Here is a 108,623-nt window from a genome sequence, read left to right as displayed (position 1 = left end):
GGCCGAGAAGTCGGCCGGGGCGTCGGTCAGGGCCTGGATGAGCGTCGGGACCATCGCCGCGTGGGTGGCCCGGAAGTCGACCAGCTGACGGGACATGCTCGCCGGGGCCGGCTCCGCGTTCTGCACGATCGTGCCGCCCGCGGCGAGGGTGATGAGGGACCAGCCGGTGCCGGCGATGTGGTGGTACGGCGTCGGGACCAGGCTGACCGCGTGCTCGTCGACCTCGAACAGCGCGCCGAACGCGCCGACCGTCCAGGCCAGCTGCTCGTCGTCGATGAGCACGCCCTTGGGGCGGCCGGTAGTGCCGGACGAGTACATGATCATGACGGGCGCGTCGTCGAAGACCTCGCCGATGCCGGCGTCGCGGGCGATCCAGGCGGCCTCGTCGGCGGTGAGGCGGAAGTTGATCGGCACGAGGGTGGCGCCGGCCCGCAGGCAGGCGATGAAGAGCTCCCAGAAGTCCGTGCGGTTGCGGTCGCGGTAGGCGACGCGCTGGCCGGGCCGCAGCCCGGCGGCGAGCTGCCCGGATGCCTGCCACAACTGCGCGTACGTGACCGAGCGGTCGTCGCCGGTGATGGCCGTCCTGTTCGAGATGTTCCGCTCGATGAGCGACAGGACGGCACTCATGGCGTGCGTTCGATGGTGACGTCGCTGCCCCCGCGCAGGGGCTCGCGGCACTGGTCGCACGCCAGCCGCGGGGTGAAGATGCGCCGGCACTCGGTGTGCCGGTAGACCAGCGCCCGCCCCTCGGGCGCCTTGAACCAGCGGTGCCCCCAGTCCAGCGTGCACATGACGACCGGGAAGAAGGCGCGGCCCTTGGCGCTGAGGTGGTAGCTGAGCCAGTCGGCGCGCTCGGCGCCGGGCGCCGGGTCGAGCACACCGAGCTCGCAGAAGGTGCGCAGCCGGTCGGCGACCATTGTCGGCGGGGCGCCGAGGCGCTGCTCGAAGTCCTTGAACCGGTGCGCGCCGAGGAAGGCGGCCCCGAGCAGGGCCGAGGACCAGCGGTTGCCGATGAGCGCCATGGTCTGCGGGAACAGGCCGGGGCTGGCGCCCGCGCCGGCGAAGGAGCGGCGGCGGGTCGTGGCCGCGGGGACGCTGCGCTCCCAGGTGCCGCTGGGGCCGAAGCCGCCGGTGACGTCGCGGGGCTCGACCGCCTTGCCGCAGGTGGCGCACATGAGCAGCGGCTGGAACGGCTGCCCGCAGCGGCTGTGCCGCATGAGCGGCAGGTGCTCCTCGTGCTGGGGCACCCAGCGGGCCTCCCACGCCCAGATGGCCAGCAGGATCGGCCAGGTGTCGCGGCCGCGCTTGGTGAGCCGGTACTCGAACCGCGGCGGCCGGTCCTGGTAGGCGACCTTCTCCATGATCCCGACCTCGGCCAGCCGGGAGAGCCGGTTGGTCAGCACCGAGTTGGAGATCGGGAGCCGCTCCAGGTATTCGCTGTACCGCCGCACGCCCGCGGTCGCGTAGCGCAGGATGAGCAGCGTCCACTCGTCGCCGATGATCCCGAGCGCGTGCGCGACCGCGTTCTGCCCGCCCGGCTCGAGCTGGGTGGGCGCGTCCCCCGGGTGCACCACGGCCACAGAGGGGGCGTCACCGGGCGGTTCGACTGTCACGCAGGGCCCATCCGCAGCGCCGCGGCCATCGTGTCGGCGGTGCCCCAGCCGGGGATCGAGGAGCCGGCGGCCCAGGTGGCGTGCGTACCGCTGGAGACGCGCTCGGGCAGCGCGACGCGCGCGACCGGGCCGTCGGCGACCCGCTGCGCGTCGAAGACCAGGCACTCGGAGGCGTCGCGGTTCATGTCGGTGACGATCGTAATCAGGTAGCCGTCGTCCTCGGCGGCCGAGCCCACCCGGGGCGCCATCGCGGTCTCGCTGCCGAAGACCCCCTCGCCGAAGGCGTACCGCTCGTCGTGGCCGGTGAGCAGGTCGTGCTTGACGACGCCGTCGAATAGGAACCAGCCCTCGACGCCGGTGGCGGCGTACGCGTACCGGTTGGGCCGCCCCCCGTGCCGCCCGTTGATCATGCCGAACTCGGTGACGGTGTCGCGCAGCCGCTCCTCCCGCACCTGGCCGGTGACCAGGTTGAGCCGCCACCGGTGCAGGTGCGACTGCATCCGGTCGAGCGCCAGGAAGCGGAACATGCGCTGGTAGTAGGAGCCGTCGCCGCGGTCCTGGGGCTCGGGGTCGTCCTGGAAGAAGCCGTCGAGGACGATCTCGTCGCCCTCCTCGTAGGCGTTGACCCAGTGCAGGACGTAGGTCGGGTCCGCCTCGAACCAGCGGACCTGCTCCGAGGTACCGCGGCGGGGAACGACCCCGATCCGCAGGGGCATTTCGGGGTGGAAGCGGGCGGCGTGGACGCCCTGCTCCAGCAGCGCCGGCTCCCAGAACAGCGGGCAGTCGTTCAGGATCGCGTAGTGCTCGGTGTAGGCCATGTCGTGCGGCAGGCGCGGGCCCGGCAGCGGCACGTCGATGTAGTGCACCAGGTGGTTGTCCGCGTCCACCACGCCGTAGTGCAGGTACGGCGCCTGCTTGCCGTAGTTGAAGAACAGCAGCTCGCCGGTGTGCTCGTCGCTCTTCGGGTGGGCCGAGACGCCCCACTGCGACGGGAACCGCCCGCCCCACGTGGACTTGCCGAGGGTGTCGAGGGTGAGCGGGTCGAGGCGGTACAGGTCGCCGCACTGGTAGAAGCTGGACAGGGCCACCCCGGCGTGCACGACGATGTCGGTGCTGGAGGAGTCCTTGAGCCCGCCGCGGGCGCCCCAGCCGTCGCGGCGGCTGCGGTCCGGGGGCTCGGCGAGGCCGGCCCAGAGCGGCTCCTTGCTCTCCTGCTCGGCGAGGAACCCGTCGGTGCGCACGAAGCGGTTGCGGTAGAACGCCTTGCCGTCGCGGAAGCCGACCACGTGGATCATGCCGTCGCCGTCGAACGGGTGGTACCTGCCGGCGATGGCGGGGTGCACGGGGTTCTCGGTGTTGCGCAGGTACACGCCGTCGAGGTCGGCCGGGATCTCCCCGGTCACCGTGAGGTCGTCGGCGCGCCATTCGCTGGTCTGCGGCCGCCACGGCCCGGTGCGGTACGGGTGGTCGTCGTCCTCCGGGAGCGTGGCCAGGGCGTGGCCGACGAGCTCGACGTCCATAACGGTCGCTCCTACTTTCCAGAGTCGGCCGCGCCGACCACGAGACTCACCGTCGTCGTGGTGCTGCCGCCGATGTTGAGGGTGGCGAAGGTGCGCGCGCCGGGCACCTGGTAGGCCCCGGCCTGGCCGGTGACCTGCCGGTGGGCGTCCACGAGCATGCGCACGCCGGTCGCGCCGACGGGGTGGCCGCCGCCGATCAGCCCACCGCCGGGGTTCATCGGGATCCGGCCGCCGATGGCGAGCTCGCCGGACTCGACCGCCTTCCAGCTCTCGCCGGGCGCGGTGATGCCGAAGTGGTCGATCGCCGCGTACTGCGACATCGTGAAGCAGTCATGGGTCTCGATGCCGTCGAGGTCCTCGACGCCGCCGATGCCGGCCCGCCCGAACGCGTCGAGCACCGCCTTGCGCACGTGGGGCAGCGCGTACGGCTCGCCGGCGCTGCGCCGCAGCTTCTGCTCCAGCGGCAGCCCGACGGTGGCGTGGCCCCAGCCGAGGATCCGGGCGAGCGGGCGGCGGGCGAGGCCGGGGTGGGCGGCGAGGTACCGGTCCGACACGAGCACCACGCCGGCCGCGCCGTCGGTGACCTGGCTGCAGTCGTTGCGCCGCAGCCGCCCCTCGACCGGCGGGTTGGCGTCGTCGTCGGCGCTGAAGCTGGCGTCGGTGAAGGTCCAGCCGCGGGTCTGCGCGTTGGGGTTCACCCGGGCGTTGTCGAAGGCGAGCCGGCCGATCGCGCGCAGGTGGGCGTCGTCGAGGCCGTAGCGCTTGTCGTACTCGTCGGCGAGGGCGCTGAACATGTACGGCCACATGAACTTGGCCTGCTCGCCCTCGTGGCCGACCCAGGCGGCGGCGCCCAGGTTGCGGGCGGCCTGGTCGCCGGGGACGGTGCGCTCCAGCTCGGCGCCGAGCACGAGGGCGACGTCGTAGCGGCCGGACTCGAGGTCGGCCATGGCCGACAGCACGGCGATGCCACCGGAGGCGCACGCGGCCTCGTGGCGGGCCGCCGGGATGCCCCAGAGGCGCTCGTCGACGGTGGCGGGCATGCCGCCGAGCTGACCCTGGCCGGTGAAGAGCTGGCCGAAGGCGTTACCGACGTGGATCACCCCGATGTCGGCCGGGTCGACGCCGGACGCGTCGAGGGTCCCGGTCGTCACCTCCGCGAAGAGCTCGGCGAAGCCGTGCCCGGCGCGGGCCCAGTTGCGGGCGAAGTCGGTCTGGAAGCCACCTGCGACCCACGTGCTCGAAGTTCCCATGAGCCACCTCCATTCGAGCTTCCTTACTATAACAAGCAGAGTCGCTCGTCAACGTGCCGCCGCCCTGACCTAGGTCATCTCTTGCCAACGGCACCCGATGAGACTACACCTAACAGAGTGACTTCACGCGACGTGTACGTCCTCGAGTACCTGCGCACGGCGCGCGGCAAGGGCTCGGCGAAGGGCGCGCTGCACCACCTGAGCCCGACCGAGCTCGTCGTGCACCTGCAGCACGCGCTGGTCGGGCGCACCGGGCTCGACCCGGCCCGCATCGACGACATGGCCCTCGGCCTGGCCTCCCAGAGCGGCGAGCAGGGCGCCAACCTGCCCCGCACCGCGGCGCTGCTGGCCGGCTGGGGCGAGCACGTGCCCGGGGTCAGCCTGAACCGGTTCTGCGCCTCCGGGATCGACGCCGTCGCCCAGACCGCCGCCCGGGTGCGCGCCGAGGACCTCGACCTGGCCGTCGCCGGCGGGGTGGAGAGCGTCTCGCGGGTGCCGATGTTCTCCGACCAGGGCCCGCTGTGGAGCGACCCCGACACGATCCGCCGGGTCGGCTCGATCCACATGGGCATCGCCGCCGACCTCAACGCGACGCTGGACGGATGGCCGCGCGAGGAGCTGGACGCCTACGGGCTGGAGACCCAGGCCAAGGCGACCGCCGCCTGGAAGGCCGGGTTCTACGAGCGTGCGGTCGTACCCGTGGACGGCTTCGCCCACGACGAGCTGGTCCGGCCCGGCACCACCATGGAGAGCCTGGCCGCGCTGCCGCCCGCCTTCGCCGAGCTGGGCGCCTCCGGCCAGGACGCCATCGCGCTGGCCGCGCACCCCGAGGCCGGCGCGATCGAGCACCGGCACACCGTCGGCACCTCCCCCGCCATCGCCGACGCCGCCGCCCTGGTGCTGCTCGGCACCCGCGCGGCCGCCGAGGCGAACGGGCTCGCCCCGCGGGCCCGCGTGGTCGCGGCGGCCACGTGCAGTACCGACCCCGTCATCATGCTCACCGCCGGGCAGCAGGCCGTCGAGAAGGTCATCGCCAAGGCCGGCCTCACCCCGGCCGACATCGACGTGTTCGAGTTCGCCGAGGCGTTCTCGGCGCTGTGCCTGAAGTTCCGCCGCGACCTCGGCGCCGGGCCCGAGCGCATGAACCCCAACGGCGGCACGATCGCCATGGGCCACGCGTTCGGCGCGACCGGCGCCATCCTGCTCGGCCAGTGCGTGGAGGAGCTGCAGGCCCGGGGCGGGCGCTACGGCGTCGCCGCCGTCTCGGGCGCGGCCGGCCTCGGGGTCGCCGTGCTCGTCGAGCGGGTCGACGCATGAGCGCGCTCGACGGCCGCGTCGGCGTCGTCACCGGCGGCGGCAAGGGTCTGGGCCGCGCCTTCGCCCTGCACCTGGCCGGCCTCGGCGCCGCGGTCGTCGTCAACAACCGCAACCGCCAGGCCGACTCGGCCGGCGCCGTGGTCGCCGAGATCACCGCCGCGGGCGGGCGGGCCGTCGCCGACTACAGCGACGTCGCCGACCCGCACGCGGGGGACGACCTGGTGGCGCTGGCTCTGTCGGAGTACGGCCGGCTGGATTTCTGTGTCACCAGCGCCGCCGTGAGCTCCCCGGCGATGTTCCACAAGACCGGCATGGACGCCTTCGCCGCCGTGCAGGCCGTCAACGTGCTCGGCACCGCGAGCGTCGCCGCCGCGGCCGCCCGGCACCTGCGCGGCGCGGGCGGCGGGCGGATCGTCCTCGTGGCCAGCACCGCCGGGCTGCACGGCGAGCCGACCGTCTCCGCCTACGCGGCCAGCAAGGGCGCGGTCATCGCCCTGGGCCGGACCATCGCCGCCGAGGGCGCGCCGCGCGGGGTGTACACCAATGTGCTGCTGCCGTACGCGACGACGCAGATGACCGACGCGGGGATGGCCGGACGGTTCCGCGACGCGATGACGGCCGAGTCGGTGGCGCCGGTCGTCGCCGCGCTCGTCGACCCGGACGGCACCCTCAACGGCGAGGTGATCGTGGCCGCGAACGGCTCGCTGCGCGCGACGAGCGCCGTGGAGTGGGGCACCGTGCGGGTGCCGCCGTCGCTGGACGCCGCGGGGCTGGCCGGGCTCCTGGACTCGAGCCGGGCCGGGAAGCCGCACGAGTACCGCACCGCGCAGGACGCGTTCGCCGACTTCGCCGAGGAGACGCTGCCGTGAACTGGACCGCCCTGGCGCTGAACCTGTGCGCCACGATCGTCGCCGTCGCGCTCGTCATGGCGCTCACGATGGCCTACGCGCTGCGCCGCGGCGAACAGTCCATCGTGGACACCGTCTGGGGCCTCGGCTTCGTGGTCGTCGCGGCCGTGTCCTTCGCGCTCTCGGCCGGCCACGGCGACCCGTGGCAGCGCGCGGTGACCCTCGCGCTGACCGCGGTCTGGGGCCTGCGGCTCGGGGCGTACATCTACGTGCGCAACCGGGGCAAGGGCGAGGACCCGCGGTACGCGGCGCTGCTGCGGCGCAACCAGGGCCGGCTGGTGCCGTACGTGATCCGGACCATCTACTGGCCCCAGGGCGCGATCATGTGGGTCGTGTCGCTGCCGGTGCAGGCCGCGATGTACGTGTCGTCGCCGGTACCGGCGCTGCTGTGGGCCGGCGTCGCGGTGTGGGCAGTCGGCTTCGCGTTCGAGGCGGTCGGCGACGCGCAGCTGGCCCGGTTCAAGCGCGACCCCGCGAACGCCGGCCGGCTCATGGACCGCGGCCTGTGGGCGTGGACGCGCCACCCCAACTACTTCGGCGACTCCGTCGTGTGGACCGGCCTGTTCCTGCTCGCGTGCTCGCACTGGGTGGGCCTGCTGACCGTCGCCGGCCCGGCGCTCATGACCCACATGCTCGTGAACAAGAGCGGCAAGGCCCTGCTGGAGCGCCGGATGAGCCGGTCGCGGGGCCCCGAGTTCGCCGAGTACGCCGCCCGCACCTCCGGCTTCCTCCCCCGCCCGCCCCGCCGTGCATGACGTTTCCGACCTGCTGGAGGTCCTGGACCTCCGGCCGGTCGGCGACTCCGTCTTCGAGGGCCGCAACAGCGCGCTCGACCTGCCCCGGGTCTTCGGCGGCCAGCTCGCCGCGCAGGCCTTGGTGGCGGCGGCCCGGACGGTACCGTCGCGGCAGCTCCCGCAGTCGTTGCACGCCACGTTCCTGCGCCCGGGCCGCCCCGAGGCCGTCAACCGCTTCGCGGTGGAGCACGTCCGCGACGGCCGGAGCCGCACGACCCGCACGGTGACGGCCACCCAGGACGGCCGCGAGGTGCTCCGCCTGACCGCCGCCTTCGGCCCCCCGTCGACGGGCGTGGGCCACCAGACCCCGCCCCCGGAGGCGGGCAAGCCGCTGGACGCCCCGACGCTCGACGAGAGCATCGCCGACCTGGGCGGCCTCATGGGCCTGTGGACCGGCTTCGCCGCCGTCGACATCCGCGTGGCCCCCTGCCCCGGCGGCGGACCGTCGCGCGGGCTGCTGTGGATGCGCGCCACCGCCCCGCTGCCCGACGACCCAGTCACCCACGCGGCCGTCCTCTGCTACGCAACGGACCTCACCCTGCTGTCGGCGGCGCTGGTACCGCACGGGCTGCGCCTCGGCCGCGAGCGCGACCACAGCCACGCCTGGGACACCGTGTCCCTCGACCACGCCCTGTGGTTCCACCACATCCCGCGCGCCGACGAGTGGCTGCTGTTCGACCAGCACTCGCCGGTGGCCTCGCACGGACGCGCCCTGGCCACGGCCCAGGTCTACGACACCACCGGCGAGCTGGTGGCCACGGTCACGCAGGAGGGCCTGCTGATCGCCGAGCCGCTGACCTGACGTTCGCCTCATCCACGTGCAGCGGTGCGAACCGAATTCAATTCCCGACCGCGGGCTTGACCTTGCCCCTGGGGGAACGTTCCACGATCGGTGCATGGACGAGATGACGCACATTCGGGAGCGGGTCGCGCGGTTCTGTGACGAGAGCCAGGTGCCCGGCTTCCTCGCCGGGGTCTACCACGCCGGGCAGACCGAGATCTCCGCGTACGGTATCGCCAACCTCACCACCGGTGCCGCGATGCGGCCGGACACCGGGTTCCTGTTCGGGTCCGTCACCAAGATCATGACCACCATGCTCGTGCTGCGGCAGGTTGCGGCCGGCAAGCTCGACCTCGACGCCCCCGTGGTGCGGTACCTTCCCGAGTTCGCGCTCGCCGAGCCCGGCGCCGCCGAGCGGGTTCTCGTGCGGCACCTCGTCATGCACACGAGCGGCATCGACGCCGATCTGTACTTTCCGCGCGGGTGCGGGGACTCCGCGCTCGCCGGCTACATGGCCGGGCTCGCCCGGCAGTGCGGGACGCTGTTCGAGCCGGGACGGTACGTCAGCTACTCCAACGGGGGCATGATCGTGGCCGGGCGGCTGCTCGAGGTGGTCACCGGGCTGAGCTACGCCGAGCTGCTGCGCCGCGACGTCTACGAGCCGCTCGGGATGGGGACCGCGGCCACCTCGGCCGAGGAGGCGATCCTTCGCGGTACCGCCATCGGGCATTTTCCCGGCCCCGACGGCACGGCGCGGCCCACCGGGATGTTCAAGCTCCCGGACACCTGGGGGCCGGCCGGCGGCACGCCGATCGGCACCATCGACGACCTGCTCAAGCTCGGGCGGGCCCATCTGGCCGCCGACAACCCGATGGCCGTGGTGACGCACGACATGGGCGTGGCCAACGTGCCGCCGATCGGGATGGGGTGGCTGCTGGAGGACTTCGGCGGCACCACGGTGCTGTCGATGTCCGGCGCCTCGCCCGGCGGGGTGGCCGTGCTCGCCGTGGTGCCCGCGCACGATCTGGTCTTCGCCGCGTACGGCAACGACCCGCGCGCGTTCGCGCTGCACAACGAGCTCATCCCGGAGCTCGTCGGGCGGTTCGCGCCGGTGGCGTTCCCGCCGCTGGCGGTCGCGGACGAGGGGGACCTGCGGCGGTACGCCGGGACCTATCGCTCGCAGCAGCTGCGCGTCGACGTGACCGTGGCCGGCGGGGAGCTGGAGGAGCGGGTGACGTACGAGCCCGCGGACCCGGACCAGGAGGCGATCTTCACCGCCTTCGCCGGTGGGCCCGTGTCGGGGCCGCCGCAGCGGTACGTGCCGCTCGGCGACGGGCTCTTCGCGCCCGCCGGGATGCCGCTGGAGTCGCTCGGCGGCTACGGCCGGGTGTACCTGGTCTCGTACCTCGGCGATGCCGGCGGCCGCGCGACGCACCGCTGCGCCGGCGGCCGGATGACCCGCCGCACCGGGGAGTGAGTGGTCACATCATGTCGACCCGGCCCCGGGTGCGGGCCGGGCGCCCGGCCCCCGCGGCCAGGGCGGCGTCCGTGAGCACCTCGGGGCCGGGGAAGAGGTGGGTGAGCCCGGCGGGCAGGCCCGGCACCGGCTCGCCGAAGGCCCGGACGAGCTCGCCGAGGGCGTCCCGGTCGCCGCGCACGGCCCCGACCACGCGGGCCTCGAACGGGGAGAACGCGCCCGGCTCGCCGGTGTCGAGGCCGAGCAGGTCGCGGACCCGCTGGACGACGTGGATGAGGCCTTCCCAGTACGGCAGGTGCGCCCACAGCACCAGATGGTCCGGCCCGCCCGCGGCGACCTCCAGCACGCCGGCGTCCCCGTCGACGCCGATCGTGCGGCGGTACACGTCCCCGTCGACGGTCTCCACCCCCGGGATCGCGCGCTCCTGCCGCGTCTTCAGCGCCGCCGGCCAGTCGTACGGGCCCTCGAACGGCAGCCGCAGCCGCAGGCCCCCGTCGCACACGAGCCGGTCCGCGCGGCGGCGGCGGCGGCCCCGCAGCTGCCGCGGGGTCGCCCGGAACGTGTCGGCCATCGCCCGGTTGAACTGCCGGACGCTGCCGAACCCGGACGCGAACGCCACGTCGGTGACGGTCAGGTCGGTGTCGTCGAGCAGCCGGCGCGCGAAGTGCGTGCGGCGCGAGCGGGCCAGCTGGTCGGGCGTCACCCCGAGGTGCTCGGCGAACAGCCGGCGCAGGTGCCGCCCGGACAGCCCGAGACGCCGGCCCAGCTCGTCCTCGCCGCCCTCGTCGAGGACCCCGTCGATGATCATCCGGACCGCGCGGCACACCAGCTCCGGCTCGCGCCACGGCAGCGAGCCGGCCAGCCGGTACGGGCGGCAGCGCAGGCAGGCCCGGTACCCGGCCGCCTCGGCCGCCGCGGCCGAGTCGAACGTGCGCACGTTGTCGGCCCGGGGCCGCGCGCCGCAGCCGGGCCGGCAGTAGATGCCGGTCGTCACGACCGCCGAGTACACCGTCACGCCACCCACGGTAGGCAGGCCGCCCGCCGCGGACCAGCCACATCCGGACCTGTCCGGATCCGACCGGCGCGCGGTGCCGGGAGCATTTAGACGTACCGTATGCATGATTTCACCGCCGCCTGCCGCACGGCCCTCGACGAGACCTCGTGGATCGAATACGTGCCCGGCTGGCTGCCCGGCGACGCGGCCCTGCTCGCCGCGCTGCTGACCGGGGCCGGCTGGGAGCAGCGGGAGCGCTGGATGGTCAACCGGATGGTGACCGAGCCGCGGCTCACCGCCGAGTACAGCGACCTCGCCGCCGCCCCGGACGACCGGCTGCGCGCCGCGGACGCCGCGCTCTCCGCGCACTACGGCGTCCCCTACGACGGGCTGTGGATCAACTACTACCGCGACCACCGCGACAGCACCGGCTGGCACGGCGACTGGCCCACCTGCAAACGCGCCGAGTGCGTCGTGCCGGTGCTCACCTCGGCGCCACCCGACGCTTCCTCATCAAGCCCCGCGACGGCGGCCGCGGCCGCGTGCTGACCCCGGCCGGCGGCGACCTGATCGTGATGGGCGGCCGCTGCCAGCGCGACTGGCGCCACTGCGTGCCGAAGCAGACGATACCGGCGGGCCCGCGGGTGAGCGTCAACTTCTCCAGCCGATTGCAGGCCGTCCGCGGATAGCACCCCGCCGGTGGTGGCACGATTGGTCCAATGCAGATCGACTTGACCGGACGGACCGCGCTCGTCACCGGCTCCACCCGCGGGATCGGGGCGGCCATCGCCGCCGGCCTGGCGAAGGCGGGCGCCCGCGTGGGCGTCAACGGCCGCAGCCCCGAGTCCGTGACCGAGGCGCTGCGGCGCCTGGGCGACGGGGATTTCGTGGCGGTACCGGGGGACGTCGCCACCGCCGAGGGCGCGCTGAAGGTCCTGGAAACCCTCCCCGACGCCGACGTCCTCGTGAACAACCTCGGCATCTTCGGCGCCCGCGAGCCGCTCGAGATCACCGACGACGAGTGGCGGCAGTACTTCGAGACGAACGTCCTGTCCGCGGTGCGCCTCACCCGCGCCTACCTGCCGGGGATGACGGCGCGCGGGTGGGGCCGCGTGCAGTACATCGCGAGCGACTCCGCCGTCGTCATCCCGGCCGAGATGATCCACTACGGGGTGTCGAAGACGGCCCTGCTCGGCGTCGCCCGCGGGTTCGCGAAGGCCGCGGCGGGCACCGGCGTCACCGTCAACTCGGTGATCGCCGGCCCCACCCACACCGGCGGCGTCGAGGACTTCGTGTACTCCCTCGTCGGCCGCGACCTGCCCTGGGACGAGGCCCAGCGCGAGTTCATGCGCCGGCACCGCCCGCAGTCGCTGCTGCAGCGGCTGATCGAGCCCGAGGAGATCGCGAACCTGGTGGTGTACCTCAGCTCCCCGTTCGCCTCGGCCACGACGGGCGGCGCCGTCCGCGTGGACGGCGGCTACGTCGACGCGATCCTGCCGTAGCCCCGGTCAGCGGAGGGGCTCCAGCACCGGGCCCTCCGGGGTGTCGACCACGCGCCAGCCCGCCTCGGCGATCTCGTCGCGGATGCGGTCGGACTCGGGCCAGTCGCGGCGTTTGCGCGCGTCCTCGCGCTGGGCCAGCCGGTCGCGCAGCTGTTCGTCCACGGTGGACACGTCGGCCCGGCCGTCCAGGTCGGCCGGGTGGAGTTCGTCCAGGCTCAGGCCCAGCACCGTGTCCGCCGCGGCCAGCAGGGTCGCCAGGTCGGTGTCCGGCAGGTCGTCGCCGCGTGCCGCGGTGTTCAGGTCGGCCAGGGCTCTCGGGGTGTTGAGGTCGTCGGAGAGGGCCTCGTCGAGGCGGCGCAGGGCCGCCCGGCCGGCCTCGGTGGTCATGGCGGCGGCGGCCGCGGTCAGGGTCGGCACGTCGGGCAGGGGGCGCAGGGCCTGGGCCCGGCCCGCCAGGCGGCGCAGGGCGCTCGAGGCGCCGCGCACGGCCGCGTCGGTCAGTTCCAGCTGGCTGCGGTACGTGGCGGTGAGCAGGAAGTAGCGGTACGCCAGCGGGTGCAGGCCGTCGTCGACGAGGTCCTGCAGCAGCGGGGCGCCGCCCTCGGACTTGGCGACCTTGCGGTTGCGCAGCAGGACGAACTCGTTGTGCAGCCAGTGGGTCACCCAGGGGCGGTCCGACTCGAGGTACGCCTCGCTCTGGGCGATCTCGTTGACGTGGTGGATCTCGCGGTGGTCGACGCCGCCGGTGTGGATGTCGAAGTGGCGGCCCAGCAGGTCGATGCTCATGACCGAGCACTCCAGGTGCCAGCCGGGCACGCCCGGTCCCCACGGGGAGTCCCAGCGCATGACGCGGCGCTGGCCGGGGGCCTCGGTGCGCCAGACGGCGAAGTCGGCCTTGTTGCGCTTGCCGGGCACGGTCTCCAGGCGGGCGCCCTCGCGCTGGCCCTCCATCGAGATCTGGGCGAGGGTGCCGTAGCCGGGCGAGCGGGCGGTGTCGAAGTACAGGCCGCTGTCGATCCGGTACGTGTAGCCGCGCTCGTCGAGCGTGCGGGCGAAGTCGAGCATCTGCGGTACGTAGTCGGAGGCGCGGGGCAGGTCCGACGGGGTGCGCACGTTCAGGCGCGCGATGTCGTGCAGGTAGGCCGCGGTGTAGTGCGCGGTGACCTCGCGGACGGACTTGAGCTCGCGGCGGGCGGCCGCCTCGACCTTGTCCTCGCCGAGGTCGGTCTCGCCGACGGTGTGGCCGACGTCGGTGATGTTGACGACCTGGCGGACCCGCAGGCCCTTCCACTCCAGCACCCGGCGGAGGGTGTCGCTGAAGACGTACGGGCGCATGTTGCCCAGGTGCGCGTACGAGTAGACGGTGGGGCCGCAGGTGTAGACGCCGACCTCGCCGGGGACGAGCGGGCGCAGCGGCTCCGCCTGCCTGGTGAGGGAGTTGTACAGCGTGATCGGTGCACCGTCGGCCATGAGCAAAACGGTACCAATCGCCGGGTCACGCCCACAGATGGCGGCGCAGGTGGTCCGTCACCTGCGAACTGCCCGGGCTGTCCCCCACGCGAGCTACACGGCGGTGCCCACCGAGCGGTGACGTCCGGGGCCCCGCCGGCGCCATAGCGTCATCGACGTGGCGCGGCACCGGGTCGCGCACCAGCCGAAGGAGTTCACGATGACCGAGGCTCAGACCGTGCCGGCGCGGCGAATCGGACTGCGTCTGCTCGTCATGATCGTGGTGTTCGCGATCGTGCTCGTGGTGTCGGCGGCGATCAACTCGGCGGCCGCCGGCAACGCCGTGACGGCGCTCGTCTTCGGGGCGCTCACGGCGGCGGGCGGGCTGCTGCTGTACCGCTTCCTGGTCGGGCGGCTCGAACGGCGCCCGGTGGACGAGGCCGCCGCGGCCGGCCTGGCGCCGGGGCTGCTGCGCGGGGCGGGCGCCGGGGTCGTGCTGTTCGCCGTGACCATCGGGATCATCGCGGTCCTCGGCGGGTACCGAATCGCCGGTCTCGGCTCTTTGACCGCCACCATTGCCACCTTCGGGACCATGGTCGGGGCCGCGGTCGCCGAGGAGCTGCTCTTCCGCGGGGCCCTGTTCCGCCTGGTCGAGGAGTGGCTCGGCACGTGGGTCGCGCTCGCCGTCTCCGGGCTGCTGTTCGGCGCGCTGCACCTGCTCAACCCGGGCGCGACGCTGTGGGGCGCGATCGCGATCGCGGCGGAGGCGGGGGTGCTGCTCGGCGCCGTGTACACGGCGACGCGCTCGCTGTGGGTGCCGATCGGGCTGCACTTCGGCTGGAACTTCGCCGAGTCGGGTCTGTTCGGCACGGTCGTGTCGGGTACGACGAACACGCACGGGCTGGTGCGCGGGGTGGCCGCGGGGCCCGACGCGATCAGCGGCGGCGGGTTCGGGCCGGAGGGCAGCGTCGTGGCGATCGTCGTCAGCGGGGTGGCCTCGGCGCTCCTGCTGCGCCACGCCCACCGCAAGGGCCTGATCGTGCGCCGCGGCGGCGCGCCGCGGTGACGCCGGTCACGCACGGAGTGCACGCCCGCGGCGGCTACGCTGCGGGCGTGTTGCGCCTGCCCCTCGGCCGCCGCGGCGCCACGGCCCTGGCCTGGTGGCGCTCGCGCAGCGTGCTGCTGCGCGACGGCTCGCTCGGGGTGCTGCTGGCCGGGCTGGCGTTCGTGCCGGCGCTCGCCGGTGCCGGGACGCGCCTCGGCGAGCTGCCGCACCGCCCGGCCGACGCGCTCGCCGTCGTCGCCGTGCTCGCGCAGACGCTGCCGCTGGCCGGGCGGCGGCGGTGGCCGGCCGCGGGCCTGGCGATCGCGGCGGCCGGGTTCGCGGTGCAGGAGCTGCGCGGGTACGTGACGTTCGCGGGCGCCGGGCTGCTCATCGCGCTCTACAGCGCGGCCGCGCACCAGGAGCGGTTCCGGGGCTGGGTGGCCGCGGGGGCCGCCGCCGCGTACGCGGGACTGGCCGTGGCGCTGCACGCCGCCGGGTCGACCGCGCGGCTGCCGGACTTCGCCATCTTCTTCCTGCTCGTCGCGGGCGGCTGGGTGATGGGCGCGTGGGTGCGGCGGGTCCGCATCGCCGAGGCCGGGCGGCGCCGGGCCGCGGCGGCGGACGCCCGCACGGCGGAGCGGGCCCGGATCGCGCGGGAGCTGCACGACGTGATCACGCACCACGTGACGGCGATGGTGGTGCAGGCCGACGCGGCGCAGTTCCTGGCGGCGAGGCCGGAGAAGCTCGGCGAGAATCTGACCGCGATCAGCGGCACCGGGCGAAGGGCCCTGGGCGAGCTGCGGGACCTGCTGGGGGTGCTGGACCCGGACCGGGTCGCGCCGCGCGGCGACCTGCCGACCCTGGCCGGGCTCGGCGACCTGGTCGCGCGGACCCGGGCCGCGGGCCAGCCGGTGGAGCTGGTCGAGCAGGGGCGGCCGGGCGGGCTCGGCTCGGGCCGCGAGCTGGCCGCCTACCGGGTGGTGCAGGAGGCGCTGACCAACGCGCTCAAGTACGCGGCCGGGGCGCCGACCCTCGTCCGGCTCGTGCACCACCACGACGGCGTGGAGATCACGGTCACCACCGGCGCCGGGGCCGCGCCGGGCCGGCCGGTCGGCGGCTCCGGGCGCGGGCTGGCCGGGCTGCGCGACCGCGTCGAGGTCTTCGGCGGCGAGCTGACCGCCGGCCCCGTCCCCGAGGGCGGCTTCACCGTAGCCGCCCGCATCCCCGCCGGAGAGACCGCATGATTCGGGTGCTCGTCTGCGACGACCAGGCGCTGGTGCGCACCGGGTTCGTCACCATCCTCGACGCGCAGGACGACCTGGAGGTCGTCGGGGAGGCCAGCGACGGCCGCGCCGCCGTCGACCTGGCCCGGCGGCTGCGGCCCGACGTCGTGGTGATGGACATCCGGATGCCGGTGCTGGACGGGATCGAGGCCACCCGGCAGCTGGCCGGGCCGGGCGTCGCCGAGCCGGTCCGGACGCTCGTGGTGACGACGTTCAACCTCGACGAGTACGTCTTCGCCGCCCTGCGCGCCGGGGCGAGCGGCTTCCTGCTCAAGGACGCGACCCCGCAGCAGCTCATCGCCGGGGTGCGCACGGTCGCGGCGGGCGAGGCGCTGCTCGCGCCGGCGGTCACGCGGCAGCTCATCGGGCGGTTCGGCACCCGGGTGCGCCCGGCCGAGCCGCAGGTGAGCGCCGAGCGGGTGCTCGCGCCGCGGGAGCTGGAGGTGCTGCGGCTCATCGCCACCGGGCTGTCCAACGCCGAGATCGCCGCGACGCTCGTCATCAGCGGCGAGACGGTCAAGACGTACGTGTCGCGGATCCTGACGAAGCTCGACCTGCGCGACCGGGTGCAGGCGGTCGTCTACGCGTACCGCAACGGCCTCGCCGACCCCGAATAGCAACCGCGATATCAATGGGCGCCGACCCTATCGCGAACCCTTGCCCATGAATGGGTTACATGAATCGATGTTATTCGCATCCGTACATGTCTTGGGCCATTGTCGAGCGCTAAAGTCCGTGCCATCGACCCGTCGCGGTGCCGAGAGGAGGTCGACCATGAAGTCCGTGCGCACGCTCTAGACGAGCCCTCCGGCGCCGGTGGCGGGCGCAAGCGCCGCCGGCGCCCACTCGCGCTTTTCCAAGGACGTGGCATGTCACTGCAACGCACGATCACGGTGCCATTCTCGGGCGCGGGAACGGGCACCGAGGAGCTGACCTGGGCGCAATTCGCGGCGTGGCGGTCAATGGGGGTGGTCGAGGCCGTGGAATGGGCGGGCGGCACCATGGCGCTCGCGGACGGCACGACCGTGGCGGGCATCGCGACGCTGCTCGGGTTCATCATGGGCCGCCACCAGTCGCTGCGCACGCGGCTCGTGTTCGACGGCGACGGGCCGCCGCGGCAGAGCCTGGCCGCCGCGGGCGAGGTGACGCTCGAGGTGCACGCGGCGCCCGGCGATCCGGCGGACCTCGCGGCCGCGATCCGGGCCCGGTTCGAGGCCGCGCCGTGGGACCCGGTGACGGACTGGCCGGTGCGGATGGCGGTGGTCGCCGACGGCGAGCGGGCGCTGCACCTCGTGGCGCTCTACTGCCACATGGTCATCGACGGGTACGGCTTCGAGGCCCTCGTCGCCGACCTCGCCAACCTCGACCCGGCCACCGGCCGCGCGCTCGCCCCGGTCGAGGGCGTCCAGCCGCTGGAGCTGGCCCGGGCCCAGCGGGGCCGGGCGGCGCGGCGGCAGCACGAGGCGTCGCTGCGGTACTGGGAGCGGCACCTGCGCACCATCGAGCCGCGCCGCTTCCCCGAGGCCCTCGACCCGCAGCCCGAGCGCTGGCAGGAGGCGACGCTGACCAGCCCGGCCACCGCCCTGGCCCTGGGCGTCGTCGCGCACCGCACGAAGGTGCACACCGGCACCGTACTGCTGGCCGCGTACGCGCTCGTGCTCGCGCGCCTGTCGGGCCGGCCGGTCGGCGCGTTCCGGGTCGTGGTGAGCAACCGCTTCCGGCCGGGCTTCGCCGCGTCGGTGAGCAACCTGGCCCTGGCCGGCCTGGCCGTCATCGACACCGCGGACGCCGGGTTCGACGAGGTCGTGGCGCGGGCCTGGAAGGCGCAGCTCGCGGCCGGGATGCACGCGTACTACCACCCGCGCGACCTGTGGCCGCTCGTCGAGCGGGTCGGGGCCGAGCGCGGGGTGGAGCTCGACACCATGTGCTACTTCAACGACCGGCGGCGCTCGGCCGCGCAGGCCCCGTCCGCCGATCCGGCGACGCCGGAGGAGATCGAGGCGGCGCTCGGGCGCGGGGGGCTGCGGTGGGGGCCGCGCTCGAACGAGTACGACGCGACCTGCTTTCTGCACGTCGACGCCGGCCCCGGCGGCCTGGAGCTGACGTGGCGGGTCGACACCGCGGCGGTCTCCCCGGCCATGCTCGAGTCCGGCCTGCGCGGGATCGAGACGCTCATCGTCGACGCCGCGCTGGTGGCCGCGCCCGTGGCGTGACCGCCGGCCCGGTGGTGCCGCTGCTGCGCGACTGAGCGCCGGCAGCAGCGGCAGCCGGCGTCAGGCGTCGCGGTCGGACTCGAGGACGCCGCCGTTGGCCACGTCGGCCTTCTCGATCTCGTCGAAGCGGATGCGGACCGAGGCCCGCTTGGCGTTGAGGATCTGCACCGCCGCGGCCGTCACGGCCTCGGCGAAGTCGCGGCGCTGGTCCAGGGTGCGCCCGGACAGCAGTTCCACGGTGATGTTGGGCATGAAGGCTCCAGGAAGAAGGGTCAGCCCGCCTGGTCGAGGCGGGCCGGCGGGGCGCCCAGGGCCAGGGACACGGCGCGCGCGGCGCCGATCACCTCGGTCACCAGGGCCTCGCTGCTCAGGTCGAGGTCGAACGACAGGGCCGAGATCGAGATGCCCCCGAGAACGTTGGCGGTGTGGTCGAAGACCGCGGCGCCGATGCAGCCGATCTCGGCGTCGTTCTCCCCGTCGTCGATCGCGTAGCCGTTCGCGGCGGCCGCGGCCAGCTGGCGGCGCAGCACGCCGGGGTCGGTGATCGACCGCGGGGTGATCGCGGTGAGGCCGGCCCGGGCGATGATCCCGGCGGTCTCGGCGGCGGAGAGGTGCGCGAGCACGGCCTTGCCGATCGCCGTGGTGTGCAGCGGCACGGCCCGGCCGACGCGGGACTTCATCTGGTACGGCCGGCGGCCCTCGATCTTGTCGACGTAGACGACCTCGTCGCCGCTGCGGATCGCGAAGTGCACCGTCATGCCGGTGCGGTCGCGCAGGTCGCGCAGGGCCGCGCGGGCGTGCTGGGCCGGGTCGAAGCGGCTCATCACCCGGCCGGCGAGGGTCAGGATGCGCGGCCCGGGCAGGTACCCGCCGTTGCCGTCGGCGAAGGCGAAGCCCCACCCGATCAGCGACTGCAGGATCCGGTGCACGGTCGACTTCGGCAGGCCCGAGGCGGCGGCGATGTCCGTCAGCCGGCTGTGCTCGGCCAGGGCCTCCAGCACGGTCAGGGCCTTGTCGATGGACCCGCTGGGCATCCCGGTCGTCACGCGACAAGCCTATCGGTTGCCCGGCCGGGGTCACCTGGCCATCCAGCCGCCGTCGACGACCAGAACGTGCCCCGCGACGTAGTCGGCGGCCGGGGAGGCGAGGAAGACCGCCGCGCCCACGAGGTCCTCCGGGCGGCCCCACCGGCCGGCCGGGATGCGCTCGCGGATGGACCGCTCGCGTTGCTCGTCGGCGCGCAGCGGGCCGGTGTTGGCGGTCTCGATGTAGCCGGGCGCGATCGCGTTGACCTGCACACCGTGGGCGCTCCACTCGTTGGCCAGGGCGCGGGTCAGGCCGGCCACGGCGTGCTTGGAGACCGTGTACCCGGCCACGTTGAGCCCGCCCTGGAAGGACAGCAGCGACGCCACGGTGATGACCTTGCCGCGCCCGCGGGCGACCATGCCCGCGCCCACGGCCCGGGTGAGCACGAAGACGGCGTCGAGGTTTACCGCGAGGACGCCTCTCCAGGTGTCGTACGTCTGCTCCAGCGCCGGCCCCCGATGGATCACGCCGGCGTTGTTGACCAGGATGTCGACGTCGCCGAGCGCGGACGCGGACGCGGCCAGGGCCTCCGCGGGGGCGGCGAGGTCCTGCACCCAGCACGAGGCCCGGCGGCCTTCCCGGCGTACCGCCGCCGCCGCCTCGTCCAGGTCGGACTCCTTGCGGGCGTGCAGCACCAGGTCGGCCCCGGCGCGGGCGAGCCCGACCGCGACCGCCCGCCCGATGCCCTTTCCGGCCCCGGTGACCAGGGCGACCCGTCCGGCCAGGTCGAACCCGGTCACCGCAGGTCCTGGACGGCGACGACCTCGACGTCGTCGTACGCCTGGTTCTCCCCGCCCATCGCCCACACGAACGCGTAGCTGCGGGTACCGAAGCCGCAGTGCACCGACCAGGGCGGCGAGATGACCGCGTCGCCGCCGGAGAGGATGAGGTTGCGGGTGGCGTCCGGGCGGCCCATGAGGTGCACGACGCGCTGGTCGGCGGGCAGGTCGAAGTAGTAGTACACCTCGGTGCGCCGGTCGTGCACGTGGCACGGCATCGTGTTCCACATGCTGCCGGGGGCCAGCACGGTCACCCCGAGCACGAGCTGGCAGCTGCGGATGCCGTTGGCGTGGATGTACTTGTAGATCGTGCGCTCGTTGGAGCCCTCGATCGCGCCGAGGCTGACCGGCTCGGCGTCGGCGAGGCCGGCCCGGCGCGTCGGGTGCTCGGCGTGGGCCGGGGTGGACACCAGGTAGAAGCCGGCGCCGTGCCCGGCGAAGGTCACGTCGCGGGCGCCGCGCCCCACGTACAGGCACTCCTTCGGGGCCAGCTCGTAGGTCTCGCCGCCGGCGGTGACGCGCCCGGTGGCGGTGCCGACGTTCACCACGCCGAGCTCGCGGCGCTCCAGGAAGTGCTCCGAGCGCAGCGCGCCGGGGTTGGGCAGCGCGACGGTCTCCGTGCCGGGCGTGACCCCGCCGACGACCAGCCGGTCGTGGTGGCTGTACACGAGGCGGACCATCGGCCCGGCGGCGAGGTCGGGCACCAGGAAGCGCCGCCGCAGCTCCTCGGTGCCCATCCGGTCGACCTCGTTCGGCGACGTCGCGTGGCGCACTTCCATCGGTTCTCCGTTCCCTCGACCGTTCCGTGGTACAGAAGCTTGTTCCGCCTCACGGAACACAGTACAGTCCGTCAATGTCTCCGGAACACCCCTGAAACCGGAAGGACTCTCGCCATGGACAGGCGGTACTTCATCAAGATCTCGGCCGGCGCGGCCGCGGCCGTCTCCCTCGCCGGCTGCGGCGACTCCGGCCAGAGCGGCGGAGGCGGCAAGGCCGACGTCCGGCTCGGCGACACCGTCAACGACACCAACCCGGAGATCGCCGCCGAGAAGTACTTCGGCGAGCGGCTCGCGGCGCTGACGGGCAACGCCTACGAGGTCAAGGTCTTCCCCAACGGCACCCTGGGCGACCACAACCGCATGAACGAGCAGGTCCGCAACGGCGCGCTGCAGATGACCAAGACGCTGTTCGCCAACCTCACCGCGTTCGACAAGCGGCTCGGGGTGCTCTCGGTGCCGTACGCGTTCACCAAGCAGTCCGACCTCTTCGCCGCCCTCGCCGGCGACCTCGGCAAGAGCCTGGCCGGGATCCTCGACGGCTACGACCTCATGGTGCTGGGCTGGTTCGACTCCGGCGCCCGCAACGTCTACAACAAGAAGCGGCCGATCAAGACCCCGGCCGACCTCAAGGGCCTGCGCATCCGGGTGCCGCAGGACGCCGTCGCGATCGACACCTTCAACACCCTCGGCGCCCAGGCCACCCCGCTGGGCACCAACGAGATCTACTCGGCGCTGCAGCAGGGCGTCATCGACGGCGCCGAGAACAACCCGATCTTCTACGTGACGAACAAGCACGTGGAGGAGGCGAAGTTCTGGTCCTGGACCCGCCACCAGTTCGGCGTCGACGCGCTGCTGGTGAGCAAGAAGTGGTTCAACGACCGGTCCAAGGCCCACCAGGACGCGTTCGTGCAGGCCGGCAAGGAGGCCGAGCAGCGCGAGCGGGAGCTGTGGACGGACGAGACTGACAAGTACGTCAAGCAGGCCACCGACAAGGGCGCGAAGATCAACGACGACGTCGACGCCGCCGCGTTCCAGCAGGCCGTGAAGCCCGTGCTCGAGAAGAACCGGTCCACGTTCGGGGACCTGGTCAAGTTCCTCCCGGCGGCCTGAGGTGACGGCTCGTCGGGCGCTGCGCGCGCTGGCGGTGGCCGAGAACGTGCTCATGTTCGCGCTGCTCGCCGGCACCGTCGCGGTCATCCTCGCCCAGGTCTTCTTCCGCTACGCGCTGCAGCAGCCGCTGTCGTGGTCCAACGAGGTCGCCACGGACCTGCTGGTCTACGTCGCCTTCGTCGGCTTCGCGATCGGCGTGCGCGACAACGCGCACGTGGCGCTGCACCTGTTCGAGCGGCGCATCGGCGCGCGGTCGCGGCGCTGGCTGCGCGTCGGCGAGCTGCTCGTGCTCGGCGCGGTGCTGGCGTGCATCGGCCTCGGCGGCGCGATGTACCTGTGGGAGCAGCGCGACGTCGTCTCGCCGGTCGGCATCCCGCTGTGGGCGGCGTTCCTGCCGCTGCCGCTGGGCGCCGTGCTCGGCCTCGTGCACCTGGTCGTGGAGATCGTGGGCCTGCTGCGCGGCGAGGAAGTGCGCGGGATCAGCGACGAGGAAATGGTGTCGGCGTGAGCGGGGCCGCTCACCATAGGCACAGTTGGCTCGCGCCGGCGCCGGAGCTTGCGGAGGTGACGGCGTGAGCGGTCCGGAGCGAAGCGGAGGGGCCGCTCACCATAGCACCAGTTGGCTCGCGCCGGCGCCGGAGCTTGCGGAGGTGAAGGCGTGAGCGGTCCGGAGCGAAGCGGAGGGGCCGCTCACCATAGGCACAGTTGGCTCGCGCCGGCGCCGGAGCTTGCGGAGGTGAAGGCGTGAGCTTCGGGTTCGCGTTTCTCGGGATTCTCGCGCTCATCGTGGCCGGGGTGCCGATCGTGGCCGCGCTCGGCGCGGTCGGGCTCATCCAGGCCTCCGCCGACGACGTGCCGCTGTCGATCGCCTCGCAGGCGGTCTTCCACGGGCTCAACTCGTTCACCCTGCTGGCCATCCCGCTGTTCGTGCTCACCGGCGAGATCCTGCACCGCTCCGGCGCCGCCGAGCGGCTGATCCGCTTCGTCACGATGCTCGTGGGCTGGATGACCGGCGGGCTCGGGATGAGCGTCGTCGCCTCGACGATGCTGTTCTCCGGCCTGTCGGGCTCGGTCAACGCCGACGCCGCCGCGATCGGCTCGACGATGATCCCGCCGATGACCAAGGCGGGGTACCGGCGCCCGTGGTCGGCCTCGATCGTGGCGGCCGCGTCGGGGACCGGGATCCTGATCCCGCCCTCGATCACGATGATCGTCCTCGGTACCGTCGCCAACCTCTCGATCCGCGACCTGTTCCTGGCCTCGCTGGTCCCCGCGGTGGTCGTCGCGGTCGGCAAGGGCCTCGTCATCTACTTCTACGCCAAGTACCGCGAGCCGACGTCCGAGCGCGTGCGGGTCACCCCGGGCGAGCTCGGCCGGGCCGGTCTGGCCGCCCTGCCGCCACTCGTCGCCCCCGTGATCATCCTCGGCGGCATCCTGTGGGGCGTCTTCACCGCGACCGAGGCGGCCGCCGTGGCCGTCCTCTACGCCACCCTGCTCGCCATGGTGTACCGCACGGTGCCCCGCGGCGACTGGATGAGCATCTTCGTGAACGCGGGCCGCACCTCGGGCGTGGTGCTGTCGCTGGTCGGGGTCGCGCAGCTGCTGGCGTACATGCTCGCCTACGACCAGGTCGAGGTGGTCCTCGCCGACTGGGCGGGCCAGTTCACCGGCAACTACTTCGTGTTCGTCACCGTGGTGATGGTCCTGTTCTGGATCCTCGGCGCGCTGCTCGACGGCATCCCGGCGCTCGTGGTGCTCATCCCGCTGTTCATGCCGCTGGCCGTGGAGGCCGGCATGGGCGAGCTGCACTTCGCGATCTTCGCGCTGGCCGTCTTCGGCATCTCGCTGGTGACGCCGCCGCTGGGCTCGGCCTGCTTCATCGTGTGCGGCATCGCCCGCATCAGGATCGTGGAGATGCTGCGGCCCATGCTGCCGTTCATGGCGGTCATGTTCGCCACGATCATCCTGCTCGCGTACGTGCCGGCGTTCTCGGAGTGGATACCGTCGCAGTTCGCGAAGTAGGGAACCGCGCAACGGGCGGCGCCGTCTGTACCGGAGTGAGGATCGTGCTGATCGCGGCTGTAACGGCCGCCTTGCTGAGCGGGTGCACGCCCGCCGGGCCCACGCACTCGAGCTCCGGGGAGTCGGCGCCGCTGCGCGGGTTCGGGGTGGCGGTCGACGCGGCGATCGCCGGGCGGGTGCCGCTGGTACACCTGCGGGTGTGCGGGGCGTGGGGCTGCCACGAGCAGGACGTGACGATCGAGCCGTCCGGGACGATGAGCCCGATGCCGTGCCCGTCGGCCGGCGACCCGGGCGCGGCGTGCGGGGCCGTGCGGATCCCGGGGCCGGGGCCGGGCTACGGCTACGCGCCGGTGCCCGGCCTCACCATGGACCCGGTGACGGTGACCGTGACGACCCCGCCGGGCGCGCCGCTGGCCGTCGACGCCTCGGCCCCGGTGCGGCCGCGGCCGGTGTGCCCGGGCCCGGGCTCGGCGTGCGCGGACCCCACCCCGCAGGCGGAGGTCCGCATCGCCGCCGACGGCTCGCTCAGCCAGTCTCGCTAGCGCTCGGCCTTGTCCAGCAGGGCGCGGATGGTGGCGGCGACGGCCGGGGTCTCCTCGGCGTACGGGGCGCCGTAGACGGGGGTGTCGGGCTGGGCCCGCCAGCTGTCGGCCAGGGTGCCGCCGTCCACCGCGTCCCAGCCGATCGCGTCGAGGAACTCCGTCACGGTCTGCTTCGCGGCCGCGTCGTCGCCGAAGATCGGCAGCGCCGGGCGGTCCGGGCTCCCCGCCGGCCGGCCGAGCTCGCCGAGGTGCTTGAACCAGAGGTTGTTGAAGACCTTCACGACCCGGGCCAGGCTGACGTGCTCCTGCAGCAGGCCGCTCGACGTGGCCGTGCCGTTGTCCAGCTCGGCGATGTTGCCGTCGCGGGCCGGGTAGTAGTTGTTCGTGTCGATGACGACCTTGCCCGCGAGGGGCTCGGCGGGCACGTCGCGGTAGGCGCGCAGCGGCACCGTCACCACGACGATGTCACCGGCCGCCGCGGCCTCGGCCGAGCGGGCCGCACGCGCCCGCGGGCCGAGCTCGGCGACCAGGTCGGCGAGGGTCTCCGGCCCGCGGGAGTTGCTGAGCACCACGTCGTAACCGGCGGCGATCGCCAGGCGCGCCACGGTGCCGCCGATGTTGCCGCTGCCGATGAGTCCGATCGTTGTCATACCGGCGCCAACTCCCGCGGTACCGCCGCGCATTTCCGGTGTTGCGTATTTCCGCTGTGACGCACGACGCTATGCGAGGTCGGCGGCGTGGTCTTTCACCCACTCGTGGTAGGTCCGGGCCGGGACGCCGAGGACGTCCTGCACCGTCGTGGTGTGGAACGGCCCCTCCTGCCGGGCCCGCGCGCGGCCGGCCAGCACCACGTCGACGAAGGCGGCCGGCATCCAGCCCAGCATGCGCCGGCGCTCGTCCTCCACGCTGTCCTCCACCCAGCGCAGGTCGCGGCCCAGGACCTCGCCGATCACCGCGACCAGCCCGGCCGGGGTGTGGATCTCGGGCCCGGTCAGGACGTAGCGCCGGCCGTGGTGGTGCCCGGTCATCGCCTGCACCGCCACCGCGGCGATGTCGCGCTCGTGGACGACTGTCGTGGGGGCGTCGCCGTACGCGCCGTGGACCTCGTCGCCGAGCCGGAGCTGCGCGGCCCACTCCAGGGTGTTCGTCGCGAACTGGGCCGGGCGCAGGAACGTCCACTCCAGGTCGGTGGCGGTGACCAGCCCCTCGAGGCCGGCGTGCAGCTCGGCGATGGCGTCGGGCTGCGGCCCGTCGTCGCGGACCACGGCCGAGGACAGCAGCGTCAGGTGGGTCGCGGCGCCGGCGATCGCGGCCACGACCGGCTCGGCCACCGGCACGGGCCGGCCGCGCCAGACCAGGAAGACCCGGTCGACCCCGTCCAGGGCGGCGGCCAGGGCGGCCGCGTCGGTGACGTCGGCCGCGAACGGCTCGACGCCGGGCGGCACGTCGGCGGCGCGGACGCCGCGGGACAGGGCGCGCACGGGAACGCCCTGGTGGTGCAGCTGGGAGACCACGTGGCGGCCGACGTTGCCGGTGGCGCCGATCACGAGTGCCTGCTTCGTCATACCGGCCACCGTAGGCGCCCGGGCTATCTCTGGGATAGCCCATACCTCCGGGTAAGCTCAGGGCGTGACGGTAGGAGTCGAGGCCGGAGCGGGTGGCGGCCCGGACCCGGGTGACGTATTCGACAGCGCCTGCCCCGGGCGGGCCGTGTTCGACCACGTCACGAACCGCTGGGGCATGCTCATCCTGGCCACGCTGCACGGCGGCCCGCTGCGCTTCTTCGAGCTGCGCGACCGGATCGGCGGCATCACCGAGAAGATGCTGTCGCAGAACCTGCGCACCCTGGTCCGCGACGGGCTGGTCGGGCGGGAGGTGCGGGCCACGGCCCCGCCGAGCGTGACGTACCGGCTCACCCCGCTGGGGCACGGGCTCGCCGAACGGCTCCTCGCCGTCGTCGGCTGGATCCGCGGCAACGTCCCGCAGATCCTCGACGCCCAGGCCCGCCACGACACCCTCCAGCGCGGCGAAGCCGGCCGGGTCAGGCCGGGAGGAGACCCCGGTCGTCCATGAAGGCGCGCAGCGTCTCGGCCTCGGCGGCGGACATGAGGTTCTTCGGGATCACGGTGGCGGGGATCCGCCCGACGTACACGATCCAGAACTCCGGCGTCTCGGCCACCCGCGAGACGCCGTCCCACGCGATGCCACCCGACTCCGAGCCGCTCGTCATCATGATGTTGTCGTCGGTGATGTCGTAGCCGCCCTCGACCGCGTACTTGCCGGACTGGCGCTTGGCCTTGAACCGCACCCACGGCGCGTACAGCATCGAGAGCACCCCGGCGATGATCAGCGCGTAGTACAGCGACTCGAGCGGCTCGCCCCAGCCGGCCACGCGCGCGAGGGCCAGGCCGGCGACGCCGAGGCCGAGCAGCCAGGCGCCGATCACGGTGAACTTGCGCAGCCGTACCGCGCTGAGGACCGCGGCCACGCGCCCCGGGTACCCGGGATCGGCCGGCACGTCGAATCGGATCTGCACGGCAGCACGCTATCAGCGCGACCGGGGTGCCTTGTGGCACGATCGGCAACCATGCGGCTCACCGATCAGGCGCAGCGGGCCCTCACCGCGGCGGTCGGCTCGCCGGGCAAGAGCGCCCGCGACCTGCTGATCGCGCTCGCGGTGGGCGAGGGCGGGGCCCGGCACGCGCTCAAGGGGCGCGACCTGGTGCCGGGGCCGGGCGCGCCGTCACCCGGGCCCGTCGCCGCGTCACCCGGGCCCGTCGCCGCGTCACCCGGGCCCGGCGCTCCCTCACCCGGGCCCGTCGCCGCGCCACCCGGGCCCGGCGCTCCCTCACCCGGGCCCGTCGCCGCGCCACCCGGGCCCGGCGCTCCCTCGCCCGAGGCCGGCGCCGCGCCACCCGGGTCCAGCGCTCCCTCGCCCGGGCCCGGCGCTTCCTCGCCCGAGGCCGGCGCCCCGTCACCCGGGCCCGGCGCGCCCGAGCTGCGGCTCATCCTCGAGGCCGGACTGCGCCGCTCCCGGGCCGAGGGCCGCCTCAGCGTCACGACCCTCGATCTGCTCGCCGCGCTGGCCGAGGCCGGAGTCGCCGCGGCGGTACCGCTCGACGACCACGACACGTGCTGCCCCGAAACGTCCACGAGCTTCGTCCCGGCCGTGCTCGGCGAGCTCTCCGCCCGCGCGGCCGAGGTGCCGCGCCGCGGCTGGTTCGCGAACCTGGGCGGCAACCTGGCCGCCTGGGCGCTGCTCTACGCCGCCGTCCTCGTCCTCAGCCGGGACACGTCCGGCCCGGAGATCGTCCTCGCCGTCGCCGCCGGCGGCATCGTCATGGCGCTGCTCGTGGCGGCGCTCAAGGCCGGCGGGCAGCTGCGCCGGCTCACCGCCGGCACGGAGCCGGCGGTGCCGCTGCCCGGCGACGCCGGACCGCTGCTCGCGCGGCTCGGGCTGCGCCGGCTCGACGTCCACATCCATCCCGCGTTCGGCACCGACCGCTGCTACCGCCTCGGCGGACGGGCCGTCATCGTGCTCTCCGCGCACACCGAGCGCGACCCGGCCCGGGCGCGGTTCGTGCTCTGGCACGAGATCGCGCACCTCGCCCGGCGCGACAGTCGCGTGTGGACGATCGGCGGGCTGCTCGGGCTCGGCCTGCTGACCGGCTCCCTGCTGAGCTTCGACCCGCGGGCCATGGCGGTCGCCGGGATCGGCGCGCCGGTCCTGACGATCGCGAGCCGCTGGTGGGGCGAGGCCGCGTGCGACCGCCTCGCCGTGCGCCGGGCCGGCCCCGAGGCGCTGCACGCCTGGGCGAGGAACACCCGCGCGGTCGTCGCGGCCGTGCGCCGCACCGGCACCGCACGCCGCCGCGGCCGCCTGCGCGCCCGCCTCACCCACCCGCCGCTCACCCTGCGGATGGCCCTGCACCGCCCCTAGGGGCTGTGTCGAAGTGGGGGTCGGAGCGAGGCGAGGCTCAGGCGTCGGCTGGGGCCGCGCCGGGCGCGCCCCGATACCGGGGTTGTATCGGGTGTGACCGGGGTGGTTCCCGGCGGCATCTGAGTCCGCCGCAGCCCGGCCATCCACTTCGATACAGCCCCTAGGCCAGGCCCGGCGAGTACACCCACGTCGTCGCCAGCACATCCGGGCGGGTCGCCATGTACACGTCGAAGCCGGTGATGCGGTAACCGGCCCCGAGCAGCACCGGCACGGCCGGGTGCGGCCCGGGCACGCACAGCTCGGCCTCGCCGACCGCGTGCAGCGCGGCGACGAGCGCGCCGGCCGCGGCCGCGGGGTCGGGACAGGCCAGGTGGTCCAGGCGGCCGGCTCCCGCCGCGACCGGCTCCCCGCCGGCGCCGCGGACGACGAGGCCCTCGCCGGCGAGGAACTCGCGGTGCACCCCGGTCAGCCGCGCCTCGACCCGGGCGGCCTCCGCGGGCGGGCAACCGGTGACGGCGAACGCCGGGCGGGGCAGGCGATCCGGCCCGCCGTGCAGGTACAGCAGCGGCCACCACGGGGTCAGGCCCGCCCGGGCGTAGAGGGCCAGCGCCCGCGGGTCCTGCGAGGCGAACGTGAACGCCACCGGCCCCAGCTCCCGCAGCAGCGCACCCCCGGCCCCGCCCCCGTGGCCGGCCGGGTCGACGAACAGGTCGGTGAGCATCGTCGCCCCGCCGACGCGGAGGGTGGCGCCGAAGCCGGCCACGCGCCCGTCCCGCTCGGCCACGAGCAGTGTTCCGTGCCGCCGCAGATGTCGGGTGTACCGCGCGTCGGCCCCCGACCCCGCCCCCGGCTGCCCGTTGGCGCGCGCGATCGCGGCGACGGCCGGATCGTCGTCCTCGGTGGCGGGGCGGACCGTGGTCAGGGCTTGCGGGCCACGAGGCCGTAGATGCCGAGGTCGCGGCTCACGGGCCGGGGGGCCGCCGGGTCGTCGGGGCGCCAGTCGGCCACCGGCACGATCCCGGGCTCCAGGATGTCCAGGCCGCGCAGGTACCGCTCCAGCGTCGCCCGCGTCCGGGCGCGCACGTCGGTGCCGCCCGCCGCGAACATCTGCTCGTACGCCGCGATGCCCCCGGCGTCGCTGAAGTCCATCGTGCCGTGGCTGAGCACCACGTAACTGCCCGGCGCGAGCGCGTCCACGAGCGTGCGCACGATGCCCTCGACCTGCTCGTCGTCGTGGACGAAGTGCAGCAGCGCGACGAGCTGCAGCCCGACCGGCCGGTCGAGGTCGAGGGTCTCGCGCAGCTCCGGCCGCCGCAGGATCGCCTCGGGGTCGCGGACGTCGGCCTCGATGTAGTTCGTGCGCCCGCGCGGGTCGCCGACGAGCAGCGCCTGGGCGTGCATCATGACGATCGGGTCGTTGTCGACGTACACGACCCGGGACTCGGGCGCGACGGCCTGCGCGACCTCGTGCGTGTTGTCCGGGGCCGGCAGCCCCGTGCCGATGTCGAGGAACTGCCGCACCCCGGCCTCGGCGACCGTCCGCACCGCCCGGCGCAGAAACGCCCGGTTGGCCCGCGCGAGCTCGACGACCGCGGGAAACGCGGCGGCGATGGCGTCACCGGACGCCCGATCGGCGGCGAAGTGATCCTTGCCGCCGAGCCAGTAGCTGTACCGGCGCGCGGGGTGCGGCACCGACGTGTCGATCCGGGTGCTGTCCATCACCAAGCAAGGTAATGGATCAGGCCCGCGACTGGCTACACTGAGCGTGACGCCGCATATGCGGTGGTTCCGGACGAGCGGTGTCGTACCCGGCGTGACAAGACGACCCTTTGCGAAAGTACAGGTGTCGTCATGGCCTGGCTGATCCTCGCCATCTCCGGTCTGCTCGAGTCCGTGTGGGCGATCGCCCTGAGCCGCTCCGCCGGCTTCACCCGCCCCATCCCCAGCGCGGTCTTCGCCGTCGCCCTCGTGGCGAGCATGGGCGGCCTCGCCTACGCGCTGCGCTCGATCCCGGTGGGCACCGGGTACGCCGTGTGGGTCGGCGTCGGCGCGGCTGGGACCGCCCTGGCCGGCATGCTGTTCCTCGGCGAGCCGTCGACGCTGCTGCGCCTGTTGTCACTCCTGCTCGTCGTCGCCGGCGTCGTCGGCCTGAAGGTCTTCCACTAAAGCCGCCCGGCCCGCGGCGCGACCGCGGGCTTCAGCCTGTGGTTCCGGGTGACGCTGGGCCCGCGCCGCATCGACGGGCGCTGGCTGGTGACGCACGGGACGGCTCGCTGCGCGCCGCGACCGGGCCGGCCCCCACCGACGGAGCCCGGCGAGTTCGGCACGGTCCCCCGCGTCGAGCTCGTCGCACCGTCCCGCTGACCGGCGGGATGCGGCCGCACACACCCCGCCGGTCGTCCTAGGAAACTAGGTCATGGCTGGGGCTTGTAGGTGGCGGCCGAGAAGTCCGCCGGCAGGCCGCCGCCCGTCAGGTCCTGGGCCCACAGGCCGAAGAACGCGCCCGTGAAGCCCCACGCCCGGGCCGTCTCGCCGTCGAACTCCCGGGCGTACTCGTCGGAGAGGATCGACGCGTCGAACGGGCCCCACTCGGCCGGCCCGCACGAGGCCCGCAGCGCGCCCCCGTCGAGGTCGAGGCGCAACCGCACCGGCCCCGCGACCGGTACCGCCGGGCCGTGCAGCCGCAGCCGGCCGTGGTCGCTGGACAGCACGTCCACGACCGGGCCGAGGCGCTCCTCGAAGCCGACGCGCAGGAAGTACCAGTTGCGGCTGTTGTAGTACGCGGTGACGCCGGCCATGTGCTGGAAGTGCGACGGGCGGAACTCGACCGTCGCCTCGAACGCGGCGCGGGCGTGCTGCACCCGCCGGGCCACGAGGCTCTCCCCCGCCGGCGCGCCCGGCGAGCGGCCGCCGTGGATGCGCAGGTGGCCCGGGCGGGTCCGGGTGGTGGCCCAGTCGCGCGACGCCGGGCGGCGCAGGGTCGCCCAGTGCACGCCGAGGTCGGGGGCGCGGAAGTCGTCGGTCTCGGGCTCGGCCGGCCACGGATGCGCGGGCAGGCGCGGCGCGGGGACCTCGTCGTGCGGTACACCCCCGTCGATCCGGGGCCAGCCCGCCTCCGTCCACGCGACGCGCTGGATCGCCGTCTCGCGGCCGAGCACGCAGCGGCCCCGGGGGCTCAGCGGCCGGGCGGCGAGGTGGGCGAAGAACCACTCGCCGGCCGGGGTGTCCACGAGGCTGCCGTGGCCCGCCTTCTGCAGCGTCAGGTCGGGCCGGTGCACCGACGTGATGAGCGGCGGGCCCGGGTCCGTCTCGTAGGGGCCGAGGACGTCCCGCGAGCGCGCGACCGTCGCCTGGTGGAACCACTCGGTGCCGCCCTCGGCGGTGACGAGGTAGTACCAGCCGTCGCGGCGGTACAGATGGGGGCCCTCGGTCATGCCCGCCGCCGTGCCCGTGTAGACGGTGACGGGCTCGCCGGCGAGCCGGCGGGCGCCGCGGTCGTACTCCTGGGCGATGATGCCGTTCGCCCACGGGTGGCCCGGGCGCCAGTCGGTGCGGTTGGACAGCAGCCAGCTGCGCCCGTCGCCGCCCGGGCCGGTGTCGTGGAACAGCGACGGGTCGAAGCCCTGCGCGTGCAGCGGCACCGGGTCGGACCACGGGCCCTCGACGGACGGCGCGGTGACGAGGTAGTTGGGCGTGTCCCAGAAGGACCCGTACGACTTCACGTCGGTGTACACGAGGTGGAACAGACCGTCCGCGTAGGACAGACAGGGGGCCCAGATGCCGCCGGAGTCCGGGTTGCCGCCCATGTCGAGCAGGCGCAGGCTGTCCAGCGCGCCGCCGATCGGCCGCCAGTGCACCAGGTCCCGCGAGTGGTGCAGGCGCACCCCGGGGTACCACTCGAAGGTCGAGGTGGCGAGGTAGTAGTCGGCGCCGACCCGCAGGATCGACGGGTCGGGATGGAACCCCGGCAGCACCGGGTTGACGATGTTCACGTTGCTTCCCATCTACGCATGCGCCGTACGTCCTTTCGAGAAACATTTCGAAAAGAAGGTGTGGGGTGTACGGTGCCGATCACAAGGCACCCATAGGCACACCGGCAACGGTTTTCGAAACTCAGGTGATGTCATGACGGCAAACGGCCGGCCCACGATGGCGGAGATCGCCCGGGAGGCGCGGGTCGCGGTCTCCACGGTTTCGAAGGTCCTCAACGGGCACACGGATGTTTCGGCGAAGACCCGCCAGGCCGTGGAGCGGCTGCTGTCCGAGCGCGGCTACCAGCGGCCCCGCGCGGCCAAGAACGGCCGGCGCCGCCGCACCGACCTGATCGACCTGGTCATCAACGATCTCGACAGCGTCTGGGGCCTGTCGATCCTCACCGGCGTCGAGGAGGTCGTCGAGGAGGCCGGGCTGGCGCTGGTCGTCTCCGCCGTGCACAACCGGCAGTCACTGACCCGCCGCTGGGTGGAGTCGTTGCTGGCCCGCGGCTCCGAGGGCGCCATCCTCGTGCTCTCCGAGCTGGCCGAGCGCCAGCACGAGGACCTGCGCCGGCGCAACCTGCCGTTCGTGATCATCGACGCCGTGAACCAGCCGCCGCCGGGCACCCCGTCGATCGGGGCGACCAACTTCGCGGGCGGCTACGCGGCGGCCGAGCACCTCGCCGCGCTCGGGCACCGGCGCATCGCCGCGATCGGCGGGCACGAGCAGTTCCAGTGCACCCGGGCGCGCATCGCCGGGTACCGGGCGGCGCTGGAGTCCGCCGGGCTGCCGCTGGATCGGCAGCTGGTGCGGTACGGCAACTTCCACCACGACGGCGGGCTGCGCGCGGCCGAGGCCCTGCTCGCGCTCCCCGACCCGCCGACCGCCGTGTTCGCCGGCAGCGACCAGCAGGCGACCGGGGTCTACGAGGCGGTGCGCCGCGCCGGGCGCACCATCCCGGGCGACGTCAGCGTCGTCGGCTTCGACGACCTCAACTTCGCACAGTGGACCGCCCCGCCGCTGACGACCGTACGCCAGCCCCTGCACGAGATGGGCGTGGCCGCCGCGCGCACCCTGCTGCGTATCGTCAACGGCGAGCGGATCGAATCCCCCCGAATCGAACTCGCCACGGAGCTGATCGTTCGTGAAAGTACCGCCGCCGCCTAGCTCTTCAGCGTATTCTCAGGTTCCTTCTGCGACCTTGACCGACTCGACGGCCGCACGGGGGAGGGACCGGATGGCGGTGAAAGCGCGCCGCGTTGCGCTGTTGACCGGCGCGGCGGGGTTCGTGGCCTGGTCGGCGGTACAGCTGGGGGATCTCGGTGTGTCGTGGACCCAGGCGTGGCGGATGATCGCCGACCTGGGCTGGCGCTGGCCGCTGTTCCTCGGCGTCGTGTGGCTGCTTGGCCTCGTGGTGCACACCACCGTGCTGACCGCCTCGCTGCCGGGCCTGTCGCACCGCCGCGCGCTGACCCTCAACCTCTCCGGCAGCGCCGTGTCGAACGTCCTGCCGCTGGGCGGGGTGGCCGGCACCGTGCTGAACCTGGGCATGGTCCGCGGCTGGGGGCACACCGGCCTCGAGTTCGCGCGCTTCGTCGTGGTGTCCAAGGCCTGGGACCTCATCGCGAAGCTGTTCATGCCGCTGGTGGCCGTGGGTGCGCTGCTGGTCGCCACCGCGATCCCGGGCGGTCACCTGGTGCTGTGGCTGCTGTGCGCCCTCGCGTGCGCCGGCATCGGCGGCCTGGTCACCGCCGCCCTGCTGGGCCGGGCCACGCCCCTGCTGCGCCTGGTCGCCTGGGCCGAGCGGGCCTGGATCCGCATCCGCCGCGGCGGCGGCGACCCGGGCTGGAACCGGGCCGCCACCGAGCTCCTTGACGGCACCGACAGCCTCGTGCGCCGCCGCTGGGCGGAGCTCAGCTGGGGCATGGCCGGTTACTGGGGGCTGCAGGGCGCGCTGCTGTGGCTCAGTTTCGTCGCGATTCACGTGTACCTGCCGTGGCCGGTCATCCTCGCCGGCCTCGTCGCGGAGCGCCTCCTGACCCTCGCCGCCATCACCCCCGGCGGCGCGGGACTGGTCGAGGCGGGCACCATCGCCGTGCTCATCGCCCTGGGCGCCGACCCTACCGGGGCCCTGGCCGGGGTGCTGCTGTACCGCGCCTTCGTCTTCGTCGCCGAGATCCCCGTCGGCGGCATCGCCACCGCGCTGTGGCTGCTCGGCCGCCGCACCGCCTGACCTTCACGAGAGATCCCCCGCCACATGCGCATAGCCCACGTGACCGACGTGTACCTTCCCCGCCTCGGGGGCGTCGAGCTGCAGGTCCACGACCTGGCGTCGCGGCAGTCGGCCCAGGGCCACGAGCCGCTCGTGCTGACGACGACCGCCCCGTCGGTCTTCGCCGACGACCTGCCGACCCTGCGCATCACCGGTCTCGGCGCCGGCCCGTACCGCCGCTTCGGCACCGACGCCCTCGGCGCCGTCCTGCGCCAGCACGGCGTCGAGGCCGTCCACGCCCACGTGTCCGCGTTCTCGCCCCTGGCCTGGACCGCGGCGCGCTCGGCGGCGACGACCGGCCTGCCTACGGTCGTGTCCGTGCACTCGATGTGGCACGACATCATGCCCTTCGTCCGCCGGTTCGCGCGCTGGCAGGACGCCGCCTCGTGGCCGGTCCAGTGGGCGGCCGTCTCGAGCGCGGCCGCGTCGGCGGTCCGCTCCGCACTCGACGGCACCCCGGTCGCCGTCCTGCCCAACGGCATCGACCCGGGCGCGTGGCTGCTGCCCCCCGCGCCCACCACCGCGGCCGTGCCCACCTTCATCAGCGTGATGCGCATGGTGCGCCGCAAACGCCCGCGCGCCCTGCTGCGCACCCTGCTCGCCCTGCGCGAGACGCACGACTTCCGCGCCGTCCTCGTCGGGGACGGCCCCCTGCTGCCGAGCCTGCAGCGCTCCGCTCCCCCGGAGATCACGTTCACCGGCGCCCTGGACCGCACCGCGATCCGGGCCCTGCTCGCCTCGGCCGACGTGTACATTGCGCCCGCGCCCCGGGAGTCGTTCGGCATCGCGGCGCTGGAGGCCCGCAGCGCCGGCCTGCCGGTGGTCGCCCGGGCCGGCAGCGGCGTGGCCGACTTCATCCGCCACGACGTCGAGGGCTGGCTGGTCCACTCGGACGCGGAGCTGCTCGACGTGCTCGGCTGGATGCTGGACGACCCGTCGCGCGCGGCGGCGGTGGCGGCGTACAACCGCGCGGTGGCCCCGTGCGTGCGCTGGGACACGGTGCTGGACCGGGCGGACGAGCTGTACGCGCGGGCCGCGTACTTCCTCGGGCGCCGGGCGCATGCCTAGGCCCTGTCCTGGGCGCACCATCGTCTCCTTCCACGCCCACCCCGACGACGAGACCCTGCTGACCGGCGGCACGCTGGCGCGGGCGGCGGCCGAGGGCCACCGGGTCGTGCTGGTGACGGCCACGCTCGGTGAGGCGGGACTGGCCGACTCCGCCGCTTCCCTCGGCTCCCGCCGTCACGCGGAGCTGCTGGCGGCCGCGGCGGCGCTGGGGTGCGCGCGGGTGGAGACGCTCGGGTACGCCGACTCGGGCCTTGACGCCTCCTCCGCTGCTTGTTTTTCGGACGCCTCCGTGGACGAGGCCGCTTTGCGGCTGGCCGCGATCCTCGTCGAAGAGAAGGCGGACGTCCTGACCGGGTACGACGCGAACGGCGGCTACGGCCATCCGGACCACCTGCAGGTGCACCGGGTGGCCCGGGCGGCGGCCGCGCTGACCGGCACGCGGCTGCTCGAGGCGACGGTGGACCGGTCCTCGCTGCGCACGGTGCTGGCGGTGCTGCGCCTGGCGGGCCGCTTCCTGCCGTCCCTGCCGTTCGGCGACCCCTCGCGCGTGTTCACGGCGCGCGAGGACATCACGCACGTGGTGGACGTGCGGGACTTCGCCCGGCAGAAGCGCGCCGCGATGCGGGCCCACGTCTCGCAGAGCGAGGGCGGCTCGGGCGTACGGACGCTGGGGCTCCTCTCGTCCCTGCCGGGCCCGCTGTTCCGGGCCGTCTGCGGCCGCGAATGGTTCACCGACCCGGCCCGCGACCCGGACGTCGTGGCGACGTGGGTGCTCGCACCGCAATAGCGCGTATTACGCACCCTCCCTGCGCATCTGTCAGGCAAGCACGACTTGCTCGACCGATCGGAGGAACACATGTCCAGCATTCGACGGGCTCTGCTGCTGGTGGCCGGCACGGTCGCCGCGGTCGGCCTCGCACTGTCCAGCGCATCACCGGCCTCGGCCTGGACCTGGACCAACGGCTCGACCGTCTACAGCGGCGGCAGCCTCTGCGTCCAGGGCGACGCCGGCATCGACCACGCGGGCGCGACGTTCTCGGGCAACCTCGCCTACGCCAACACGTACGCGCGCGGCGGCGGCTGCGGGGCGGGCCTGGCCAACATGTACGCGGCGGTGAAGCTCGACGTGCTCAAGTGGAACGGGTCGGCCTGGTTCGTGTGCCGCGCGACCGACTGGCAGTACGGCAACACGGGCGTGAACCAGTGGGGCCCGTACGGCCCGTCCCAGGTCTTCAACTACGGCGGCGCCGCGTCGTGCGGGGCGGGCTGGTACGCCACGCGCGCGTACGCGTACGTCTGGGACAGCACCGGCTGGCACGGCGGCACCGTCTGGGCCCAGGAGTTCGTCTCCTGAGACCTGGCGCGGCTCTGCGATCATGTGAGGATGCGCTGGAGGTTGGTTGCCGCACTCGTACTGCTGAGCCTCGCCGGATGCGACGGGGCGGAGCCGGCGGGCAACGCGACCACCTCCGCCCCGGCGGCGTCGCCGTCCGCGGTCGCCCTGCCGGCCGCCGGCATGTGCCACAAGGGCCAGTCGTTGGACGCGTACGACTACCGCCCCCTCACCCTGAACACGACCGACTGCGCCGCCGAGCACCAGGCCGAGATCATCCGCGTCGGCCGTCTCACCACGCCGCCGGAGAACAAGACCCGTGAGGTCTTCACCGACTGCGACTCGGCCGCCCGCGACTACGTCGGGGGCGACTGGCACGAGGGCCGTCTCGGCCTCGCGGTCGTCGTCCCGTCGACGGAGGAGTGGAACGCGGGCGCCCGCGAGTACCGCTGCGCGCTGTTCGAGTTCGCCGCCGACGACTTCACCTCCAAGGCGCGGACCGGCAGCCTGAGGGACGGCCTGCGCGGCGCTCGCCCGCTGGCGCTGACCTGCGTGGACGTCCTGGGCATCCCGGATGGGCAGGGCTGGTACCAGGACATCCAGCGCCTGGTCCCGATCGACTGCGCCCAGCCGCACAACGGCGAGTACGTCGGCCTGTACGTCGGCGCCGACGTCCCCTACCCGGGCATCGACAAGCTGCGCCGCGAGGTGACGCAGGCCTGCGGTACCAAGGCCGCGCAGTTCCTCGGCGAGTCACCGTCGAACTTCGCGAACCGCACCGACCTGCGGGTCGTCCCGACGGGCGGCAATCCGCAGCGGTGGGGCCTCGGCGATCGCACGGCCCGGTGCTACGTCCTGACCCGCCCCGACAATCGCGTGACGAAGTCCCTGAAGGCGAATGCCGGAACCGGTCGCTGATCGGCTCACGGAGCGCGTGCGATCGGCCGATCCCGGCCCGGCGGGGCCACGCTAGCGTCGGGCCCATGGGTGAGCTGGCGGTTGCCGACGGTGATCGGGTGCGGTTCGGCGGGATCTCGTCGCGGGCGTACGAGCACCCGGCCGACGGCGCCGCCCTGGGCGCGCTGCGCAAACTGCGCGGCCTCGACACGGCCGTCAAGAAGTTCCAGAGCCTGTTCCCCGAACGGCTCATCCGCATGGAGCACCTGGGCGCGGCGGTGCGCACCAGCGACCGGCAGTTCGGGCGGCTGCACGCGATGATGCGCGACGCCGCCGGAGTCCTCGACCTGCCGCGGGTGCCGGAGTTGTACGTCAAGCAGTCGCCCGAGCTCAACGCGTACACCATGGGCATGTCCGAACCGTTCGTCGTCCTGCACACCGCGCTCGTCGACCTCATGGACGCCGACGAACTGCGCTTCGTCGTCGGCCACGAGCTCGGCCACGCGATGAGCGGCCACTGCATGTACCACACCATCGCCCGTCACCTCGTCGTGCTCGGCGCGATGGCGGCGTCGGTGCCGCTCGGCGGGATCGGCGTGCAGGTCCTTCTGGCCGCGCTGGGCGAGTGGTCACGCAAGTCGGAGCTGTCCAGCGACCGCGCCGGGCTGCTCGTGGGCCAGGACCGCGAGGCGGCGCTGCGCGCGCTCATGAAGCTGGCCGGCGGCTCCCACCTGCACGAGATGGACGTCGACGAGTTCATGCTCCAGGCCGCGGAGTACGCCCGCGTCGGCGACGTACGCGACACCGTGGCCCGCGTGATGCTGGCCCGCGAGGCGTCACACCCGCTCATCGTGGTACGCGTCGCGGAGCTCGACGGCTGGGCGCGCGGCCCGCAGTACGGCGCGGCGCTCACCGGCGACTACCCGCTGCGCGACGACGACCGCACCGCGTCGCTGACCCGCGAGCTGCGGGCGTCCACCACCGGCTACGGCCGGCACCTCAAGAACGCCACCGCGCCGATGCTGACCCGCGGCGCGGCGCTGGGCCGGCGGGTGGTCGGCCGCGGCCAGGACGAGCCGGCCGCGATCGAGGCGCCGCTGCCGGCCTGGCAGGCCGCCCCGGTCTGGGAGGAGGCGCCCGCGTGGCTGACGGCCGAGCCGGCCGAGCTGCCACCGGACACGCCCTCGTGGCCGGCCGCGCCGCCGGTGGGCTGAGCCCGTCTCCGGAGGCGGCTGCTGCGCGTGCCGGTCAGTCCCACCAAAGCGTCAGCAGGCGCATACCGCCGGGCACGACCGGTACCACGCTCGGGGCGGCTTCGTTCCACCAGCCCCGACGCAACCTCCGGCACACCGGGGTGGCCGGCGAGGTTGCAACCGATCGATCCCGGGTCGTCGTTGCCCTCGAAGAACAATTCCCGGCTGACGACGGGCTCCGCGCCGGTGGCCGCCTCGTAACCGCCCTGGCGCTCGATCTCGGTGAGCAGGTCCGGCCGCGCCCCTCCTTGATATCGGCTGTGCTCCGGTCGTGGCAGTGACCGGCCGGCAGTCAGCCAAAAGTGGAGACCCGCACCGCATGGTGCTGCACATCGTGGCGGGCGTCGTCGCCCGCTTGGCCGGGTATCCCGTGCGATCCGGCCGGAGACGTGGCCGCGCCGGTGTGCCCGGCGGCCGGACGCTCGAACGGATGCCAGCCGAAAAAGCGAAGAGCGACGAGCTTCAATTTTTAGGGGAGGAAGAGCAATAATTTGAGCCGGGTCCGAGGCGTATTACGGACGCGACTTGTTGCCGTGGTTGCGCGCCGTCGGGGTTGAAGAGCGGGCCGCGACTCGCACGGTCACGATCGGGCTTCGCGCGCGGATCTGCCGCGTGGAGCGCGGTCACGGCTCGACGCACAGCGTTCGGCCACCGCCCGGTCGTGGAGCGCCAGCCCGCCGAGTCCGTTAGATGCAGGCTGCGCTGACCTCCGCAGTCTGGGCGGATGGCCGGCGGACTGCGCCGAACGGCCGTCGCAGCCGGGGGCCTCGCGCTCGAGTTCGCAGGATTGGTAACTGTTATGTCAGCCACCGCCAACGCTTCGCCGCCGGCCGGCAGTCGGTGGGGCCCCCGGATTCGCGCGAAAGAGCCGGAATGAGTCAGTCTATTGGACACTTCTGCCGGACGAGACTCCATGATGCCGACGCCTCCCTTCCTCGCTGCAAGAACCTTGGATAGAAGGTGCTGTGGAGGACAGCGGTGAATCATGAGAGTGCACCGTGTCTTCGATGCGTCGGCGAAGCCTGCCGTCGGCAGCGCTCGACCGGGCTTGAGCGAGGGAGTCACCAAGAGGAATATGTGCCGGTGCCTACCGGGTCGAGCACGGCAACGCAGCGCCGGCGGCGGCTTGCGGGATTTCGTTGCGATGGCCGTGCTGGCCTTGGTCGCGGTGGTGTACATGCACTGGAATCCGCGCCGTTACCTCTCGCTCCGGCCGTCTGCCGCGCTCGGGCCCACCGTCGCCGTCGCGCTCCGTCGGCACCGTGGCCCGCTCGTCCGATGAGCGCTGGGTCGTCGTCGTGATCCGGTACACGCCCTGCTGTGACTCCGACGAGTTCCACCTGCGGTCGCGCGCCGAATGGTTCAGCCGGGAGGCGCCGCACCCGTTGGCCGTCGTCGGGTACACCGTCCACAAGCCCTTGCGCGATCAGCTCGAGGTCGTCCGGTTCGAGCTTCCCGGTGGCGGCGTCATCGAGGTATACACCAACGACGGTGCCGTCCATCGCACGTTCTTCGACCCGGCAGCCTCGCCATCGGCGAGCGGTTCGAAGCGTGCGGCGCCGAGCTGATGCACCTCTGCCCGTACCGCAAGATCGTTCGTGGACCATACTGACCCGTCACGTCCCGCCGACGCGCCGGAGCCAGGGCCATGGAGCACGAAGACAAAGACGATCACGGCGATCCGTTTGCCGGGCTCGAGGACTGGGGTCGCGCGGCCGAGCGGCGCGCGCGGCGGCGGCAGTGGCTGCGGCGCCTGCGGGGTGACGGGGCGCGCAACGTCGCGTTCGTCGTCAGTGCGGTCGTCGTCGCGGTGGTGCTCGCGGCCGGGTGGCCCACGATCCGGACCTGGCTGCCGTCCGGTTCGTCCGCGTCCGCCGCCGACGACGACGCGGCGCCGTACCCGACGCAGAGCGTGCCCGACGGGGTCTCGGCGACCTCGTCGGCCAGTGCCCGCCCGACCGGGCCGTTCGTGGGCACGCCGGCCGAGGCGTACGCGAAGGGTGCGGCCGGGATCAGCCTGCCCCCGGCGACGGCCGTCACCGGGTTCACCGCGGCCCAGGTCGATGCGGCGTTGCAGCAGGTGCGCGCGGCGCTCGTCGCGGGGCGGCTCGAGCCCGCGATGACCGTCGGGCACGACAGTTCGGGGTTGCTGAAGCTGCTCGCGCCGAACGATCGCAAGCCGGTCGGGGCCTGGTTCGGCTCAACGGACTTCAGCTCGGTCGCGACCTGGATCGATCCGGCCGTCAAGCTCGACCCGGCCGAGGAGCCCCGGGTCAGCGGGCGGGTCACGTTCAGCTCCGCGCGGGTCGACGACATCCAGACGCTGCAGGTGACGACCAACTTCGTGTGGGTGTACGCGTTCAAAGGTACCGAATCGCCGATCGCCGTTGTCCACGACGAGGTCCGCTGGGACTTCCCGAAGACGGACCGGCTCCGCAACGACGACAAGGGCATGTGGATCGGCGAGTCCCGGTCCTACATGGCCTGGATCGACTGTGCCGCGGCCGGCAAGGGCCTGCTCGCGCCGACCCCGCCGAACCGCACCGCGGTCCCGGGTTCGCCGGACACGGAGGACCAGAACTCGTACCTGCGCGCCGACCGCAGCCTCGACATCCCGGACGACTGCGGGGACCCGTCACCGTCACCGAGCCGCGGGTAGCTCAGGGCGCCACGAGGACGATCCGTTCGTGGACGGCGCCCGACTCGAGGCGGCGGTGCGCCTCGGCGGCCAGCGGCATCGGCATCGTCGTGCGGGTACGCATGCGGAGCCGGCCCTCGGCCAGCAGGGCCATGGTCTCGGCGAGCGCGCCCGGGGCCCGGTCCGGGGTCGGCGCCGAGAGCCGGACGTTGAAGTCGCCCGCGTGCGGATCGGACAGGGTGATCACGCGGTCCGGGTCTCCGGTCAGGGCGACCGCGGCGGCCAGGACGCCGGTGCCGGCCGCGTCGAACACCGCGTCCACCGGGCCTTGGGCCCGGACCCGGGCGACCAGGTCGGCGCCGGTCTCGATCGGGGTCGCGCCCAGGGCCCGGGCCAGCTCCGCGTCCGTCGCCGAGCGCACGACGCTGACCACGCCGATGGCACGGGCCACGGCCAGCTGGGTCGCGATGACGCCGACCGCTCCCCCGCCGCCGAACAACACCAGAACCCCGCCCGGTTGTACGTCGAGCTGGTTCAGCACGCCGGCGGCCGCCTCGGCCGAGCTCGGCAGGGCGGCGGCGTCGACCCACGACACGCCGGGCGGTTTCGGGGTCCAGGCCGGCGCCAGCGCGTACTCGGCGTAGCCCCCGAGGTGCGGCAGCAGCGCGGCGACCTCGTCACCGACGGCGACGCCGGTGACGCCGGGGCCGAGCGCGTCGACGGTGCCGGCGGCCTCGAAGCCCAGGACCGCGCGGGGCGGCAGCGGGAAGGCCTTGAGGTGCCCGGACCGGATGGCCAGGTCGGTGGGGCTGACGCCGGCCGCGCGGACCCGGAGGCGGACCTGTCCCGGGCCGGGCTCCGGCAGCGGTACGTCGGCCCAGGTCAGGACGTCGGGTGGGCCGTACCCGTCGAGTATCACGGCTCTGGGCATCTGCAGGCTCCTCCGGTCAGGGCCGGGGCAGCGTGCCCCGGGCCAGGACGTTGTCGTAGATGTGCTCGAGGGCCGCGCTGAACGGCGCTCGCAGGTCGGCCGGGAGGCCGTCGAAGAACAGGTCGTGGATCAGGTCGACGTGGCCCGGCGCGGCCGCCTCGAGGGCGTGCCGGCCGGCGGGCGCGAGGGACACCTCGGTCACCCGCCGGTCGTTGAGGGCCGGGTCGAGGCTGACCAGGCCGCGCTGGGCCATCCGTTTGGCGTGGTGGGACAGCCGGCTGCGCTCCCAGCCGATCTGGGCGGCCAGCGCGGTCACGGTCAGGCACGAGGCCGGCGCGACGCTCAGTGCGGTGAGGACGTCGTAGTCGGGCAGCGAGAGGTCGTGGTCGGCCTGCAGCTGCCGGTTGATCTCGTACGAGAGCCGGAGCTGGAGGCGGATGTACGCGAGCCACGTGCGCTGCTCGTCACGGTCGAGCCAGCCCCGGGCGGGACGCTTGGCGGTCATGCCGCCATCGTGCCAGTTACGTGAATCGTCACCGAACTCAGATCTGCTCGGCGCCGCCGTCCACGAAGATCTCGGCGCCGGTCATGAACGTGCTGTCGTCGGAGGCCAGGAACAGCGCGGCCGCCGCGATCTCCTCGGGCCGGCCCAGCCGCCCGAGCGGTACCCCGGAAGCCAGCGACGCGAACAGCGGCTCGACGCCCGAAGGGTCGCCCGCCAGCCCGGCCAGCCCCGGCGTCCGGACCGGTCCGGGCACCAGCGTGTTGACCCGCACGTTCCGGCCGACCAGCTCGGCCGCCCACGTGCGCCCGAACGACCGGATGGCCGCCTTCGTCGCGGCATAGAGACCGAACGCGGCGGTACCGTTGGAAGCCGCGGTGGAACCGGTCAGGATGATCGACGCGCCCGGGTTGAGCAGCGGCAGCGCGCCCTGCACGGTGAACAGCGTGCCACCGACGTTGCGGTCGAACGTCGCCCGGTAGTCCTCGGCGGTGATCGCCCCGAGCGGCGCGAACGAGCCGCCGCCGGCGTTGGCCATCAGCACGTCGAGCCCGGCCCCGCGCCGCCCGATCGCCGCGAAGAGCTGTTCGAGGTCGCCCGGTTCCCCGACGTCCCCGGCGACGCCCGTGGCGGACGGGCCGATCAGCGCCACCGCCTCGTCGACGGCCTCCTTCCTCCGCCCGGTCACGAACACGTGCGCGCCCTCGGCGGCGAAGCGCCGCGCGACCGCCAGCCCGATCCCCGAGGTACCGCCCGTCACCAGTGCCGTCTTGCCCTGCAGCCGTTCCATGTCACTTCTCCTCGCCGGTGAACCGCTCACCTGCCAGTCGTCAACTTACGTGACATGTCACGTATTCCGCCAGTGAGCGGGACCACACGGGCCGAGGACCGGGCGCCGGGCCTGGTTCAGGGGATCGTGGCGACGAGGCGCTGCAGGGCGGCGTGCGCCGGTGGGCCCCACGTCGGTTTGCCGCCGGGCCGGCCGTGGTCGCCCGCGTCGCCGATGAGGATGCCCGCCAGGGCGCGCCCCATCGCGCAGCCGCGGGCCCGCCGCATCGTGGCGGCGGAGGCCTCGTAGGACGCGTAGAAGGCGTCCGGCGGGGCCGACGGGAGCAGGAGCCACGCGGCGGCCAGGTCGTACGCCGGGTCGCCCGCGCAGAGGTCGCCGAAGTCGATGACGCCGCACAGGGTGCCGCCGGCGGTCAGGACGTTCGCCGGGTGCAGGTCGGCGTGCAGCCACAGCGGCGGGCCCGTCCACGGCGGCGCGGTGACCGCGTCGTGCCAGACGGCGCGGACCGCGTCCGGGTCCTTGATCAGGCCCTGCTCGGTGGCGAAGTCCAGCGTCCGGGCGAATCCCTCGGACCGCTCGCTCAGAGGACCGCCGCGGTTACGGCCCGTGGGCGCGCCGGCCGGCGCCGGGCGGTGCAGGGCGGTCAGGAACCTGGCCAGGGACTCGGCCGCGTCCGCCGCGCGGGTTACGGGGTTTCGATCGGCGGGGGTACCGGGGACCCAGGTGGTGATGATCCAAGGTCTCGGGAACCGTGGGGAGGGCTCGCCGAGGCGCTGCGGGACCGGGACGGGCAGGGGGAGGTGCGGGGTGAGCGCGGGCAGCCAGGAGTACTCCTTGCGCAGCAGCTCGTCCGCGGACTCCGTGGCCCAGGGGAGACGGACGGCCAGCTCCTCGCCCAGCCGCCACAGCTGGTTGTCCCACCCGCGGGCGCCCAGGCGGACCGGGTGGCCGGCGAGGTCGGGGTGCTGGTCGCGTACCAGATCCCGGACCAGCTCCGCGGTGATCTCGTGCTCGGCGTGGGTCATGCGAAGCAACAATAGGTGCTCGAAAAAAGTTCCGGGGGGCGTGTCGATCGGGGCCGGTCCCGTTCGTAGCCCTGGTGAGAGGCCGGCAACGAGCCGGGCCGCAACCACCCGCTGGAGGGCATGATGACCACCACCGCGAACACCACGACCCGCGCCACCGCCTCGTCCCTCGGCGCCCTGATCGGGACCGGCGTCGCCGCCACGGCCGTCGCCGGCGCCGCCACCATGGCCGTCGCCGCCGCCGGGCATGCGGCCGGGGTCAGCCTCGACATGGCCGGCGTGCCGATTCCGGTGGCCGGATTCGGCACGCTGACCGCCGTGTTCTCGCTGGTCGGGGTCGTCCTCGCCGTGGTCCTGGCCCGGTTCGCGCGGCGGCCGCGGCTCGTGTTCGTCCGCACGACGGTCGTGCTGACCGTGCTGTCGCTCGTGCCGGACGCGATCGCCGACGCCGCGCCGGCCACCAAGGCGCTGCTCATGCTCACCCACCTGGTCGCGGCGGCCGTCGTGATCCCCGCCGTCGCGCGGCGCCTGGCCGCCTGACCCGCACCCCGCCGTCGTTTCGCAGAAGTCGTTACTTCGCAGCAGCCGTCAATTCGGAGAAGGAGAAGACCATGAGGCAGTACATGCTGGCCGTGCACAGCGCCGAGGGCCAGACCGAGCCGACCGAGGAAGAAGCGCAGACCATGTTCCGGGAGACCGACCGGATCAACGACGAGCTGCGGGCCGCGGGCGCCTGGGTCTTCGCCGGCGGGCTGCTGGCGCCGGAGAGCGCCACCGTCGTGCGGGTCGACAGCCGCGGCACCACGATGACCGACGGGCCGTTCGCCGAGACGCGGGAGCACCTCGGCGGGTTCTGGATCATCCGGTGCGAGGACCTGGACCAGGCGCTGGCCTGGGCCGAGAAGTGCGCGGCGGCCTGCGGCCCGGTCGAGGTGCGGCCCTTCGACGAGCTCTCCCAGGACTGAGCGCCCGGCATGGATCTGGCGGGCATCTACCGCGCCGAGTACGGCCGCTGCGTCGCCACCCTCGCCCGCCTCCTCGGCGACATCAACCTCGCCGAGGAGGCGGTCCAGGACGCCTTCGCCACGGCCCTGCAGAAGTGGCAGACGCCCCCGCCGAACCCCGGCGCCTGGATCGTGACCACCGCGCGGAACCGGGCCGTCGACCGGCTGCGGCGCGAGTCGACGCGGGAGGCGCGGCACGCCCAGGCCTTGCTGCTGTACCACCAGGAGGAACCCGCGGAGGTGGGACCGGTGCGCGACGACCAGCTACGACTCATCTTCACCTGCTGCCACCCGGCGCTTGCGCCCGACGCGCGCACCGCCCTGACGCTCCGCCTGCTCGGCGGCCTCGAGGTGCCGGAGATCGCCCGGGCGTACCTGGTGCCGGAGGCGACCGTCGCCCAGCGGATCGTGCGCGCCAAGAAGAAGATCCGCGACGCCGGCATCCCGTACCGGGTCCCGGGCGAACACGAGCTGCCCGACCGGCTGCCGCCCGTGCTGACCGTGCTCTACCTGATGTTCAACGAGGGCTCCGCGGCCACCGCCGGGCCGCTGATCCGCTCGGACCTGTGCGCCGAGGCGATCCGGCTGGCCCGCGAGCTCGCCGCGCTGATGCCCGACGAGCCCGAGGTACTCGGCCTGCTCGCCCTGCTGCTGCTGACCGAGGCGCGCCGGCCCGCCCGCCTCGGCCCGGACGGCGAGCTGGTGCTGCTGGCCGAGCAGGACCGGTCGCTGTGGAACCGCGAGCTCATCGCCGAGGGCCACGCCCTGGTCCGCCGGTGCCTGCGGCGCAACCGGCCCGGCGTGTACCAGATCCAGGCCGCGATCAACGCGGTCCACACCGACGGCGCGGCCACCGACTGGCCGCAGGTCCTGGCCCTGTACGACCAGCTCTTCGCGCTCTCGCCCACCGCGGTCGTCGCCCTCAACCGGGCCGTCGCGGTCGCCGAGGTGCACGGGCCGGCCGTGGCGCTCGCCGCGCTGGAGGGCCTCGACCTCCCCGGATACCACCGGCTGCCCGCCGCCCGGGCCGAGCTGCTGGCCCGGCTCGGCCGCGACGAGGAGGCCGCGGCCGACTTCGAGCAGGCCATCGCGCTGGCCACGAACGAGACCGAGCGCGCGTTCCTGCAGACCCGTCTCACGCACACGAGGAGAGCATCATGACCGCGACGTACACCTTCGACGTCTTCTCCAGCCTCGACGGCTTCGGCACGACCAGCGGCGACTGGGGCGGCTACTGGGGCAAGCAGGGCCCGGAGCTGCTCGAGCGCCGCCTCGCCCAGCACGGCGGGGAGCAGCGCATGGTCTTCGGGGCCGGCACGTACCGGGCGTTCGTGGGGCTGCTGGCCGCGAGCACCGAGGACTCCGACGTCCGCGACGCCTGGGTCACCCGGATGATCAACCTCCCGGCGACGGTGGTGTCGAACACCCTCGACGACCCGCTCGACTGGCCGGACGCGACGCTCGTGCGCGGCGACGCGGTCGACGTCGTGGCCGCGCTCAAGCAGGAGTCCGGCCTTCCGCTGCGCTCGCACGGCAGCCTGTCGCTGAACCGTGCGCTGATGGCCGCCGGGCTGGTCGACTTCGTGCAGGTGACCGTCTTCCCGGTGGTCACCGGCCGGACCGGCACGGAGCCGGTCTTCGCGGGCGCGGCCGACTTCGACCTGGAGCTGGTCGAGAGCCGGACCCTCGACGGGCGCACCCAGGAGCTCATCTACCGGCCGACCCTGCACCGCTGACCGGCGGCGCCGGGCGGCCGTCGTCTCCGGCGCGTCCGGGCCGAGGTCGCGGGCCCGGCCGGCGATCACCTGCCGCCGGCCGCGCCGGATGCGCTCCTCCAGGGCCGCGCGGCCGCTACTTCGGGACCTCGACCTCCGCCCGGGCCTGGGCGAGCAGCGTGTCGCCGTCGGCGGCCGCCTTGTAGAGGAAGTACAGCATGCCGAAGCTGCCGTTGTCGGCCCACACGCAGAACGTCGACGGCGTGCCCGAGCTGCTCGCGTCGGCGCAGCGGGCGGCGCCCCCGAGCGGGCCGGGCGGCACCGGGTGGAAGACCGACTGCGGGAAGGCCTGCTTGGCCAGGGCGTCGAGGAACTCGTCGGGGCCGGTGTGGCTGCCGGTCATCGCGACGAGGACGACGACGTTCTGCTGCTTCGTCGTGCCGTACGCGCCCGACACCGCGACCTGACCGGCCGGGGCCTGGAAGCGGCTCGCCGCCTGCGTCGCCAGCTTCTTGACCGACGCCTCGGTGGCCGGCGCGCGCCCCAGCAGGGTCTTGGGGGCGACGACGGTCATCGCCACCGCCGCGGGCGTCGGCGACGGTGAAGGCGAAGGTGACGGAGACAGTGAGGGGGACGGCGAGGACGGCGGTGACGAGAAGGATGACGGCGCCGCGGCGGGGGCGTCGCCGCCGCAGCCGCCGAGCAGAGCGCCGATAATCGCCGGAACGCCGGCAAACGCCCACATCGTGGCCCGTTGTCGCATGTGTACATCTCCAAGATCGTCAGGCTGGCGAGGCAGGCTAGCGCACACCCCGGGAGCCCGTACCATGCGGCCGGTGAGCAGTAAGCCGGGCGGGTGGGCGTACCTTCCCGGCCTGGACGGGGTGCGGGCGCTCGCCGTCCTCGCGGTCGTGGTCTTCCACGCCCGGCCCGGCTGGCTGCCCGGCGGCTTCCTCGGCGTCGACGCGTTCGACGCGTACCTCGTCAAGGAACTGACCCTCGCCATCGACATCGCCGCGGGCAACGGGGCCCGGGTGGTGCTGCTGGACCGCAGCTCAAGACCCTGGCCACCGGCTAGCCGGCCGGGAACTCGGCGACCACCCGCCAGCCCGTCCCGGAGGGGCCGTAGGTGAGCGTGCCGCCGACCGCCGCCACGTCGTCGGCGAGGCTGCGCAGCCCGAACCCGCCCCCGGCCGGCGCCGCGGCGGGCGGGCGGGGCGTGGCCGGCGTGCTCATCAGGCGCAGCGCCACCGTGTCCCCGTCCCGGGTCAGGACCGCGTCCAGGCGGGCGCCGGGCCCGTCGTGACGCAGCGCGTTGGTCGCCGCCTCCCCCACGAGCCGGTACGCCACCTCCGGCAGCGCGTCGAGGCCGGCGACGCCGTCGACCGACAGCCCCGTCTCGCGCAGGGCGGCCAGGCGGCCGTCGAGCGTGGCGGCGGCGTCGCGCTGGGCCTCCTCGGCCAGCGCCAGGCGTACCTCCGCGAGCGCGTCGCGCCCGGCCCGCAGTACACCCTGCAGGCGCTCCTCGTCGGCGGCCGACAGGTGCGCCGTCGCGCGCAGGGCCTCGCCCTGCACCAGCATGACCGTCACGGTGTGGGCCAGGCCGTCGTGCAGGCGGCGGGCCAGGCGCTCGCGGGAGCCGGCGGTCGCGGCGGCCTGGTCGGCGAGGTGGCGCTCGAGGCGCAGCTGGGCGATGAGGGCCCGCTCCCGCAGCAGCTCGCCGCGCTCCACACCGAAGAGCCAGGTGACGATCAGCGCGCCCGCGGCCAGCAGCCCGCCCTCGATCGGGCCGTGCCGGATCGCGCCGGTCACGGTGACGAGCACGGCCGCCCCGCCGCACACGCCCCACCGCACCCATGGCGAGCGGTGCGTGGCCGCCCCGTACAGCGCCAGCGCCATCGGCAGGTACCCCACCGCGCGCGCCATCCCGAGCAGCGAGTGGGCCGCCGTGGCCGCGGCGATCACCACGAGCGCGACGCCCGGGTACCGGCGGCGGATCAGCAGCGGCAGCAGCTGCACGACCGCCAGGGGCACCGAGACGACCGAGTGGGAGAACGTGAACAGCACGACGAGCAGGGCGTACAGGGCGGCGTCGACCGCCAGCCGCCAGTGCCGGCGCATGCTCCCCCTCTACGATCGGCGGGTGATCCGGCTCGTGATCGTCGACGACCAGGCCCTCGTCCGGGAGGGGCTGGCCCTGATCCTGGGCGGCCAGCCCGACATCGAGGTCGTCGCCGAGCTCGCCGACGGCGAGGCGCTGCTGCGCTCGGACGTCGACGCCGACGTCATTCTCCTGGACCTGTACCTGCCCGGCCTCGACGGGGTCGGCGTCCTGCGCGCCCGGTCGTTCGCCGCGAAGGTGCTGGTGCTGACCGCGGTCGGCAGCGCGGCCGACGTCCAGCGGGCCCTGGCCGCGGGCGCGGACGGGTTCGTGCTCAAGGACGCCACCGGGGCCGAGCTGGCCGCCGCCGTCCGCGGCGCGCACGCCGGGGTGCGGCCGCTGAGCGCCTCGGCCGCCGAGCTGCTGTGGCCGAGGACCGCGGCGCCGGCCGGGGCCGACCTGGGGGCGCTCACGGCCCGGGAGCGGGACGTGCTGCGCCTGCTGGGCCAGGGGCGCAGCAACCGGGAGATCGCCCGCGCCCTCGGCCTGGCCGAGCGGACCGTCAAGACGCACGTGAGCAACCTGCTGGCGAAGCTCGCGGTCGAGAGCCGCACCCAGGCGGCGCTGCTCGCGCAGGGACTAAAGGACTAGATCGGCTCCGTCCTTGGCCGGTTCCGCGGTGCGCACGGTCCTGCCAGGCTGCCCTGATGCGTCGTCGCCTGCTGATCGCGCTCGCCGTGGTCGTCCTCGCCGGGCTCGCCCTGTACCTCGGCAACAGCTCCACGATCGCCGGCCCCGAGCCCGGGCAGCGGCCGTTCCTGCTGGCGCACCGGGGCATCGCGCAGACGTTCGACCTGCACGGCGTCGCCGCGGACACGTGTACCGCCACGCGCATCGACCCGCCGCAGGTGCCGTACATCGAGAACACCCTCGACTCGCTGCGCGCCGCGTTCGCCGCCGGGGCCGACGCCGCCGAGATCGACGTCCAGCTCACCCGCGACGGGCAGCTCGCGGTGTTCCACGACGCCACGCTGCAGTGCCGCACCGACGGCACCGGCACGGTCGGCGAGCACACCCTGGACGAGCTGCGAAAGCTGGACCTCGGCTACGGCTACACCGCCGACGGCGGCCGCACGTTCCCGCTGCGCGGCCGGGGCGTCGGCCGGCTGCCCACCGTGCCGGAGGTCTTCGCCGGCCTGCCCGGCCGCGAGCTGAAGCTCGACCTCAAGCGCGACCAGGCCGCCGACGGCGAGGCGGTCGCCGCGTTCCTGGCCACCCTGCCCGGCGAGCGCCTCGCGCAGGTCACGGTCACCGGCGGCGACCGGGCCGTGGCCGTGGTCGCGAGCCGGCTCCCCCAGGTCCGCACGTCGTCCCGGGCCATCATCAAGAGCTGTCTGCTGCGGTACGCCGGGGAAGGCTGGACCGGCCACGTCCCGGACGCCTGCCGCCACCGCGAGCTCATCGTGCCGATCGGCTACGGCAGGTGGCTCTGGGGCTGGCCCAACCGGTTCGTCGCCCGGATGCGCGAGGCCGGCACCCGCGTGGTGGTGGTCCGCTACGTCGGCGACTGGTCGGCCGGCTTCGACACCCCCGCCGACCTCGCCGAACTGCCCGACGGCTGGACCGGCGCGGTCTGGACGAACCGGGTCGACGTCGTCGCGCCGCTGCTGCGACCCTGAGCCGTGCACGTCCCCACGACGCTGCCCACCGGCAAGGCGAAGGTCACGTGGATGGCCGCGATGGCCGACGGCACGGTGGCCGTCGCGAACCTCGCGACGGACGGCGCAAGCGTCGAAATCCTCGAATAGGCGGACATTCGGCGGATCGACGGCGATCCGCGGTCGTCCTACGGTTGCCGGGTGCACACGCCCGGCCACCGTCTGACGATCGACTTCGGCACCTCGAACACGGTGGCGATGCTCGCCGGCACCGACGGGCGGGTGCGGCCGATGCTGTTCGACGCGTCGCCGCTGCTCAGCTCCGGGGTCCTCGCGTCCGGCACGGCGCTGCTGACCGGCGCCGACGCCGTGCGCGGGGCCCTCGCCGCGCCCGCGAGCTGGGAGCCGAACCCGAAGCAGCGCATCGACGACGGCACGGTCTGGCTCGGCGAGCGCGAGCTGCCGGCCGTCGAGCTCATCGCGGCCGTCCTCGAACGGGTCGCCGAGGAGGTGCGCCGGGTCGCCGGGCAGATCCCGCCGGACGTCGTCATCACCCATCCGAGCACCTGGCGGGCCGTCCGGCGGGGGATCCTCGCGCAGGCGGCGGCGCGGGCCGGGCTGGGGACCGTCGGCCTGGTCCCGGAGCCGGTCGCGGCGGCCGCCTACTTCACCACCGTCCTCGGCGAGCAGCTGCCCGAGGGCCGGTGCCTCGTCGTGTACGACCTCGGCGCGGGCACGTTCGACGTCAGCGTCGTGCGCCGGGCCGGCGACGGGTTCACGGTCCTCGCCGACGACGGGCTGCCGGACATCGGCGGGCTGTACCTCGACGCGCAGATCGTCGCGCACGCCCGGACGCTCGCCCGCGACGCCGGCGACGGCGCCGCCGAGGCCTGGCAGCGGCTGGACCGGCCGACCGGCAAGGTCGAGCGGCGGGCCCGGCAGCAGCTGTTCAACGACGCCCGGGCGGCGAAGGAGCAGCTGTCCCGGCACCCGGCGGCCGACCTGCACGTGCCGCTGGCCGAGACCGACCTGCACCTGACCCGGGAGGAGTTCGAGCGGTTCGCCCGGCCCCACCTGGCCCGCACCGTGGAGCTGACCTCGACCCTGCTGCGCAGCACCGGCGTGCCCGCCGCGCACGTCAGCGGGGTGTTCCTCGTCGGCGGCGGGTCGCGGGTGCCGCTGGTGGCGACCCTGCTGCACCGGGCGCTGCGGGTGCCGCCGACGGTGCTGGACTCCCCCGAGCTCGTCGTGGCCGAGGGCGCGCTGCACGCCCCGGTCCGCCGCGGCGAGCCCGGCGCTCCCGAGACGACCGTCCGGATCCGGCCGCCGGAGCCCGCCGCGGAGACGTTCGACTCGATCGACCAGCGGCTGCGCAGCCGGCAGCCCGGGGTCGCCGGGAAGGCCCGGGCGGCCCTGCTGGAACGGATCGCCGACCCGGACCGGCAGGTGGCCCGGCAGGCCCGCGAGCTGTGGTACGGCCGCGGCCTCGGCCCCATCCCGGCGAGCGGCCCGGGCGGGCGGACCTACCGGCGCCGGGCCGGGGGCGGCGACCCGATGATCGGCATCGACTTCGGCACGACCAACTCGATGGTGGCGGTCATCGAGCAGGGCGAGGCGCGGCTCGTACCGAACGCGGAGGGCGGCTTCGTGACCCCCAGCGTGGTCGCCATCACCGCCGACGGCACCACCCTCGTCGGCGCCGCCGCCCAGCGCCAGGCGGTGATGAACCCGCAGTACACGGTCCGCTCGGCGAAGCTGCGCCTGGGCACCGACTGGGCGATCGAGCGCGGCGACGTGCGGTACACGGCCCAGGACATCGCGACGCTCATCCTGGCGCGGCTGCACGCCGACGCCGAGGTCCACCTGGGCGGGCCGGTCCGGGCCGCGGTGATCACGGTGCCGGCGAACTTCGACCACGTCCAGCGCACCGCCCTGACCGAGGCCGCGGCCCGGGCCGGGCTGCCGGTGCAGCGGATCGTGAACGAGCCGACGGCGGCCTCCGTCACCTACGGGGTCCGCCGCGACGAGGAACAGCTCGTGCTCGTCTTCGACCTGGGCGGCGGCACGTTCGACGTGTCGCTGGTCGAGATCGCCGAGGGCGTGCTGGAGATCAAGGCGACCGCCGGGGACAGCCACCTCGGCGGCGACGACTGGGACGGGCGCCTGACCGAGGAGCTGCACCGCCGGCTCGAGCTGCGGCAGGGCCTCAGCCTCGCCGGCGACCCCGCGGCCCGGCAGCGCCTGCGCGAGGCGGCCGAGGCGGCGAAGATCGAGCTGTCGTCGTCGAGCCGGGCCGAGATCTGGCTGCCGCACCTGCAGCACGGCGGGGACGGCCCGGTCCACCTGTACGAGACGGTCACCCGCGAGGAGTTCCAGGCGCTGACCCGCGACCTCCTCGAACGGTGCAAGGGCCCGATCGCGCGGGTGCTCGACGACGCGGCGGTCACCATCGCCGACGTCGACCAGGTCGTCCTCGTCGGCGGGGCGAGCCGCATGCCGGGCGTCGCCGATCTGGTCCGGGAGCTGACCGGCCGGGACCCGAACCGCGGCCTGGTGCCGGAGGGCGTCGCCGCCGGGGCGGCGCTGCAGGCCGGGGTCCTCGCCGGGGAGGTGACCCAGACGCTGCTGCTCGACGTCGCCGCCCTGTCCCTCGGGGTGCGCACGGTCGACGGCGCCGAGACGCTCATCGAGCGCAACACCACGATCCCGACGCGGCGGTCCGGGGTGTTCACCACCACGCACGACAACCAGAACATCGTCGTGTTCGGCATCGTGCAGGGCGACGACGGCGGCCGGCTCCTCGGCCGGCTCGAGCTCACCGGGGTGCCCCCGGCCCCGCGCGGGGTGCCACAGCTCGAGGTCACCTTCGACATCGACGCCAACGCCGCCCTCGTGGTCACGGTCAAGGACCTCGGCACCGGCGCCGAACGGTCCCTGACCATCGAGGCCGAGGCGATCCGCGCGGCGGCGGCCGGCCCGGAGCCACCGGCGTCAGCGCTGCCGGCCCGCTGCGAGGTGACGGCGGCGCTGCCCACCCAGCCGTCCGGCGACCACGAGGCGGACGAGGACGTCTTCGTTCAGCCCGCGTAGGCCAGCGCGGCGAAGGCCTGGGTGCGGCGGGCCCGGGCGAGGCTGCGCGCGCGGTTGGGGCCGATCGCGCCGACCGGGATGCCCAGCGTCGCGCTGATCTCGCGGTACGGCACCGGCGGGTCGCTGAACAGCATCGTCAGCAGCTGCCGGTCGCGGTGCGGGAGCTCGTCCAGCACGCGGTGGGCGGTCTCGTGCCGCAGGCCCGCGTCCAGGTCCACCTCCGGGGCCGGGTCGGCCGGGTCGGGCAGCTGCGCGGTGTCCACCGGGATCTGCCGCCCCAGCTGACGCAGCAGCATCAGGCATTCGTTGCGGCTCGTCGTCACCAGCCAGCCCGGCAGGGCCCGCGGCTCACGGATCTCCCGCAGCCCGGCCACCAGGCGCAGCCACACGGCCCCGCAGACGTCCTGGGCGTCGGCGCCGCGGATGGCGTACCGCGCGCAGATGCCGAAGATCAGGGGCGAGTAGCGCTCGACGATCTCGCGCCAGGCCTGCGAATCGTCGCGCGCGGCGCGTTCCAGGAGTGTTTGCATGGGAGGAGGGTTGCGGGGCCACCTGATCGGCGACCTTGCGCCAACCTTGCGGGGCATTCACAGGCCGGGCCGGGTCGGCGACCATTGAGGTGGGAGGGGGACCCCATCGGCATGGAGTTCCGGCTGTTCGGCGAGGTCCGGCTGGTCGCCGCCGGGCGGTTTCTCGATGTCGGCGCGCCGCGGCAGCAGGCGGTGCTGGCCGCGCTCGCCGTCGACGCGGGCCGGCCCGTGCCCATCGAGGCGCTCGTCGACCGGGTGTGGGGCGACGGGCCGCCCGCCGAGGCGCGCAACGTGCTCTACTCGCACCTGAGCCGGCTGCGGCACCTGCTGCGCCAGACCGGGGAGCCGGCCGCGATCGAGCGGCGCACCGCCGGGTACCTGCTCGACGTACCGCCGGAAACGGTGGACCTGCACCGCTTCGCCGCGCTCGTGCAGACCGGCCGGGCGGCGGCGCTGGCCGAGGCGCTGCGGCTGTGGCACGGGCCGCCGCTCGCCGGGATCGGCGGCGAATGGGCCGACAACGTGCGCACGGCCTGGCACCGGCGGCGGCTCGACGCGCTGGTGCAGTGGGGCGAGCTGCAGCTGCGGCTCGGCCACGCCGGCGAGGTCGCGGCGACGGTGGCCGACCTGACCGCCGAGTACCCGCTCGCCGAGCGGCTCGAGGCGATCCTCCTGCGCGCGCTGCTCGCCGGCGGGCGGGGCGCCGAGGCGCTCGAGCGCTACGGCGAGGTGCGGCGGCGCCTCGCCGACGAGCTCGGCACCGAGCCCGGCCCGGAGCTGCGGGCCCTGCACGCCACGATGCTGGCCGGCGCGGCCCCGGTACCGGCGGCCGCCCCGAACCACACCGTCGTCACGCCCGCGCAGCTGCCGCCGGACGTGCGCGGGTTCGCCGGCCGCGAGGCCGAGCTGCACATGCTCGACGAGCTGCAGGGCGCGGGGCCCGTGGTGCTGTCGGGCACCGCCGGGGTCGGCAAGACGACGCTCGCCGTGCACTGGTCGCACCGGGTCCGGGGCGCGTTCCCCGGCGGGCAGCTCTACGTCAACCTGCGCGGCTTCGACCCGGGCGGCGCACCCGTCACACCGGCCCAGGCCGTCCGCGACTTCCTGGACGCGCTGGACGTGCCCGCGAGCCGCCGCCCGTCCAGTCTCGAGGCGCAGATCGGGCTGTACCGCAGTCTCCTGGCCGACCGCCGGCTGCTCGTCGTGCTCGACAACGCCCGCGACGCCGGGCAGGTGCGCCCGCTGCTGCCCGGCGCGCCCGGCTGCCAGGTGCTGGTGACCAGCCGCGACGAGCTCGTCGGGCTCGTCGCCGAGGGAGCGCGGCCGGTACCGCTGGATCTGCTCGGCACCGAGGAGGCGCACGCGGTGCTGCGCGAGCGGCTCGGCCGGGCACGCGTGGACGCCGAGCCGGCCGCCGTCGCGGAGATCGCCGAGCTGTGCGCCCGGCTGCCGCTGGCGCTCGCGGTGGTGGCGGCCCGGGCCGCGACCCGGCCCGCGTTCCGCCTGGCCGACCTGGCCGGCCAGCTGCGCGCCGCGCGCGGCGGCCTCGACGAGTTCGCCGGGGCCGACCCGGCCACCGACCCGCGCGCGGTGTTCTCGTGGTCGTACCTGCGGCTGAGCCCGGCCGCGGCCCGGCTGTTCCGGCTCCTGGGCCTGCATCCGGGGCCCGACGTCGGGGTGCGCGCGGCGCTGGCGCTGGACCAGGCGGCCCGGCCCGCGCTGGCCGAGCTGACCCAGGCGCACCTGCTGACCGAGGTCCGCCCGGGCCGGTACGCCTGCCACGACCTGTTGCGCAGCTACGCGGCCGAGCTGGTCGCCGAGACGGACGGCGCCGAGGAGCGCGCGGCGGCGACGGAGCGGCTGCTCGCCTACTACCGGCACAGCGCCTACCTCGCCGACGGGTTCATCGACCCGCGCCGCGAGGTGCCGCCCGAGCCGGCCCCACTGCCGGAGGGCGTCGAGCCGGAGCGGATCGTCACGCACGCGGAGGCGCTGGCGTGGTTCACGGCGGAGCGGCCGGTGCTGCTGCGGGCGGTACACCAGCCGCCCCGCTTCGACCGCGAGGTCTGGGAGCTCGTCTGGGCGTCGCGGCGTTTCCTGGCGCTGCAGGGCCACTGGCACGACGGCAACGCGGTGCTGGGCGTGGCGCTGGAGGCGGCCCGCCGGGTGGACGACGGGCTGAGGCAGGCCTTCGCGCACTGTTTCCTCGGGTGTACCGGCGTGTGGCTGGACCGCTACGACGAGGCCGGCGAGCAGCTCGACGCCGCGCTGGCGCTCTACGCCGCCGGCGGCGACCGGATCGGCCAGGCCTACACGCAGCACTACTGGGCCTGGCTGCTCGAGCGCCAGGAGCGCCCGGCCGAGGCGCTCGCCCACGCCGAGCGGGCGCTGGAGCTCTTCGGCGCGGCCGGGCACCGCGCCGGCCAGGCGAAGGCGCGTAACGCGGTCGGGTGGCTGCACGCGCTGCTCGGCGACCACACCGCCACCGTCCACCACTGCCGCCAGGCCCTGGCCCTGCAGCAGGAGCTCGGCGACGGGCTCGGGGCCGCGCAGACGTGGCACAGCCTCGGATTCGCATACAGCGCGATGGGCGACGACACCCAGGCGATTCTGTGCTACAAATCCGCGGAGGACCTGTTCCACCGTTCCGGATATCTCTTCAACGAAGCGCTCGTCCTGACCGCATCAGCCGATATCCACGCCTCGTCCGGCCATCACGACCAGGCCCGCGCCGACCTGCGCCGGGCCTACGAGATCCTGCGCCGGCTCGGCCATCCCACCGCCGACGAGGTACGCGCGAAACTGGAGGATTCTCATGACTGAGCCCGAAGTCCAGCCCACCGACGACGACCTCGCCGCCCTCTTCGCCACGCTCGACGGGCTCGACCTTCCGGACGCGCAGCGGCAGCTCCTCGACAGCATCATCGCGATCGCCCGGGACATGACGCAGGTGGACGAGTCCATCCAGGAGCAGTTCGCGCATAGCTTCACGCCGGGCGCGGCCGCGACGCTCGCGAGCTACCCCGGCGGGCCGCTGCTGATCAGCCGCTCGACGAGCGGCCACGCCGCGCTGATCAGCCGGCTGATCAGCCGCTGACCCGTGCCGGTCACCCCGGCGGCCGGGCCGATCGTCCTGGTGGCCATGCCGTTCCTGCACGCCGACCGCCCGTCCATCCCGCTCGGGCTGCTCAAGGCGGTCGGCGTGGCCCGCGGCTTCCCGGTGCGCACCCTGCACGCCTGCCTGGACTTCGCCGCCCGCCTCGGCCCCGACTACTACGCCCTGCTGGCCGACCACCGCGGCCGGCAGGTCGGCGACTGGCTGTTCTCCGTCGAGGCGTTCGGGGCCGACGCGCCCGACCCCGACGGCCGGCGGCTGCTGAAGGCCTTCGGCGACGAGCTCGGCTACCTCGGCGACCGGCTGCCGGCCATCCGCGACCACGACGTCCCCGCGTTCCTCGACGAGCTCGAGCGCGAGCTCGGCGACGCCGCGATCGTCGGTTTCAGCGCGACGTTCCAGCAGAGCGTCGCCTCGTTCGCGCTCGCCCGGCGGCTCAAGCGGCGCCGCCCCGGCGTGGTGACGATCTTCGGCGGCGCGAACTTCGACGGCCCGATGGGCCCGGCCCTGGCGCGCTCGCTCGACGTGATCGACTACGCGGTCGTGGGCGAGGGCGACGACGCGTTCCCGGCGTTGCTCGACGCCCTGGCCAAGGGCGAGGACCCGGCGGCGGTACCGGGGGTGGCGACCCGGTCCCGCCACACTCCCCCGGCCCCGCCCCGCCCGCACCTCGACGACCTGCCGGTGCCGGACTACGACGAGTACTTCACCCGCGCCGCCGGCCTCGGCCTGCCGGTCGAGCACGTCGCGCTGCCGTTCGAGTCGGCCCGCGGCTGCTGGTGGGGGGCCCGGCACCACTGCACCTTCTGCGGCCTCAACGCGACCACGATGGCGTTCCGCGCCAAGTCGCCGGAGCGCGTGCTGGCCGAGCTCGACGCCCAGTCCCGCCGCCACCGCACGTTCCGCTTCGAGGCCGTGGACAACATCCTCGGCCCGCGGCTGCTGCGCGAGCTCGTCCCGGCCCTCGCCGACCGCGAGTACCAGCTGTTCTACGAGGTGAAGGCCAACCTCGACCGCGCCCAGCTCCGCGGCCTGGCCCAGGCCGGCGTGACCCGGCTGCAGCCCGGCCTGGAGTCGCTGAGCTCGGCGGTGCTGCGCCGCATGGACAAGGGCGTGCGCGCGGCCCAGAACGTGAACCTGCTGCGCTGGGCGCGGTACTACGGCATCGACATCGGCTGGAACATCCTCTGGGGCTTCCCGGGCGAGACCGCGGCCGAATACGCGGCGCAGACCGCGCTCGTGCCGCACCTGGCGCACCTGGCGCCCCCGGCCGACGCCGGCCCGGTCTGGCTGGAGCGCTTCAGCCCCCTGTTCACGACGTTCGCGAAGCGCCCGGAGGAGAGCTACTCCTACGTGTATCCGTCCACTGTGGACCTGGACGAGGTCGCCTACTTCTTCGACTACGATCCGGTCACCGCGGTCGACCCGGCCGTGTACGCGTCCCTGCGGGACGCGGTCGCGGCCTGGACCGCACGCTGGCGCGAGCCGGAGCCACCGCTGCTGGTGTACCGCGCGGCGCCGGGCTTCCTGCAGATCTACGACACCCGCGACCCGGCGGCGACGGGCACGTACACCTTCCGCGACACCCTGGCCGCGATCTACCTCGCGTGCTCGGCCCGCCCGCGCACCCTGCACGGCCTCCAGCGCGACCTGACCCTGCCGGCGGCCACGATCGCGGCCGCGTTCAAGGGCTTCGCCGAGCGCGGCCTCATGATGCTGGACGAGGACCGCGCCCTGTCCCTGGCCCTCCCGGCGACCCCGGGCCGCTGAGCCGTATCAACCCCACCGGCGGCGCATCCGCACGGTATGGACAGTTCGGTCATCATCGAGGCGCTGGGCACCGCCGGCCCGCCCGGGCGGTACCGCTGGGACCCGCTGTCCCGGGACGGCAGCACCCTGACCGCGGCGTGCGAGCTGGCGCCGGACGGCACGGCGGCCTTCGACGCGACCGCGACCGCCGACCGCCCCGGCGGCGCCTGGGTGATCTGGCACGTGGACCTGCTGGACCGCGACGGCTTCATCATCGGCTCCCTGGCGCGCGAGTCCCCCGTCGACGGCGACTGGCGCAAGTTCGTGCTGCCGATGCCGCGGCCGCGGGCCCGGTACCGCGCCCAGGCGCGCGCCACCTTCGACGCGTCCCTGTGGCCTTCGCTGGAGCGCCTGAAGCTGTACGCCTCGCTGGCCCGGCCCGTTCGTTGACCCCGCACCCCCGTTCGTCCTCGCCGGCGCGACCGGCGGCCGCCTGTCCTGGCCGCCGTCCGGCCCCGACGACCCGCAGCGCACGGTGCACGAGGAACTGCCGGAACTGCGGCTACCGGGGCACGGTCATCCCCCGGGCGTTCGCCTTCCTCGCGGCCTGGCACCTCACCAGGGCACGACGCCCTCGTCGTCGAAGAAGCCGCCGCTCGGGCCGTCGTCCGGGAGGGTGGCGAGGTGGATGGCGATCGCCGCGCCCTGGGCCGCGGTGCGCACGCCGCGGAACCCGTTCAGGTCCGTCGCGCAGTAGCCCGGGCAGCCCGCGTTGACGAGGACGGCGGTGTCGTGCAGCTCCTTGGCGTACTGCAGCGTCACCGCGTTCAGGAAGGACTTCGACGGCGCGTAGGCCACCGACAGCGGGCCCATGTCGCCCGCGGCCTGGCGGGTCAGCGAGCCCACCGAGCTCGACATGTTCACGATCCGCGGCGCCGGGGACTCACGCAGCAGCGGCAGGAACGCGTTCGTCACGCGCACGACGCCGACCACGTTCGTCTCCACCGCGCGCCGGATCGCGTCCAGGTCGGCCAGGGTCGGCTGCTGCGGCATCCCGCCGGTCACGCCCGCGTTGTTCACGAGCACGTCGAGCCGCGACAGCGACGCGGCCGCCGCCGAGACACTGGCGTCGGAGGTCACGTCCAGCGGTACCGCGAACGCGTCCACGCCGGCCGCGTGCAGCTTGGCGAGCGCGTCGGCGAGCCGCTCGGCGTCGCGCGCGCCCACCCCCACGCGGAAGCCGAGCGCGCCCAGGCCGGCCGCGATCTCGTATCCGATGCCCTTGTTCGCGCCGGTCACCAGCGCCACTTTCGAGTCGGTCATGCATCCGATCCTGGCCGCGGCGTGCGAAACGCGACAACACCGATGCGGTCGGCGGCGATACCCTGAGAGTATTGATATGGAGACCCGGGAGCTGCGGTACTTCATCGCCGTCGCCGAGGAGCTGCACTTCGGCCGCGCCGCCCAGCGCCTCGGCATCGCGCAGCCGCCGCTGTCGCGCGCCATCCGGCAGCTGGAACGGCGGCTCGGGGTGGCGTTGCTGGAGCGCACCAGCCGTACCGTCGCCCTGACCGAACCCGGAGCGGTCCTGCTGCGCGAGGGGCGCGCGGCGCTCGAGGCCGTCGACGCCGCCGCCCGGCGCACCCGGCGCGCCGCGGCCCCCGACCCCGGCATCGTGCTCGTCACCAAGGCCGGCGCGTCGGGCGAGCTGCTCGCGAAGCTCCTGGACGCGTACGCGGCCGAGCCCGGCGCCGTCCCCGTCGACGTCCAGCTGTGCGGCATCGGCGAGCAGGAGCGCTTCCTGCGCGACGGGCGCGCCGACGTGGCGCTGCTGCACCTGCCCTACGACGAACCGGCCGGCCTCGACACCGAGACCCTGACCGTGGAGAGCCAGGTCGTGGTGCTGCCGGCCGGCCACCCCCTCACCACCCGGGCGAGCCTGCGCATGGCCGAGATCGCCGACCTGCCGGACCTGCCGCTGCCCCGCTGGCCCGAGCCCGACGGCACCTACAAGCCCGGCCGCGGCCCGGAGATCAAGGGCAATTCGCAGCTGTACCAGCTGATAGCCCTCGGCCGCACCTGCGCCGTCCTCCCGGACTCGGCCCGCACCCACCTGCGCCGCGACCTCGTCGCCGTGCCGCTGCTGGACGCCCCGGCCATCACGACCCTGATCGCCTGGCCCCCGCACAGCCGCTCCCGCGCGGTCGCCGACCTCGTGCGCGCGGCGACCCGGCTGTAATCCTGCGCCTTCGGCGCGGCGGGGGTTCCCACCCGCACCCCCATGGCCGCTGCGCGGCCACCGGCACGCTGCGCGGCCAGATGACCGGGCTCGCGGCCGCCCTCCCGCTCGTGGCGCGCGTCGTGGCCCGCTTCGAGGCGCACTTCGCCCGTGCGCTGCCGTGAAGCACGCAGCGCCGCTGTGAGGTGCGCAGCGCCGCTGTGAGGTGCGCAGCGGCCCGCTGTGAGATGCGCATTCGTCACCACCGGTTCCCGAACGGTTTCCTTCAGGTGCCGGACGGTTGCGCCGATGGTCCCTGCGTCACACGGAAGCGACACACACACTGGGGGCACGGATGACCACGAACATCACCATCAAGCGCACGCTGGTCCTCGCCGGCCTCACCGCCGCCGCCGGGGTCACCGCGCTCGCCGGGGCCACCGCCGCCTCCGCCGGAACCACCCCCACCGTCTACGCCAGCCACGGCGCCGTCTACCTCAAGCAGAACGGCCACACCACGCGCCTCACCGCCGACGAGGTCAGCCGCCAGCCGGTGCTCTCCCCGGACGGCACGCAGATCGCCTACCTGCACAACGAGACGGTCTGGGTCATGAACGCCGACGGCACCGGGCAGCACCAGGTGAGCGACCGCGCCGGCCGCAACCCGGCGTGGGACGCCGGCGGCGTGCGCCTCACCTACACCGCCACCTCCTGCACCGGCGCCCCCGGCACCTTCCGCACCGGCACGTCCGGCGGCGCCGCGTCCGAGGTTCTCGCCCGGTCCGCGTGCGTGAGCCAGGACGCCCCGCCGGCCGGCTACATCACCGGCTGAACCTCCAGCACCGCCGCCTGAGCCGTCCGCACGAACGCGGCCACCGCCGCCGAGCGCGACGATGCCGGCCACACCACCTTGAGCGTCACCGGTTCCAGCTCCACCACCGGCCGGTACGCGGTTCCCGGACGCGGAAAGCGCCGCGCCACGAACTCCGGCAGGAACCACACGAACCCGCTCACCTCGACCAGGTTGAAGATCTGGGACAGGTCGTACGACCGGATCGTTCCCTCCGGCGGCGCCGCCATACGGCCGCGATCGGCCGGGGTACCGTCCGGCAGCCTCCGCCCCGCGAGATCGGCCAGGCGTAGGCTCTTGCGCGCGGCGAGCGGATCGGCCGCCGCCAGCGCCACCACGCACGCGCTCGTGATGAGCGGCTCGGTGTCCAGCCCGCGCTCGTCGAACGGCGTCGGCAGCAGGGCCACGTCGGCCCGCCCGTCGTGCAGCGCCGGTACCTGTTCCCCGCGCCCGCCGAGCAGCAGTTCGACCGGCAGCACGTCGTACGCGTCGAGAATCCGCGGCAGCAGCCCGGCGTCGTAGTCCGCCTTGAGCGCGAGCCGCAGCGCCGGCACCGGTTGCCCGGCCCGCCGCGCCCGCCGCTCCGCCGTCGCGACGGCGTCGAGCGCCACCCGCGCATCGTCCAGGAACACCGCCCCGGCCGCGGTCAGCGCGACCTGCCGCGTGGTTCGTTCCAGCAGTTGTACCCCGAGCCGGCGCTCCAGTTCGCGGATGGCGCGCGAGAGCGGCGGCTGCGCCATGCCGAGCCGCTCGGCGGCCCGCCCGAAGTGCCGCTCCTCGGCCACGGCGACGAAGTACCGCAGCTGCCGCGTCTCGAGATCACTCATATCGCCAGGGTATCAATCGAGACGGAGACGATCCTTCAGCTCCGGCCCGGTCCCGCGTTCACTGAGGGACATGATCGTTGTCACCGCTCCTACCGCCAACATCGGCTCCCAGCTCGTCCAGGACCTCCTGGACGCCGGCGCACCCGTCCGCGTCGTGGCCCGCGACCCGGCCCGCCTGGCCCCCGGCGTGGCCGGCCGCGTCGAGATCGTCCGCGGCTCCCACGCCGACCCGGCCGTCGTGGCTGAGGCGTTCGCCGGCGCCGACGCGGTCTTCTGGCTGGTGCCGGCCGACCCGCGCGCGACCTCGCTCGACGAGGCCTACTCCGGCTTCGCCCGCCCCGGCATCGAGGCGTTCGCGGCGCACAAGGTCGGCCGCGTGGTCGGCGTGTCGGCCCTCGGGCGCGGCACACCGGTCGCGGACCGGGCCGGCCACGTCACCGCCACGCTCGCCATGGACGACCTGATCGCGGCCACGGGCGTGCCGTACCGCGCGCTGTGCATGCCCTCGTTCATGGACAACACGCTGCGCCAGATCGCCCCGATCACCTCCCAGGGCGTCTTCTACGGCCCGTTGCGGCCGAACGACCCGTCGCCGGCGGTCGCCACGAGGGACATCGCCGCGGTCGCGGCCCGGCTGCTGCTCGACGAGGGCTGGACCGGCTTCGAGGAGGTGCCGGTGCTGGGCCCCGAGGACATCACGTACGACGAGATGGCCGCCACGATCTCCGACGTCCTGGGCCGCCCGGTGCGCTACGAACAGCTCCCGGGCGAGGCGTTCAAGGCGGGCATGCTGGCCCGCGGCATCTCCGAACCGATGGCCCAGGGCCTGCTGGACATGGCCGTGGCGAAGAACGAGGGCCTCGACCGCGGCGTCGCGCGCACCCCGCAGTGGAGCACCCCGACCACGTTCCGCCAGTGGTGCACGGAAGTCCTCAAGCCCGCCGCCGACGCCTGACGCTGCGAGGTGGCAGGAATCTAGCCCAACCGGGCCGTCCGAAGCCTCGCGAGGCGGGCGCCCCGCGGCGGATGCTGGCGGGTATGACCGCTGCTGTCTCCCTGCTGCACACCGGGTACGTCGGCGACACCGTCGCCAGCACCGTGGCCTTCGTCCGCGACGGCGACCGCCTGATCGTGACCGACCCCGGCATGGTCCGCGACCGCTCCCTGATTCTCGGCCCCCTGCGCGCGCTGGGGGTCGAGCCGGGCGACGTCACTGACGTGGTGTTCAGCCACCACCATCCCGACCACACGCTCAACGCCGCCCTGTTCCCGGCGGCGCGCTTCCACGACCACTGGGCGATCTACCACGGCGACGTGTGGGAGGACCGCGACGCCGAGGGGTACGAGCTGAGCCCGTCGGTGCGGCTCATCCGTACCCCCGGCCACACCCCGGAGGACATCACGACCCTCGCGACCACGGCCGACGGCGTGGTCGCCTTCACCCACCTGTGGAACACGGCCACGTCGGTCGGCGACGCGTACGCGACGGACCTGGACGCGCTGCACGCGGGCCGCGAGCGGGTGATCGCCCTGGCCGCCCTCATCGTGCCCGGCCACGGCCCGGCCTTCACCCCGGACGCGTCGACCCCGCACTGAGCCGGACGCCACCCCTTCAGGATTGGTTCAGGATCGCGGTGTGAACCTACGGTTTCGCGTGGACGAAGGGTGGGCGTTGTGCGAGTGCTCGTGGTCGAAGACGAGGTGAACCTGGCCGAGACGATCCGGGACGGGCTCGGCGGCGAGGGGTTCACCGTGGACCTCGTGCACACCGGGGTCGACGGGCTCTGGGCCGCCACCGAGACGCCGCACGGGGCCTATGACGCGATCATGCTCGACATCATGCTGCCGGGGCTGTCCGGGTACGAGGTGTGCCGGCAGCTGCGGCAGCGGCAGGTCTGGACGCCCGTGCTCATGCTCACCGCGAAGGACGGCGAGTACGACCAGGCCGACGCGTTCGATCTCGGCGCCGACGACTACCTCACCAAGCCGTTCTCGTTCGTGGTGCTGGTGGCCCGGCTGCGGGCGCTGATCCGGCGCGGGGCGCCGCAGCGGCCGGTCGTGCTCAGCGCGGGCGATCTGCGGCTCGACCCGGTGCAGCGGCGCGTCACCCGCGGTACCGACGAGATCGCCGTCACCGCGCGGGAGTTCGCGCTGCTCGAGTTCATGCTCCGCCACCCCGGCGACGTGCTCAGCCGCACGGCGATCATCGAGAACGTGTGGGACGCCCACTTCGACGGGGACCCCAACATCGTCGAGGTCTACGTGGGCTACCTGCGCAAGAAGATCGATCATCCGTACGGCCGGACCGCCATCCGCACCGTGCGCGGCGCCGGGTACCGCCTCGACCCCGAGGGCGGCTGAACGGGGGCCTTGCGAGGACCCTATACGCGCGTATAGTCGGCTACTGGAGTGAGTAGTCGGCAATACGTGCGTATAGGGGTGATCGCTCATGACGGATCCGGCCACCGAGGACCTCACGGCCCGGGCGCGGATCCGGGACGCCGCCATCCGGCTCTTCGCCGACCGCGGCATGGACGCCACCACTGTGCGGGACATCGCGCAGGCCGCCGGGGTGTCGCCGGGACTGGTCCGGCACCACTTCGGGTCCAAGGAGGGCCTGCGCGAGGTGTGTGACAGGTGGGTGCTCGACCGGTCGACGCAGCTCGACGAGGAAATCATCATCGACGGCAAGCTGGCCACCCCCGGCTTCATGCCGAGCGTCCACCCGACGGTCATGCTGATCTACCGGTACGTCACCCGCGCTCTCCTCGACGGCTCCCCCGCCGCCGGCCGGATGTTCGACGACATGGTCCGCCTCACCGAGGAGTGGGTCGCGAAGTTCGCGCCCGACATCACCCAGGACCGGCGCGGGTTCGCGGCGGTCCTGGTCGGGATGCACGCCGGCCTGCTCGCCATGCACGACCACGTGTCGCGCAACCTGGGCGCCGACATCTTCGAGACCGACGGGCACACGCGCCTGGTCGGCGCGATGGTCGACTTCTACTCCAGCACACTGCTCGATCCCGATCTCGCCGCCCAGGCCCACCGGGCCATGCAGGAGCTGCGGGACAACGCAAAGGAGCAATGAGCAACCATGACCGAGGCGATCCGCGTCGACGCACTGGTCAAAACGTTCGGGCGCACCCGTGCGCTCGACGGGCTGGATCTGTCGGTGCAGACGGGGGAGGTACACGGCTTCCTCGGACCCAACGGCGCCGGAAAGTCCACCACCATCCGCGTGCTGCTCGGCCTGCTGCACCCCGATTCGGGCACCGCCACCCTGCTCGACGGAGACCCGGCCAAGGACGCGGACCGGCTGCACCGCCGACTCGCGTACGTGCCCGGCGACGTCACGCTCTGGCCCAACCTCTCCGGCGGCGAGGTCATCGACCTGCTCGGCCGGCTCCGCGGCGGGCTCGACCCCGCACGCCGCAAGGAGCTGCTGGAGCGCTTCGACCTCGACCCGACGAAGAAGGGCCGCACGTACTCGAAGGGCAACCGCCAGAAGGTCGCGCTCGTGGCCGCGCTCGCCTCGGACGTCGAGCTCCTGCTGCTCGACGAGCCGACGTCCGGCCTCGACCCGCTCATGGAGGAGGTCTTCCGCGAGGTGATCCGGGAGGAGCAGCGGCGCGGCGACCGCACGGTGCTGCTGTCCAGCCACATCCTGGCCGAGGTCGAGGCGCTGTGCGACCGGGTCACCATCATCCGCGAGGGCCGGGCGGTCGAGACCGGGACGCTGCAGAGCCTGCGCCACCTGACCCGGACGTCGATCCAGGCCGAGCTGGCCGGGCCGGTCGACGGCCTGGGTGAGCTCCCGGGCGTGCACGACCTGGAGGCTCACAACGGTACCGTCAAGTTCAGCGTCGACAACGCCGAGCTCGACGGCGTCCTGCGCAAGCTCGCCGCGGCCGGCGTGCGGGGACTGACGAGCCAGCCGCCGACGCTGGAGGAGCTGTTCCTGCGCCACTACGACCGCGCGGCGGCCAACGGCGGCAAGCAGCGCACGGGGGCCGCACGATGATGACCGGCACCGGCGCCCTGGCCCGTCTCGCCCTGCGGCTCGACCGCGTCCGGCTCACCGTGTGGGTGCTCGGGCTCGCCGTCATGCCGATGGGCACCGCGGCCAACTACCAGAAGTTGTACCCGACCGAGGCCGACCTGCAGGCCGTGAGCGGCGTGCTGTCCAACCCGTCCCTCGTCGCGCTGAGCGGCCCGCTGTTCGGGGTGTCCATCGGCGCGCTCACCGCCTGGAAGATCGGCATCACCGAGTTCATCCTCATCGGGCTCATGAGCGTGCTGACGGTCATCCGGCACACCCGCACCGAGGAGGAGACCGGCCGCCTGGAGCTGCTGCGGGCCACGGTCATCGGGCGGTACGCCCCGTTGACCGCCGCGCTCCTGGTGACGGTCGCCGCCGACGTCGTGATCGGGCTGCTCGCCGCGCTCGGGCTGATCGGCGTCGGGCTCGACCCGGCCGGCGCGCTCGCGTTCGGCCTCGCCACCACGCTGTTCGGGGTGCTGTTCGCGGCCGTCGCCGCCGCGACCGCGCAGCTGACCCAGGGCGCCCGCGCCGCGACCGGGATCGCCGGCGCCGTGCTCGGCGGCACCTACCTGCTGCGGGCCGTCGGCGACACCGGCCCGACCGCGCTGAGCTGGCTCTCCCCCACCGGCTGGGCCCTGCACATGCGGCCCTTCGCGGGCGAGCGCTGGTGGGTCGCCCTGCTGTTCGTGGCGTTCGCGGTGCTGTTCGGGCTCATCGGGTACACCCTCGTGGACCGCCGTGACGTGGGCGCCGGACTGCTGGCCGACCGCCCCGGCCCGGCCCAGGCCGCGCCGGCCCTGCGCAGCTCGCTCGCCCTGGCGTGGCGGCTGCACCGGGGACTCCTGATCGGCTGGGTGGTCGCGCTGGCGGCCAGCGGGGCCGTGATGGGCGGCGCCGCCTCCGGCATCGGCAACCTCCAGTCGCCCAACCAGCAGCTGACCGACATCCTGACCCGGATGGGCGGGCGGGCCGGGCTCACCGACGCGTTCCTCGGCGCCATCTACGGCATCATCGGCCAGCTCGTCGCGGCGTACACGATCCAGGCAACGCTGCGCCTGCGCCAGGAGGAGAGCAGCGGCCGCGTCGAGGCGCTCCTGGCCACCCGCGTCGGCCGGCTCCGCTGGGCGGGCAGCCACCTGACGTTCGCGGTCGCGGGCACGGCACTGCTGCTGGCCGTGGCCGGGGTGGCGGGCGGCATCGTGTACGGCGCACAGGTCCACGACGTCGGCGGCCAGACCGCCCGGCTGCTCGGCGCCGCGCTGGTACAGCTGCCGGCGGCGCTCGTGCTCGCCGGGCTCGGCACCGCGCTGATCGGCCTCGCGCCGCGGCTGAGCACCCTGACGTGGGCGGCGCTCATCGTGTCGGTGCTGCTGGTGGAGCTGGGGGCGCTGTTCGGCCTGAACCAGTACGTGCTCGACGTGACCCCGTTCGCGCACGTGCCGAAGCTGCCGGGCGCCGCGTTCACGGCGGCGCCGGTGGTGTGGCTGACGGTGGTCGCGCTGGCCTTGGGCGCGGCGGGCCTGGCCGGCCTGCGGCGAAGGGACATGCCCGCGACCTGATCCGGGGCGGACAGGGGCCGGCCGGGCCATTAAGCTCGGCCGGCCCCGTCTATCGATCTTGGAGCACCCCCGGATGCCATCGCTCTTACTGCGACGCCTGGCCGCCACGGCCGGCGCCGCGCTCGTCGTGTTCGGATCTCTCGGCGCCGCACCGGCCCAGGCCGAGGAGGACGACACCTTCCCCTGGGATCTCACCATCCCCGTCGTCGACCTCACCGGCGCGGTCGGTGACGTCGTGCCGGTGACCATGACCGTGCGCAACCTCGGCCCCGGCGTCGTCGAGCCCGGCCGCGTGCGGACCGCGTTCATCCAGAAGCCCACGGGCACCGAGTTCACCGGCGACGTGTCGGCGGACTGTGACGGCACCGTCCAGCCGGAGGACCGGTACTACTGCCGGCCCCAGCAGGGGCTGGCCGTCGGGGCCGAGGTGGTCTGGACGTTCCACCTGAAGCTCGTCGACCCCCACCCCGGCGAGGGTCTGATGTTCTTCGCCGACGGCGGGGGCGAGGACCGCGACAGCAGCAACGACGGCGGCTGGTTCAAGGTCACCATCAAGACCCCGGAGACCGGCCCGACGACCGCGGCCCCCACGACGGCCGCGGCCACGCCGACCGGCCGGGCCACGGCGGGCCCGGGCGCCAGTGCGGCCGCCGGCCCCGCCCTGCCGGTGACGGGCGACCGGACCGGCCTCTACGCGGGCCTCGGCGCGGCGCTGGTCGCCGCGGGGGCCGTGCTGTACGTGCTCGCCCGGCGGCGGCGCGTCGTCATGGTGACACCCGAACGGTGACACGCGGTGGGCCGATGGCGACCGACTCGCACATCGGCCCACCACGCAGCGGCCGGCCCGGCCACGTCTCAGGCGCGGTCTCCGACCGCTCGGACCTCGGCGAGCCGCCGGACCGAATACTCGTCGTCCCAGCAGACGGCGGCCTCCCACGCGGCCGATGCCTGCGCCGCGATGTCGTACGCGCCGTCGTCGAGGCCGGCGGCGTTGCCGGGCAGCACGAGGTCGAGGTCGGGGACGTCGACGTGCGACTCGTCCCAGTCGATCAGCCCGACCCGGTCCGCGGTCACACGGACGTTGCCGGGGTTGGTGGGGTTGCCGTGGACAACGCAGGTCGGACGTCCGGAAAGCCGCGCCCACGCCGCCCGGCAGCGCGCGACGCTCTCGGCGGGCATCGCGCCGAGGTCGACCTTCGTCCCGGTCTCGGCCTGCAGCAGGTCGGTCGAGGATCGCCAGCCCGGGCGCTGCGGCCGGCCCCGCGTCAACCGGTGCAGCCGGCGGAGCACGCCGGCCACGCGGCGCCAGTCGGCCTCCGTCTCGGGCGGTCCGCCCTCCACGTAGGTCATCACCACCAGACCGCCGGCGAACAGCCGGCCGCCCGTCGTCGGGATCGGCACCGGCACGGTCACGCCTTCGCGGTCGAGGTGCTGGAGGAGCCCGGTCTCCCACGCGAGATCGGCGTCGCTGCGGGTGCCGAGGCGGCCGACCGCGCGACGCCCGTTGACGCGCACGCTCCACACGTCGTTGGCGACCCCGCCGGTGAGCGGCTCGATGCGAGCGGCGTCCGCACCCCACTGCGCGAGTGCTTCCCATCCCATCGGCCACATCCTACGGGGCTCCGGACCGCGCTCACCCAAAGCGACACATCCCCACATCAGCGTCACCGCTATTGACAAGGATCTTTTAAGTCGGCCACGATGCTGAGAGCGCTCTCACGTCCGCCAGGTGAGGGCTGAACAGGACCGCCCCACTCCCCCGCCCCCATCTTGAGAAGGGCACAACCGCTGTGGAGAAACAACAAAAAAGCACACGACGCGGCCGCCGATGGCTACTCGCCGGGGCCGGAGCGGCCGTGCTCGCCGCGGCCTCGTTCGCCGTTCTGCCCGAAGCGTCCGCCTCGCTGCCCGCCCCGCCGGCCGGCTGGACGCAGGTCTTCGCCGATGACTTCAACGGGGCCTCCGGCACCGGCCTCAACACCGCCAACTGGCTCTACGACCTCGGCCACGGGTACCCGGGCGGGGCCGGCAACTGGGGCACCGGCGAGATCGAGAACATGACCAACAGCACGGCGAACGTCTACCAGGACGGCGCCGGCAACCTGGCCATCAAGCCGATCCGGGACGGCGCCGGCAACTGGACCAGCGGCCGCGTCGAGACCCAGCGCACCGACCTCGCCGCGCCCGCCGGCGGCAAGCTGCGCCTCGAGGCGCGCCTGCAGCAGCCGAACGTCAACACGGGCAACGGCGCCGGCTACTGGCCCGCGTTCTGGGCGCTGGGCGCGGCGGCGCGCGGCACCGGCGCGTCGGGCTGGCCGGGCATCGGCGAGATCGACGTCATGGAGGACATCAACGGCCGCAGCTCCGAGTTCGGCACCCTGCACTGCGGGACCTCGCCGGGCGGCCCGTGCAACGAGACGACGGGCCTCGGCAGCGGCGAGCGCGCCTGTGGCGGGTGCCAGACCGGCTTCCACACCTACGCCGTGGAGCAGGACCGCAGCACCTCGCCGGAGCAGATGCGCTGGTACCTCGACGGCAACAACTTCTTCACCATCAACGCGAACCAGGTCGACGCCAACACCTGGAACAACGCCACGCACCACGGGTTCTTCATGATCCTCAACGTGGCCATCGGCGGCGGCTTCCCCGACGCGTTCGGCGGTGGCCCCAACGGCTCGACCGTGTCCGGCGTGCCGATGCTCATCGACTACGTCGCGGCGTACACCGCCGGCGGCGGGGGCGGCACCACCACGCCGCCGCCCAGCGGGGGCAAGGCCGTCAAGGGCCCCGGCGGCCTGTGCCTGGACGTCCGCTCCTCCAACAGCGCGAACGGCACCCCGGTGCAGATCTACACCTGCAACGGCACCGGCGCGCAGCAGTGGACCTACGTCGAGGCCGGCAGCACGCTGCGGGCGCTCGGCAAGTGCCTGGACATCCCGGGCGGCTCCACCGCGAACGGCGCCAAGCTGCAGCTGTGGGACTGCAACAGCACCGCGGCCCAGGTGTTCATCCACCGCTCCGACAACACGTACTACAACCCGCAGGCCAACAAGTGCCTCGACGACCCGAACGGGTCGACGACGGCCGGCACCCAGGTGCAGATCTGGGACTGCAACGGCAGCGGCGCGCAGAAGTTCTCGCTCCCTGCATAACTGAGGCGGAGGTCGCGACCAGGTGCCCGGCACCTGGTCGCGGCCGCTGTAACTTTCGCGGGTTCCCGCAGGTGGCACCGGCACTCGCGAACCGGCGGTTGACGCCCCCGACGCGCGGCGCGGACGTTGCTCACCATGAGCGCACGTTCGCATCGTGGAATCTGGTGGGCCCGGCTGGCCATCCCGGTCTTCGCCGCGGCCGGGGCCGCCCTCATCGTGCTGGCCCTGCAGCCCCCGGCGCGGGCCACCGTGCCGGAGCCGACGGCCCCGGTGACGGGCAACGCGACCTACTTCGACGGCCTCGGCGCCCCGTACGGCGGCTGCGGCCTGCCCCAGGCGGAGCTGGAGACGCAGAACTTCGTCGCGCTCAACGTGTTCGACACGCCGGGCAGCGGCACGTTCTACCCGCGGCCGCTGTCCTCCGCCGACGCCGACAAGATGGGCATCTGGAACAACGGCCACAACTGCGGCCGCTGGGTGCGGGTGAAGATCGGCGACTACTGCACCGGGGTCAACGACGGCGCGCTCGGCCAGGCGTTCTGCCGCAGCGGCGCGTGGACGACGGACGCGTACAACGACGGCACCCTCGACATGATCGTCGCGGACAGCTGCGGCGACTCCAACGCCTGGTGCCGCGACGACAAGTACCACCTGGACCTGTCGAAGGACTCGCTGAACAAGTTCGTGAAGAACGGCGCCCCGATGCCGGACCTGTACCCGTCGCACTGGAACAACCGCCACGTGTCCTGGCAGTTCATCGCGGCCCCGGCGTACTCGGGCGACATCAAGATCGGGTTCCTGAACGGCGCGCAGCGCTACTGGCCGGCGATCGCGGTCTCGCAGCTGCCCAACGGCATCCACGGGGTCGAGTACCTCGCGGGCGGCACCTGGACCGCCGCGCCGATGAACAGTGACATGGGCCAGTCGTACATCATCGGCGCCACCACCTCCGGCGGCACCGACTTCCGCATCCGGGTCCGCGACTCCGCCGACGCGCTGCTGTTCGGCGGCCGCGAGTACTCCTTCTCCCTGCCGGCGGCGTGCTCGTCGCAGTGCAGCCAGGCGTACACCCAGGCGACCTACACCACGACGAGCACCACGGCGAGCCCGACTCCTTCCAAGTCCACCTCCGTCTCGCCGTCGGCCTCCGCGTCCCCGAGCCGGTCGACGTCCGCGTCGCCGAGCCGGTCGACGTCGTCGTCCCCGGCGCCCACCGGCGGCTGCACCGCCGCCGTCACCACGACGGGCTCGTGGTCCAACGGCGGGCAGGCCGACGTGCGCGTGACAAACACCGGCACCGCGCCGACGACCGGCTGGACGGTGCGGTTCACGATGCCGGCCGGGGTGACGATCGCGAGCGCATGGAACGCGACGATCACCCAGTCCGGGCAGACCGTGACCGCCGTGAACGCGTCCTACAACGGCACGATCGGCTCGAATGCGAGTACCAGCTGGGGTCTGGTCTTCAGCGGCCCGAACTTCGGTGTCACCGGGGTGAGCTGTTCGGCCCGCTGAGGCCCCTGGCCGCCGCGGCGGCCAGGGCCTGTGGTGGGGAGCCGGCGATGCCGGCTCCCCACGCCTGCCAGTCCCCGCCGCGGCAGTGCGCATAGGCGATGACCTTTCCGGTCAGCACCGGGTGGTGCTCGCTGTGCAGGACCTCCGCGTCCCGCATAGGGCCGTCCCGCATGAACTCGGCCGCGAAGACCGCCCAGAGCTCTGACGGGGTCAGCTCGCCGCCGTTGTTGAAGGCCTCGCTCGCGTGCTGGACCGCGCGGCCGACCTCCGGGCGCATGGCCGCGGGCACGCGCAGGCCGTGGGCGGTGCGCAGCAGGTACGCGGCGCCGCCCTTGCCCGACTGGCTGTTGACGCGGATCACGGCCTCGTAGGAGCGGCCCAGGTCGGCCGGGTCCACGGGCAGGTACGGCACCTGCCACGGCTCGTCGTCGCGCTGCGCGGCCAGGCCCTTCGCGATCGCGTCCTGGTGCGTGCCGGAGAACGCCGTGTAGACCAGGTCGCCGGCGTAGGGGTGGCGCGGCGGCACGGCCATGCGGTTGTAGTACTCCACGGTGCGGCGGACCTCGTCGATGTCGGAGAGGTCCAGCATCGGGTCGACGCCCTGGGTGTACAGGTTCAGGGCGAGGGTGACCAGGTCGACGTTGCCGGTGCGCTCGCCGTTGCCGAACAGGCAGCCCTCGACCCGCTGCGCGCCGGCCAGCATCGCCAGCTCGGCGCAGGCGACGCCGGTGCCGCGGTCGTTGTGCGGGTGGACGGAGAGGATGACGTCCTCGCGGCGGTCCAGGTGCCGGCCCATCCACTCGATCTGGTCGGCGTACACGTTGGGCGTGGCCACCTCGACGGTCGCCGGCAGGTTGTGGATCACGGGCCGGTCCGGGCCGGCGTCCCACACCGCGGTGACGGCGTTGCAGACGTCCAGCACGAACTCGGGCTCGGTCAGGTTGAACACCTCGGGGCTGAACTCGAACCGCGTGCGGGTCGCGGTGAGCCGGTCGGTGTGGTGCAGCACCCGCTCGGCGGCGCCGGTGACGAGCCGCTTGACCCCGGCCCGGTCCTGGCGCAGGACGACGTCGCGCCACACGGGCGCGGTCGCGGTGTACAGGTGCACGACCGCCTTGCCGAGGCCGTCGACGGCCTCGGCGGTGCGCGCGATCAGGTCGTCGCGGGCGGCGGTGAAGACCACGACGGTGACGTCGTCGGGGACCAGGTCCTCCTTGACGAGCAGCCGGACGAAGTCGAAGTCCAGGGCGCTGGCCGACGGGTAGCCGACCTCGATCTCCTTGAAGCCCAGGGCGACCATGAGCTGGAAGCCGCGCCGCTTGCGCTCGGCGTCCATGGGCTCGGCCAGCGCCTGGTTGCCGTCGCGCAGGTCGACGGGGACCCACAGCGGCGCCTGGGTCAGCCGGTTTCCGGGCCAGGAACGATGCTGCAGCGGTACCTCGACCCGCTCGTGCGCGGGCCGGTAGCGGTGGAAGGGCATGCGGCTGGTGCGTTGCGGGTTCCACTGTGCAGCGATGGCGGGCATGACGGTTTCGGCTCCTTGCCGGTCGGAAAGTCTGGTCGACCGGCACAGCACGAACAGCCCCCACGGCGGGGAGCCGGTCGGATCAGGCCCCGCCGTGGCGGCTGAGGAGCAGCGCCACGAATCGCGTCACGGCGGCAACGTACCACACGATTTGATACACGGTGACGCACAGCCGACTGCACACTGGACGTCACAGAGAGTATCGGCGCAGCTTGGAAAGCATGAACGTGGAGCCGAACGAGACGTGGCTGCGGTCATACCTGTATGTCCGCATCGCAATGGTCGGCCTGCTGATCGCGCTGGGCGTGGCGGTGGGCTTCCAGACCTGGCACCAGGGCGGAGAGCTGCTCTCCTCCGTGAGTGCGTACTACTACACGCCCGCGCAGGGCATCTTCGTCGGGTCGCTGGTCGGCCTCGGCGCCAGCATGATCGCGCTGCGCGGCACCACCGACGCCGAGGACGTGCTGCTCAACATCGGCGGCATGTTCGCGGCCGTCGTCGCCGTGGTGCCCACCGCCCGCAGCGACGACTACATCGACGCGGTGCGCGAGTGCCGCGAGGGCGGCGGGCGGCTGCCGAACGGGATGACCTGCCCCGACGTGCGGGCCCTGGCCGACGCCACCCGGGACAACGTGCAGAACAACATGGTGGCCCTGCTCGTGCTGGGCGCGCTCGGCATCGCCGTCACCGTGGTCCTGGCCATCGGGGACCGCCGGGCGCTGTGGGGGCCGATCGCCGTGGCCTGCGCGGTCTACGCGGCGGCGCTGGCCACGTTCCTGTTGTCGCTGGACTGGTTCATCGACCACGCCCACTTCGGCGCGGCGATCGGGCTGCTGGTGTGCATCATCCTGGTCGCTCTGGTGAACCGGCGCCGGCACAGCGCGACGCCGCAGGCCCAGGCGAGGCCGGACCGGTACGGTCTGGTCGCCTGGGCCCTGATCGGCGTCGCGCTGATCGGTATCCCGCTGTGGGCGTTCGGCGTGATCAGCCTGTTCTGGCTGGAGATCGCCGTGGCCCTGCTGTTCGCGGTGTTCTGGACGGTGCAGACGGTCGAGCAGCGACCGGGCTCGCCTACGGCAGTGGCGCCTTCGGCAACGACGGCACGGAGTTGAAGGCCTGGATGCCGGCCTCGTTGTCGCCGTCGAACGGCGTCACGGGGCCACCGCCCTTGCCGAGGCAGAAGTCGTCGTCCTTCGGGTCGGCGAACCACATGCCGACGTGGTTGAGCTCCTTGCGCACGCGGTCCTTGCCGACGATCGTCGAGGAGAACGCCTCCTCCACGATGAGCTTGAGCTCGGTCTTGCCGTTGCCCTTCTTGTCGGTGTTGACGTCGCCGATGTACTCGGCGGCGCCGAACGGGCTCGCCGGCACCTCGAGCAGGAAGACGGTGAAGGAGGTGTTCGCCGGCGCGCCGGTCAGGCTCACGTCCATGACGTCGAAGCCCTTGGCGTCGGTCGTCAGGGCGACGGCCACGTTGACCTTGACCTTCGGCATGCACTTGGCGAGCTGGTCGTTGCTCGGCGCCAGCTTGAACCGGACGACGTTCTTCGCCGTGGAGGTGTAGTCGCCCACCTTGTCGAACTCGGGGACGCCCGCCCCGCCGCTGAAGGTGCTGACGCCGGCGTAGACGGCCGCGCCCGCGAGTGCGCCGGCGGCCAGGGTCGCGATGCCCTTGACGATGCCCATGATGTGTCTCCCCTCCCCTTGAACGGGGCTTCCCCGCGGCTCCATCCGCCGCCGGACACAGGAGGACACGGCGCTCGCCGCAGCCCCGTTCACCTGCGGCGATGTCGCCACACCGACAGCGGCAGCGGTGAACCTCAGCAACGTGAAACCGGCGTAAAACCGGGCTGAGTCCGGGGCCGCGCACGCTCTGCGGCATGACACCGGACACAACGTCCGCGGTCTCGGTGACGGGGCTGCGCAAGGCGTACGGCAAGAAGACCGTCCTCGACGGCGTCGACCTGCAGGTCGCCGCGGGCACCGTGCTGGCGCTGCTGGGCCCGAACGGGGCCGGCAAGACCACCACCGTGCAGATCCTGTCGACCCTGATCGGCGCCGACGGCGGCGAGATCCGGGTGGCCGGGCACGACCCGGCCCGCGAGCCCGACGCGGTGCGCCGCGCGATCGGCGTCACCGGCCAGTTCTCGGCCGTGGACAAGCTGCTCACCGGCGAGGAGAACCTGCGCCTCATGGCCGACCTGCACCACCTGGGGGCGCCCGGGCGGCGGCGGGCCGGCGAGCTGCTGGAGCAGTTCGGGCTCGCCGACGTGGCGCGGCAGCGGGTCGCCACGTACTCCGGCGGCATGACCCGCCGCCTCGACCTCGCGATGGGGCTCGTCGGCCGGCCGCGGCTGGTGTTCCTCGACGAGCCGACGACCGGGCTCGACCCGCGCAGCCGCCGCCAGATGTGGGAGGTGGTGCGCGAGCTCGTCGCGGGCGGGGTGACGATCCTGCTGACCACGCAGTACCTCGAGGAGGCCGACCAGCTCGCCGGCCGCATCGCGGTGCTCGACGGCGGCCGCATCGTCGCCGAGGGCACCCCGGACGAGCTCAAGCGCCTCGTCCCCGGCGGGCACGTGACGCTGCGCTTCGCCGGCGCCGACGACCTCGCGGCCGCGCGGGCCGCGGTCGGCGGCGAGGTCAGCGATCCGGACACGTTCGCGCTGCAGGTGCCCGGCGACGGCGGCACCCGCGCGCTGCGGGCCCTGCTCGACCGGCTCGACGCGGCCGGGGTCGAGCCCGCCACCCTGCAGGTCCACACGCCGGACCTCGACGACGTCTTCCTCGCCCTGACCGCCACGAGCACGATGGAGAACTCGCGATGAGCGACTCGCTGACGATGATCCGCCGCAACCTGCTGCACCTGTCGCGGTACCCCACCCTGCCGCTCTCGCTCATCGGCACGCCGCTCGTGTTCCTGCTGCTGTTCGTGTACGTGTTCGGGGCCACGCTGGGCAACGGGCTCGGCGGCGCCGGCGGCCGGGCCGGGTACCTGGAGTACGTCATCCCGGGCATCCTGATGATGACCGCCGCGGGCGCGGCCCAGACGACGGCGATCTCGGTCGCCATGGACATGACCGAGGGCATCATCGCCCGGTTCCGGACCATGGCCATCAAGCGCGCCTCGGTGCTCACCGGCCACGTCGTCGGCAGCACCCTGCAGACGGTCGCGGCGATGCTGGTCGTGCTCGGCGTCGCGCTGCTGCTGGGCTTCCGGCCCACCGCCGGCCCGCTGGACTGGCTGGCGCTGGCCGGGCTGCTGCTGCTCGTCACGCTCGCGATGATCTGGCTGTCGGTGGCGCTCGGGCTGACCGCGCAGAGCGTCGAGGTGGCCAGCAACCTGCCGATGCCCCTGATCCTGCTGCCGTTCCTGGGCAGCGGGTTCGTGCCGACCGGCACGCTGCCGGTGGGGCTGCGCTGGTTCGCCGAGTACCAGCCGTTCACCCCGATCATCGAGACCGTGCGCGGCCTGCTGCTGGGCACCCCGATCGGGTCCAGTGCCTGGCAGGCGGTGGCCTGGTGCGTGGCGATCGCGGCGGGCGGGTACTGGTGGGCGCGGAGCCTCTACACCCGCAACCGCTGACGGCCGTTCACGAGCTCCAGCGCCGCCGCGCGCAGCCCCGCCGGGTCCAGGCCGGCGTACTCCGAGACCGCCTCGGCGTACGCCGGCCCGTCCGCGTCCCCGGCGGCGGCGCGGGCGCGGGACGAGGCCAGGGTGGGCTGGAAGCCGCGCAGGTACCGCATCCGCTCGGCCAGGGCCACCATCCGGGCCGCGGCGGAGGGGGCCGCGCCGATGTCCGCCATCGCCAGGGCGAGCAGCATGACCCCGCAGACCGGGAACTCGACCAGGTACACCGGCCGGTTCGCCGGCGGCCGGGTGAGCAGCGTAACGAGCTTCTCGTGCAGCTCCGCGACGACGCCGGCGACGAGCTCGGGACGGCCCTGGCGGGCGTGGGCGACGACCGCCGCCGCCTGCGCCTCGATCGCCTCCGGGGCGAAGCCGGGGGGCTCCAGGCGGTACGCCGGCGTCTCGCTGTTGCGGATGCGCTCGACCGCCCTTCGCCACAGGTGCAGCCCGGCGTCGGTGTCGCCCCGCGCGAGGGAGATCTCGGCGCGGACCCCGAGGTCGAGCAGGCAGGTGCCGACGGCGTCCTCGGGCGAGCCGAGCGCGGCCCGGTCCCGCCACTGCTCGGCCTCGTCCAGGGCCCCGGTCTGCAGGCTCGCCAGGGCGGCGGCCCACTCGATCTGCAGCATCGCGATGTGCAGGTCGAGGGCCTCCAGCAGGCCCAGCGCGGCGCGGAAGTGCCGGCGGGCCTCGTCCGGGCGCTCCAGGGCCAGGCACAGCTCGCCGACCCGGGAGTGGGCGAGCACCATCGTCCACGGCGTGCCGCCGAAGCCCGCCGGGCCGGTGACCTCGAGCAGGCGCCGGGCCGCGGCGAGCGCGCCCTCCATGTCGTCCTCGTTCTCGGCGACGAAGCTGGCGAACGCCCGCGCGATGCCCGCGAGCAGCGGCTCGGGCCGCTCCCCGAGCTCGCGCAGCGCGGCGTGGCCGGGCGCGAAGATCTCGCGGGTGCGCAGCAGCACCGCGGCGGTGGCCCGCACCACGGTGTCGGGCGGGGCGGGCGGCAGCCGCCGGAGCGTCACCAGGGACCGGGTCGCGCGCGGCCCCTGCATGATGTAGATGATCGCGGTGAGCAGCGTGGCCGCCGTCCGGGCCACCTCCACCAGCTCCGGCTCGGGCCGGTAGTGCGACAGCAGCACCGAGGCCTCGAGCAGGATCGGCAGCCGGGTCTGGTTCGACTCGATGACCCACAGGCTGCTCAGCACCGCGGCGGTGGCGGCCGCGGCCGGCGCGTCGGCCCGCGTCACGGCCAGGCCGAGGGCGTGGACGAGGTTGTCCTGCTCGGCGCGCACCAGCCGGACCGTCGGGGCGGGGTCGGCGCCGAGCAGCGCGCCGTGGTGGGCCAGGCCGAAGCCGCGCGCCCAGGCGAGCAGCCGGCCCTCGGCCCCGGCGGTCTCCCCGGCGGCCTCGCGGCGCTGCGCGGCGAAGGCGCGGACGGTCTCGAGCATCCGGAACCGGGTGCCGGCCGGGGTGTCGACGACCTGCAGCAAGGAGTGGTTGACGAGCCGCTCGACGACGCCGAGGGCGTCGGGGTTCTCGACGAGGTGCTCGGCCAGCTCCGTCGTGAAGCCGCCCGGGCCCAGCGACAGGGCCCGCATCGCCGCCTGGGCCTCGGGGTCGAGCAGGTTCCAGCTCCAGTCGACGACGGCGTGCAGGGTGTGGTGGCGCTCGGGGGTGTCGCGGGCGCCGCCGCGCAGCAGCGCGAACCGGTCCCGCAGCCCGCGGGCGATCTCGGCGACGGACATGACCCGGGTGCGGGCGGCGGCGAGCTCGACCGCGAGCGGCAGCCCGTCGAGGTGCGCGCAGAGCCGCTCGACCTCGGCCGCGGGCAGCTCGGCGCGCGGGCGCGCGGCCCGGGCCCGCTGGCCGAAGAGCTCGACGGCGGTGGCGAGGTCGAGCTCCGGCAGCGGGTACACCCACTCGGAGGTGAGCCCGAGCGGCGCCCGGCTCGTGACGAGCACGCGCAGCTCCCTGGTGAGCGCGACGAGCGCCTGCACGAGGTCGGCGGCCTCGGCGAGGACGTGCTCGCAGTTGTCCAGGACGAGCAGGGCCGGGCCGTCTCCCAGCGCCTGGGCGACGGCCGGCGGCCCCGCCTCCGCGGGGATGCCGAGCGCGCCCGCGACCGCGCCGGCCACGTCGGCGCCGACGCCGGCGAGCGGCACGAAGTGGACGGCCGGCTGCTCGGCGCGGCGCGCGACGGCCTGGGCCAGGCGGGTCTTGCCGAGGCCACCGGGGCCGGCGACGGTGGTGACCCGGGACGTGCGCAGCAGGCTCAGCACGGCGGCGATGTCGTCGTCGCGGCCGAGCAGCGCGTTGGGCTCCTGGGCGACGCCGTGGCGCACGGCCGGCGCCTCCCCCTGCAGCAGCCGCCGCTGCAGGTCCTGCACGGCGGGGCCGGGGTCGGTGCCGAGCTCGTCGCGCAGCGCCCGGCGGTAGCGCTCGTAGCGCTCCAGGGCCGCGGACGGTCCAGCGGTGGCGGCCTCGCAGCGCAGCAGCTCCAGGAGCACCTCCTCGTCGAGCGGGCGCTCGGCCGCGAGGGCGTGCAGGTCCTCCAGGGCCTCGGCGGGCCGGTCGAGGCGCGACCGGGCGAGCGCCCGGGCCCGGATCAGGGTCCGGTACGTGCCCGCCCGCTCCCGCCGCAGGTCGCCGAGCGCGCCGGCGCCCCCGCCGTCGGGCTCCGGCGGCCCGGACCACGCCGCCAGGCCGGCCTCCGCGTGCTCGAGGGCCGCGGCGTGGTCGCCGGCGCGGGCGAGCCGGGTGGAGGCGGCGGCTCGGACGAGTACCGCCGCCGCATCGACCTGATCGTCGCCGAGGGCCAGCCGGTAGCCGTTGGGGGTGCTGAGGATGGCGTCGCCGCCGAGCTGGGCGCGGGCCCGGAAGACCAGCACCTGCAGGGCCTTCGCCGGGTTCTCCGGCTGCTTGTCCGGCCAGATGCCCTCGACGAGCCAGCCGGTGCCGCAGCCGGTGCGCAGGTCCCGCGCGAGCAGGGCGAGCAGGTCGTGCAGGCGGCCGCCGGTGATCTCGCGGCCGCGGTGGGCCACGCCCCGCAGGAGCGTGAGCTCGCTCGTCACCGCAGGCTTTCCGCTATCGCACCCGCCGGCGCGGACCCGGCCCCCAGGCGCGCGGCCTCGGCCAGGTGCCGCTCGTCCACGCCGGAGATCGCGTCGGCCGCGGCCACCACCCGGAAGTCGCGCTCGCTGGCGCCGATGATCGCCGCGCGCGGGCAGTTCGGGAAGTTGCAGCCGGCCACGACGACGGTCGACACCCCCTGCTCGCGCAGGAACGCCTCGAGCCCGGTGCGGTGGAAGGCGCCCCAGCGCGGCTTCCACATCGCCCACTCGCCCGGCCCGAGCGGCTGGAACTCCCCGGCCAGCAGCTTGGGCGCGTCCAGCTCGGGCGCGCCTGGCGGCAGCAGCGCCGGCGCGATCTGCGAGCCCGGGCTGCCCGGGCGCACGATCGGCGCGCCGCCGTCGAGCAGCGTGCGCCGGGCCAGGTCGACGTCCTGCCCCTGGTACAGCCGGATCACGTGCACGATCGGCCGCCCGGCCCGGCGGAACGCGGCGGCGAGCGCGCCGACGACCGGCACCACGGCCGCCGTGCCCGGGACGGGGCTGGCCCCGCCCTCGATGAAGTCGACCTGCGTGTCGATCGTCAGGAGGGCGGCGCGATCCCACTCCGGACGCGTCCAGGGGTCGGTGGCCGTCACCGATTGATCATCCGCTGCATCTCCTCGGGGTACCGCTCGCCCTGGATCGTAATGCGCCTGGCGGCGTCGTCGAGGTCCGCGAGGTCGCCGGCGGTGAGCTCGACCCGCGCCGCGCCGACGTTCTCGGTGAGGCGGCCGACGTTGCGCGTACCGGGAATCGGCACGATCCACGGCCGCTGGGCGAGCAGCCACGCGAGCGCGACCTGCCCCGGCGTCGCCCCGCGGCGCGCGGCCACGGCCCCGACCAGGTCGACGAGCGCCTGGTTGGCCCGGCGGTTCTCGGCGCTGAAGCGCGGCAGCGTGCTGCGGATGTCGTCGTCGCCGAACGCCGCGCTCGCGTCGATCTTCCCGGTGAGGAAGCCGCGGCCGAGCGGGCTGAACGGCACGAAGCCGATGCCCAGCTCCTCCAGCACGGGCAGGATCTCGGCCTCGGGCTCGCGCCACCACAGGGAGTACTCGCTCTGCAGCGCCGCCACCGGCTGCACCGCGTGCGCGCGGCGGATCGTCTGCACGCCGGCCTCGGACAGCCCGAAGTGGCGCACCTTGCCGGCCGCGATGAGCTCCTTGACCGTGCCGGCGACGTCCTCGATCGGCACGTCGGGGTCGACGCGGTGCTGGTAGAGCAGGTCGATCGTGTCGACGCCGAGCCGCCGGAGCTGCGCGTCGGCGACCTGGCGGATGTGCTCGGGGCGGCTGTCGAGGCCGCTCTGTTTCCGCTCATCGAATGAGAACCCGAACTTCGTGGCTATGACGACCTGGTCGCGGTACGGCGCAAGGGCCTCCCCGACGACCTCCTCGTTGACGTAGGGCCCGTACGCCTCCGCGGTGTCGAACAACGTGACCCCGGCCTCGACGGCGGCCCGGATCACGGCGATGCCGTCGGCCCGGTCGGCGGCCGGCCCGAGCGCGTGGCTGATGCCCATGCAGCCGAGCCCGAGCGCCGACACCTCGAGCCCGTCGCCGAGCGTGCGCTTGTCCATGCTGTCCTCCTCGGTCGGTTGCTACCCCACGACGCTAGCTTGTGCCCGTGCTGGATGGACTCGACGACATCGACTGGGGTGCGCTGGACCACGCGTACGGCCCCGCACTGGACACGCCCGCCGTCTGGGCGGACGAACGCCTGCAGGACGCATCCACACCGCGATCGCGGAGCTGAGCGCGTGGGCCGAGCGGGGTCCGTCGCCGTCGGCTCTGTAACTTACATATACAGACCATCGATATACTTGGGGTCGAGTAGTCGCTGGTTGAAGGGTTTGCGCGCGGCGTGTCAGAGTCTCCCCCGTCCGGCACGGGGCCGGGCTGACAACGCCGAGGGGGAACGTTGCACACGAAGAGACGACGGACGCTCGGGCTGCTGACCGCGGCCGTGATCGGGGTGGGGTCGATCGCGTACGCGCCGGTGGCGGCGAACGCCATGCAGACCGTCTGCGACAAGAACGGCTACGTGAAGCAGGGCTCGAAGGGCCTCACGGTGCCGGGCAGCACGGGCGAGGTCATCCGCCTGTGGTGGTACAAGAACAGCGCCAACCGCTGGTGCGCCTACACCGAGCTGCGCAACACCTACTACGACAACGGGAGCACGTACAACATCGGCGTGCGGCTGCTGAACTACAGCACCGTCGTGGACAGCGACTCCGGGCCGTTCTACAAGTACGCCGGGCCGGTCGAAGGCAGCCCGGTCACGCGCGCCGACGGCTGGATCGTCTGGGGCGGCACGCCGTACCACGTGTACTCGAACTGACACACCGCACAGGGGGCCGGTCCCGGACGGGGCCGGCCCCCTGTGCGATTGGACAGGCAAGCGCCGGCTTGCCTACGGTCGTGGCGTGAACGATGTCTTCGCCGCGCTCGCCGACGCCACGCGGCGGGCGATCCTCGACGAGCTGGCCGAGCGCGACGGGCAGACGCTGTTCGAGATCTGCGCGCGGCTGGCCAACCGGCACGGCATCGCCTCCTCGCGGCAGGCCATCTCGCAGCACCTCGACATCCTCGCCGAGGCCGGGTTCGTGCGCGCGGTGCGCAGCGGGCGGTACAAGTTCCACCACGTCGACTTCGCCCCGCTGCGTGCGATCGTCGAGCGCTGGCCCGTGCCCGGCGACGCCTCCGGAGCGCGTTGAGGCGGGGTTTACCAGTTCGTTTCACGGCGAGTCTGGGCTGGTGGTGGGGGAAGTGGGATCATGCGCGCGTAACTATGCACTTACCTGGAGGTTCCATGGCCGAACGGCCGGTGGCGACACAGAGCCGTGTCGATCAGTTCTTCGAGATAACCAAGCGCGGCTCGACGTTGAGCCGGGAGGTCCGTGGCGGCCTCGCGACGTTCTTCACGATGGCGTACATCGTGGTGCTGAACCCGCTCATCCTCTCCAGCGGCGTCGACAAGGCCGGCGGGCGGCTCGCGATCACCGCGCTGGCCTCGGGCACGGCCCTGGTCGCGGGCGTCATGACGATCCTCATGGGCGTGGTGGCCCGGTTCCCGCTCGCGCTCGCCGCGGGCCTGGGCGTCAACGCGCTCGTCGCGTTCGAGATCGCCCCCCAGATGACGTGGGCCGACGCGATGGGGCTCGTGGTCATCGAGGGCGTGCTCATCACGATCCTGGTGCTGACCGGGCTGCGAACGGCGGTCTTCCGGGCGGTACCGACACAGCTGAAGACCGCGATCGGGGTCGGCATCGGGCTGTTCCTGGCGCTCATCGGCTTCGTCGACTCCGGCTTCGTGCGCCGCGTCCCGGACGCGGCCAACACGACGGTGCCGGTCGGGATGGGCATCGGCGGCAAGCTCATCAGCTGGCCCGCGCTCGCGTTCGGCGTCGGGCTGCTGCTCACCGTGGTGCTGGTGGTACACCGGGTGAAGGGCGCGATCCTCATCGGCATCCTCGCCTCCACGGTGCTCGCGATCATCATCGAGGCGATCGCCAAGGCGGGACCGTCCTTCGTGGACGGCAAGCCGAACCCGAAGGGGTGGAGCCTCAACGTGCCCACCCTGCCGGACAAGATCGTCGACAAGCCGGACCTGTCGCTGCTCGGGCACTTCAACGTGCTGCACTCGTGGCAGACGGCCGGGGTACTGGTGCCGCTGATGTTCGTCTTCACGCTGCTCATCACCGACTTCTTCGACACCATGGGCACGATGGTGGCGGTGGCGCAGGAGGGCGACCTGCTCGACGAGAACAACATGCCGCCCCGCACCCGGGAGATCCTGCTCGTGGACTCCCTCGCCGCGGCCGCGGGCGGCGCCGCCAGCACGTCGAGCAACACCAGCTACATCGAGAGCGCCTCGGGCGTGGCCGAGGGCGCGCGCACGGGCGTGGCGAGCCTCGTCACCGGCGTGCTCTTCCTGCTGGCGATGTTCTTCGCGCCGCTGGTGACGGTCGTACCGTTCGAGGCGGCGTCGGTCGCCCTGGTGGTCGTCGGGTTCCTCATGATGACCGCGGTGCGCACCATCGACTGGTCGGACTACGACATCGCGTTGCCGGCGTTCCTCACCATCGTGCTCATGCCCTTCACGTACTCGATCTCCAACGGCATCGGCGCCGGGGTCATCTCCTACGTGGTGGTGAAGCTGGTCGGCGGCAAGGCGCGGGAGGTGCACCCGCTGCTGTACGGCGTCGCGGCGCTCTTCGTCATCTACTTCCTGCGCGGGCCCATCGAGTCGGTGTTCTGAGCGAACCGGTCCCATCGCAGCCCCGTGATCGGGTCGGACGCGGACTGCCGCTCCGGGCCGTAGTCGAGGGTCTCGGCGATCTGGCGGGCCCGGCGCCAGGCCTCCTGGGCCGGCCCGGGCTCGCCGGCGGACTCGTGCGCATCGCCGAGGTTGGCCAGCAGCGCCGCGGCGTGGTGCAGGTTGCCCGCCTTCAGGCACAGCTCGATCCCGCCCCGCAGGTAGTCCTGCGCGATGTCCCACTGCCCCAGGCAGCCGTGGATCTCGGCGAGGTTGGCCACGATGGCCGACCCGCGCTGCCAGTTGCCGGTCCGGCGGTGCAGCTGCAGGGCCTGGTGGCCGAAGTCGAGGGCCTGCCCGTAGTCGCCGAGCACCATGTGCCCGTACGCGAGGCCGTTGAGGGTGATGGTCTGGCCGCGGGTCTCGCCGGTGCGGCGGAACAGCTCGAGCGCCTCCCGCAGCAGCGCGATGGTCTCCTCCGTGCGCCCCTGGCTGCCGTGGATCAGGCTCAGGTTGTGCAGGCAGTAGCCCTCGTGGACGGTGTCGCCGAGGCGGCGGAACAGGTGCAGGGCGCGGCGGAGGTGGTCCTCGGAGCGGTCGTGCTCGCCCCGGATCAGCCGCGCGTAGGCGAGCCCGCGGTGCGCGGCGGCCCGGGCGGCCGGGTTGCGGTCGCGGTTGGCCGCCTCCAGCGCCGCCTGCTGCAGCCGGAGCTGGTCGTGGAAGTGGCCCTGCCCGACCAGGAACGCCTGTAGCACCCGGGCGAGCTGCCAGGCGTGGGCCGGGAACGCGGCGACGGCCTGGACGGCCGCGGCGGTCAGCGCCGACCGCTCGGCGGCCAGCCAGGCCAGCGCGGCCTCGCTGCCGCTGAACGTCACCGCGGACGGGCCGGGCCGGGTCGTCGGCGTCGTGACGAGGTCGCTCAGCTGCGTGCCGATGGCGACGGCGGCGGCGTGCGCGGTGCTCAGGTAGTGGTCGAGCAGCCGGCGCAGGGCGGCGTCGCGCTCCTGCACGGTGTCGGTGACCTGGCCCAGCTCGGCGGCGTAGGCGTGCAGCAGGTCGTGGAAGACGTACCGGCCGGGCGTGGGCTCGATGAGCAGGTGGCCCTGCACCAGCTGGGCCAGCAGGGGCCGGGTCGGCGCCGCGGACCGGCCGGCGAGGGCGGCGGCCGCGGCGAGGCCGATGTCCGCGCCGGGCTCGAGGACGCCGAGGAGGCGGAAGAGCCGCGCGGCGTCCGGGCCCAGGATGCGGTACGACCAGGAGAAGACCGCCCGCACGTCGGTGCTCGCGTCGTCCCCGGCGAACGGGTCGAGGCGGTGCTCGGTGCGCTCCAGCTCGTCGGCGACCGCGGCCAGCGACAGCCCGGGGTTGACGGCGAGGCGGGCAGCCACGATGGACAGGGCCAGGGGCAGCCCGGCGCAGCGCTCCAGGATGCGCGCGGCCGCGTCGGGCTCGGCGTCGGCCCGCCCGGCCCCGGCGCGGCGGGCGAGCAGCTCCCGGGCCTCGCCGGCCGAGAACAGCTCCAGCGGCATCGGGCGGGCGCCGTCGGCGGCGACGAGCCCGGCGAGCCGGTTGCGGCTGGTCACGAGGACGCAGCCGCCGGAGGCGCCGGGCAGCAGCGGGCGGACCTGCTCGGCGTCGCGGGCGTTGTCGAGCACGACGAGCACCCGGCGTTCGGCCAGCAGGGTTCGGTACGCGTTCATGCGCGCCTCCGCCCCGGCGGGGATGCGCTCCGGCGGCAGGCCGAGCGCGTCGAGGAACTCGCGCAGGACGTCGAACGGCCCGGCGGGCGGGGCGACGGGATCGAAGCCGCGCAGGTTCGCGTACAGCTGCCCGTCGGGGAACCGGTCGCGGACCCGGTGCGCCCAGTGCACGGCCAGCGTGGTCTTGCCGATGCCCCCGCCGCCGCTGATCGCGGCGATCGGCATGGCCGCGCCGTCGCCGGACGGCACGAGCGCGTCGAGGCGGCCGAGCCACGCCGACCGGCCGGTGAAGCCGGCGGTCGCGGGTGGCAGCTGGCGCGGCACGGCCGGATCGGCGTCCGCGGGCCCGGCGGCCCGGGCGGGCGGCGGCGCGGCAGCCCAGGCGGGCGAGGGCGCGCCGGCCCGGGCGGGCGGGGGTGCGGCGGCCCAGGCGGGCGAGGGCGCGCCAGCCCGGGCGGGCGGCGGTTCGGGGGTCGCCGCGGACGGCGCGAGCGGCTCGTCGCGCAGCACCGACAGGTGCAGGTCGCGCAGTGGCGGGCTCGGGTCCAGGCCGAGCTCGTCGGCGAGGAGCCGGCGCGTCTCCTCGAACACCGCGATCGCCTCGGCGCCCCGCCCGGTGCCGATGAGGGCCCGCATGAGCTGGCCGCGGAACGTCTCGCGCAGCGGGTGCCGCCCGGTCAGCGCCCGCAGCTCGGCGACGATGCCGTCGGCGCGGCCCAGCGCCAGCTCGGCCTCGAAGCGCCGCTCGAGGGCCTGCAGGCGCAGCTCCTCGAGCCGGGCGATCTCGGCGGCGAGCACCGGCACGTCGCCGAAGCCGGCGAGCGCCGGGCCGCGCCACAAGGCCAGCGCGCGGGCGAAGGCCAGCGCGGCCCGTTCCCGGTCGTCGGCGAGCCGGGCGTCGTCGCCCTCGGCGAGCCGGGCCCGGAACCGCTCGACGTCGAGCTCGTCGGGGCGCAGGGTCAGCACGTACCCCTCGGGCCGCCGCGCGATCCGCTCCCCGCCGAGCGCCCGGCGCAGGTGGTGGACGTGGACCCGCAGGCTCGCCTCGGCCTGCCGGGTCGCGGCCCCGCCCCACAGCGCCTCGGCGAGCACGTCGACGGAGACGGGCCGGTTGGCCTGGGCGGCGAGGACCGCGGCGAGCACGCGCCGCTTCCGCCCGGCCAGCTCGGCCACGCCGCCACCGTCGGTCACGATCTCCATGGGGCCGAGCAGATCGAACCTCATGCGCACCGTTCTACAGCATGGGCCGGCCTACTTCGGCGTGGTCGGCGAGTCGAGCCAGGTGTTGATGAGCGCCGTGAAGTCCTTGCCGGTGTGCTGGTTGACGAACGCGATGAAGCCGGCGCGGTCCTGCGCGGTGCCGCGGTACTGCCGCACCCAGTCGGTGCCCAGCGCGAAGAACGCGGCGTCGCCGAGCTGCTTGTGGATCTGGTGCAGCATGAGCGCCGGGCAGATGTACACGTTGCTCTCGGCGAAGCTGTCCGCCTTGGGCTTGCCGGGCGGGCCGAGGCGCTGGCGCAGGCGGGCGTCGGCGGAGCGGGCCCAGTCCTCCCACTGCTTCACGGTGACCTTGTCGCGCTCGTTGGTGTAGAGGAACTGGGCGTACTCGGCCCAGCCCTCGTTGAGCCACAGGTCGTTCCAGTTCGAGGTGGTGACCGCGTCGCCGAACCACTGGTGGGCGTACTCGTGCAGCAGGTCGCCGTCGAAGCCGGAGCGGAAGTCGGCGTCGCTGCCGTAGTCGGGCAGGCCCATGGTGATCATCTGCTGGGTCTCCATGCCGGAGGCCGACGGGACCATGAGCACGCCGCCGCTGTCGAACGGGTACGGGCCGAAGTGCCTGGTCAGCCAGTCCAGGTACTGCGGGGACCTGCGCAGGTACGGCAGCGCCTTGTCGTCGACGCCGGGCCGGTACCAGTAGCTCAGCGCCACCCCGCCGGGGCCGGCCGCGGTCTCCTGCGTGTACTTGCCGACGGCGAGCGTCGTGAGGTAGGCGGCGACCGGGGTGGCCGAGGCGTAGCGGAACAGGTTGCCCTCGTGGCCCTTCGGGCTGCCGCTCGCGATCGCCGACCAGCCCTCCGGGACGGTGACGGCGATGTCGTACAGCGCCTTGTCCGACGGCTGGTCGTTCGCCGGGTACCAGGTGCTCGCCCCGTAGGGCTCCTGCATCGTCCACAGTGCACCGTCGGCGGTCACGGTGAGCCCGAGCGGCTCGGAGTCCTCGCGGTGCGAGGGCATCGGGACCGTGGCGGGGGTGCCGTGGTACCGCACCACGAGCTCCGCCGGCTTGTCCTTGGCGACCTTGCCGGCGACGGTCAGCTTGGTGTCCGCGACCGTTCCGGTCACGGTGGCGCCGTCGAGCGTCACGCCGTCGATGGTGTACGCCTTCGAGAAGTCGAGCTTCACCTCGCTCAGATCCGCGGCGGCGCGCAGCTGGACCGTGGCCGTGCCGGTGAGCGTCTTCGTGTCCGGCCGCCAGGCGAGGTCGAGTCCATAGTGGAACACGTCGACGCCGGGGTTGCCGTAGCCCGGGTACACCGGGTCGGCGACCGGTGTCGAGCGCCCGGCCGCGTAGCGCTCGAAGTCCGGCGCGGACGGGCTCGGCGCGGCGCTCGGGCCGCGGCTCGACGCGGGAGCGACCGGCTCCTTGTCGCCGGTGCAGGCGCCGGTCGCGAGGACGGCGGCGATGACGAACGGTATCCAGGTGCGGTTCACGACTGGAAATAATCGCGCAGCGAACGGATCTTGTCGCCCGAGATTCGGAAGATCTGCACGAGCGACACCGTTGTCGGGCCGTCCGGGCCGTCCAGGACGGCGTCGATCTCCGCGATGAACACGTCGGGGTCGGCGGTGTCGTGCAGCACGTAGCCGGTCGCGCCGGCGTTCAGCGTCCCCTCGGGCCCGGGCCGCGCCTGGATGGCCCGCACGCCGGTCTCGATCGCGTCGCGGCCCTCGAGCCGGAGCCCCTCGACGGGGGCCTCATAGACGCCGTCGTCGGTGAACAGGTCCGCGACGGCCGGGGGGTTCCTCGTGATCGCGCCCGCGTAGATGTACCGCTGAAAGATCTCCTGATGCGAAAGGGTCACTTTCTCCATTCTAGGACCGGCTGGCCAACGTGTAACACATCGGTTACGCTTTCCGGGTGGACGAGGTGGCCGCGGCCATTGCCGATCCCGTGCGGCGGCGGATTCTCGAGGCGCTGCGTGACGGGCCGGTCACGGCCGGGCGCATCGCGGCCGAGTTCCCGATCAGCCGGCCCGCGATCAGCCGGCACCTGCGCGTGCTGCGCGAGAGCGGGCTCGTCCGCGACAGCGTGGTGGGCCGGGAGCGGCACTACGAGCTCGACCTCGCCGCGCTCGGGGAGCTGCGGCAGTGGATCGAACGGCTCACCGGCCGGGGCGCGGCCTGGGAGCGGCGCTTCGACGCCCTGGAGACCGAGGTGTACCGCGCCCGCCGCGACCGGCGGCGGCGAGAAGACGACACAGAGAGCGAGAGCGGCATGAACGGTACGGAGCGAAGCGGAGTGGCCGGGCATCAGGAAGCACAGCTTGACGCTCAGGCCGCCGGCGAGCGCAGCGAGGAGGTGGCATGAACGGTACGGAGCGAAGCGGAGTGGCCGGGCATCAGGAAGCACAGCTTGACGCTCAGGCCGCCGGCGAGCGCAGCGAGGAGGTGGCATGAGCGGTCAGCTGATCCCGACGGATGACGGGCACGACCTCGTCATCACGCGGACGTTCCGGGCCGGCATCGACGACGTGTGGGCGAGCGTGACCGAGCCCGAGCGCAGCGCGCGGTGGTTCGGGCCCTGGGAGGGCGACGCCGCGCCCGGGCGGACGATCAAGGTGCGGATGGTCCAGGAGGAGGGCGAGCCCGTCATGGACCTGCGCATCGACGCGTGCGAGCCGCCGCGCCGGCTGGCCGTGTCCGGCGCCGAGGAGTCCGGCGGCTGGCGGATGGAGGTGCTGCTGACCGAGCGCGGCGACACCACCGAGCTGCGGTTCGTGCACCACCTCGACTCCGCGGACCAGGTCGGCGAGATCGGGCCGGGCTGGGAGTTCTACCTCGACCTGCTGGTGGCCGCCCGCGAGGGCACGGCACCGAAGACGTTCGAGGACTACTACCCGGCGATGAAGCCCTACTACGAGTCGCTCAGAGCTGACTGATCCGCACGAGGTTGCCGGCCGGGTCCCGGACCGCGCAGTCGCGCACGCCGTAGTCCTGGTCGATCGGCTCCTGCACCACGTCGGCGCCGCTGGCCTGGACGCGGTCGAAGGTCCCGGCCAGGTCCTCGGTGGCGAGCACGATCGTGGCGTAGCTGCCCTTGGCCATCAGCTCGACGATCGTGCGCCGCTCGTCGTCGGTGAGGCCGGGCTCGATCGCGGGCGGGTACAGCACGATGGACGTCTGCGGCTGGTCCTTCGGCCCGATCGTGATCCAGCGCATCCCGCCGTAGCCGACGTCGTTGCGCAGCTCGAAGCCGAGCGCGTCGCGGTAGAACGCCAGCGAGGCCTCGGGGTCGTCGGCCGGCAGCAGGGTCTGGTGGATGATGACACTCATGGACTCACGTTAGACGTCGCGGCCGGGCGCGACTTCTCGATTCCTGATCGGTCGCATGATCTGTTTGGCCACGCAGTGCGGGATGCCCCGGGCGTCCTCGGCGGCCTTGCGGCGGTACGTGCTCGGCGACATGCCGACGAGCTCGGAGAAGCGGGTGCTGAACGTGCCGAGCGAGGAGCAGCCGACCGCGAAGCAGACCTCGGTCACCGACAGGTCGCCGCGGCGCAGCAGGGTCATGGCGCGCTCGATGCGGCGGGTCATCAGGTAGCTGTACGGCGACTCTCCGTACGCGGCGCGGAACGCCCGGCTCAGGTGCCCCGACGACAGGTGCACGCCGCGGGCGAGCGCCTCCACGTCGAGCGGCTGCGCGTAGTCGCGGTCGATGCGGTCGCGGACGCGCCGCAGCAGTGCGAGTTCGCGCAGCCTGGGGTCGGTGTTCACCCGACCAGGATGCCACTTCGTGCGCTCAGTAGGTGCGGTGGTGGCACCAGCCGCGGGCCGCGCGGGTGTTGAGCAGGATCACGAAGAGCAGCGGGAACGCGACGGAGACGAGCGTCGCGGCGTAGGCCGCGCCGGTGACGTACCCCTGGTAGACCCCGCCGAGCACGCTCAGCCCGTTGAGCAGGGTGAGCAGCACGCGGACCCAGTTGCGGCCGTTCTGCAGCTTGCGGCCGAGCACGATCGCGATGAGGCCGACGAGTCCGATGGTGCCGATGACCGCGTACGTCGCGACGGTGAGCGTGTCGGGGCGCACCGTGACGCCGCCGTAGCCCGCGGGCAGGTCCCACGCCGGGCCGACGCGGGCCGCCGCGAGGGCGAGCAGGGCGGCCGCGCCGAGCATGAGGACGCCGCCCAGGTACTGGAAGATGGCCACGACGTGCAGAGAGATCGGGGCCGTGGTGCGGACCGGGTAGGGGTGCCACGCCTGCTGCGGCTGGTATGCGTACGCCATGTGACAAGCCTGTCGCGCCCCCGGCGGGCGGGAATCCCCGATTCATGCCACGACCGGTCCGACCCATCTGGCCGCTTTCGTTCAAGGTTTCCTCAAGGTCCGGATTGCGACCTGGGATCCGCGCACCGGCACCGCTTAGGGTCGCCGGGGCCGTTGTCGGGGGAGGCAAAGTTCGTGGGACGTGTGAGATCGATGCTCGCCGCGCTCGTCGGGGTGGCGGTCGTGGCCGGCGGGTGCGGTACGACACCGGCGAACGGCGGCGACGAGGGCCGGCCGATGGTCGTCCGCCTCTACGGCTCCGACGCGAACATGACGAACTCGCTCGCGGACAAGCTCAAGGACGCCCCCGCGATCCTGTCGGGCATGGTCGGCACCGCGCCGCTGCTCGAGTTGCCGGCGTCGTTCAAGGAGCGGCTGCGCGGCGTGGACCCGTCGCTGGCCGACTACGGCTACGCCGCCGAGGCCTACGACGCGGTGCTGCTGGCCGGGCTGGCCGCGGAGTCCGCGCGCTCCACGGACGCGCCGGCGATCGCGAAGTACATGGTCGGCGCCTCGACCTCCGGCACCGTCTGCGACGACGCGGCGGCGTGCCTGGCCCTGGCCAGGGCGGGCAAGGACTTCGCGTACCGCGGCGTGTCGATGCGCCGCAGCGGCTTCACCGACGCGGGCGAGCCGTCCTCGGCCTCCTACGGCGCGCTGCACTTCAGCCGGAGCAACACGGTCAACGACAACCTGACCGAGTACATCGGGGCCGGCGACCCGGCGAGCGCCTCCGCGGAGCCACCGCCGCCGTACACCGCGTACCCCACCGGCAACGCGAAGAAGCGCATCGCGGCGCTGAAGGTCGGCGGGCTCATGCCGCACACGGGCCGGCTGGCCTTCCGCAGCGCCCCCCGCTTCGCCGGGGCGCGCCTCGCCGTGGCCGACCTCAACGCGGCCGGCGGCGTGATCGACCAGCCCGTCGAGTGGGTCGACGGCGACGACGGTACCGACGAGAAGGTCGCCGCGGCGACGGTGGACCGCTTCGTCGGTCTGGGCGTGCAGGTCATCATCGGCGCGTCCTCGTCGAGCGTCACCAAGGCCATGATCCCGAAGGTCGCCGCGGCGAACCGCATCCTCATCTCGCCGTCGTCGACCTCCGACGAGCTGTCCACCGTCGCCGACAACGGCCTGTTCTTCCGCACCGCCCCGCCGGACACGCTGCAGGCCCGGGCCCTGGCCGACGTCATCATGCGCGACGGCCCGCACCGCGTGACGATCGTGGCCCGCGAGGACGCCTACGGCCTGGGCCTGCAGAAGAACGTCAAGGCCGACCTGCTGACCGCGGGCATGACGGACGCGGCGGTGGACCTGGTGTCGTACCCCACGACGACTGAGGACTACGCGGGCATCGCGGCGCGCGTGCGGCAGGACGCCCCCGACGGCGTGCTGATCCTGGGGTACGACGAGACGGCGCTCATCGTGAAGGCGCTGGCGGCCCGGAAGGTCGGGACGGCCGAGTCCCTGGGCGGCTGACCCGCTATCGGCGCAGCTCGACCGGCGCGCGCGGGACGCCCGTGGCGTTGGGCTTGCCGGTGCCCGTCTCGATGAGCCCGCGCAGGCTGTCGGTGACGTAGAAGCGCCACGACGTGGAGCAGTTCTCGTAGCACTCGTACCGCGGGACGAGCCCCCGGTGCGTGAAGCGGACCTCGGTGCCGGTGGGCGTCGGGGTCAGGTCGAACTCGATCGTCGTGTCCACCCACTCCTGCGGGTCGGCGCCGGCGCTGAAGTAGTTCTCCAGCACGCGCCAGGCGACGCGGCGGCCCGGGACCGCCTCCTCCACGCGGATGCGGCAGCGGTGCTGGTCCTCGTAGTGGTAGGCGAACTCGTCGCCCTCGTGGACGGTCGGGCCCTCGATCTCGCTCGACCACCAGGCGCGGGGGTCGGTGACCGCGGCGTACACCAGCGGCGGTTCGCGGTCGATCGTGAACGTCTCGGTGAAGTCCTCGGTGCTCATGGGTTCCTCCGGTTGAGATGCTCGGTGAGCGCGTCGAGGCGGTCGTCCCAGTCGCGCGCGAGGGCGGCCAGGAACTGTTGCGCGATGCGCATCGGGGCGGAGCTGAGGCGGTACCGCACCCGGCGGCGCTCCCCCGGCTCGGCCGTCACCAGGCCGGCCTCCGACAGCAGGGCCAGGTGCTTGGCGATCGCCTGCCGCGTGATGGGCAGGCGGTCGGCCAGGTCCGTCGCCGTGGCCGGGCCGCCCTGGGCGAGCGCGGCGAGGATGCCGCGCCGCGACGGGTCGGCCAGGGCGACGAAGACCTGCTCGGCGATCGCCTCGATGTCAGGCGGCATTGAGGTATTCGACCAACTCACCCAGCTCGTGCTTCCACCCACCGGTGTTGCTCTCGAACGCCTTACGGTACGCATCCTCGGTCAGCTGGGCGAAGCCGGACTCGATCATCCGCAGCCGGGTGCCGGCGCCGGCGGGCTCGAGCGTGAACTCGACGTACGTGCGGCGGGGGTCGTCGGCCGCGAGGCCGTTGATGCCCCAGGTGAACGCGAACAGCGCCGGCTCGTCGACGCGCTCGATGTGCAGGGTGGCCTGGTCGCCGCTGTCCCAGGTGAGCTTGGCCTCGCCGCCCTCGCGCAGGTCGACGGTGGCGCCGTTGCCGAACCAGGTGCCGAGGCCCTCGGCGGTGGTGAGCGCGGCCCAGACCTTGGCCGGCGGCTGGACGAGCTCGACGGTGCGCTCGATGCGATCGGGGAACCCCATGACGACCTCCAGTGAGTAGCAACTCCTCGGTTGCTACCCACGCTATTGCAACCGATCGGTTGCGTCAAGGGGGCCGCGGAACGGGCCGCCGATCATCCGGGACTGAGCGCCGCTACCCTGGCGGGGTGACCGGCAGCGACGAACCGCGGATCCACCCCGCGGAGGGCCCCCGCGCGCGGTTCTCGGTGCGGTTCAACCATGTGTACCGGTCGGAGGGCTTCGGGCACCTCGCCGTCTGGTTCGCCGGCGGGCGCACCGGGCGCGTGACGATCCTCGTCGGGCCCGACGATCCGCCGACCGAGTTCGCCGGGGAGGTCACCGCCGAGATGCCGAGCTCGTGCTCGGCGATGATCCGGCCCGGGGAGTACTGGACGGTCAGCTACGACCGCCGGGACAACGGCGGGTTCAAAGGCCTGTTCACGCCCATGTGACGAGCGCCCAAATGACGAGCGCCCATGTGGTGAGCCTCAGAGGTCAAGCTCGGCGGCCAGCTCGTCGGGGGCGCGCATCCGCCAGGCGTCGGTGATCAGCTCCGCCAGGCGGGCCGCGTCGACGGTCTCCAGGCGGAGCATGACCAGCGGGAAGCCGTCGTACCCGGGGTTGGTGAAGAACCGCGCGGGCTCGCCGAGCAGCAGCGCCTGCTTCTCCGCCTCGTCGCCGACGTACAGGACGGCTACGTCGGTGCGGATGACCCTCGGCTTGCCCGGGAGGCGCTCGGGGTAGGACCAGACGAAGCCCTTGTTCGCCACCCGGAAGTCGAAGCCCTCGCTGTCGATCTCCACGACGTGGGGGAGGCCGAGCGCGATCCGGCGCACGTCGTCGGCGTCTGCCATGGGCTCACCCTACGACCCCGTTCAGCGCCACCGGCGACGGCGGCACCGGCGCGGCCGCGGGCGGCGCGATCCGGCCCGGCCACCACATCCGGTCGCCCAGGTCGAGGGTGAGCGCGGTGACGAGGACCGAGCGGACGACAAGCGTGTCCAGCAGCACCCCGAACGCGACCGCGAAGCCCAGCTCGGCCGCGAAGACCAGCGGCAATGAGCCCATCGCGGCGAAGGTGCCGGCCAGCACCAGGCCCGCCGAGGTGATGACCCCGCCGGTCGCGGACAGGCCGGTCAGCGCGCCCCGGCGGGTGCCGTGCCGGCGAGCCTCCTCCCGCACCCGGGTCACCAGGAAGATGTTGTAGTCGATGCCCAGGGCGACCAGGAACACGAACGCCAGCAACGGGAACGACGACTCGGCCCCGGCGAAGCCGAACACGTGGTTGAACACGAGGCTGCTCACCCCGAGCGCCGCGCCGAAGGACAGCACCACCGTCGCCATGAGCAGCAGCGGCGCGACCACCGCGCGCAGCAGCAGGGCGAGGATCAGCAGCACCGTGACGAGCACGATCGGGATGATGAGCCGGTCGTCGCGGGCGGCGGCCTGCTGCGTGTCGAGGCCGACCGCGGTGTTGCCGCCGACGAGCGCCCCGGTGCCGCGCACGGCCGCGCGGGCGCGTTCCACGGTCCGCATGGCCTCGGTGCTGCCGGGGACGTCGCGCAGCTCGCCGAGGATGAGCGCGTCGCCGTCCCGGGTCACCGGCGGGGCCACCGACCCGACCCCGGGCACCCCGGCCAGTACCGCGGCCACCCGATCGGCGGCGTCGGCCCGGACCACCACGTAGACGGGGTCGCCGGCCCCGGCCGGGAAGTGCCGGGCCTGGACCGCCTCGCCGGCCGCCATCTGCGGCGTGCCGGTGAACTGGTCCTTGTTCGACAGCCCGTCGGCGCGCAGGCCCAGCACCCCCAGCGCCAGCACGGCGAGGGCGAGCGCGGTGCCCACCCACACCGCCCGGGGGCGCCGCCGCAGGGCGCCGCCCAGCCGCCGCCAGACGCGGTCGCGGGGCACCCGGGCGCCGCCGGGCCAGAAGATCCAGCGGCCGCAGATCACCAGCAGGGCCGGCATCAGGGTGAGCATCGCCACGAGCCCGACCAGGATGCCGATCGCGCACGCCGGGCCGAGGCCGCGGGTCGAGTTGAGCGAGGCCAGGGTGAGCAGCATCAGGCTCACCGCGACCGTCGCGGCGCTCGCGAGGATCGCCGGGGCCGAGCGCCGCAGCGCCACCGCCATGGCCGCATGGCGGTCCTCGTGGCGCTGGAGCTCCTCGCGGTACCGCGACGTCAGCAGCAGCGCGTAGTCGGTCGCGGCCCCGAAGACCAGCACCACGAGGATGAAGCTCGTCTGCTTGTTGACGATCAGCCCGGCGTGCTCGGCGAGCAGGTAGATCAGCGCCTCCGCCGCGGCGAGGGCGCCACCGGCCGTGAGCAGCGGCAGCAGGGGCAGCGCCGGGCTGCGGTACGTCAGCAGCAGGATCGCCACCACGACGATCGCGGTGATCGTGGTCAGGCCGCCCGCCTCGCCGAAGGCCTTGATGGAGTCGGAGGCGTACCCGGCCGGCCCGGCGACGTGGAACCCGAGCCCGTTCGCGTCCGCCCGGCCCACGGCGGTGAGCGCGTCGACGACGGCGCCGACGCCTTCCCAGCCGGTGCGGTCCTTGTGTACCTGCACGACGATCTGGATCGCCGCGCCGTCCGCGGACTCGTCCGGGCCCTGCGGGGTACCGACGACATTCGCGATGCGCGTGAACGCCACGGCGTCGGCCCGGGCCTTGGTGCGGTCGGCGTCAGTGACCCCGCCGGGGCGGTCGTAGACGACGACGGCGGGCAGGGTGTCGGCGGGCTGGAACTTCGCGGCCCGCGCGACCACCTCGGTCGACTCCGCGTTCGCGGGCAACCAGGCCGCGTTGTCGTTCTGCTCGGCGTCGCCGAGCCGCCCCGCGAGCATGGCCGCGGGGATCAGCAGCAGGACCCAGACGGCGACGACGACCCACTTGGCCCGCCGCCCGGCCACGAGCTCAGCCCACATGCGACAGCTTCTCCGGGTTCGCCACGACGTAGATGCCGCAGACCTGCTGGTCGTCCGGGGTGAGGTCGAGCACGACGACGGCGTACGGGTCGTCGCCGGCCAGCAGCAGCGCCGACGGGTCGCCGTTGGTGCGCCGGTACGCGACCCGCAGCCCCGGCCCCGGGCGCGCGGCGAGCGCGGCCAGCAGCCGGGCCACCTTCTCGCGGCCCTGCATCGGGCGGCTGCCGCCGGCGCCCTGGGCCCCGCCGTCGCCCCACAGGGTCACCTCGGGCGCCAGCAGCTCCAGCAGCGCCTCCAGGTCGCCGCCGAGCGTGGCGGCGAGGAAGCGCTCGGTGACCTGCCGGCGCACCTGCGGGTCGGGCTCGTACCGCGGGCGCCGGGCCTGAACGTGCTCGCGGGCGCGGTGGGCGAGCTGGCGCACGGCGGCGGGGCTGCGCCCGAGGATCTCGGCGATCTCGGTGTGCGCGTAGCCGAAGACCTCGTGGAGCACGAACACCGCGCGCTCCAGCGGCGTCAGGGTCTCCAGCACCACCAGCAGCGCCATGGAGACGGACTCGGCGCGCTCGACCGCGTCGGCGCCGTCGGCGGTGTCGCCGGCGACGAGCGGGCGCACGATCGGCTCGGGCAGCCACGGCCCGACGTACGTCTCCTTGCGCCGGGTGATGGCGGCCCGCTGGGCGAGCGCCCGGTTGACGGCGACGCGGACCAGGTACGCGCGCGGGTTCTCAACCGGCTCCGCGCCGGTCGAGCCGGCGCGGCCGGTCCACGCCAGCCAGGTCTCCTGCAGCACGTCCTCGGTGTCGGCGACCGAGCCGAGAATGTTGTACACCACCGAGAACAGCAGTTCCCGGTGGTCGCTGAACACGTCGGGCATCGCGGTGTACCTCCTGTTGCGGTTGCCTCCTGAGAGCGCCGCCGCCATCGGAGTGTGATGCCGCGGGCCGGATTGTGACCGGGGTCTCAGCCGGCGCGGTAGCCGACGCCGGCCGCCCGGAGCCGGGCGAGGTCCTCGGGGCCGATCCCGCGCCCGGCGAATCGCTCCACCGCGACGAGGCCCTTGCCCGGGCGCTCGCCGGACCGGGCGAAGTCGAGGCCGTCGAGCACCCCGGCCAGCTCCTGCGGCCAGTCCTCGCGCCCCCACGGCTCGTGCTGGGCCAGGATCCGGCCGCGCTCGGCGAAGGAGAGCCGGTGAGGCCGTTGACGTTCCAGTACATGCTGGCCGCCCGGCCCCCGGCCGACGCGGCCACCAGGACCTCCCGGTGCGAGCCCGCGTACCCGTTGTTCTCCACGGCGAGCACCGCGTCGCCGGCGTCGAGGACCATCACCTGGTCCTGCGCGTCCTCGCGCAGCGGCTCGGGCCGGTCCGGGTCGCCGCCGAACGCGCGCACCACGTCGGCGGCCGTCGCGCCGGTGACGACCGTGACCGTCGCCGCGTGCTGCAGCTCGCTGCGGCGCAGCCAGCGGTAGGCGTACTCGGGCCCCCGGACCCGTTCGGGCTCGGGCTCGCCGCGCAGGCGGTGCCCGACCCGGTCGGTGCTCCGCCAGAGGATCGGCGGCGCCGCCGGGGCGGCCCAGACGACGAGCCGGTGGTGCTCGAACTCGGCGTCCCCGTCGTCGCGGCCGCTCGCGTACACCCGCACCCGGTAGTCCCCCGGCCACGGCGGCGTCTGCTTGCCCAGGCTGCCGAGCGCGGCGAGGCCCTCGGCGGCGTGCCAGCTCACCTCGGCGACCTCCTCCCAGTCCCAGCCGTCGTCCGGCTCGTCGGGGAACGGCGCCGGGCGCCCGGCGGGCACGACCAGCGTGACACGCAGCCAGCCCTCCGCGATCCCGGTGCGTACGATCGCGCCGCCGTCGGTACCGGCGACGATGCCCGTGGCCGAAAAGTCCGCCTCGCCCGGCAGGTCGCGCTCGGCCAGGGCGAACCGGTGCCCGCGCACCTGGACCGAGCCGCCCGCGCGGCGCGGCAGCAGGTACTCGGCGCGCACCTTGGCCAGCAGCGCGCCGGCGTAGGCGGCCGGCATGGGCGTCTCCCGCAGCAGCCGCGCGGCGGCGCCGAGCCCGAGCCCGACGGTCGCGGCGGCGGCGTCCACGAACCCGGGCGGATCCACATGCTGTACCACCGCGCCGGCGACGGCCACGCCCAGCGCGATGTGTACGGCGCCGTGGGCGGCCGCGATCGCCGCCTCGCCGCCTTCGGCTTCGCCGTCGGCCGCCAGCAGGGGCGCGACGGCCGGGTCGGCGGCGAGCGCGCGGACCAGGGCGGCGATGTGGTCGGCGACGCCCGGGCGGAACCCGTCGAGCCGCCGCGCGGCCGCCAGCGCCGCGCTCTCGCCGCCGGCGGTGGCGAACCCGTACTGGTGCGCCCGCGGCGGCGGCTGCACCTCCTCCCCGACCAGGTTCGCCCCGACGGTCCAGTCGTGCCGGGCGACGAACCGCTCCAGCGCGCCGAGCAGCCGCTCCGCCGTGAGCCCGTCCACGCCCGGCCCGGGCCGGCCCGGCCGCGTCCGGGGGCGCGCCGACAGATCCCCGGGCGCGTTGAGGCGGCCCAGGGCGCCGGCCGGCCCGGGCGGCACCAGCTCGACGATCGCCGGAATGGTGCGGACGGCCAGAGCCGCAAGATCATGCATCGTTCGCTCCCCGATCGCTGTGCGCCGAACGTCTGTAGATTCGGGATTATGCCGACTTTCACCACCGGAGACGGGGTCCGCCTGCACTACGAGGACCAGGGGCACGGACGCCCGGTGGTCCTCGTCGCCGGCTTCTGCGCGCCGCTGGAGAGCTGGGAGCTGCAGCGCCAGAACGTGGGCACGTTCTTCAACGTGATCGAGGACCCGGACGTGCTCGCGAGCCTGTCGCGCGACGACGCCGAGTGGGCGCCTGCGGGGACGGCGATCGCGGCGGTACGGCCGCGCGGCACCGGTGAGGTGAGCCGGATCGTCGCCGCGTGCGCCGCGCGGCGGGTGCCGATCGTGCCCCGCGGCGCCGGGACCGGCCTGTCCGGCGGGGCGAACGCGGTCGACGGCGGGCTGATCCTCGACCTGTCGAGGATGAACCGCATCGTGGAGATCGACGCCGAGAACATGGTGGCGGTCGTGCAGCCCGGCGTGGTCAACGACGAGCTCTCCCGCGCGGTGCTCGCGATGCCGGAGGCGGTGAAACGCACCCTCGACCCGCTGGACCTGTTCAACCCGGGCAAGGTGATCGGGCCGCCGTAGCGGTTCTATGGCCGTTTCCCGCTGGCGCCGGCCCGGCCCGAGCGTGTATGGATCGTGATGTGGAACTACGGCTGCTGACCTTCAACGCGCTCTTCAAGGGCGACGTGAGGCCACGCATCGAGGCCATCGGGGCGCGGCTCGAGGGCTCCGACTACGACGTCGTGTGCCTCCAGGAGGTCATGGCCCCCGGCATGGCCCGGCTGCTCGCGCGGCTGGCGGGGTCGTTCCCGCACCGGCAGTACGCCGGCGGAACCCTGGTCAAGGGCGGGCTGGTGCTCCTGTCGCGCCGGCCTATCGCCGAGCGGCGGTTCGTCCGGTACCCGTTCACCCGCCCGCTGCGCCCCGAGCTGCTCATGCGCAAGGGCGCCCAGGTCGCGCTCCTGCACACCGCGGCCGGCCCGTTCGCGGTGGTCAACACGCACCTGTCGGCCAACCGCGACGACGACTGGTCGCCGGGGAACCGCTACACCGCCGTGGCCCGCCGCGAGCTCGCCGCGCTCACCACCACCCTGGCCGCGATCGATCCGTCGGTACCCACAGTGGTCTGCGGCGACCTGAACCTGCCCCGCGGCGCCGCGGCGCTCGCGGAGTTCTGCGCCGCGGCCGGCCTGCGCGACGCCATGGCCGGCGACGAGCGCCCGACCTACCGCCCGACGCCGAAGTGGCCCGACCCGCCCGCGTTCGACCACGTGCTGCTGCGCGGGGCCGGGCTGACGGCGTCGTGCCGGCTGGTGCTCACCGAGGACTCCGTCACGCTGCCCGACGGTCGCTCCGTGTACCTGTCCGATCACTACGGAGTGGCGGCGGACCTCGGCGTTTGACCTTCACCCCGGGTCAAGGCGCATGGTTTCGAGGTGGACACGAGCGACCTGCTGACCATCGGGGTGTTTGCCCGGCTCACGTGGCTGTCGCCGCGGGCGCTGCGGCTGTACGAGCAGCAGGGCCTGCTGGCGCCGGCACTGGTCGACGAGCGGACCGGCTACCGCTGGTACCGCCCGTCGCAGCTGGACGCGGCCCGGCTCGTGGCCCGCCTGCGCCGGCTCGACATGCCGCTCGCCCGCATCGCCGCGATCGTGGCCGCGCTGGACGAGCCGGCCGAGGCCGTCGCGTTGCTGGACACCTACTGGAGCGACGAGGAGTACCGGGTCGCGGCGCGGCGTGAGCTCGTGAGCCATCTGCGCATCCGGCTCCTCGGCGAGGAAGGAGACCTCTCGATGTACGACATCCAAGTGCGGGACGTGCCCGAACAGCTGGTGCTGACGGAGCAGCGGCACGTGAAGGTCCAGGACCTCAAGGACTGGATCGACGACTGCATCGGCCGCCTGCTCAAGGCGGCCACCGGCCACGGCGACGGCATGGTGGGGCCGTGCTTCATCATCTACCACGGCGCCGTGAACGAGGAGTCCGACGGCCCCGTCGAGATCTGCCTGCCGGTCGAGCCGGGCGCCGGCCTGGCGGCCGCGACGCGCATCGAGCCGGCGCACCGGGAGGCCTACACCCGCATCACCAAGGCCCAGGTGGCCTTCCCGCAGATCCTCTCCGCCTACGACGCCGTGCAGTCGTGGACCGAGCGCGAGGGTGTCGCCCCGCTCGGCTCCCCGCGCGAGGTCTACTTCGCCGACTTCGGCGCGGCCGGCCCCAACGACCCGTGCTGCGACATCGCCCAGCCCATCGAGTGACTACTGCTTGCGCAGCGTGCGGCACGCGTCGTTCGGCGTGAGCGCGGTGTCGTACGTCGCCTGGCACCGCACCACCCGGCCGCCGATCGGCACGACCGAGCGCATCGTGTAGCGGTTCGTCCGCGGGTCGTGGAACCGCTCGTACTCCCCGCCGCCCTCGAGGTCGGCCGACGCGAGCACGTGCGTGCCCGAGAGGGTCGCCTTGAACATGTCCTTGACGTCCTGCAGCGTGCGGCCGGGGCGGTCGGCGGCCGCGTAGTCGACGCTGAACGTGTTGCCCTGCGCGTCGGCCCACTGATCGGTGACGATGCCGTCGCTGGTCTTCGCCGGCCCGCCGGACGTGTAGCCGGCGGGCACGACGACGCAGTACAGCCCGGTGGTGTCCTTGAACGCATCGGGGGGACAACCACCGCCCGTCGCGGACGGGGCGGCCCCCGGCGGGGGGTCCTCGGGGCCGGCGCCGGAACAGGCGACGGTCGCGAGGACCCCGGTCAGGACGAGGACGGCGAGCGCCGCGAGACGCGCCTTGCTGCGGTCAGACATACAGGTGCCCGCGTTCCATCCCGTGCCATCACCGGGCCCTCGGTGAACGTTTCACGGGCCCGCGGAGCGACCTCGGCACGTGCTTGACACCATCGATGTTAGCGATAACACTCGTTGGCACGCCCGACATCCCGCTGCCACGGGATGGTTAGCTCCCGCGCCCCCGCACGGTGGCGGGAACAAATTGTGAGCGTTAACAGCCCCCGCCCCCGGCAGCGCTCCCCGACGCTTTGCGCTGCCCACGCCCCGAAAGGCAACCCATGCGCCTCAAGTCCTGGCGAACCACCCTCGCCGGCGCCGCCGCGGCCGTGCTCGGCATCGCGGCGCTCGTCGCCCTGCCCGGCACCGCCGAGGCGGCCGGCACGCTGCCGTGCGACATCTACTCCAGCGGCGGCACGCCCTGCGTCGCCGCGCACAGCACCACGCGCGCGCTGTTCGGCTCGTACAACGGCTCGCTGTACCAGGTGCGCCGCTGGTCCGACGGCGCGACGTCGAACATCGGCGTGCTCAGCGCCGGCGGCTACGCGAACGCGGCCGCTCAGGACTCGTTCTGCAGCGGGACGTACTGCACGATCGTCCGCATCTACGACCAGACCTCGCGGCACAACGACCTGACCATCGCCCCCGGCGGCGGCGCCAACCCGACCGGCGACCAGGGCGCGAACGCCGCGGCCCTGCCCGTGTCCGCGGGCGGCCACAAGGTCTACGGCGTCTACATCTCGGCCGGCAACGGGTACCGCAACAACTCCACCAACGGCGTGGCCACCGGCAGCCAGCCCGAGGGCCTGTACATGGTCACCGAGGGCACGCACGTCAACGACCGGTGCTGCTTCGACTACGGCAACGCCGAGACGAACAACAACGACACCGGCAACGGCGACATGGACGCGATCTACTTCGGCAACCTGTGCTGGTTCTCGCCGTGTGCGGGCGGGCCGCGGGTCGCCGCCGACCTCGAGAACGGGCTGTTCGCCGGCGGCAACGGCTCGAACACCGCGAACACCGGCCGCAACAGCGCGTTCGTGACCGCGATGCTCAAGAACAACGGCACCACGACGTACGCCATCAAGGACGGCAACGCCCAGTCCGGCGGCCTCGCCACGCGGTACAACGGCGGCCTGCCGACCCAGTCCGGCTACAAGCCGATGACGAAGCAGGGCGCGATCATCCTCGGCATCGGCGGCGACAACAGCAACGGCTCGGTCGGCTCCTTCTTCGAGGGCGTCATGACCAGTGGGTACCCGTCCGACGCGACCGACAACTCGGTGCAGTCGAACATCGTCTCCGTCGGCTACAGCAAGAGCGTGACGTTCCCGGTGAACGGCGCGGCGTACCGCCTCACGAACCTCGCCGGCGGCAAGGTCCTCGACGCCGTCAACTGCGGCACGGCCAACGGCACCGGCATCCAGCTCTGGCAGAACCTGAGCAACGCCTGCCAGCAATGGCGCTTCAACAGCGTGGGCGCGAACAAGTGGACCATCACGAACGTGAACTCGGGCAAGGTCCTGGACGCGGTCAACTGCGGCCTGGCCCTGGGCACCGCCACGGACCTGTGGCAGTCACTGGGCAACACGTGCCAGCAGTGGGCGGTCATCCCGGCGGGCAACGGGCGGTACGAGCTCGTGGTCGAGAACAGCGGCATGGTCCTGGACGACCAGAACTGCGGCACCGCGAACGGCACCAAGGTCCAGATGTGGATGTGGCTGAACAACACGTGCCAGCTCTGGTCGTTCTCCTCGTAACCCCGCCCGCGGGGCATGATGGGGATCGTGACATTCGATCCCCACGCGCTCCTGGAGCACAGCCGCCTCGGCGTGCTGGCCACGATCAAGCGGGACGGGCGACCCCAGCTGTCGCCCGTCCTGCCGTTCTACGACCGCCCGGCCTCCGTGATCCACGTGTCGATCACGGAGGGCCGCGCGAAGACGGCCAACCTCCGCCGCGACCCGCGCGCCACCCTGGAGGTCACGAGCCCCGACGGCTCAGCCTGGGCGACCGTGGAGGGCACGGCGACGCTGATCGGCCCCGGCTCCGACCCGCACGGCCCGGAGGTCGAGGCGCTTGTCGCCTACTACCGCCGCGCCGCCGGCGAGCACCCGGACTGGGACGAGTACCGCGCGGCGATGGTCGCGGACCGCCGGGTGCTCATGACCATGACCGTGGAGCACGTGTACGGCCAGCGCCTGCGCTGACCACCGCTCGTCGCTGAACCTCGTCGCGGTCACAGGTCCGGATCACCGTGAGCCACCGGCCGGCCACCTCACCCCGATCGGGTGACCGGAGCGGTCGAACGTCCGCGAAGGTCCGGCCGGCGGGTCGGTACGATGGACGCGACCGCCACGGTGGCGACCATGCGCCGGGCCGGACCCCTCGTGGGAGCGTCGCGCCCGGCCCGGACCGGGAGACTCATGAACGCCGAATCGACTGCATTCCGCGCCGCGTTGGAGGCCGTCCGCGCCGTTGAGCCGCGGATCGCCGACGCGATCGCGAAGGAGCTCACCGATCAGCGCGAGTCGCTGAAGCTGATCGCGAGCGAGAACTACGCCTCACCCGCGGTGCTGCTGGCGATGGGCAACTGGCTGTCGGACAAGTACGCGGAGGGCACGATCGGCCGGCGCTTCTACGCCGGCTGCCAGAACGTCGACACCGTCGAGGCCGTCGCCGTCGAGCACGCGAAGGCCCTGTTCGACGCCCCGTACGCCTACGTGCAGCCGCACTCCGGCATCGACGCCAACCTGGTCGCGTACTGGGCCATCCTGGCCGACCGGGTCGAGGTGCCGCACCTGGCGAAGTTCGGCAAGCGGCAGGTCAACGACCTCGACGACGCCGACTGGGCGGAGCTGCGGGCCGCGTTCGGCAACCAGCGGATGCTCGGCATGTCGCTCGACGCCGGCGGCCACCTCACCCACGGCTTCCGCCCGAACATCTCCGGCAAGATGTTCGACCAGCGCAGCTACGGCGTCGACCCGGCCACCGGCCTGATCGACTACGCCGCCCTGCGTGAGACCGCGCGCGAGTTCAAGCCGCTCGTGATCGTCGGCGGTTACTCGGCGTACCCGCGGAAGGTCAACTTCGCCACCATGCGCGAGATCGCCGACGAGGTCGGCGCCACCTTCATGGTCGACATGGCGCACTTCGCGGGCCTGGTCGCCGGCAAGGTGTTCACCGGCGACTTCAACCCGGTCGAGCACGCCCACATCGTGACCACGACCACGCACAAGAGCCTGCGCGGCCCGCGCGGCGGCGCCGTGCTCGCCCGGCCCGAGCTCGCCGACCAGGTCGACCGCGGCTGCCCGATGGTCCTCGGCGGCCCGCTGTCGCACGTCATGGCCGCGAAGGCGGTCGCGTTCGCCGAGGCCCGCCGCCCCGAGTTCGCCACCTACGCGCAGCAGATCGTGACAAACGCCCAGGCGCTGGCCGAGGGTCTGAGCCGCCGCGGCGTGCGGCTCGTGTCCGGCGGTACCGACAACCATCTCGTGCTCATCGACGTCCACCCGTTCGGGCTCACCGGCCGCCAGGCCGAGCAGGCGCTGCTGGACTCCGGCGTGGTCACGAACCGCAACGCCATCCCGAGCGACCCGAACGGCGCGTGGT

General features: G+C 73.8%; 114 protein-coding genes and 1 riboswitch (2 of these 115 running past the window's edge). Of the genes, 69 read left to right on the top strand and 45 right to left on the bottom strand.

Annotated features, from left to right (window positions below; translation table 11 throughout):
- The 4 genes in view from ACPPVO_RS14925 to ACPPVO_RS14910 are tightly spaced (at most 11 nt apart) and all read right to left on the bottom strand, a layout consistent with a single transcriptional unit that may run on beyond the window.
- On the bottom strand, positions 1–627 hold the start of the coding sequence (locus tag ACPPVO_RS14925; protein WP_426511803.1) for an AMP-binding protein. It extends 645 nt beyond the left edge of the window; only the first 627 of its 1,272 coding nucleotides appear in the window; its start codon is at positions 625–627; its stop codon lies beyond the left edge, outside the window.
- On the bottom strand, positions 624–1,613 hold the full coding sequence (locus ACPPVO_RS14920) for a winged helix-turn-helix transcriptional regulator (protein WP_426511802.1): 990 nt from the start codon (positions 1,611–1,613) through the stop codon (positions 624–626). Before ACPPVO_RS14920 ends, ACPPVO_RS14925 begins: the two co-directional genes overlap by 4 nt.
- Entirely contained in the window at positions 1,610–3,133 is a 1,524-nt protein-coding gene (locus ACPPVO_RS14915) for a carotenoid oxygenase family protein (RefSeq protein ID WP_426511801.1), read from the bottom strand. The genes ACPPVO_RS14920 and ACPPVO_RS14915 overlap by 4 nt, the downstream gene beginning before the upstream one ends.
- 11 nt (positions 3,134–3,144) lie before the next feature.
- Positions 3,145–4,383, bottom strand: coding sequence for an acetyl-CoA acetyltransferase (locus tag ACPPVO_RS14910; RefSeq protein WP_360376194.1), 1,239 nt, complete (start codon positions 4,381–4,383; stop codon positions 3,145–3,147).
- 117 nt (positions 4,384–4,500) lie between these two features.
- Here ACPPVO_RS14910 and ACPPVO_RS14905 point away from each other — a divergent pair, with 117 nt between their 5' ends.
- From ACPPVO_RS14905 to ACPPVO_RS14885, 5 genes are all read left to right on the top strand, one after another.
- Positions 4,501–5,700, top strand: coding sequence for an acetyl-CoA C-acyltransferase (locus tag ACPPVO_RS14905; protein ID WP_426511800.1), 1,200 nt, complete (start codon positions 4,501–4,503; stop codon positions 5,698–5,700).
- On the top strand, positions 5,697–6,569 hold the full coding sequence (locus tag ACPPVO_RS14900; protein WP_426511799.1) for an SDR family NAD(P)-dependent oxidoreductase: 873 nt from the start codon (positions 5,697–5,699) through the stop codon (positions 6,567–6,569). Before ACPPVO_RS14905 ends, ACPPVO_RS14900 begins: the two co-directional genes overlap by 4 nt.
- Positions 6,566–7,363, top strand: a complete 798-nt coding sequence (locus ACPPVO_RS14895; protein WP_426511798.1) for a DUF1295 domain-containing protein — start codon at positions 6,566–6,568, stop codon at positions 7,361–7,363. Before ACPPVO_RS14900 ends, ACPPVO_RS14895 begins: the two co-directional genes overlap by 4 nt.
- Positions 7,356–8,204, top strand: coding sequence for an acyl-CoA thioesterase (locus ACPPVO_RS14890; RefSeq protein WP_426511796.1), 849 nt, complete (start codon positions 7,356–7,358; stop codon positions 8,202–8,204). The genes ACPPVO_RS14895 and ACPPVO_RS14890 overlap by 8 nt, the downstream gene beginning before the upstream one ends.
- 94 nt (positions 8,205–8,298) lie before the next feature.
- Positions 8,299–9,660 carry a serine hydrolase domain-containing protein gene (locus ACPPVO_RS14885; RefSeq protein WP_426511795.1) on the top strand — a complete coding sequence of 454 codons (1,362 nt, stop codon included), beginning with the start codon at positions 8,299–8,301 and terminating at the stop codon, positions 9,658–9,660.
- Positions 9,661–9,664: 4 nt separating this feature from the next.
- Here the strand turns inward: ACPPVO_RS14885 and ACPPVO_RS14880 are convergent, their stop codons facing one another.
- Entirely contained in the window at positions 9,665–10,675 is a 1,011-nt protein-coding gene (locus ACPPVO_RS14880) for a helix-turn-helix domain-containing protein (protein ID WP_426511794.1), read from the bottom strand.
- A 99-nt stretch (positions 10,676–10,774) separates the two neighbouring features.
- Here ACPPVO_RS14880 and ACPPVO_RS14875 point away from each other — a divergent pair, with 99 nt between their 5' ends.
- Both ACPPVO_RS14875 and ACPPVO_RS14870 read left to right on the top strand, forming a co-directional pair.
- Positions 10,775–11,203 carry a hypothetical protein gene (locus ACPPVO_RS14875; RefSeq protein ID WP_426511793.1) on the top strand — a complete coding sequence of 143 codons (429 nt, stop codon included), beginning with the start codon at positions 10,775–10,777 and terminating at the stop codon, positions 11,201–11,203.
- A gap of 170 nt (positions 11,204–11,373) precedes the next feature.
- Positions 11,374–12,156 (top strand): SDR family NAD(P)-dependent oxidoreductase, encoded by a 783-nt coding sequence (locus ACPPVO_RS14870; protein WP_426511792.1) that lies wholly within the window; start codon positions 11,374–11,376, stop codon positions 12,154–12,156.
- A 6-nt stretch (positions 12,157–12,162) separates the two neighbouring features.
- Here the strand turns inward: ACPPVO_RS14870 and cysS are convergent, their stop codons facing one another.
- The gene (gene cysS, locus ACPPVO_RS14865) at positions 12,163–13,626 is read right to left on the bottom strand and encodes a cysteine--tRNA ligase (protein WP_426511791.1); all 1,464 of its coding nucleotides are present in this window, start codon (positions 13,624–13,626) and stop codon (positions 12,163–12,165) included.
- A gap of 199 nt (positions 13,627–13,825) precedes the next feature.
- Between cysS and ACPPVO_RS14860 the strand changes: the two genes are divergently transcribed.
- From ACPPVO_RS14860 to ACPPVO_RS14845, 4 genes are all read left to right on the top strand, one after another.
- On the top strand, positions 13,826–14,671 hold the full coding sequence (locus tag ACPPVO_RS14860) for a CPBP family intramembrane glutamic endopeptidase (RefSeq protein WP_426511790.1): 846 nt from the start codon (positions 13,826–13,828) through the stop codon (positions 14,669–14,671).
- A gap of 47 nt (positions 14,672–14,718) precedes the next feature.
- Complete coding sequence (locus ACPPVO_RS14855) at positions 14,719–15,894, top strand: sensor histidine kinase (RefSeq protein WP_426511789.1); 1,176 nt, start codon at positions 14,719–14,721, stop codon at positions 15,892–15,894.
- The gene (locus ACPPVO_RS14850) at positions 15,891–16,550 is read left to right on the top strand and encodes a response regulator transcription factor (protein ID WP_360376228.1); all 660 of its coding nucleotides are present in this window, start codon (positions 15,891–15,893) and stop codon (positions 16,548–16,550) included. The genes ACPPVO_RS14855 and ACPPVO_RS14850 overlap by 4 nt, the downstream gene beginning before the upstream one ends.
- Positions 16,551–16,802: 252 nt before the next feature.
- Positions 16,803–18,146 carry a condensation domain-containing protein gene (locus ACPPVO_RS14845; protein WP_426511788.1) on the top strand — a complete coding sequence of 448 codons (1,344 nt, stop codon included), beginning with the start codon at positions 16,803–16,805 and terminating at the stop codon, positions 18,144–18,146.
- A gap of 60 nt (positions 18,147–18,206) precedes the next feature.
- Here the strand turns inward: ACPPVO_RS14845 and ACPPVO_RS14840 are convergent, their stop codons facing one another.
- From ACPPVO_RS14840 to kduI, 4 genes are read right to left on the bottom strand one after another with little or no spacing between them, the layout of a single operon-like run.
- On the bottom strand, positions 18,207–18,398 hold the full coding sequence (locus tag ACPPVO_RS14840; RefSeq protein WP_360376236.1) for a tautomerase family protein: 192 nt from the start codon (positions 18,396–18,398) through the stop codon (positions 18,207–18,209).
- 20 nt (positions 18,399–18,418) lie between these two features.
- Positions 18,419–19,192: an IclR family transcriptional regulator gene (locus tag ACPPVO_RS14835; protein ID WP_426511787.1), complete on the bottom strand. Its 774-nt coding sequence runs from the start codon at positions 19,190–19,192 to the stop codon at positions 18,419–18,421.
- A gap of 30 nt (positions 19,193–19,222) precedes the next feature.
- Complete coding sequence (locus ACPPVO_RS14830; RefSeq protein WP_426511786.1) at positions 19,223–19,972, bottom strand: SDR family oxidoreductase; 750 nt, start codon at positions 19,970–19,972, stop codon at positions 19,223–19,225.
- On the bottom strand, positions 19,969–20,790 hold the full coding sequence (gene kduI / locus ACPPVO_RS14825; protein WP_426511785.1) for a 5-dehydro-4-deoxy-D-glucuronate isomerase: 822 nt from the start codon (positions 20,788–20,790) through the stop codon (positions 19,969–19,971). Before kduI ends, ACPPVO_RS14830 begins: the two co-directional genes overlap by 4 nt.
- Positions 20,791–20,904: 114 nt before the next feature.
- On the opposite strand from kduI, the gene ACPPVO_RS14820 reads away from it, so the two are divergent.
- From ACPPVO_RS14820 to ACPPVO_RS14805, 4 genes are all read left to right on the top strand, one after another.
- The gene (locus ACPPVO_RS14820) at positions 20,905–21,900 is read left to right on the top strand and encodes a TRAP transporter substrate-binding protein (RefSeq protein ID WP_426511784.1); all 996 of its coding nucleotides are present in this window, start codon (positions 20,905–20,907) and stop codon (positions 21,898–21,900) included.
- Position 21,901: 1 nt separating this feature from the next.
- Positions 21,902–22,408, top strand: coding sequence for a TRAP transporter small permease (locus ACPPVO_RS14815; RefSeq protein ID WP_426511783.1), 507 nt, complete (start codon positions 21,902–21,904; stop codon positions 22,406–22,408).
- Between the two features lie 236 nt (positions 22,409–22,644).
- Complete coding sequence (locus tag ACPPVO_RS14810) at positions 22,645–23,922, top strand: TRAP transporter large permease (protein WP_426511782.1); 1,278 nt, start codon at positions 22,645–22,647, stop codon at positions 23,920–23,922.
- 44 nt (positions 23,923–23,966) lie between these two features.
- Positions 23,967–24,464, top strand: a complete 498-nt coding sequence (locus tag ACPPVO_RS14805) for a hypothetical protein (RefSeq protein WP_426511781.1) — start codon at positions 23,967–23,969, stop codon at positions 24,462–24,464.
- Here the strand turns inward: ACPPVO_RS14805 and ACPPVO_RS14800 are convergent.
- Positions 24,461–25,114: an NADPH-dependent F420 reductase gene (locus ACPPVO_RS14800; protein ID WP_426511780.1), complete on the bottom strand. Its 654-nt coding sequence runs from the start codon at positions 25,112–25,114 to the stop codon at positions 24,461–24,463. The two genes, ACPPVO_RS14805 and ACPPVO_RS14800, sit on opposite strands and share 4 nt — an antisense overlap.
- 69 nt (positions 25,115–25,183) lie before the next feature.
- A complete protein-coding gene (locus ACPPVO_RS14795) occupies positions 25,184–26,029 on the bottom strand; it encodes an NAD(P)H-binding protein (protein WP_426511779.1) in 846 nt (281 codons plus the stop codon).
- 64 nt (positions 26,030–26,093) lie between these two features.
- Between ACPPVO_RS14795 and ACPPVO_RS14790 the strand changes: the two genes are divergently transcribed.
- Positions 26,094–26,537, top strand: a complete 444-nt coding sequence (locus ACPPVO_RS14790) for a winged helix-turn-helix transcriptional regulator (RefSeq protein ID WP_426511778.1) — start codon at positions 26,094–26,096, stop codon at positions 26,535–26,537.
- Here the strand turns inward: ACPPVO_RS14790 and ACPPVO_RS14785 are convergent.
- On the bottom strand, positions 26,506–27,000 hold the full coding sequence (locus ACPPVO_RS14785; protein WP_426511777.1) for a YcxB family protein: 495 nt from the start codon (positions 26,998–27,000) through the stop codon (positions 26,506–26,508). The genes ACPPVO_RS14790 and ACPPVO_RS14785 overlap by 32 nt on opposite strands.
- A gap of 51 nt (positions 27,001–27,051) precedes the next feature.
- On the opposite strand from ACPPVO_RS14785, the gene ACPPVO_RS14780 reads away from it, so the two are divergent.
- A complete protein-coding gene (locus ACPPVO_RS14780; RefSeq protein ID WP_426511776.1) occupies positions 27,052–28,404 on the top strand; it encodes a hypothetical protein in 1,353 nt (450 codons plus the stop codon).
- A gap of 160 nt (positions 28,405–28,564) precedes the next feature.
- On the opposite strand, the gene ACPPVO_RS14775 is transcribed toward ACPPVO_RS14780, so the two are convergent.
- Entirely contained in the window at positions 28,565–29,188 is a 624-nt protein-coding gene (locus tag ACPPVO_RS14775; RefSeq protein ID WP_426511775.1) for a hypothetical protein, read from the bottom strand.
- 134 nt (positions 29,189–29,322) lie between these two features.
- A complete protein-coding gene (locus ACPPVO_RS14770; protein WP_426511774.1) occupies positions 29,323–30,123 on the bottom strand; it encodes an SAM-dependent methyltransferase in 801 nt (266 codons plus the stop codon).
- 45 nt (positions 30,124–30,168) lie between these two features.
- Positions 30,169–30,235: riboswitch (guanidine-III (ykkC-III) riboswitch) on the top strand.
- Between the two features lie 20 nt (positions 30,236–30,255).
- Between ACPPVO_RS14770 and ACPPVO_RS14765 the strand changes: the two genes are divergently transcribed.
- Positions 30,256–30,570, top strand: coding sequence for a DMT family transporter (locus ACPPVO_RS14765; RefSeq protein ID WP_426511773.1), 315 nt, complete (start codon positions 30,256–30,258; stop codon positions 30,568–30,570).
- A gap of 248 nt (positions 30,571–30,818) precedes the next feature.
- Here the strand turns inward: ACPPVO_RS14765 and ACPPVO_RS14760 are convergent, their stop codons facing one another.
- Positions 30,819–32,408 carry a glycoside hydrolase family 43 protein gene (locus ACPPVO_RS14760; RefSeq protein ID WP_426511772.1) on the bottom strand — a complete coding sequence of 530 codons (1,590 nt, stop codon included), beginning with the start codon at positions 32,406–32,408 and terminating at the stop codon, positions 30,819–30,821.
- 121 nt (positions 32,409–32,529) lie between these two features.
- Here ACPPVO_RS14760 and ACPPVO_RS14755 point away from each other — a divergent pair, with 121 nt between their 5' ends.
- The 10 genes from ACPPVO_RS14755 to ACPPVO_RS14710 all read left to right on the top strand — a co-directional run bounded on the left by ACPPVO_RS14755 (position 32,530) and on the right by ACPPVO_RS14710 (position 41,861).
- Complete coding sequence (locus ACPPVO_RS14755) at positions 32,530–33,546, top strand: LacI family DNA-binding transcriptional regulator (protein ID WP_426511771.1); 1,017 nt, start codon at positions 32,530–32,532, stop codon at positions 33,544–33,546.
- A 70-nt stretch (positions 33,547–33,616) separates the two neighbouring features.
- The gene (locus ACPPVO_RS14750; RefSeq protein WP_426511770.1) at positions 33,617–34,612 is read left to right on the top strand and encodes a lysylphosphatidylglycerol synthase transmembrane domain-containing protein; all 996 of its coding nucleotides are present in this window, start codon (positions 33,617–33,619) and stop codon (positions 34,610–34,612) included.
- Positions 34,613–34,636: 24 nt separating this feature from the next.
- On the top strand, positions 34,637–35,719 hold the full coding sequence (locus ACPPVO_RS14745; protein WP_426511769.1) for a glycosyltransferase: 1,083 nt from the start codon (positions 34,637–34,639) through the stop codon (positions 35,717–35,719).
- Entirely contained in the window at positions 35,712–36,506 is a 795-nt protein-coding gene (locus ACPPVO_RS14740; RefSeq protein ID WP_426511768.1) for a PIG-L family deacetylase, read from the top strand. Before ACPPVO_RS14745 ends, ACPPVO_RS14740 begins: the two co-directional genes overlap by 8 nt.
- Positions 36,507–36,575: 69 nt before the next feature.
- Positions 36,576–37,073: a hypothetical protein gene (locus ACPPVO_RS14735; protein ID WP_426511767.1), complete on the top strand. Its 498-nt coding sequence runs from the start codon at positions 36,576–36,578 to the stop codon at positions 37,071–37,073.
- A gap of 30 nt (positions 37,074–37,103) precedes the next feature.
- A complete protein-coding gene (locus ACPPVO_RS14730) occupies positions 37,104–37,970 on the top strand; it encodes a septum formation family protein (RefSeq protein ID WP_426511766.1) in 867 nt (288 codons plus the stop codon).
- Positions 37,971–38,035: 65 nt separating this feature from the next.
- Positions 38,036–39,163 (top strand): M48 family metallopeptidase, encoded by a 1,128-nt coding sequence (locus ACPPVO_RS14725; RefSeq protein ID WP_426511765.1) that lies wholly within the window; start codon positions 38,036–38,038, stop codon positions 39,161–39,163.
- Between the two features lie 358 nt (positions 39,164–39,521).
- Complete coding sequence (locus tag ACPPVO_RS14720) at positions 39,522–39,692, top strand: hypothetical protein (RefSeq protein ID WP_426511764.1); 171 nt, start codon at positions 39,522–39,524, stop codon at positions 39,690–39,692.
- A gap of 772 nt (positions 39,693–40,464) precedes the next feature.
- Positions 40,465–40,770: a hypothetical protein gene (locus ACPPVO_RS14715; RefSeq protein WP_426511763.1), complete on the top strand. Its 306-nt coding sequence runs from the start codon at positions 40,465–40,467 to the stop codon at positions 40,768–40,770.
- 80 nt (positions 40,771–40,850) lie between these two features.
- On the top strand, positions 40,851–41,861 hold the full coding sequence (locus ACPPVO_RS14710) for a hypothetical protein (protein ID WP_426511762.1): 1,011 nt from the start codon (positions 40,851–40,853) through the stop codon (positions 41,859–41,861).
- Between the two features lies 1 nt (position 41,862).
- Here ACPPVO_RS14710 and ACPPVO_RS14705 read toward each other — a convergent pair whose 3' ends face one another.
- From ACPPVO_RS14705 to ACPPVO_RS14690, 4 genes are all read right to left on the bottom strand, one after another.
- Entirely contained in the window at positions 41,863–42,771 is a 909-nt protein-coding gene (locus ACPPVO_RS14705) for an NADP-dependent oxidoreductase (protein ID WP_426511761.1), read from the bottom strand.
- Positions 42,772–42,787: 16 nt separating this feature from the next.
- The gene (locus ACPPVO_RS14700) at positions 42,788–43,276 is read right to left on the bottom strand and encodes a MarR family winged helix-turn-helix transcriptional regulator (RefSeq protein WP_426511760.1); all 489 of its coding nucleotides are present in this window, start codon (positions 43,274–43,276) and stop codon (positions 42,788–42,790) included.
- Between the two features lie 37 nt (positions 43,277–43,313).
- Positions 43,314–44,063: an SDR family NAD(P)-dependent oxidoreductase gene (locus tag ACPPVO_RS14695; RefSeq protein ID WP_360376299.1), complete on the bottom strand. Its 750-nt coding sequence runs from the start codon at positions 44,061–44,063 to the stop codon at positions 43,314–43,316.
- Between the two features lie 116 nt (positions 44,064–44,179).
- Positions 44,180–45,088, bottom strand: a complete 909-nt coding sequence (locus ACPPVO_RS14690; protein ID WP_426511759.1) for an aminoglycoside phosphotransferase family protein — start codon at positions 45,086–45,088, stop codon at positions 44,180–44,182.
- A gap of 120 nt (positions 45,089–45,208) precedes the next feature.
- On the opposite strand from ACPPVO_RS14690, the gene ACPPVO_RS14685 reads away from it, so the two are divergent.
- The 4 genes from ACPPVO_RS14685 to ACPPVO_RS14670 all read left to right on the top strand — a co-directional run bounded on the left by ACPPVO_RS14685 (position 45,209) and on the right by ACPPVO_RS14670 (position 47,828).
- Complete coding sequence (locus ACPPVO_RS14685) at positions 45,209–45,628, top strand: DUF6069 family protein (protein ID WP_426511758.1); 420 nt, start codon at positions 45,209–45,211, stop codon at positions 45,626–45,628.
- A gap of 71 nt (positions 45,629–45,699) precedes the next feature.
- Complete coding sequence (locus ACPPVO_RS14680; protein ID WP_426511757.1) at positions 45,700–46,053, top strand: YciI family protein; 354 nt, start codon at positions 45,700–45,702, stop codon at positions 46,051–46,053.
- A gap of 9 nt (positions 46,054–46,062) precedes the next feature.
- Positions 46,063–47,253: an RNA polymerase sigma factor gene (locus ACPPVO_RS14675; protein WP_426511756.1), complete on the top strand. Its 1,191-nt coding sequence runs from the start codon at positions 46,063–46,065 to the stop codon at positions 47,251–47,253.
- On the top strand, positions 47,250–47,828 hold the full coding sequence (locus ACPPVO_RS14670) for a dihydrofolate reductase family protein (protein ID WP_426511755.1): 579 nt from the start codon (positions 47,250–47,252) through the stop codon (positions 47,826–47,828). The genes ACPPVO_RS14675 and ACPPVO_RS14670 overlap by 4 nt, the downstream gene beginning before the upstream one ends.
- A 115-nt stretch (positions 47,829–47,943) precedes the next feature.
- Here the strand turns inward: ACPPVO_RS14670 and ACPPVO_RS14665 are convergent, their stop codons facing one another.
- Complete coding sequence (locus tag ACPPVO_RS14665) at positions 47,944–48,381, bottom strand: hypothetical protein (RefSeq protein ID WP_426511754.1); 438 nt, start codon at positions 48,379–48,381, stop codon at positions 47,944–47,946.
- Positions 48,382–48,643: 262 nt separating this feature from the next.
- Between ACPPVO_RS14665 and ACPPVO_RS14660 the strand changes: the two genes are divergently transcribed.
- A complete protein-coding gene (locus tag ACPPVO_RS14660) occupies positions 48,644–48,940 on the top strand; it encodes a hypothetical protein (RefSeq protein WP_426511753.1) in 297 nt (98 codons plus the stop codon).
- Here the strand turns inward: ACPPVO_RS14660 and ACPPVO_RS14655 are convergent.
- Positions 48,882–49,928 carry a sensor histidine kinase gene (locus ACPPVO_RS14655; protein WP_426511752.1) on the bottom strand — a complete coding sequence of 349 codons (1,047 nt, stop codon included), beginning with the start codon at positions 49,926–49,928 and terminating at the stop codon, positions 48,882–48,884. The two genes, ACPPVO_RS14660 and ACPPVO_RS14655, sit on opposite strands and share 59 nt — an antisense overlap.
- 22 nt (positions 49,929–49,950) lie before the next feature.
- Between ACPPVO_RS14655 and ACPPVO_RS14650 the strand changes: the two genes are divergently transcribed.
- Genes ACPPVO_RS14650 through ACPPVO_RS14635 form a run of 4 tightly spaced genes read left to right on the top strand, consistent with a single transcriptional unit; the run spans position 49,951 to position 54,656 of the window.
- Positions 49,951–50,559: a LuxR C-terminal-related transcriptional regulator gene (locus ACPPVO_RS14650; protein ID WP_426511751.1), complete on the top strand. Its 609-nt coding sequence runs from the start codon at positions 49,951–49,953 to the stop codon at positions 50,557–50,559.
- Positions 50,560–50,615: 56 nt separating this feature from the next.
- Entirely contained in the window at positions 50,616–51,587 is a 972-nt protein-coding gene (locus ACPPVO_RS14645) for a glycerophosphodiester phosphodiesterase family protein (protein ID WP_426511750.1), read from the top strand.
- Between the two features lie 3 nt (positions 51,588–51,590).
- Complete coding sequence (locus tag ACPPVO_RS14640; RefSeq protein ID WP_426511749.1) at positions 51,591–51,716, top strand: hypothetical protein; 126 nt, start codon at positions 51,591–51,593, stop codon at positions 51,714–51,716.
- 51 nt (positions 51,717–51,767) lie between these two features.
- On the top strand, positions 51,768–54,656 hold the full coding sequence (locus ACPPVO_RS14635) for an Hsp70 family protein (RefSeq protein WP_426511748.1): 2,889 nt from the start codon (positions 51,768–51,770) through the stop codon (positions 54,654–54,656).
- Here ACPPVO_RS14635 and ACPPVO_RS14630 read toward each other — a convergent pair.
- On the bottom strand, positions 54,644–55,186 hold the full coding sequence (locus ACPPVO_RS14630; protein WP_426511747.1) for an RNA polymerase sigma factor: 543 nt from the start codon (positions 55,184–55,186) through the stop codon (positions 54,644–54,646). The two genes, ACPPVO_RS14635 and ACPPVO_RS14630, sit on opposite strands and share 13 nt — an antisense overlap.
- A 111-nt stretch (positions 55,187–55,297) precedes the next feature.
- On the opposite strand from ACPPVO_RS14630, the gene ACPPVO_RS14625 reads away from it, so the two are divergent.
- Genes ACPPVO_RS14625 through ACPPVO_RS14610 form a run of 4 tightly spaced genes read left to right on the top strand, consistent with a single transcriptional unit; the run spans position 55,298 to position 60,500 of the window.
- The gene (locus tag ACPPVO_RS14625) at positions 55,298–58,009 is read left to right on the top strand and encodes a BTAD domain-containing putative transcriptional regulator (RefSeq protein WP_426511746.1); all 2,712 of its coding nucleotides are present in this window, start codon (positions 55,298–55,300) and stop codon (positions 58,007–58,009) included.
- Complete coding sequence (locus ACPPVO_RS14620; protein WP_426511744.1) at positions 58,002–58,283, top strand: hypothetical protein; 282 nt, start codon at positions 58,002–58,004, stop codon at positions 58,281–58,283. Before ACPPVO_RS14625 ends, ACPPVO_RS14620 begins: the two co-directional genes overlap by 8 nt.
- A gap of 3 nt (positions 58,284–58,286) precedes the next feature.
- The gene (locus ACPPVO_RS14615; RefSeq protein WP_426511743.1) at positions 58,287–60,071 is read left to right on the top strand and encodes a RiPP maturation radical SAM C-methyltransferase; all 1,785 of its coding nucleotides are present in this window, start codon (positions 58,287–58,289) and stop codon (positions 60,069–60,071) included.
- A 36-nt stretch (positions 60,072–60,107) separates the two neighbouring features.
- Positions 60,108–60,500 carry a DUF6294 family protein gene (locus ACPPVO_RS14610; RefSeq protein ID WP_426511742.1) on the top strand — a complete coding sequence of 131 codons (393 nt, stop codon included), beginning with the start codon at positions 60,108–60,110 and terminating at the stop codon, positions 60,498–60,500.
- A gap of 165 nt (positions 60,501–60,665) precedes the next feature.
- Here the strand turns inward: ACPPVO_RS14610 and ACPPVO_RS14605 are convergent, their stop codons facing one another.
- Positions 60,666–61,373 carry an SDR family NAD(P)-dependent oxidoreductase gene (locus ACPPVO_RS14605; protein ID WP_426511741.1) on the bottom strand — a complete coding sequence of 236 codons (708 nt, stop codon included), beginning with the start codon at positions 61,371–61,373 and terminating at the stop codon, positions 60,666–60,668.
- Between the two features lie 76 nt (positions 61,374–61,449).
- On the opposite strand from ACPPVO_RS14605, the gene ACPPVO_RS14600 reads away from it, so the two are divergent.
- Both ACPPVO_RS14600 and ACPPVO_RS14595 read left to right on the top strand, forming a co-directional pair.
- Positions 61,450–62,289: a LysR family transcriptional regulator gene (locus tag ACPPVO_RS14600; RefSeq protein WP_426511740.1), complete on the top strand. Its 840-nt coding sequence runs from the start codon at positions 61,450–61,452 to the stop codon at positions 62,287–62,289.
- A 334-nt stretch (positions 62,290–62,623) separates the two neighbouring features.
- The gene (locus ACPPVO_RS14595) at positions 62,624–63,100 is read left to right on the top strand and encodes a TolB family protein (RefSeq protein ID WP_426511739.1); all 477 of its coding nucleotides are present in this window, start codon (positions 62,624–62,626) and stop codon (positions 63,098–63,100) included.
- Here the strand turns inward: ACPPVO_RS14595 and ACPPVO_RS14590 are convergent.
- Complete coding sequence (locus ACPPVO_RS14590) at positions 63,085–63,945, bottom strand: LysR family transcriptional regulator (protein ID WP_426511738.1); 861 nt, start codon at positions 63,943–63,945, stop codon at positions 63,085–63,087. The genes ACPPVO_RS14595 and ACPPVO_RS14590 overlap by 16 nt on opposite strands.
- Before the next feature lie 70 nt (positions 63,946–64,015).
- Between ACPPVO_RS14590 and ACPPVO_RS14585 the strand changes: the two genes are divergently transcribed.
- The 7 genes from ACPPVO_RS14585 to ACPPVO_RS14555 all read left to right on the top strand — a co-directional run bounded on the left by ACPPVO_RS14585 (position 64,016) and on the right by ACPPVO_RS14555 (position 70,333).
- Positions 64,016–64,900, top strand: coding sequence for an NAD(P)H-binding protein (locus ACPPVO_RS14585; RefSeq protein ID WP_426511737.1), 885 nt, complete (start codon positions 64,016–64,018; stop codon positions 64,898–64,900).
- A gap of 83 nt (positions 64,901–64,983) precedes the next feature.
- Complete coding sequence (locus tag ACPPVO_RS14580; RefSeq protein ID WP_426511736.1) at positions 64,984–65,541, top strand: MBL fold metallo-hydrolase; 558 nt, start codon at positions 64,984–64,986, stop codon at positions 65,539–65,541.
- 78 nt (positions 65,542–65,619) lie between these two features.
- Entirely contained in the window at positions 65,620–66,306 is a 687-nt protein-coding gene (locus ACPPVO_RS14575) for a response regulator transcription factor (protein ID WP_360376367.1), read from the top strand.
- 88 nt (positions 66,307–66,394) lie between these two features.
- Complete coding sequence (locus ACPPVO_RS14570; protein WP_426511735.1) at positions 66,395–67,033, top strand: helix-turn-helix domain-containing protein; 639 nt, start codon at positions 66,395–66,397, stop codon at positions 67,031–67,033.
- 6 nt (positions 67,034–67,039) lie between these two features.
- On the top strand, positions 67,040–67,966 hold the full coding sequence (locus ACPPVO_RS14565; RefSeq protein ID WP_426511734.1) for an ATP-binding cassette domain-containing protein: 927 nt from the start codon (positions 67,040–67,042) through the stop codon (positions 67,964–67,966).
- A complete protein-coding gene (locus ACPPVO_RS14560; protein ID WP_426511733.1) occupies positions 67,963–69,546 on the top strand; it encodes an ABC transporter permease in 1,584 nt (527 codons plus the stop codon). The genes ACPPVO_RS14565 and ACPPVO_RS14560 overlap by 4 nt, the downstream gene beginning before the upstream one ends.
- Positions 69,547–69,619: 73 nt before the next feature.
- A complete protein-coding gene (locus ACPPVO_RS14555; RefSeq protein ID WP_426511732.1) occupies positions 69,620–70,333 on the top strand; it encodes an LPXTG cell wall anchor domain-containing protein in 714 nt (237 codons plus the stop codon).
- 68 nt (positions 70,334–70,401) lie between these two features.
- Here the strand turns inward: ACPPVO_RS14555 and ACPPVO_RS14550 are convergent, their stop codons facing one another.
- Positions 70,402–71,148, bottom strand: a complete 747-nt coding sequence (locus ACPPVO_RS14550) for a phosphotransferase enzyme family protein (protein WP_426511731.1) — start codon at positions 71,146–71,148, stop codon at positions 70,402–70,404.
- A gap of 254 nt (positions 71,149–71,402) precedes the next feature.
- On the opposite strand from ACPPVO_RS14550, the gene ACPPVO_RS14545 reads away from it, so the two are divergent.
- Complete coding sequence (locus ACPPVO_RS14545; RefSeq protein WP_426511730.1) at positions 71,403–72,698, top strand: ricin-type beta-trefoil lectin domain protein; 1,296 nt, start codon at positions 71,403–71,405, stop codon at positions 72,696–72,698.
- Positions 72,699–72,833: 135 nt separating this feature from the next.
- A complete protein-coding gene (locus tag ACPPVO_RS14540) occupies positions 72,834–74,213 on the top strand; it encodes a cellulose binding domain-containing protein (protein WP_426511729.1) in 1,380 nt (459 codons plus the stop codon).
- Here ACPPVO_RS14540 and ACPPVO_RS14535 read toward each other — a convergent pair.
- The gene (locus tag ACPPVO_RS14535; RefSeq protein ID WP_426511728.1) at positions 74,185–75,738 is read right to left on the bottom strand and encodes a 2-isopropylmalate synthase; all 1,554 of its coding nucleotides are present in this window, start codon (positions 75,736–75,738) and stop codon (positions 74,185–74,187) included. The two genes, ACPPVO_RS14540 and ACPPVO_RS14535, sit on opposite strands and share 29 nt — an antisense overlap.
- 221 nt (positions 75,739–75,959) lie before the next feature.
- Here ACPPVO_RS14535 and ACPPVO_RS14530 point away from each other — a divergent pair, with 221 nt between their 5' ends.
- A complete protein-coding gene (locus ACPPVO_RS14530; RefSeq protein WP_426511727.1) occupies positions 75,960–76,850 on the top strand; it encodes a hypothetical protein in 891 nt (296 codons plus the stop codon).
- On the opposite strand, the gene ACPPVO_RS14525 is transcribed toward ACPPVO_RS14530, so the two are convergent.
- The gene (locus ACPPVO_RS14525; RefSeq protein WP_426511726.1) at positions 76,810–77,424 is read right to left on the bottom strand and encodes a hypothetical protein; all 615 of its coding nucleotides are present in this window, start codon (positions 77,422–77,424) and stop codon (positions 76,810–76,812) included. The two genes, ACPPVO_RS14530 and ACPPVO_RS14525, sit on opposite strands and share 41 nt — an antisense overlap.
- A gap of 194 nt (positions 77,425–77,618) precedes the next feature.
- Here ACPPVO_RS14525 and ACPPVO_RS14520 point away from each other — a divergent pair, with 194 nt between their 5' ends.
- Both ACPPVO_RS14520 and ACPPVO_RS14515 read left to right on the top strand, forming a co-directional pair.
- Positions 77,619–78,566 carry an ABC transporter ATP-binding protein gene (locus ACPPVO_RS14520; RefSeq protein ID WP_426511725.1) on the top strand — a complete coding sequence of 316 codons (948 nt, stop codon included), beginning with the start codon at positions 77,619–77,621 and terminating at the stop codon, positions 78,564–78,566.
- Entirely contained in the window at positions 78,563–79,324 is a 762-nt protein-coding gene (locus ACPPVO_RS14515) for an ABC transporter permease (protein WP_426511724.1), read from the top strand. The genes ACPPVO_RS14520 and ACPPVO_RS14515 overlap by 4 nt, the downstream gene beginning before the upstream one ends.
- On the opposite strand, the gene ACPPVO_RS14510 is transcribed toward ACPPVO_RS14515, so the two are convergent.
- The 3 genes from ACPPVO_RS14510 to ACPPVO_RS14500 are packed head-to-tail and all read right to left on the bottom strand — an operon-like array spanning position 79,306 to position 84,049.
- Complete coding sequence (locus tag ACPPVO_RS14510) at positions 79,306–82,434, bottom strand: ATP-binding protein (RefSeq protein ID WP_426511723.1); 3,129 nt, start codon at positions 82,432–82,434, stop codon at positions 79,306–79,308. The genes ACPPVO_RS14515 and ACPPVO_RS14510 overlap by 19 nt on opposite strands.
- Positions 82,431–83,069: a cysteine hydrolase family protein gene (locus tag ACPPVO_RS14505; RefSeq protein WP_426511722.1), complete on the bottom strand. Its 639-nt coding sequence runs from the start codon at positions 83,067–83,069 to the stop codon at positions 82,431–82,433. The genes ACPPVO_RS14510 and ACPPVO_RS14505 overlap by 4 nt, the downstream gene beginning before the upstream one ends.
- Entirely contained in the window at positions 83,066–84,049 is a 984-nt protein-coding gene (locus tag ACPPVO_RS14500; RefSeq protein WP_426511721.1) for an aldo/keto reductase, read from the bottom strand. Before ACPPVO_RS14500 ends, ACPPVO_RS14505 begins: the two co-directional genes overlap by 4 nt.
- A 47-nt stretch (positions 84,050–84,096) precedes the next feature.
- On the opposite strand from ACPPVO_RS14500, the gene ACPPVO_RS14495 reads away from it, so the two are divergent.
- The 4 genes from ACPPVO_RS14495 (at position 84,097) to ACPPVO_RS14480 (ending at position 86,730) form a co-directional block, all read left to right on the top strand.
- On the top strand, positions 84,097–84,225 hold the full coding sequence (locus tag ACPPVO_RS14495) for a hypothetical protein (RefSeq protein ID WP_426511720.1): 129 nt from the start codon (positions 84,097–84,099) through the stop codon (positions 84,223–84,225).
- Positions 84,226–84,390: 165 nt separating this feature from the next.
- Positions 84,391–84,810 carry a hypothetical protein gene (locus ACPPVO_RS14490; protein WP_426511719.1) on the top strand — a complete coding sequence of 140 codons (420 nt, stop codon included), beginning with the start codon at positions 84,391–84,393 and terminating at the stop codon, positions 84,808–84,810.
- Between the two features lie 85 nt (positions 84,811–84,895).
- Positions 84,896–85,186 (top strand): ArsR/SmtB family transcription factor, encoded by a 291-nt coding sequence (locus ACPPVO_RS14485; RefSeq protein ID WP_426511718.1) that lies wholly within the window; start codon positions 84,896–84,898, stop codon positions 85,184–85,186.
- Positions 85,187–85,281: 95 nt separating this feature from the next.
- The gene (locus ACPPVO_RS14480; protein WP_426511717.1) at positions 85,282–86,730 is read left to right on the top strand and encodes an NCS2 family permease; all 1,449 of its coding nucleotides are present in this window, start codon (positions 85,282–85,284) and stop codon (positions 86,728–86,730) included.
- Here ACPPVO_RS14480 and ACPPVO_RS14475 read toward each other — a convergent pair.
- Genes ACPPVO_RS14475 through ACPPVO_RS14465 form a run of 3 tightly spaced genes read right to left on the bottom strand, consistent with a single transcriptional unit; the run spans position 86,694 to position 91,510 of the window.
- Entirely contained in the window at positions 86,694–89,651 is a 2,958-nt protein-coding gene (locus tag ACPPVO_RS14475; RefSeq protein ID WP_426511716.1) for an AfsR/SARP family transcriptional regulator, read from the bottom strand. The two genes, ACPPVO_RS14480 and ACPPVO_RS14475, sit on opposite strands and share 37 nt — an antisense overlap.
- A gap of 27 nt (positions 89,652–89,678) precedes the next feature.
- Positions 89,679–91,139 (bottom strand): M1 family metallopeptidase, encoded by a 1,461-nt coding sequence (locus ACPPVO_RS14470; RefSeq protein WP_426511715.1) that lies wholly within the window; start codon positions 91,137–91,139, stop codon positions 89,679–89,681.
- Positions 91,136–91,510, bottom strand: coding sequence for a nuclear transport factor 2 family protein (locus ACPPVO_RS14465; RefSeq protein ID WP_426511714.1), 375 nt, complete (start codon positions 91,508–91,510; stop codon positions 91,136–91,138). Before ACPPVO_RS14465 ends, ACPPVO_RS14470 begins: the two co-directional genes overlap by 4 nt.
- A 56-nt stretch (positions 91,511–91,566) precedes the next feature.
- Between ACPPVO_RS14465 and ACPPVO_RS14460 the strand changes: the two genes are divergently transcribed.
- A complete protein-coding gene (locus ACPPVO_RS14460; RefSeq protein ID WP_426511713.1) occupies positions 91,567–92,016 on the top strand; it encodes an ArsR/SmtB family transcription factor in 450 nt (149 codons plus the stop codon).
- An 85-nt stretch (positions 92,017–92,101) separates the two neighbouring features.
- Positions 92,102–92,587, top strand: a complete 486-nt coding sequence (locus ACPPVO_RS14455) for an SRPBCC family protein (RefSeq protein WP_426511712.1) — start codon at positions 92,102–92,104, stop codon at positions 92,585–92,587.
- Here ACPPVO_RS14455 and ACPPVO_RS14450 read toward each other — a convergent pair.
- The 3 genes from ACPPVO_RS14450 to ACPPVO_RS14440 are packed head-to-tail and all read right to left on the bottom strand — an operon-like array spanning position 92,574 to position 93,933.
- A complete protein-coding gene (locus tag ACPPVO_RS14450; protein WP_360376425.1) occupies positions 92,574–92,981 on the bottom strand; it encodes a VOC family protein in 408 nt (135 codons plus the stop codon). The genes ACPPVO_RS14455 and ACPPVO_RS14450 overlap by 14 nt on opposite strands.
- 9 nt (positions 92,982–92,990) lie before the next feature.
- Positions 92,991–93,422 (bottom strand): helix-turn-helix transcriptional regulator, encoded by a 432-nt coding sequence (locus ACPPVO_RS14445; RefSeq protein ID WP_426511711.1) that lies wholly within the window; start codon positions 93,420–93,422, stop codon positions 92,991–92,993.
- A 25-nt stretch (positions 93,423–93,447) separates the two neighbouring features.
- Positions 93,448–93,933 carry a hypothetical protein gene (locus ACPPVO_RS14440; RefSeq protein WP_426511710.1) on the bottom strand — a complete coding sequence of 162 codons (486 nt, stop codon included), beginning with the start codon at positions 93,931–93,933 and terminating at the stop codon, positions 93,448–93,450.
- A 174-nt stretch (positions 93,934–94,107) separates the two neighbouring features.
- Here ACPPVO_RS14440 and ACPPVO_RS14435 point away from each other — a divergent pair, with 174 nt between their 5' ends.
- Complete coding sequence (locus ACPPVO_RS14435; RefSeq protein WP_426511709.1) at positions 94,108–95,448, top strand: ABC transporter substrate-binding protein; 1,341 nt, start codon at positions 94,108–94,110, stop codon at positions 95,446–95,448.
- Positions 95,449–95,452: 4 nt separating this feature from the next.
- On the opposite strand, the gene ACPPVO_RS14430 is transcribed toward ACPPVO_RS14435, so the two are convergent.
- Genes ACPPVO_RS14430 through ACPPVO_RS14420 form a run of 3 tightly spaced genes read right to left on the bottom strand, consistent with a single transcriptional unit; the run spans position 95,453 to position 96,685 of the window.
- On the bottom strand, positions 95,453–95,929 hold the full coding sequence (locus tag ACPPVO_RS14430) for an SRPBCC family protein (protein WP_426511708.1): 477 nt from the start codon (positions 95,927–95,929) through the stop codon (positions 95,453–95,455).
- Positions 95,926–96,264 carry an ArsR/SmtB family transcription factor gene (locus ACPPVO_RS14425; RefSeq protein ID WP_360376434.1) on the bottom strand — a complete coding sequence of 113 codons (339 nt, stop codon included), beginning with the start codon at positions 96,262–96,264 and terminating at the stop codon, positions 95,926–95,928. The genes ACPPVO_RS14430 and ACPPVO_RS14425 overlap by 4 nt, the downstream gene beginning before the upstream one ends.
- Positions 96,254–96,685, bottom strand: coding sequence for an SRPBCC domain-containing protein (locus tag ACPPVO_RS14420; RefSeq protein ID WP_426511707.1), 432 nt, complete (start codon positions 96,683–96,685; stop codon positions 96,254–96,256). Before ACPPVO_RS14420 ends, ACPPVO_RS14425 begins: the two co-directional genes overlap by 11 nt.
- A 125-nt stretch (positions 96,686–96,810) precedes the next feature.
- Between ACPPVO_RS14420 and ACPPVO_RS14415 the strand changes: the two genes are divergently transcribed.
- Positions 96,811–97,116: a hypothetical protein gene (locus ACPPVO_RS14415; RefSeq protein WP_426511706.1), complete on the top strand. Its 306-nt coding sequence runs from the start codon at positions 96,811–96,813 to the stop codon at positions 97,114–97,116.
- A gap of 36 nt (positions 97,117–97,152) precedes the next feature.
- Here the strand turns inward: ACPPVO_RS14415 and ACPPVO_RS14410 are convergent, their stop codons facing one another.
- Genes ACPPVO_RS14410 through ACPPVO_RS14395 form a run of 4 tightly spaced genes read right to left on the bottom strand, consistent with a single transcriptional unit; the run spans position 97,153 to position 102,219 of the window.
- Positions 97,153–97,518, bottom strand: coding sequence for an MmcQ/YjbR family DNA-binding protein (locus tag ACPPVO_RS14410; RefSeq protein WP_360376443.1), 366 nt, complete (start codon positions 97,516–97,518; stop codon positions 97,153–97,155).
- Between the two features lie 4 nt (positions 97,519–97,522).
- Positions 97,523–99,592 (bottom strand): MMPL family transporter, encoded by a 2,070-nt coding sequence (locus ACPPVO_RS14405; protein ID WP_426511704.1) that lies wholly within the window; start codon positions 99,590–99,592, stop codon positions 97,523–97,525.
- Entirely contained in the window at positions 99,582–100,421 is an 840-nt protein-coding gene (locus ACPPVO_RS14400; RefSeq protein WP_426514630.1) for a sigma-70 family RNA polymerase sigma factor, read from the bottom strand. The genes ACPPVO_RS14405 and ACPPVO_RS14400 overlap by 11 nt, the downstream gene beginning before the upstream one ends.
- Positions 100,318–102,219 (bottom strand): hypothetical protein, encoded by a 1,902-nt coding sequence (locus tag ACPPVO_RS14395; RefSeq protein WP_426511703.1) that lies wholly within the window; start codon positions 102,217–102,219, stop codon positions 100,318–100,320. The genes ACPPVO_RS14400 and ACPPVO_RS14395 overlap by 104 nt, the downstream gene beginning before the upstream one ends.
- Positions 102,220–102,267: 48 nt before the next feature.
- Between ACPPVO_RS14395 and ACPPVO_RS14390 the strand changes: the two genes are divergently transcribed.
- Genes ACPPVO_RS14390 through ACPPVO_RS14380 form a run of 3 tightly spaced genes read left to right on the top strand, consistent with a single transcriptional unit; the run spans position 102,268 to position 104,486 of the window.
- The gene (locus ACPPVO_RS14390; protein WP_426511702.1) at positions 102,268–102,807 is read left to right on the top strand and encodes an FAD-binding protein; all 540 of its coding nucleotides are present in this window, start codon (positions 102,268–102,270) and stop codon (positions 102,805–102,807) included.
- Between the two features lie 59 nt (positions 102,808–102,866).
- A complete protein-coding gene (locus tag ACPPVO_RS14385) occupies positions 102,867–103,628 on the top strand; it encodes an endonuclease/exonuclease/phosphatase family protein (RefSeq protein ID WP_426511701.1) in 762 nt (253 codons plus the stop codon).
- Positions 103,629–103,661: 33 nt separating this feature from the next.
- Positions 103,662–104,486, top strand: coding sequence for a MerR family transcriptional regulator (locus ACPPVO_RS14380; RefSeq protein ID WP_426511700.1), 825 nt, complete (start codon positions 103,662–103,664; stop codon positions 104,484–104,486).
- Here the strand turns inward: ACPPVO_RS14380 and ACPPVO_RS14375 are convergent, their stop codons facing one another.
- Positions 104,487–105,029, bottom strand: coding sequence for a hypothetical protein (locus tag ACPPVO_RS14375; RefSeq protein ID WP_426511699.1), 543 nt, complete (start codon positions 105,027–105,029; stop codon positions 104,487–104,489).
- Between the two features lie 260 nt (positions 105,030–105,289).
- Between ACPPVO_RS14375 and ACPPVO_RS14370 the strand changes: the two genes are divergently transcribed.
- The 3 genes from ACPPVO_RS14370 to ACPPVO_RS14360 form a co-directional block, all read left to right on the top strand.
- The gene (locus ACPPVO_RS14370) at positions 105,290–106,771 is read left to right on the top strand and encodes an arabinofuranosidase catalytic domain-containing protein (RefSeq protein ID WP_426511698.1); all 1,482 of its coding nucleotides are present in this window, start codon (positions 105,290–105,292) and stop codon (positions 106,769–106,771) included.
- A gap of 18 nt (positions 106,772–106,789) precedes the next feature.
- On the top strand, positions 106,790–107,221 hold the full coding sequence (locus ACPPVO_RS14365; RefSeq protein WP_426514629.1) for a PPOX class F420-dependent oxidoreductase: 432 nt from the start codon (positions 106,790–106,792) through the stop codon (positions 107,219–107,221).
- 216 nt (positions 107,222–107,437) lie between these two features.
- Positions 107,438–108,623 carry the 5' portion of a glycine hydroxymethyltransferase gene (locus ACPPVO_RS14360; RefSeq protein ID WP_426511697.1) on the top strand. The gene runs 230 nt beyond the window's last position, so 1,186 of the gene's 1,416 nt are visible here — the first part of the coding sequence; its start codon is at positions 107,438–107,440; its stop codon lies off the right edge, out of view.

The sequence above is a fragment of the Dactylosporangium sp. McL0621 genome (assembly GCF_049995355.1).
Taxonomy (GTDB): Bacteria; Actinomycetota; Actinomycetes; order Mycobacteriales; family Micromonosporaceae; genus Dactylosporangium.
This window is presented reverse-complemented; position numbering and strand designations above follow the sequence as displayed.

Excerpts from the sequence above, each read along its gene's own strand:
- ACPPVO_RS14720 (WP_426511764.1), top strand. The coding sequence starts at position 39,522 with ATGGTGCTGCACATCGTGGCGGGCGTCGTCGCCCGCTTGGCCGGGTAT.
- ACPPVO_RS14370 (WP_426511698.1), top strand. The coding sequence starts at position 105,290 with ATGCGCCTCAAGTCCTGGCGAACCACCCTCGCCGGCGCCGCCGCGGCC.
- ACPPVO_RS14725 (WP_426511765.1), top strand. The coding sequence starts at position 38,036 with ATGGGTGAGCTGGCGGTTGCCGACGGTGATCGGGTGCGGTTCGGCGGG.
- ACPPVO_RS14515 (WP_426511724.1), top strand. The coding sequence starts at position 78,563 with ATGAGCGACTCGCTGACGATGATCCGCCGCAACCTGCTGCACCTGTCG.
- ACPPVO_RS14885 (WP_426511795.1), top strand. The coding sequence starts at position 8,299 with ATGGACGAGATGACGCACATTCGGGAGCGGGTCGCGCGGTTCTGTGAC.
- ACPPVO_RS14540 (WP_426511729.1), top strand. The coding sequence starts at position 72,834 with ATGAGCGCACGTTCGCATCGTGGAATCTGGTGGGCCCGGCTGGCCATC.
- ACPPVO_RS14675 (WP_426511756.1), top strand. The coding sequence starts at position 46,063 with ATGGATCTGGCGGGCATCTACCGCGCCGAGTACGGCCGCTGCGTCGCC.
- ACPPVO_RS14455 (WP_426511712.1), top strand. The coding sequence starts at position 92,102 with ATGAGCGGTCAGCTGATCCCGACGGATGACGGGCACGACCTCGTCATC.
- ACPPVO_RS14375 (WP_426511699.1), bottom strand. The coding sequence starts at position 105,029 with ATGTCTGACCGCAGCAAGGCGCGTCTCGCGGCGCTCGCCGTCCTCGTC.
- ACPPVO_RS14425 (WP_360376434.1), bottom strand. The coding sequence starts at position 96,264 with ATGCCGCCTGACATCGAGGCGATCGCCGAGCAGGTCTTCGTCGCCCTG.
- ACPPVO_RS14795 (WP_426511779.1), bottom strand. The coding sequence starts at position 26,029 with ATGACGAAGCAGGCACTCGTGATCGGCGCCACCGGCAACGTCGGCCGC.
- ACPPVO_RS14765 (WP_426511773.1), top strand. The coding sequence starts at position 30,256 with ATGGCCTGGCTGATCCTCGCCATCTCCGGTCTGCTCGAGTCCGTGTGG.
- kduI (WP_426511785.1), bottom strand. The coding sequence starts at position 20,790 with ATGGAAGTGCGCCACGCGACGTCGCCGAACGAGGTCGACCGGATGGGC.
- ACPPVO_RS14500 (WP_426511721.1), bottom strand. The coding sequence starts at position 84,049 with ATGGACAAGCGCACGCTCGGCGACGGGCTCGAGGTGTCGGCGCTCGGG.
- ACPPVO_RS14760 (WP_426511772.1), bottom strand. The coding sequence starts at position 32,408 with ATGGGAAGCAACGTGAACATCGTCAACCCGGTGCTGCCGGGGTTCCAT.
- ACPPVO_RS14560 (WP_426511733.1), top strand. The coding sequence starts at position 67,963 with ATGATGACCGGCACCGGCGCCCTGGCCCGTCTCGCCCTGCGGCTCGAC.
- ACPPVO_RS14525 (WP_426511726.1), bottom strand. The coding sequence starts at position 77,424 with ATGGGCATCGTCAAGGGCATCGCGACCCTGGCCGCCGGCGCACTCGCG.
- ACPPVO_RS14655 (WP_426511752.1), bottom strand. The coding sequence starts at position 49,928 with ATGCGCCGGCACTGGCGGCTGGCGGTCGACGCCGCCCTGTACGCCCTG.
- cysS (WP_426511791.1), bottom strand. The coding sequence starts at position 13,626 with ATGGCCGACGGTGCACCGATCACGCTGTACAACTCCCTCACCAGGCAG.
- ACPPVO_RS14910 (WP_360376194.1), bottom strand. The coding sequence starts at position 4,383 with ATGGGAACTTCGAGCACGTGGGTCGCAGGTGGCTTCCAGACCGACTTC.
- ACPPVO_RS14860 (WP_426511790.1), top strand. The coding sequence starts at position 13,826 with ATGACCGAGGCTCAGACCGTGCCGGCGCGGCGAATCGGACTGCGTCTG.
- ACPPVO_RS14710 (WP_426511762.1), top strand. The coding sequence starts at position 40,851 with ATGGAGCACGAAGACAAAGACGATCACGGCGATCCGTTTGCCGGGCTC.
- ACPPVO_RS14750 (WP_426511770.1), top strand. The coding sequence starts at position 33,617 with ATGGCGGTGAAAGCGCGCCGCGTTGCGCTGTTGACCGGCGCGGCGGGG.
- ACPPVO_RS14645 (WP_426511750.1), top strand. The coding sequence starts at position 50,616 with ATGCGTCGTCGCCTGCTGATCGCGCTCGCCGTGGTCGTCCTCGCCGGG.
- ACPPVO_RS14580 (WP_426511736.1), top strand. The coding sequence starts at position 64,984 with ATGACCGCTGCTGTCTCCCTGCTGCACACCGGGTACGTCGGCGACACC.
- ACPPVO_RS14475 (WP_426511716.1), bottom strand. The coding sequence starts at position 89,651 with ATGAGGTTCGATCTGCTCGGCCCCATGGAGATCGTGACCGACGGTGGC.
- ACPPVO_RS14705 (WP_426511761.1), bottom strand. The coding sequence starts at position 42,771 with ATGCCCAGAGCCGTGATACTCGACGGGTACGGCCCACCCGACGTCCTG.
- ACPPVO_RS14900 (WP_426511799.1), top strand. The coding sequence starts at position 5,697 with ATGAGCGCGCTCGACGGCCGCGTCGGCGTCGTCACCGGCGGCGGCAAG.
- ACPPVO_RS14870 (WP_426511792.1), top strand. The coding sequence starts at position 11,374 with ATGCAGATCGACTTGACCGGACGGACCGCGCTCGTCACCGGCTCCACC.
- ACPPVO_RS14440 (WP_426511710.1), bottom strand. The coding sequence starts at position 93,933 with ATGGCGTACGCATACCAGCCGCAGCAGGCGTGGCACCCCTACCCGGTC.
- ACPPVO_RS14390 (WP_426511702.1), top strand. The coding sequence starts at position 102,268 with ATGCCGACTTTCACCACCGGAGACGGGGTCCGCCTGCACTACGAGGAC.
- ACPPVO_RS14365 (WP_426514629.1), top strand. The coding sequence starts at position 106,790 with ATGGGGATCGTGACATTCGATCCCCACGCGCTCCTGGAGCACAGCCGC.
- ACPPVO_RS14550 (WP_426511731.1), bottom strand. The coding sequence starts at position 71,148 with ATGGGATGGGAAGCACTCGCGCAGTGGGGTGCGGACGCCGCTCGCATC.
- ACPPVO_RS14630 (WP_426511747.1), bottom strand. The coding sequence starts at position 55,186 with ATGCAAACACTCCTGGAACGCGCCGCGCGCGACGATTCGCAGGCCTGG.
- ACPPVO_RS14450 (WP_360376425.1), bottom strand. The coding sequence starts at position 92,981 with ATGAGTGTCATCATCCACCAGACCCTGCTGCCGGCCGACGACCCCGAG.
- ACPPVO_RS14420 (WP_426511707.1), bottom strand. The coding sequence starts at position 96,685 with ATGGGGTTCCCCGATCGCATCGAGCGCACCGTCGAGCTCGTCCAGCCG.
- ACPPVO_RS14690 (WP_426511759.1), bottom strand. The coding sequence starts at position 45,088 with ATGACCCACGCCGAGCACGAGATCACCGCGGAGCTGGTCCGGGATCTG.
- ACPPVO_RS14620 (WP_426511744.1), top strand. The coding sequence starts at position 58,002 with ATGACTGAGCCCGAAGTCCAGCCCACCGACGACGACCTCGCCGCCCTC.
- ACPPVO_RS14565 (WP_426511734.1), top strand. The coding sequence starts at position 67,040 with ATGACCGAGGCGATCCGCGTCGACGCACTGGTCAAAACGTTCGGGCGC.
- ACPPVO_RS14755 (WP_426511771.1), top strand. The coding sequence starts at position 32,530 with ATGACGGCAAACGGCCGGCCCACGATGGCGGAGATCGCCCGGGAGGCG.
- ACPPVO_RS14780 (WP_426511776.1), top strand. The coding sequence starts at position 27,052 with ATGCGGCTCACCGATCAGGCGCAGCGGGCCCTCACCGCGGCGGTCGGC.
- ACPPVO_RS14670 (WP_426511755.1), top strand. The coding sequence starts at position 47,250 with ATGACCGCGACGTACACCTTCGACGTCTTCTCCAGCCTCGACGGCTTC.
- ACPPVO_RS14570 (WP_426511735.1), top strand. The coding sequence starts at position 66,395 with ATGACGGATCCGGCCACCGAGGACCTCACGGCCCGGGCGCGGATCCGG.
- ACPPVO_RS14520 (WP_426511725.1), top strand. The coding sequence starts at position 77,619 with ATGACACCGGACACAACGTCCGCGGTCTCGGTGACGGGGCTGCGCAAG.
- ACPPVO_RS14745 (WP_426511769.1), top strand. The coding sequence starts at position 34,637 with ATGCGCATAGCCCACGTGACCGACGTGTACCTTCCCCGCCTCGGGGGC.
- ACPPVO_RS14740 (WP_426511768.1), top strand. The coding sequence starts at position 35,712 with ATGCCTAGGCCCTGTCCTGGGCGCACCATCGTCTCCTTCCACGCCCAC.
- ACPPVO_RS14410 (WP_360376443.1), bottom strand. The coding sequence starts at position 97,518 with ATGGCAGACGCCGACGACGTGCGCCGGATCGCGCTCGGCCTCCCCCAC.
- ACPPVO_RS14395 (WP_426511703.1), bottom strand. The coding sequence starts at position 102,219 with ATGCATGATCTTGCGGCTCTGGCCGTCCGCACCATTCCGGCGATCGTC.
- ACPPVO_RS14730 (WP_426511766.1), top strand. The coding sequence starts at position 37,104 with ATGCGCTGGAGGTTGGTTGCCGCACTCGTACTGCTGAGCCTCGCCGGA.
- ACPPVO_RS14610 (WP_426511742.1), top strand. The coding sequence starts at position 60,108 with ATGGACAGTTCGGTCATCATCGAGGCGCTGGGCACCGCCGGCCCGCCC.
- ACPPVO_RS14405 (WP_426511704.1), bottom strand. The coding sequence starts at position 99,592 with ATGTGGGCTGAGCTCGTGGCCGGGCGGCGGGCCAAGTGGGTCGTCGTC.
- ACPPVO_RS14850 (WP_360376228.1), top strand. The coding sequence starts at position 15,891 with ATGATTCGGGTGCTCGTCTGCGACGACCAGGCGCTGGTGCGCACCGGG.
- ACPPVO_RS14695 (WP_360376299.1), bottom strand. The coding sequence starts at position 44,063 with ATGGAACGGCTGCAGGGCAAGACGGCACTGGTGACGGGCGGTACCTCG.
- ACPPVO_RS14680 (WP_426511757.1), top strand. The coding sequence starts at position 45,700 with ATGAGGCAGTACATGCTGGCCGTGCACAGCGCCGAGGGCCAGACCGAG.
- ACPPVO_RS14430 (WP_426511708.1), bottom strand. The coding sequence starts at position 95,929 with ATGAGCACCGAGGACTTCACCGAGACGTTCACGATCGACCGCGAACCG.
- ACPPVO_RS14600 (WP_426511740.1), top strand. The coding sequence starts at position 61,450 with ATGGAGACCCGGGAGCTGCGGTACTTCATCGCCGTCGCCGAGGAGCTG.
- ACPPVO_RS14590 (WP_426511738.1), bottom strand. The coding sequence starts at position 63,945 with ATGAGTGATCTCGAGACGCGGCAGCTGCGGTACTTCGTCGCCGTGGCC.
- ACPPVO_RS14845 (WP_426511788.1), top strand. The coding sequence starts at position 16,803 with ATGTCACTGCAACGCACGATCACGGTGCCATTCTCGGGCGCGGGAACG.
- ACPPVO_RS14700 (WP_426511760.1), bottom strand. The coding sequence starts at position 43,276 with ATGACCGCCAAGCGTCCCGCCCGGGGCTGGCTCGACCGTGACGAGCAG.
- ACPPVO_RS14595 (WP_426511739.1), top strand. The coding sequence starts at position 62,624 with ATGACCACGAACATCACCATCAAGCGCACGCTGGTCCTCGCCGGCCTC.
- ACPPVO_RS14770 (WP_426511774.1), bottom strand. The coding sequence starts at position 30,123 with ATGGACAGCACCCGGATCGACACGTCGGTGCCGCACCCCGCGCGCCGG.
- ACPPVO_RS14585 (WP_426511737.1), top strand. The coding sequence starts at position 64,016 with ATGATCGTTGTCACCGCTCCTACCGCCAACATCGGCTCCCAGCTCGTC.
- ACPPVO_RS14875 (WP_426511793.1), top strand. The coding sequence starts at position 10,775 with ATGCATGATTTCACCGCCGCCTGCCGCACGGCCCTCGACGAGACCTCG.
- ACPPVO_RS14605 (WP_426511741.1), bottom strand. The coding sequence starts at position 61,373 with ATGACCGACTCGAAAGTGGCGCTGGTGACCGGCGCGAACAAGGGCATC.
- ACPPVO_RS14555 (WP_426511732.1), top strand. The coding sequence starts at position 69,620 with ATGCCATCGCTCTTACTGCGACGCCTGGCCGCCACGGCCGGCGCCGCG.
- ACPPVO_RS14915 (WP_426511801.1), bottom strand. The coding sequence starts at position 3,133 with ATGGACGTCGAGCTCGTCGGCCACGCCCTGGCCACGCTCCCGGAGGAC.
- ACPPVO_RS14735 (WP_426511767.1), top strand. The coding sequence starts at position 36,576 with ATGTCCAGCATTCGACGGGCTCTGCTGCTGGTGGCCGGCACGGTCGCC.
- ACPPVO_RS14800 (WP_426511780.1), bottom strand. The coding sequence starts at position 25,114 with ATGACAACGATCGGACTCATCGGCAGCGGCAACATCGGCGGCACCGTG.
- ACPPVO_RS14480 (WP_426511717.1), top strand. The coding sequence starts at position 85,282 with ATGGCCGAACGGCCGGTGGCGACACAGAGCCGTGTCGATCAGTTCTTC.
- ACPPVO_RS14530 (WP_426511727.1), top strand. The coding sequence starts at position 75,960 with ATGAACGTGGAGCCGAACGAGACGTGGCTGCGGTCATACCTGTATGTC.
- ACPPVO_RS14665 (WP_426511754.1), bottom strand. The coding sequence starts at position 48,381 with ATGACCGTCGTCGCCCCCAAGACCCTGCTGGGGCGCGCGCCGGCCACC.
- ACPPVO_RS14625 (WP_426511746.1), top strand. The coding sequence starts at position 55,298 with ATGGAGTTCCGGCTGTTCGGCGAGGTCCGGCTGGTCGCCGCCGGGCGG.
- ACPPVO_RS14685 (WP_426511758.1), top strand. The coding sequence starts at position 45,209 with ATGATGACCACCACCGCGAACACCACGACCCGCGCCACCGCCTCGTCC.
- ACPPVO_RS14535 (WP_426511728.1), bottom strand. The coding sequence starts at position 75,738 with ATGCCCGCCATCGCTGCACAGTGGAACCCGCAACGCACCAGCCGCATG.
- ACPPVO_RS14820 (WP_426511784.1), top strand. The coding sequence starts at position 20,905 with ATGGACAGGCGGTACTTCATCAAGATCTCGGCCGGCGCGGCCGCGGCC.
- ACPPVO_RS14840 (WP_360376236.1), bottom strand. The coding sequence starts at position 18,398 with ATGCCCAACATCACCGTGGAACTGCTGTCCGGGCGCACCCTGGACCAG.